Genomic DNA, 82715 nt, shown 5'->3' on the forward strand with positions numbered 1-82715 from the left:
GCGATTTTCGCGATAGCGAAACAGCAGAATGCGAGGAATAAGACAATGGAACATGGAATTTCCGGTTGCTGGTACCAACACACCCATTTTGAACATGACATCTACGTCATGATCCTGAAGGAGCCCGGCTCGCCGGACTTCGGGTGCGCCGACAGCAGCGAGACCTTCAGCTACATCGGACGGATTTCCGGGCAAGGCCAGCACACCTGTTTCTCGGTGCACTTTGCCTGCCCACCCTACGGGCACGACTACTCGACGAGCCAGGCCGCCCTGGACGCAGGGCTGGCCCATGGCCGAGCGGTGATCGATGTCTGGAGAAGCCCCCGCAGCACGCCGATGGAGCGCCCTCGTAAAAGCACTCCGCGCCGCTACAGCAGCCAGATCGACCAACGCTGTGAATAAACCCTGGCGGGCCTGGCCCCGGGCGAGCGAACCGCCCGCCTGTGGCCAAGAGCCCGGCCGGTGTTTCACCCGGCCCGCAGCCCCAGCAGCAAATGCACCACGCCACCGGCCAGGGGCATGATCCCCGGCACCCCGGCCGCCACCAGCGCCACGGGGTCCAGCTGGCTCGGGTCGCGCAGTTCCACGCGCACCCGGGTCAGGGCCAAGGGTTGTTGCGACTTGAGGTTGTCACTGCCGCCCAGGGCTGCCAGCACCGCCGGATTCAACCCGCTATCGCCCTGGGCTGGAAGCGCAACGCCCGCCGTCTCCGGAATCAGATCCGGCGTCAGGGCCTTCCAGAACGCTCGCTGCAATTTCTCGAACATATTCAGTTCTCCACAACCAATGAGGTAACCGCCGCGAGCGCCTGATGCCGATGCAAGGCCTCACGCACCTGCTCGGCGCTTTCCAGGTTCAGCACCTGCTCGGCAAGGGCCTGGCAATCCTGCAGCAGCGCCTCGCGAACCGTCGCCTTGATCGCCGGGATCAACGGCACGCTGACCGACAGCTCATCCACCCCCAGCCCCAGCAGCAGCGGCACCGCCAGGGTTTCCGACGCCAGGGCACCGCACACCCCAACCCATTTGCCGTGGGCATGGGCGGCCTGCACGGTGCTGGCGATCAGGCGCAATACCGCCGGGTGAAAGCTGTCGGCCTGGCTCGCCAGGCGTGGGTGATCGCGATCCATGGCCAGGGTGTACTGGGTCAGGTCGTTGGTGCCGATGGAGAAGAAATCCACCTCGGGGGCAAACCGATCCGCGAGCAACGCCGCGGCCGGCACTTCGATCATGATTCCCAGCTTGGGCAGCGCCTGCAGCCCCAGCGCCCGGGCCTCTTCTTCAAGCATGTGCCGCGCCAGGCGCAGCTCCGACAGCTGGGTCACCATCGGCAGCATGATGTGCAGCCGCGCCAGGCCGGCACTGGCGAGTATTGCGCGCAATTGCTCGCGCAACAGTTGCGGACGCTCCAGGCACAGGCGGATCCCGCGCATGCCGAGAAACGGATTGGCTTCGCTGTCCATCGGCACGTACGCCAGGGGTTTGTCGCCACCGACATCCAGGGTCCGCACCACCAGATTGCGTTGCGGCCCCAGTGCATTGGCGATGGCGCTGTAGGTGGCGGCCTGCTCCTCATGACTGGGAGCGACGCTGCGCTGCTGGTACAGAAACTCCGAACGCAGCAGACCCACGCCTTCCCCACCCAGGCTGACGGCCTGCTCGGTTTCGGCCAGCGAGGCGACGTTGGCCGTCACCTCGATGTGGTGCCCGTCGCGAGTCACCGCGGCCAGGGTTGCCTGCTGCACATCCTGCTGATGGCGCTGCTGTTGCTGCTGACGTCGCGCCTGCAAGCGCTCGATCGCCGCCAGCTCGGGGTCCAGGTGCAGCTCACCCTGGTCGGCATCCAGCAACACCCGCGTACCGGCGGGCACGGCCAATACCTGTTCCGGCAGGCCACAGATTGCCGGCAAGCCCAGGGCCCGAGCGAGGATCGCCACATGGCTGGTGGCGCCGCCGCCCACGGTGGCAAACCCCAGCACTTTGCGGGTATCGAGCCCGGCTGTCTGGGAAGGCGTCAGTTGTTCGGCAATCAGGATCGCCTGCTCCGGCAGGACCCAGTCGCGGTCCTCCACCCCGAGAATCAGCTTCAGTACCCGCTGCCCGACATCGGCCAGGTCCAGCGCACGCTCGGCCAGCAGGCTGCTACCCAAACGAGTGAACAGCTCGGCGGTGGCGCGGGTCGCGCTGTTCCAGGCAAAGGCCGCGCTCTTGCCAGTCTCGATCAGCGCCTGGGCCTGTTCCAACAGGCTGGGGTCTTCCAATAGTTCTTGATGGGCCTTGAAGATTTCCGCCTGGACCTGGCCGCTGGCGTTTTCCCCCAGGCTCTGCAGGGCCTGGGTCGCCTCGCCCAAGGCACGCTGCAACGTTGCCTGCTCGCGGCGCGGGTCAGTGGCCGTCTCGATAATGTCGAGGTGCTGTTCAGCCACCTGCACCACCTGGCCAAAGGCAGAACCTGCGGAAGCACACACCCCACGCAGCAAGGTCTGCGACAGCGGCGCGAGCGGTGTGCTGGCCGGGGCAGCGAACACCGTGCTGACCGCCTCGCCGCAGCCGGCCAGCAGCAGCTCGGACAGCACCGCGATCGCCGCTTCGGCATCCGCCCCCACTGCACTGACCTGCACCTTGTCGTCGTAGGCGGTCTGCAAAGCCATGATCGCCACCAGGGATTTGCCGTTGGCGCTGCTCTGCTGCTTATGCAAATAAATGCTCGCGCCAAAGGCCTTGGCCGCCTGGGCGAACACCGCCGCCGGCCGCGCGTGCAAGCCGTTGGGGTTGGGCAGGCTGACGGGCCTGGAAAACACCGCAGGGCCCGACTCAGTCTGCTCTGCCACATCTGCGCCTTGCTCGCAGGCATCAAGGCGCAACAACGGCTGGCCAGCCTCCACGGCAATTAGGCCCGGGGTCAGCAGGCTGAACGGCTCACCGCTTACCACCAGCATCAGGGTCAACAGGCTGCGGGCGTTGAGGGCGAGGTAATCGGCATCGAACTCGATCAGCGGCTGGCCGGCCTCCACCTGCTGGCCTTCCTCCACCCGCCGGGTAAAGCCCTGGCCGGCCAGGTTCACCGTGTCCAGGCCAATGTGCATCAGCACCTGGACCCCGTGCTCGCTGGTAATGCTCAGCGCATGGCCGCTGTGCTGCAGGTTGCTGATAACCCCGGCCAGCGGCGCGCAGAGGGTCTGCGAGGTCGGATCGATGCACACCCCGTCACCGATCACACGGCTGGAAAAGACCGGGTCCGGCACCTGGTCCAGGGGCATCAGCACCCCGGACAGCGGTGCCAGCAGTTGCAATTGTTGGGTTGTGGCCATGACTTCACCTGCTGTTTGTTCGTATGGATGCCGATGGAGCGCGAGCCCCGCAAGCCTCGCTTATTTCCACCAATACTCGACCTGCAGACCGACGTTCGCCCCATGCCGCGCGGTGCCAAAGGCCCCGGTGTCGGAGAGGGCCGAGCCCGCCGCCAATTCATTGGCCGCGCGCTTGGCCGCCTCGTTCCAACTGGCATAGGTGTAGTACAGGCGCACTTCCGGGCGCGCCCAGAAATCCGGGCCCTTGGGCGACCAGGTCGGGGCGAAGGTGAACTTGCTCAGCTTACGCGTCCCGCCGGGGGCCTCCACCTGATCGTGGCCCAGCTCGGTGACCAGTTTGAATTGCTCGGTGATGGCGTACGCCGGGCGGACTCCCAGGGAAATCCAGTTCTGGTCATTGCCGTCAGGGCGAATGTCTTTCTGGTAGACCGCTTCGACCTGGCCGCCAAAACGCGGGGTCACCTGCCAGTCGAAAAACTCCACCAGCCGGTAGCTCTTGTTGTTGTCGTCCAGGTGCACGTCGCCGGTGTAGCCGAGCCCGGTGCCCGGGCCTTCACCGTACTGCAGGGCCAGCTTGTTCTTGCCGCCGAGAAAGTTCTTCTGCACGTGCTGGGCCGTGATCGCCCAGCCGCGGTGGGCATCGCGACGGTCGGGCTTGTCGATGTAGCTCAGGCCGAACTCGAGCTCGCCGCCGGGGTTGGTATCAAACCCGGAAACGTTGAAGTCGTGCCGATTGATGGCGTCCTTCTGGTACAGGTTGTCCTTGCGCGAAAAGGCGTAGCTGTATTTCAGATCGCCAATCAGCACGTCCTCGATACCGCCGCCGGTGGCGCTCTGGTTCCAGTAGTAGAAGTCGGAAATATGGATATCGTTACGTTTGTAGTAACGCCGCCCGGCCCACAGCGAACCGCCGTTGAGGCTGGGCATGTTCGACCACTGGGCGTACATCTGCGGCATGCGCGCCGCACCGTTTTCGCCCTGGAAGGTCAGGTTGCGATCGTAGCGGTTGTACAGCGAAGCCATGCCATCGACGCTGAGCACCGAACCGTCGTCGAGGGTGTACAGATCCTGGCGCAGCTCCAGCTCCGCGTACTGCTCGCACTCGTTACCCAACCGGTATTTGGACTGGGCACCGGGCAACTGGAAGCAGGACTGCGAACTGCTGTTGACCGATGTCCCTACGCCGCTGCGCATGTACCCGGCAAACTCCAGGGCCTGGGCCGAGAACGGCAAGGCCAGGCACACGCAGGACGCAGCAAGGCCGCGATTTATTGTTGTTTTCATAAGCCACCCCATTATTTTTATTGTGTTTGGTTTGCCCCGGCAGGCGCTCGCTGGCAACAGCAAGCCCACGGCGTGCCAGGCACACCGGGTTCACTGGCCGGGGGATGTTGCTAGCGATCGATCAGGTGCAGGACGAACGATTCATAAGGTCGCAACGACAACTGCCGCGTGCGTGGCGGGCAATCGTCGTAGTTGCTGATCAGCAGCCGTTGCTGCGCCGCGTCGCCGATGGCCTGTTCCGGCAACTCGACATCGCAGTGGCTGCCGTAGAAGTTGTTCACCACCAGCAACCGCTCGCCCTCCCCCTCACGCAGGTAGGCCCAGACCCGAGGGTGCTCGGGTAGCAACTGGCGGTATTGGCCGTGCTGAATCAACGGTTCGCTGCGACGCAAGGCAATCAGCCCACGGTAGTGACGCAACACCGAGGCCGGGTCTTCGAGCTGGCCCTCGACGTTGATCTGCGCAGCATTGGCCGGTACGCCGATCCAGGGCTCGGCGCTGGTGAATCCGGCATTGGCCTGGCTGTTCCACTGCATGGGTGTGCGCCCGTTATCCCTCGACTTCTGCATGATCGCCGCCATGCTCGATGCCTCGGACTCACCGGCTTCGCGCTTGAGGCGATAGATATTGAGGGTCTCGACGTCGCGGTACTGGTCGATGCTGTCAAAGCCCGGATTGGTCATGCCCAGCTCTTCCCCCTGGTACACGAACGGCGTGCCCTGGAGAAAGTGCAGCGCGGTGGCGAGCATTTTCGCCGACACCACGCGATGCTCGCCGTCATCGCCAAAACGCGAGACCACCCGTGGCTGGTCGTGGTTGCACCAGAACAACGCGTTCCAGCCGCCGCCGGCCTGCATCCCGGTTTGCCAGTCAGAAAGGATGCGCTTGAGTTCAAGGAAGTCGAAATCGGCACGCACCCACTTCTGCAAATTCGGGTAGTCCACCTTCAAGTGGTGGAAGTTGAAGGTCATCGACAATTCCTGCGAATCCGGACGCGAGTAGCGGATGCAGTGGTCAAGGCTGGTGGAAGACATCTCGCCGACGTTGATCAAGCGATGCCCGGCAAAGACTTCGCGGTGCATCTCTTGCAGATAGCTGTGCACGTTAGGGCCGTCGGTGTAAAAGCGCCGACCGTCACTGCTGTCTTCGGGGAAGTTGGCCGGTTTGGAAATCAGGTTGATCACGTCCAGGCGGAACCCACCGACCCCCTTGTCGCGCCAGAAGCGCATCATCTTGAACACTTCGGCCCGCACCCTGGGGTTATCCCAATTCAGGTCGGCCTGGGTGTGGTCGAAAAGGTGCAGGTAGTACTGCCCGGTTTGCGCCTCGTATTCCCAGGCCGAGCCGCCGAACTTAGACTCCCAGTTGTTCGGCTGGTCGCGCCAGATGTAGAAGTCGCGATAGGGGTTGTCCAGGCTGCTGCGGGCCTGCTGGAACCAGGCATGCTCGATGGAGGTGTGGTTGACCACGATGTCCAGCATCAGCTTGATGCCGCGCTTGTCGGCCTCGCTGATCAGCAACTCGCAATCAGCCATGGTGCCGTAGCTCGGGTCGATGGCGTAGTAATCGCTGATGTCATAGCCGTTATCACGCTGCGGCGAGCGCAGGAACGGGGTCAGCCACAGGCAGTCGACACCCAGCCAATGCAGGTAGTCGAGCTTGTCGACCACCCCCAACAGATCACCGGTGGCCTGGCCTGAGTGGCTGTAAAAACTCTTCGGGTAGATCTGGTAGATCACCGAACGCTGCCAGTCTTGCATGGCGGTTTCCTCAAGAAATCGAATTCAATAAAACCTGTACTGCCGCTTGCGTTCCGTGCCCCGGCACGCGGCGGCCATCAAGCAACGCGATACCCCGGGCGAATGATCTTCAGGCTCAAGGCGCAGGTCAGCGCGAAGGGCACGACCAGGGCGACGACCATGCCGATCACGAACATCGGGATGTACTGCGGGATGATCGAGATGAAACCCGGCAGGCCGCCGACCCCGATCGCCGAGGCCTGGACCTTGTTCAGCGAAAGGAAAATGCTGCCCAGCGCCGAGCCGATCAGCGCGGCATAAAACGGAAACTTGTAGCGCAGGTTGACGCCGAACATCGCCGGTTCAGTGATGCCGAAGTAAGCGGAAATTGCCGAAGTCGACGCCATGCTGCGATCCCGTGCATTGCGGCTCATGGTGAACACCGCGAGCGCCGCGCTGCCCTGGGCCAGGTTGGACATGACGATCATCGGCCAGATAAAGGTGCCGCCCTGGGTGGAGATCAATTGCAGGTCCACCGCCAGGAACATGTGGTGCATGCCGGTAATCACCAGCGGTGCGTAGAGCAGACCGAAAATCGCCCCGCCGACCATTGGCGCCAGGTCGAACAAGGTGACCACGCCTTCGGTGATGAGAATCCCCAGGTGACGGGTCACCGGGCCGATGATCGCCAGCGCCAGCACCCCGGTGACCACGATGGTGGTGATCGGTACCACCAGCAACGTGATGGCATTCGGCACCCGAGCCCGCAGCCATTTCTCGATCACGCTCATGACGTAGGCCGCCAGCAGGATCGGCAGGATCTGCCCCTGGTAGCCCACCTTCTCGATCTGGAACAAACCGAGGATGTCGAAGTACGGCAGGCTCTGGCCGTCCAGCCCGGCCACGGCCTTGCCGTAGTTCCAGGCATTGAGCAGGTCCGGATGCACCAGCATCAGGCCCAGGACGATGCCGAGGATTTCGCTGCCGCCAAAACGCTTGGCCGCCGACCAGCCCACCAGCGCCGGCAGGAACACAAAGGAGGTGTTGGCCATCAGGTTGATCAGGCTCCACACGCCATCGAGCGTCGGGTAAGCCTCCAGCAGGGTCTGGCCCTCGATGAACATGCCCTTGGCGCCGATCAGGTTGTTCACCCCCATCAGCAGGCCCGCGATGATCAGGGCCGGCAGGATCGGCATGAACACATCGGAGAACACCCGCACCAGGCGCTGCATGGGGTTGATCTTGTCGGCGCTCCGTTGCTTCACATCGGCAATGGTGGCCGCGGCCAAACCCGTCAGTTGACGCAAGGCGGCGTAGACCTTTTCCACCTCGCCGGGGCCGATCACCACCTGGAACAGGCCACCGGTGAAAAACGATCCCTTGACCAGGTCGATCTGGTTCAACGTTGCGCTGTCTACCCGGCTCGGGTCCTTGAGGGCCAGGCGCAGGCGAGTGACGCAATGCGCGGCCTGCTCAATATTTTCTGCGCCACCGAGGCTGTGCAGCATCTCGCTGGCGATTTTCGAATAGTTGTGGCTCATGCTTGTTCGTCCGCTCTGGTTTTTTGTTATTGGCAGCACGCCGAAGCGAAAAGTACTCGTCTGTACGAGTTAAAGCAACAACTCGTACAGACGAGTTTGATTTTGTCTATTCTGAAACCGTCCCGCCCTGTTCCGCGCAGCTATCGGGTCGAGGGCCGATACCAGGCGTTCCAGGCGGTTTTCAGCACGCGTGGGCCCTGAGACAAGCCTGCCGCCGCTGGCGCGCCGCAGCCTGCGCCAGAGGCTCCTGGAAGCGCCTGCATGCAAGCAGCTGCACGGCCCGGCGGATGGACAAACCGGGAGCCTGCCCTTAAGGTTCCTGCCTTGAGCACAGCCCGGCATAGAGCCATCCCATGAGCAAATACAACCAGATCTACACCGATCTGCTTGCCAGTATCACCACCGAACGCCTGCAACGCGGCGCCCGCCTGCCTTCCGAAACCGAGTTGATGGACAGCTACCAGGCCAGTCGCGGCACCGTCCGCAAAGCCATCGAACAGCTCCAGGAACGCGGCTTCGCGCAAAAGATCCACGGCAAAGGCACTTTCGTGCTCTCGCCCAACCCGATCGAGTTCCAGCTGGGCGGCATCGTCAGCTTTCAGGAAACCTACCCGCGCCTGGGCAACGATGTCAGCACCGAAGTCGTGGAGTTCAGCCAGTTCCCTCTCGAAGGCGCGCTGGCCGAACACCTGCAAGCCGAGCCAGGCAGCCTGATCACTCGGATCAAACGGGTACGGCGCATCGACGGAAAACGGGTCATTCTCGACATCAACCACTTTGTCGCCGAACTGATTCCCGGGCTCGACCGGCAGATTGCCGAGCACTCGATCTACGCCTATATCGAGCAGACCCTGCAATTGCAGATCAGCTACGCCCAACGCACCATCGAGGCCACTCCCCGCAGCAAGGACGACCAGCAGCACCTCGACCTCGATGGCCAGAGCCATGTGATCGTGGTCAGCAACCAGACCTTCCTGCAGGATGGCCGCCAGTTCGAGTACACCGAATCACGGCATACCCTGGACAAGTTCTACTTCTCGGATGTCGCCCGCCGTTAGCCGATCAAGGCCAGCAACTCGGTCTTCAGCGGCCCGATGCGCTGAGACTCCTTGTGGGTATTCACGTGTTGCGCCACCCGCGCCACTTCGATCATCGGCTGCTTGAGCACGTAGCCGCCCTTGGCTTGCAGCCAGCTCAAGACCTCCGCCAGATGCCAGAACGAAGCACTGCCCTCATGCACCGCCAGCGGAAAGGTGGCGGCATGGGTGAGCATCAACTTGCGCATGTTCTGCCGGGAAACCCCGACCAGGTCGGCGATATCGCTCAAACCGACATAATCCGGGCTCGCCTCCACCAGCCGCGCGCCGGGGATCAGGCGCTTGATATCACCCAGCGCGCTGAACAACGCCGCTTGCGCACTCTCGGCCTCGCGGCAGAACTCCAGGGCCAGGCGCCCTGCAAGCCCGCTGCCGATCAGCACATCATCACAACCTGCAGCCCCCAGGCGCTCGATCAAGGCATCGACCTCGCAATCGTCGGCGGGCAACAGGTAAGTCAGGGTGAACAGGTATTCCATAATCATGACTCCCGGCCATGGGATACGGGCTTGGCGCCACGCATCTGGTTGAGGGTGCAGTTGTCGACCACCCGGCATAACGCCCGGGCGTGACTGCCCGGGTTCTTCGGCGTGCACCAGATGCTGCTGATGCAAAACGCGCCGCAACGACAGAGCTCGCTGTTGTAGGGGCAATAAAGCTTGCCCCAGGCATGGCTGCCCCCCACCTCCACACGCCAGCCCTGCCACTCGGCGTAACGCAACGCCATCTCGATGTCTTTCTTGGGATGAATTGCACGAGCCATCCGTGGCCTCCAGTATCGCCAGCAATGAATGGTTGTCAACTGACAACCACAAAAAGATCAACCCTACCCGCTCGACGGACAATCCGCCGCCAGGCGCAAACAGCAGGGGTGAGGCTCAAAGGGTACACAGCAGCCCAGAGGCAGGCGGGGGTAATGTCTTTCCTGGTATTGCACGAACCCTGGAAAACCGCGTATTTCCAATACCTGGAAACACAAATGGCGATCCACCCCAGGTGAGATCGCCATGTGTACGTCAACTGAACGCGATCAGTCGACGAATCGGCTCAGGCGCTCCGCCCCGTCTTCGGTGACCCGAATCATGGCGCTCAACACCACACCATCGCCTCGGTCCTGAGCGAGCACGCTCCAGCCATCGGCCCTGATCCGGATAGCGCGGCTCCCGGCCTTGGCCAGCACCTGGACGTTCAATACCTGCCCGGCCACCATCGGTGCACTATTCCCGGCCGCGCGATAACCCAGGACCTGAGGCTCCTGGATCCGCTGCCGGCCCATGCCGTAGCCGCAGTACTCAGCCACCGCACTGAAGCCCTGGGTATCCAGCACATCCTGGATGGCGGCGCCGATATCACCCACCGGCGCCCCTGCTCGCACCTGCCTCAGCCCCTGCTCCAGCGCCTGCTTCGCACAGGCCAGCAAGCGCAGTTGCTCAGCGCTGGCGTCAGGCGTGGCAAAGGTCCAGGACTGCGCACCATACCCCTTGCGCGATGAAGCCATGACCTCGACCTTGACCAGCGCACTGGCCGGCAACAGTTTTTCCGAAGGGGGGACGCTGATCAGTTCAGCGTTGACCGACACCGGCACTGCCGCCGGGTAACCCTTGTAGCCCACCAGCGCAGGCAACAGGTCGCGGCTGTCCAGTTGCTGCAGCACATGCTCTTGGATCTCTAGGCGCGATACGCCCTCGCCAATCAGCGGCTTGAGCGACCGCAGAATCTCCGTCACCTCGGCCGCGAGCCGCCGCTCCTCGGCCACAATCTGCTCCTCCGGCAAGGCGCCGATCTGCTCAAAGGCCTGCCGATTATCAGCTGCAAAACGATCAAAGCGTGTCAGGGGTGGCGACACCACTGCGCCCGGCGACTCCGGAGTTGTCCCCGCCAGGCCCAGGGTGCGCAGTACCTTGCTGAACAGACTCATCGCAACATCCCTATCCGCAGGCTGCCTCGGTGGACAGCCCGTATGGTTAAAAAAAAGGCCCCTGATCTTGCGATCAGGAGCCTTCCTTGCGAACTAGCAAACGCTCATCCGCTTCACGACGCTCTCACTTGGGTGAGACGACGGGATCATTCCCACTCTATTATCAACAAACCAATAGAAACCTTATAGAATAAGCCGTGCAGGCAAAATCAAAATCCAAAGACCATGAAAAATGCCATGCCGAGTCAAGACTCGCTAAAGGAGCCGGGTGAGTCTCTCATGGTAAGGGCAGCCGATAATAGCTGCCGTTTCAGAATGGCCAACTCATCCATATCACCATCACGAACCACCTCGGCCAGCAGCTCTGAAGCATAAGACGGATCAGCCCGGAAAAGCTCTGCCATTGCCTCATCGTGACTACGGTCTTTCATCAATCGCCTCTAAACCTTAGATCCCCTAAAGCCTCAAGAATAGCATGCTCCAGCACCGTGCCATTTAGAGCGTACTACCCACCTAAGGTATCCCTTCTGGAACAAGGCCAACGTAACTACGGAGTGATTTCAGGACGTTCACTAGCATTTCAACATCATCAAATTTTGCTCTATTTCTGGCAAACTTCAACAACCCAGATTTTCCTTGAGGAGTCCAAGACGCATGATGCCCCTTACCGAACGTAAGAATACTTCCAGAAATATGATTAGGATTAAGCTTTTGATACTCTTCTGCCAAGGCTAATGACAATAGGTCTTCAATAACGCAGTCAAGTGTTCCGAATTCTTCATTAGAGCGCCGAGTTTGATTTTTCAGGGCATCCCGGGAACCTGCTCGAAGTGGCATAACTCGCCTCAAACGAAAGATATGCTCATATTCGAAAATTGACCGATGTCCTTTCGGCACCGCATTCACGGCAATCTTGCCATAATAGTCATCGTCAGCCATCGCAATAACTCTATATTTTATTTTGGAAGCGGCATCTACATCGTGCATGGCAGTGGTGAACAACGAAGGGAAGCGCTCCATTATCCCTGGAGCTCCCCCATCGTCCTTTTCACCAGCGGCGAATACCGAAAAATCTTCACCTATTAAGTTTAGGCCTGTTTTAACATTGTACAAGCCGGCGGCAATTTTAAAATATTCGACATCTGATGTACCTTCCACCATAGCGTTACCTCTAGCAAGTCGCCATCCAAGTTTAGAAGCCAGCCACAAACATCCTGTTAAAGAACTAGTCATTCAAGCCTCCTAGGCTTCTTGGTCTACTGGCTTCAAGAATGGCCCCATGGCAGAGAACGTGACTTGGCACTTAAACTGTTCACCCACACCCATTCTTGACTTGCTGAACTCCTGAGCATTAAACAAAACTTCAACATTACTTAGCTCTCGAACCTTAGCTACGAGTCGAGCACTTGAGTTACTATCTGCCACGCGTGCGGAACATATGGCTCTCTTACTTTTATCTGGCCGAAGTAGCCATCGCAGTCGGAGTGGAACATAAACCGGGTTCTGCGCCTCTTTTACCTTTGGACGTAACCGCCTGAATTCCTTATCAGCAGTTTTATGCTGACCCTGCATGTACAAAAGCACAGCTCTCTCGACGTAGTGCTGCAACGACAAGCTTTGTTCTCCACCAGCTGCAATCTCGTCCAAGAGGTTTAGCTGCGATAAAAAGTCTTGAGGATTAACTATTACCTCTAGCTCGTACTGAAGCTTCACTATTAATAAATCCCGCACCGGCGAAGTCTTTAGAATAGTTAATGCTTCTTCAGCTATTCCCACGTCTAAATCATCTAAGACAAAAGCCCCTTCGCGTTTTGTCTGGGGAATTTTCGTCCAAGCTTTGGCTAAATAGCCATATGGGCTATTTAAATTACACATTCTTTCGATTACTGCTTGAGCTGACTCTCCACGTAGGGCTTGAATCGCTTCGTTTGCTAGTGAACTCAAGCTGGACCGTCTAATAATAGCCGACTCAAGCCGTGAGGCTTGAAATACAAATGTAAGCGCCTTTGCGGCTGCTTCTACTCGCGCCAACTCATCAGCTGTTCGACTTCTCTGTCTTAGAAGATTTTTAGCAGCGGTTTCTAGCACATAGCGATTGTTTTGGTTTTGTTTAAGTGCACTATTCGTGACCTCATCTGCCTTGAAGAGATAGCCATCAACAACCTCTTCACTTAATCCTCCAATCGATGCCTGCTCAGCGAGATCCTGATAGACCAATGCTAATGTATTCAGCAGAGCCAAGTCACCTTCGTCGCCATAAGTCTGATCGATATACTCTAAAGCAAACTCAAGATCGACTACAGATTTCTTTAACAAATCAATCTTCTCTTGAGTTTCCACATCAAACAAATCATCTTGAGTCACGCGGCGTCGAGAGATAGCAACATGGTGTCGAAACGTACGGCTGCTTACTTTTATGGTATCGGGCACATTTTCAAGAATTTCTAACACTTTTTGCCAATAAGGGAAGTACTCGGGATTTCCCTGTTTTTCGTCAAGTTTCAATACCCGTGTTGCAAGCTGTGTTGCAAAATCAACTGCAAACCGCTCGCCAAAGCTAGGCCGACTAGTGACTCTCTCGATCAAATTCAGTCTTAGGTCTACCGAATCTACAGACCCGGCGAGCCCAAGGCTCGCCAGTGCCGGACGATCATAACTAACTCCATTGATTAAGTATCGAGCCAGGACATCGTGTCCAATCGACCACACCCTACCAAATGGACTATCTTGCGACTGTACTAACCCAATGCCCGGGGAGTGCTTGCGATTTTCCTCCATGACTAATGACCAAGGTAAAGAAGGGGTTGTGAGCTCCCCAAATAGCCTTTCCGCCAGGGGTTTTCGCTCTATGGCAAATGCTGCCACCTCAAGAATAGCTATTTTAGCGTCTACGCTTGTCGGCAGACTATTGAATTGTTTCAGCACCCAACCTTGGATTGACTCACCCAAGGCCAAGTAGCCAGTAAGCCAGAATTCCAATGCGATCCAGAAGCTGGCGAATCCGGTATCCATATCTGGCTTGTGTTCATTCCAAAATCGTAACCACTCTTCGGATGATTTAGCGCGACTAAAGTTTCGGAGATACGAATTTAAATGCCGCCCTAATTGCTCCACCTGCTCTTTTTCAACATAATGAGTTAGATGGGCTAGTTCATTTGGCTCGATTATCTCTGGTAGTGCTAGCTCATCATTGCTGGAAACAACTTTAAGGAGCGCAATCTTCCGTCCACTACGTGTTAGATCGGCGTATACACGCTCCATTTCATCGAATCCGCGACCGGCATGCTGGACATCTAAAACTACTACCCAGACAGGTTCACCTTCAAAGTCGCTGCTATGCGCATCAGCACTTCCGTCTAGCAGACCGACGGCTCGATACAAGAAATTTGTCAGTTCTAACGCCGATGGCAACTCCGCTTGCTGCTTGACTAATAGGGTTGGAAATCCTTGTTTCGCGGCGGCAAACGCTAAGCGCCGGGCACAAGTTGTCCCACCCGCGCCCGGCTCAGACACAATTGAATATAGCTTTAAAGAACTATCAAACTCATTTAGCTGATAATTCAAAGACCTGATGAATTTCTGTTCTGCCGTACGATCAAACACCCAAGGTAGATGAGCTGCATATGGCCGCCAGCTAGTTTCATTTTTTGTGAAGAAGCCTTTGAATTCAGCCTCGCTTAGATCTTGTGGAGATACTGTAAACGTATCCTTAACCGTTATAAGGTCACAGTGCATAGATATTGGATATTCAACTTGCTCTGCTTTTTTAAGGTCAACTTCTTGAACGCGGCCAGATGGCAAGCGTATGGATACAATTATCTTGTCATTATCTATTAAATGTGAAATGCGCTCTGCCAATATTTTGGAAAAGTCAGAAGCGCTCTGATCGATCCAAGCTAGCGAGTTTAGTGCTGTAGCTTGTTCGAGGACGGTTGAAACCTCTATAGCTACAGAGTCATTTTTACTTACAACGGCTAAAAGCGCGCGAAACTCTGTTTGCCACAAATCAGCTATGTCTTTGATAGCAACCACTGGATTGGATCCTAGCACTACCATGCGTCTAGGTTCTAAGTCAGTCAGCCGTGCCAGCATGTTCAGACGGCGTCGAATAGCTGGATTACCCGAAAGGTTTGCACTCTCTTTCCCGACCCCACCCTCGATACCATTCAAAAAGAAAATTGGTCGAGAGCGCTGTGGTAAAATAACTCCCGTTGGGTCTCCTGCTATAAGATGAGTGAATGTTGATGCAACTGCTACGTCAGCATGCGACGTTATTAACTCTCCCAAGCGACGAGAAGTACTTTCGATAAAAACTGCCTTCCATGTGCTCTCGATCAAGGTGAGAATCGCGGTTAAGTCGTCAGCCTCACAGTCAATGTCCGCGTCAGTCAACCATAGCACTGCGTCTCTCGATACGACGTCGCTCAGCACCTCTTCCTCGACCTGGTGCATTTTAATTATGTGCATGAAAACTCCTTGTAAACATAGATTTAGGCCGGCGCGATTCGCGACTCATTCACTTTAGCCACTATAACGGCTTTCAGACGTTAGCTCTCACGCTCTCGAGCAAAAAAGACGGCGCTCATTTTTTCACGAATACCCGCTTGCAACTCACGAAACTCGATCATCATCCGCTCCATGTCGACTGCGCTTGCTCCCTGGCCATTTTTCTACGCGAGACGTAGCTTCAACAAGCCCGCAACCCGCCTCAAGTCGCCATTGATCTTGCCCATATCAGCCACCGCCCTCAGATCGACGAGCGAGCGAATTGGATGGTGGAGGGCTCCCACCCGGAGTAAGCCGATAGGGAAAGCCCAGCATTGCGGGGGGACGTTCTATCTTAGCTTCTTCAACGGCATTGACGCGAAATCGAAGTATGCGATCGCGATTCAATCCGTTTTGGTGTCGCTTTGACATGGCTCTCCTATGTTGGATCGCGGCAGCGATTGTGGGCCTCGCAGAGCAAGATCCATTGAGCTGAAGGCGAATAAGGCAAGGTGGTGGAGGCCCTGGCTGCGGAGCAGCGTAGGCCTACAACACACATCTTGCCGTCTGATCTTCTGCAATTCTAGGCAACTTGCCCACCTTAGGTTCGCCTTACTGCCATATCCGGCTATTTCTGACCTATAATTTCCCAAAGTTTCTCTGAGTTGCGTTAAATTTCGCTGAAAAGATAAAAAAACTCCTTTAATTTTCTAAAATTTCCTTGAGTTGCGTATAGCAGGTACTGACCACTAGCGCGATCACATAAACAGGAGACGCCAAATGACAGACGGGCCGAAAAAGGTGTATCGCGGCGCAGGGCGAGTTGCCTTCCTGGCCAGGCTTGATGACTTTCGTAAGCTGATAGATGCAGGGCACCCGCTACGTGCGATCTATGACGATTACGCCGAACAGCTTGGCATTGGCTACCCGCAGTTCACCAAATATGTCGGCAGGTATGTACGAAAGGAAAAAGACGATTGGCACCAAAGGAAAGGCTCTGGGAAATCCACATCGCAAAGCCTCTCGCCAGCCCCGACAGGAGCCGTAGGAGGCCAGCCGGGGCACAGCGTCATACCTCATCCTAAACCCGGCTCAAAACGTGCGGGATTCGACCACAACCCAAATAGCGGAAACATCCGGGACGACCTAATCTGACGCTCCACGAAACAGCGAGGTTGTTTAGCCCCTTTAATTTGGGCGAGAAAATGAGGTAGAACTTTTCAGTCTGTCTAATTTTCCTCATTAAAAAAACGGAGAACCCATGGCTCGAAAAACTCTCGCTGAACGCCGGTCTGACGCCCTTTCAGAGCTGGAAACAGCTAAAGCAAGATTGGCGAAATTGGATAATGAGGCGGCAGAAAGAATTGGGAGAATTGCAATCAAATCAGGATTGGTTAATCTTGAAATTACAGACGATCAGATTCGGGAAGAATTCGACAATATTGTAGAAAGGATCAGAAAGGAGGATTGATCATGAAAACCGCTCACCGCATCAGCGCATTGGCCACCCAACTCAACGAACTGCAAGCCTACCTCGGTCAAGCCAGCGGGCGACCTAGTAAACCCGTTAGAGAAGCCCAACGCATTGCGGCAGAGTTGGCTTCCTCGCTCGAAAACTGGCACCTAGAAACACTACACATCCCTGAAACGGAGCGTGGTCACTATCGGACTCAGAACCCCTATTACTCAGCCCACTAATGCGCTACGCCATTTCATCAAAAGCCCACCTCGGTGGGCTTTTTTTTGGCCGTAAAAACACATCACGCTGGAAAGACAGACAGGTCCATGCATGAAGAAAACGTCAGAAAAATCAGGTTTATGCGTGTCAATCTCACCCAGGTGATGCCCGCAAATCATTGATTTATATACGGATAGATACTTATCCGCATGTTCCAAACCACACCATATCAGTCAATAATCAAACCTCGAACCATGACAAAACGAGGTGTTCGGCATGAATACGGAATTGCTGAAATCGCCGATTTCATCAGCTCGAAAATCGAGAATACGTAATGCCCTTGTTTTAGCAATGAAAAGCACAAGCCTTGGTATGGGTCTCTACTTGGCATCACCCGCTGCGTATGCCATCTACTGCTCAAACTGCTCGACGTTCTATCAACAGATGTTCGAGTACGTTGAGGCGGTCAACACGGCGCTGAATACTGCCGAGCAGCTACAGACGCAGATTCAGCAGTATCAGAACATGGTCACCCAGGGCACGGGCTTGCCAAGCACCATGTTTGGCAGCATCGCGGCGGACCTTAAAAACGTGGCCAACATTTACACCCGCTCACAGTCCCTAGGCCGCCAGATCCAGAATATGGACTCGCAGTTCAACACCGCTTTTCCTGGCTTTCAGTCCTACCTAAATCAAGCTGCAAACTCGGCGGAAGTACCAGCGCGTGAGCGCTATCAGAAGTGGTCAGAGCAAAACCGCGACAGCGTAAAAGCGGCCCTTGAAGCTGCCAATCTCAATACCAGCACTTTCGAGTCTGAGGATACCCAGCTCGATCACATGGTGGCTCGCTCACAGTCGGCCGTGGGCCGGATGCAAGCAATTCAGGCAGGCAGCGAGATAGCCTCTCAGAACGTACAGCAGTTGCAAAAACTGCGCGATCTACTGGCTACGCAAATAAACATGCAAGGTAACTATATGGCTCAGCAGGGCGACCGAAAGGCTGCTAGCGAAGCCGCCGAGCAAAAGTTCGAGGCTCGTAGAAACAACTGGGGGCCCTCCGAGGATTTCTAACTATGTTCATATCTAAAAATCTGATCGCTGGGTTATGCATCGTCTCTGCTCTTAGTGGTGCTGTTCTGTCCGAATTCATTGTTTCTATCCGCACCGATTGCGTGGCTACTGAGCGTTCGATGCGATCAGACACGGATAAAAAATTTGAAGCCCGGAAAAACAACTGGGGCCCGTCTGAGGATTTCTAACTATGCAACAACGCTCAACATTTCTAGTACTCGTCAGTGCAACACTCTTGCTTTCGGCCGGTAGCGTGATGGCAGCAGGAGATGTAACTCAAAGCAATGAAATGAACGGGCTTTTGCGGATGCTTTATCAAGCCGCAAGTGAATGGTCACCACGGCTACAAGGGTATGCACTCAAATTGCTGGCGTCTCTCGCTCTCATCCAATTGGTGTGGACGTTCATGCCTTTAGTGATGAAACAAGCTGACTTAGGCGAAGTTGTCGGCGAGCTGATCCGCTTCTTCATGGTCATTGGTTTTTTTTACGCAGTCATTGAGCATTCCGTGCCATGGGCAACAGCCGTAGTGGACAGTTTTCGAGAAGCTGCGGGCACAGCTAGCGGTTTGGGTCGTGCGCTTCAGCCCGGTGATATGTTCGCGGTGGCCGTCAACTTTTCACGAACCATCGTGGAAGGAATTTCACTTTTTTCTCCGGGTAAAGCAGTCCTTATCGCGCTCGTTGGCTGTCTAGTTTTACTGTGCTTTGCCTTTATCGCGGCATTCATGTTTGTGACGCTTGTAGAGTCGTACGTCATCATCAATGCCTCCGTGCTGTTCTTCGGTTTCGGCGGTTCGCAATGGACTCGCGATTTTGCAATTGCACCACTCCGCTTCGTTGTTGCAGTAGGTGCCAAGCTGTTCGTCTTAACATTGATCGTAGGAATTATTGTCACGTCGGCTAAGTCCTGGTTAGCGGCTTATACCAATGACGAAGCATCTCTGATGACGTTGGCAGGTTTGGCTCTGGTATGCGCCTACCTGACCAAGACTATTCCCGAACTGATTGGCGGGATGATCAGCGGCACGTCAATGGGCGGAGGCTCGACCATTGGCGGAATGGCAGCGGCTGGCGCAGCCGGTGCTGCTGCCGCAGTCGCCACCATCGCCACGGCCGGCGCCGCTGCGCCCGCCGCCGCTGGTGCGCTTGGCGCTGCCGGTGGTGGTGCAAGTGCCGTAGGGGCGGCTGGTAGCGGAGGATTGGCTGGATCTATCAACTCCAGCTTTGCCGGTGCGGCAAACTCCGGCATCGGTGCAGCAGCTTCAATGGGCAACGCCGCATCCTCTGGAGTGGGTGCCAGCACTGGCGGCGGCGCAGCCATCAAGGGCTCAACCTCAACAGGATCGAGCTTAGGTGGCAGTACAGCTAAAGCGACGCCCAGCCCTGCCCAGCAACCTAACAGCGGCGTACACCAGGCCACCAAACAGGCTGGAAAGGCAGTGCAAGACAACGACGACAAAGACAAACAACAAGAGACACCAAAAATGGGTACTGAAGGCTCGGAAAATGCCCTTTCTCAAGCGGCGAATGGAGGTGCGAAGGTGCTCGGGGTGATGGCTTCAATTGCTGTACCGGGCATGGAGAATGCGCATGGCCTGTCCCTTGATGGTGGATCAACCCCACCTTCAAATAGCGAGGTCAATTCAGCCCTGATAAACAGCGGCGGAGAGTTAGCCGCTAATTCCGAGCAGGGGGATTCCAACGTGATCCGTCCAACCTCAGACGCAAGTTCCACTAATGGTCGCCTAGCCTCGCTGAGTGTGCTGGGTACGGCCTCCAACAACGAAAAAACGGAGAAAAAATCATGACGGGCTTTCTGATATTCGCTGGTTTTGTAGTATTCGCCTTTACGTTCGCCGTCGGCATGTGGGCACTCGGCCGGTGGCTGCGAAGCAAGGGTTACGGGCCGCAGCTAGATACGCTGGATCGGCAATACACGGCGTTGCAGCTTCGCGTTAGCCCGCTCGCAATGTCCGCTTCATATCGCATGTTTGTCGGGGCACAGGCTCTGAATCGTATGCCTTTGCTGGGTAGCAAGACTAACGCTACCCTGAACCAGCAGGTTTTGATGGCCATCCGAACCGCGCAGGAAGCGCAAAACCGAGAGCCCCCTAACAGTCATTGACCACTGGCCTATTTCTCAGACGCCCCCCACCCGCGGGTGACAGTTTTGTTTTCTCGCTGCACTCGGGGTCTGGGGATTAAAGACACAGAAAATGCACTTAAGCCCTGCGCCTCCCCGTGATCCCGTACCCTGCCTTTGGTTTGTTCAGAATGTTGGCTGTACATTTTCACTATGTACAGCCGCATCTCGGATAGGCAGTTCAAATGCATCGTGCGCGCTTTATACCTTCATGTCGTAAACCAGGGACTCGGCATGGTAGGCGATAGCACTAGCGTCAACGAGCTACTCGCTCGACTCAATCCGACGTAGAGAAGGCAGCGATTTTTCTCTGCAGCTGAAAAGTGATGCCTATCACACGGAATCAGCAACACATTTGCGCATTCCAGACCTTTTGCCTTGTGAATGGTACTGATAGCACGGGGCGGTATGGACGGTTGCATTTGAGCTCGACGGCTACTTAGCTGGGTGTAGCCTTGCTCTGGGTCATCGAAACTTCCTAATTGTAGTGCCTCATAAAACTCACGTTGAAGATCTATCTTCACGCCGCTGAAGGCCTCTTCATCCTTGATAAACCCATGTAACAAGGTAAGGGCTATTCCGACCCCCTTATGGTCAGGCGCCTCCAGAATACAACGTGCGAGTCGTTGGATTAACGCAGGCTTTCCACGGCATTTAGCCTCGCATCCTGTTTGGACTTCCTGCTTCAACCGATTTCCAAAGCCAGACGGCGTGAAGCCGATACCGACCTCACCAACAAAATCACAAAAGGTTTCGGCCAACGCATGAACGTCTCCGACCTGCTGACGGCAACGAATCGCGAGCAGTGATAATGCCGATCTGGTGAAGCCTTCCCAAATAGGAATGGTGCGCCCCCACATAGCATTTAGGCCGCGAATTGTCGTGTTGTGAGCGGAAAGGATAAGAAGACCGCCATCCCTTCGCAATACGCTTCTGATCTGCCGACCCTCGTCTGTGGAGACTTGGTATTGCCCATGCCGCTGGGCTTGGTTATCTGCGTAGATTATTGAAAGACCTTGCGGAAGCCTCCCTCGCAAATCGATAGCGTTTCCCTGTCGTAACGTCTCACGCGCTCCTAGAATCCACTCGCCCAACGTGCGAGACCCTTGATCCCATCGATGTGGATAGTCTAGAAGCTCTACCGCGTTGCTTGCTTCCTGCAGATGTGCCCACCGGGCCGCCGTTTCCGCGTCAGAACCGTAAATAGCTTGCATCGGGTCCGCAAACACTAGCAGCCGCGATCCGGCGCTACCGATAGCCATGATGACGCCATGCTGTCCCTCGCTGGCGTCTTGGTGCTCATCGCAGATAACAATGGGATAGCGACTTGCCAGGGCGCCGCATATCGCAGAAGAGCGACCTAATAACGTAGAGACCTTGTGAGCAAGCTGATCAAAGCCAGAAGCGCCCTGAGCGAACGCCCAAGCAGAAACATCGAATGGTAGAGCGAGTACGCTGTGATAAGCCGCCGCGATTTGGACAATAAGCGAATCAATGGTGCCAATTTGCACCCGGGGGCCTGCTCCTTTGGTTCTAGTCGTAAACACGCTGCAAGCGGCATGGGTATGAGTCAGAATCAAGATTCGCTGTCCCTGCCGGACTGCACTCGCAGCCTCTCTTGCATATTCAGCTGCCTGGAAAGTTTTTCCGCAGCCAGCTGGAGCCTCTATTATGACTAAGCGGGCATCTGAACGCAGAGCGGCTGCAACGGAAGCATCACTCATTGCTCCACCTCTGGCAGAGGCTCAAGTCCAACGCTAGCTCGAATGGCGTTTAGGAATGGAACCATACGTACCTGCAAAAGTGGCCAGCCCCCCAACTCGTGGACCTTTTCAGCCAATTCACGACCGCCTACTACTGACTTGAACCATACGGATGAGTGTCCTTTGTAGGGGTTCTTTACGGTTTTTTCAGCATCCACCAAGTCTTCGGGTATTTGGCCGGTAGCAGCAGCTACGATCAAGGCCATTAATTCCTCATCGGAGCGGTCTGAGATCAAATTGAAGTCGACAGACTCGATTCCAAGCCTATCGGCTAGCGTCCTAAGACGCATGGTAGTTTTTTCTGCGGTCGGGTCTTCGATGAATCGAAATATACGAGCATGAGGAATCAGAGGAATGATGTTTTCTTCCAAGCAACCTCGTTCCCACTGGAAAAGAAGATGACCAATACGATCTCTCAGTACTCGCCAGCGCCCATCGAATCGCCCTTCAAAGTCGGCGAAGCCCGCGAATTTCAAACCGCCCGTAGACAGGGCTTCCAACAGGTTTAAAACATTGTCGTTTCCAGTCGCGTCGCTGATGTAGATACCATGATCGCTCCAGTCAGGTACGTATCTGTCCAGTAGCGCAGCCAGAAAACCTACCTCTGTTGCACCCTCCGCAACGATAGTCAGTCTGGAGAGGAACGCTTCTGGATCCACCGATTGGTGTCGCGCAATTTTACTTTTTGGCAAATTGCCAATGCTGCCGACCGAATCGATGTACCAAAGGGATGCGGGCTCGGAGGCGCTTACAACAGTTGCACTGTGGGTCGTGACGAACGCCTGCCCAGCGCCTTCGATAAGCGTTTTCATCAGTTGTCGCTGCCTGTAGGGCTCCAGCCCACGTTCCAACTCGTCTACTACCGTGATCGGATGGCCGTCCTGTAAGGAGTCCGCAATAGCCAGTGCAGCTAATCGTCGAGTTCCCGACCCCCAGCTGATTAGCGGGAGAGCAATCCCGTTTTTATCAGAGGTCAAGCCGACCAACGCGTTTACCGATACCCCTGCATTACCAACAAATGCCAATCCCAACTCGGTTGGAAGCGCTCTACGCCCGAACAGTAAATCAAGCGCATCCAACTTTTCTCTTGCCGGCTGATCTAGATGCTGCTCAATTTGATCTGACGCAATCTCCCTGCCCAAGCGTGCACGCAGCCCCCGGTCAGCCAATAGCCTGTCCAAACCGGCGCCGTACACTAAACGTAAATCCCGATCGCTGCGATCATCTCCGGAGAGCCGAACGACTCCGATAGATCGGCGCAAAGCCACTGACAATGAAACGCAGTTCCCATCGGGCTGTACTATTTCGTATGCCAACTCCAGCTCGGCAGTACCTCTCACTCTTATTTTGTAAACGGCCGGTCTAGGTGCTTGCTCCATATCCTCGGTGACTTCAGGAAGGACGGCATTACGTCCGTCCCATTCCCATGGCCAAGCCATCGCGCCCTGCTGATTGATAGCGCTTTCGCCGGGCAACGATATAACCGCTTCGATCAGAAATTCGGTCCCAACGTCCCGACTCCAGTAGTCAGCATCTGCCAAGGTATAGCTATTAGTAGGGCTGAGTAGTAGTGCAATAGCCTCCAGTAACGTCGACTTTCCTACGTTACCTCCCCCTAGAATCACGTTGACACCGGCACTTGGGTGCCAACTTAGCGAGCGAATGCCTCTGAATTTTTCAATTCTCAGATGGTGAAAATTTGCAGACATGGGTTCCATCCTCTAATCCCGCTTGGGCCGAGCAGTAGTGAAGACCTGTAGGCGATATCAGTCAATGCACGGTGTTCACCAAGTCATCAGATGTCGTGAGGGGCTATGGGAAGGTGGGGGATTAGCAGCGAGTTCTATCCCTTCAGGTGCGGGAAACATTTCGCTTTACTGCCCTTCCTTTTTGGTGTCAAACGGCCGGAGGCCGACCTAAGAGCAGCAAGCGAAGGGCTGCGCCTGAAGGCGCGGCACTTCGTGCGCAGATTAGAAGTTTCCTAGAAATTCTTAGAGCGGAATTTCGCGAAAAGGCTGGAGGGCATAAGGAGCAAGGCTTTGCGCCCATGTTTTCCAAATGATCTGTTTCCACCTACGCCGGGGGCACTTTCCACTTAGGCCGGGGGATGTTGCCACTTACGCCGGGGCATCACCTAAGCGGCAATGCTCACTGCCTATTGCCATCTGAACGCCGTTCGATGAGTGGCACACGCTTCGGGCGACTGACTAGCACCAAACCACTGCTCATCTGGTCCACAGACCAGCCATAGCCACCATGCAGGCTCCGGGTTTGGTCAGCAATTTCTTGCAAAGCCGCCCGCAGTTGGCCACGCTTTTTGCTGCGGTCTGATGCGGCGAAGCCAGCCCAAGCCGCACCGCCCCAAACATGCGGTGCGATAGTATCGAGATGCGCACCGTTTCCATTACCCAACGCTCGACCTAAACGGATATTCGAACAGAGCCAGGCGTGAAGAATTTTGGCCACTTCGGTCTCAAGCCCGTTCCGTTCAAACAGCGAGAATTGGACATACTGCGCATGAAAAACTGCGCCCGTAAGACGCGGGTTAGCGGCAACGTATATCTCGCCTGTCTTATGGTTAAAGCTGACCGAAATCAGGTTACAACGCCGATCCCACCCGGTCTGGCGGTTGACCTCTCGAATCTGTGTGTTGGCCAGACGATTCAAGCTCTCTTTTGCAGCTTTTAGCGCCCGTCCACTCTCAAGGTCTTGATATCCGGCGTCAACAAGGAGGCTTCGAAGGCTAGTACGCTTGCTCGCTAAAGGTGCGCCGTCATCTTGGTTAAACTCCAACGCTAGGCGTAGCTGCTTATTAATTGGCCCGGCTGAGGTACTTTCGATCACAGTTTTTGCAATGCCTAGCTGGGCAGTCAGAGCGTACAGAATGGATTGGTCATCGGCCCCAAGCTGTTCAAAACCTTGGAACCCAATCTCTAGTTCACGGAATCGTCGTGGCTCGACGAGCAGACGCCCACGTTTTTTACCCTTGGTAGGCACGAACAACCCATCAAATACATGAGCAGGATCTAGCAGGGCATAGGCAGGTTTAATATGTCGCTGCGACAAGTCGCGCCCTCTTTGCTTTATGCTGCCTTTCCAGAACAGCAGGCTTCAGCACTCCCCCCTCATGCCGCCGGAACCAACGCTCCTGAAAGGGCGTGCCGTAGTTGGCTTTGCTGACTCCATAGCGAACAAAATACCCCCGCTGATTACCATCGACCCCCCATTCCTCACAATCGCTCTGGGTCATGCCGGACAGATACGATTGCCACCGAATGTTGTCGACCAGCACGGACGACCCTCGACTAGCTTGCTGCTGGTCACCTGCACCAGTCATGGCTGCACCCTTATTAGCGTGGTGCAGAAACACGATAGAACAACCGGTCTCGGCCGCTATAGCTTCCATGCGACCAATCACTTGAGCCATTGGACCGCTAGAGTTCTCCTCCTCGACGTGGAACCTCCGCAAAGTGTCCAGAACCATGAGACGACGGCCTTCGGCATACCGCCTAAGCCACTCGAACCAGTCAGACTCCATGATGTTGGGTTGGCTGCCTAGGAGTGGCTGAATAGACAAGCCAGCGGCAACTGCTTCGCGCTGCTCGTCACTGAGGTGCGCACCGAGGGCGTGCAGCCTGTGATGGATCGCTGCGGGCGGATCTTCAGCCGGCAGGTAAATTACCGGGCCAAAGGGTAGATCTCCCACCTCCAAGAGGTCGGGGCCACCAGCGATCTGTGCGGCCAGTTGCATAATAAGCATGGATTTACCGGCCCCTCCGGGTGAAACCAGCGCACCAACGGTACCGGCAACCATGCTAGGCAAAACATAATCCAGCGGCGGCGGCTCATTCTCGAACGCTGCCCGTACATCAATCACCACAATTCAAGCCCCCATTCCGGGACGCGTGGCGGGGCCGGATTGCCTGCACATGTCAATCCATGTCTCGACCTCTTCCAAATCCCAAACGACCTTCCGGCTGCTAACGGCAATGCGACGAGGGAATTTCCCCTGCTTTTCAAAGTTATAGATCGTCCGCTCACACAGGGGGATCATTGCCAGCAATTGCTTTTTGCTGATGAGCACTTTGCTCGATTTCCTCGATTCTTTCTCCACACCGAATTCCTCTTTTTGCCGCTTGTCGAAGTTCGATTATTGCCCCATATTTCCAGAGCACTCCAGTAATATTTAGGAGTTTTTCCTTTTTAAATCAGCATGTTAGATTCCCTAAAACGTCTAGTTTCGGGACAATAAAAAAGCACCATATCGTTGTTGTTTCGGGAGTTTTCCCCTCAGAAAAATCAAGAAAAAATGTGTCCCACAAACGGCAGTTTCGGGATAAAAAAAACCCACGAATGTGGGTTTTTTGATAGAGAAAAATAGATCAGCTCCCGCTTATCCCATTATTAAAAACAAACTCAACTCTCTGAACGCGTTTTTTTGCGCGTCCATTCGTCAATCATATCCGCCCAATCCTGCAACATTGCCCGACGCTGATCGCGGTATTCAGCCTTGTTATAGACGGCTCGTACGCCCTTCTGCTCGTGCGCAAGGCACTTCTCAATCCAGTCTGAGTTATAACCCGCTTCATGCAGCAGCGTGCTCGCTGTTCGCCTCAAATCATGCGGTCCGAACTTGCTCAACGGCTTCCCCTCTTTCTGCGCGAGCCGATAGGTCAGCGTCAGTACCTGATTGATCGTCGCGGTGCTCATTGGCAAATCAGAATCATACCGAGAGGGAAAGACGTAATCTGAACCTCCGGCAAACGTCTTCAACGCGATGAAGAAATCCAAAGCCTGCCGAGATAAGAACACCAAATGAGGGTTGCGGCGCTTCATCCGCTCTTTCGGAATAGTCCACAAGGCTTCGCTGAAATTGATCTCGTTCCAGGTAGCGTTGGTCAACTCACTTTTGCGGACCATGGTCAGCAATAACAGCTTAGCGGCCACCCTAACGGAGGAGGCGGTGCCGATGCGGTCCAGGTACTGATACATCAACGCGATTTCGTCAGGCCCCAAAGCACGGTCACGTGGCTCGAATTTAGCGATGCTTGCAGGACGAACCAGATCAGCCGGATTCTCGACCTTCTGGCCACGCTCTATCGCCCATCGGAATACCTGCATCACAATCTCGCGGGAGTGAACGGCCGTGGCGGGAGCTCCACGCTCCACAATTGCATCAGTCAGCGTTCGCAGATCCTCATGATTAATTTCCACCAGTTTCTGATTACCAAAGTGCGGCTTTAGCTCGCGCTCGTAAACCGATCGGCGCATGTCACGCGTCGAGTCAGCCATCTGATACCCACGCAGCCATTTCTCAGCCCACGCATCAAACGTCTCTGCCCCTTTGGTGCGTGCCTTGGCACGGGCTTTCTCTTTGGCAGGTGACTTACCCGCCGAAACCATCTTTTTAGCCTCGCCCAGGCGCTCTCTGGCTTCCGCAAGAGTGATGCCACCCACGCCATAACGACCGAACGTGATGGTCTCCTGACGGCCATTGATTGAGTAGTTGTAACGAAATGAGATGGAACCGGCAGCAGTGACGGCCACGTACAGCCCGTCGCGGTCGTTCACCTTGTAGAGTTTTTCTTGCGGTTTGAGGTTACGCAGCTTGGTATCGGTCAGCATGGCAGTTACGGATTCCATGGAAAAAATACCATGCTCAGAAAAGCACTCATGCACCACGATAAAACCCAATGAAACCGGGCTGATGATGAGATTTGATACCATGCCCTTCCCTACTAGGTCGACATGGTATCGAGCACCGAACATGGCATTTAGCTCAGTCAATGCCCCGTACCATGCCATACAAACACGGTGCTTGGCGATGCACAAAGCTGCCAGAATTTGCCAGACCCAAAAAGCTAAAAGCCCGCAATTACGCGGGCTCCAGGGCATTTTTTGCTAGATCGTGCCGGACAATGCCGGACGTCCAATCATTCCCACTCAATGGTCGCCGGCGGCTTGCTCGACACGTCATACGTCACGCGGGAGATGCCTTCGATTTCATTGATGATGCGGCCGCTGACGGTTTCCAGCAGCTCGTAAGGCAGGTGTGCCCAACGCGCGGTCATGAAGTCGATGGTTTCCACGGCACGCAGGGCCACGACCCAGGCGTAGCGACGGCCATCGCCAACAACGCCTACGGATTTCACCGGCTGGAACACCACGAACGCCTGGCTGACTTTGTGGTACCAGTCGGCCTTGCGCAGTTCTTCGATGAAGATGTGGTCGGCGCGACGCAGCAGGTCGGCGTATTCCTTCTTCACTTCGCCGAGGATGCGCACACCCAGGCCCGGACCCGGGAACGGGTGACGGTAGACCATGTCGTACGGCAGGCCGAGCTCCAGGCCCAGACGGCGGACTTCGTCCTTGAACAGTTCGCGCAGGGGTTCTACCAGCTTGAGGTTCATCTCTTCCGGCAGGCCACCCACGTTGTGGTGGGACTTGATCACGTGGGCCTTGCCGCTTTTGGCGCCAGCCGATTCGATCACGTCCGGGTAGATGGTGCCCTGGGCCAGGTACTTGATGTTGTCCAGTTTGTTGGACTGGGCATCGAATACGTCGATGAAGGTGCGGCCGATGATCTTGCGCTTCTTCTCCGGGTCGCTTTCGCCAGCCAGATTGTTCAGGAACTGCTCTTCAGCGTTGGCGCGGATCACTTTGACGCCCATGTTCTCGGCGAACATGGCCATCACTTGCTCGCCTTCGTGCAGGCGCAGCAGGCCGTTGTCGACGAAGACGCAGGTCAGCTGGTCGCCGATGGCCTTGTGCAGCAGCGCGGCAACCACCGAGGAGTCCACACCGCCGGACAGGCCGAGCAGGACGTTGTCGGTGCCGACCTGGGCGCGAACCTGGGCGATGGCGTCTTCAGCGATTTTCGACGGGGTCCACAGCGCTTCGCAGCCACAGATGTCGAGGATGAAGCGCGAGAGGATGCGACCGCCCTGCTTGGTGTGGGTCACTTCCGGGTGGAACTGCACGCCGTAGTAGCCGCGAGCATCGTTGAACATGCCGGCGATCGGGCAGCTCGGGGTGCTGGCGAGGATGTGGAAGTCTTCCGGCATCTTGGTGACCTTGTCACCGTGGCTCATCCACACGTCGAGGCCGAACAGGCCATCGGCGTCGACGTGGTCTTCGATGCCGTCGAGCAGGCGGCTCTTGCCGACCACATCAACCCGGGCGTAACCGAACTCACGCAACTCGGAACCTTCAACCTTGCCGCCCAACTGTTCGGCCATGGTCTGCATGCCGTAGCAGATACCGAAGACCGGGACGCCCAGGTCAAACACGGCTTGCGGGCAGCGAGGGCTGTTGGCTTCGTGCACGGACTCGGGACCGCCGGCGAGGATCACGCCTTTTGGAGCGAATTCGCGAATGGCATCCTCGTCCATGTCGAACGGATGCAGTTCGCAGTACACGCCGATCTCACGCACGCGGCGGGCAATCAGTTGGGTGTATTGCGAACCGAAGTCGAGGATCAGGATGCGGTGAGCGTGAATATCGAGGGCCATGATTCAGTCTCGTCTAAGTCAATCAGTAACAGTCGTGATTCAGAAACAACTCGGGGCTGAATAAAACAGCCCCGGTTGCTTAACGATTTGCTTGAAGCCTCAACCTACGCGGTAGTTTGGCGCTTCCTTGGTGATCTGCACGTCGTGCACGTGGGATTCGGCCATGCCGGCGCCGGTGATCCGCACGAATTCAGGCTTGGTGCGCATCTCTTCGATGTCGGCGCTGCCGGTGTAACCCATCGAGGAACGCAGGCCGCCCATCAGTTGATGGATGATCGCGCTCAGGGTGCCCTTGTACGGAACACGGCCTTCGATGCCTTCCGGAACCAGCTTCTCGGCACCCGCGGAGGAGTCCTGGAAGTAACGGTCGGAAGAACCTTGCGCCTGAGACATAGCACCCAGCGAACCCATGCCGCGGTAAGCCTTGTAGGAGCGACCCTGGAACAGTTCGATTTCGCCTGGTGCCTCTTCGGTACCGGCAAACATCGAGCCCATCATCACGCAGGAAGCGCCAGCAACGATGGCCTTGGACAGGTCACCGGAGAAGCGGATGCCACCGTCGGCGATCAACGGCACGCCGGTGCCTTCAAGAGCCGATGCCACATTGGCAATGGCGCTGATTTGCGGCACGCCGACACCGGCAACGATACGGGTGGTGCAGATCGAGCCTGGGCCGATGCCGACCTTGACTGCGTCGGCGCCCGCTTCAACCAGGGCCTTGGCCGCAGCGCCGGTGGCAATGTTGCCGCCGATCACTTGCACTTCAGGGAAATTCTCTTTGACCCAGCGCACGCGGTCGATCACACCCTTGGAATGACCGTGGGCGGTGTCGACCACCACCACGTCAACGCCGGCAGCCACCAGGGCCGAGACGCGCTCGCCGGTGTCCTTGCCGGTGCCGACCGCAGCGCCTACACGCAGACGACCTTGGTCGTCCTTGCTGGCCAGCGGGTAAGCCTTGGCTTTTTCGATGTCGTTGACGGTCATCATGCCTTTCAGGACAAATTTTTCGTCGACGATCAGCACGCGCTCGATGCGGTGCTTGTGTAACAACTCACGGACGTCGTTCTTGTCGGCGCCTTCGTTGACCGTGACCAGGCGCTCTTTAGGCGTCATCACTTCACGGACAGTGGCTTCCAGACGGTTCTCGAAACGCACGTCACGGGACGTGACGATGCCGACCAGGTCGCCATCGTGCAGTACCGGAACGCCGGAGATGTTGTGCATGCGGGTCAGTTCGAACAGCTCGCGAACAGTGGCTTCGGCCTCGATGGTGATCGGGTCCTTGACCACACCGGCCTCGTAACGCTTGACCTTGCGCACTTCGGCAGCTTGCTGCTCGATGGTCATGTTCTTGTGGATGATACCGATGCCGCCTTCCTGAGCCATGGCGATTGCCAGACGGGCTTCAGTGACGGTGTCCATGGCGGCGGAGACCAGTGGAATATTCAGCTCGATGCCACGGGTAAGACGGGTCTTTAGACTGACTTCGTTGGGAAGTACCTCGGAATAACCGGGGACTAGAAGAATGTCGTCAAAGGTGAGGGCTTCTTGGCTGATACGCAGCATCGCGGGGGCTCCCGGGCGGGAAATTGGAAGCGCGCCATTATACTCAGACAGCCCCGCCGGCTCAATGTAAAACTATGCCTAATATCGACGGGGTGATGGGTGGGGCAATTGTCGCGCTGCTACGTCTATATCAAGCGCAACGTCGTCCCCTCCCTCACCCCCTCCTCTAGCCCCCTTGCGCAGTTTGTCGGCGCCCGGCCGGACCAGTGTTACAACTCGACCTTCACCCAGCTCACCGGCACGTCCAGCCAATCGGCGAACTCATCGATAAAGTCCTGCTTGAACCCGGCCTCGGCCCAGTTGTTGAAGATAAAGCCCAGGTTGGAAAACCCGCATTCCTGAAGAAACAGGAAACCGTTGATGTCGTCTTCATGGCCGCACAGGGGGCAAGTGAAGTTATCGGTGCGCCCGGGCATCCAGTCCTCCAGGCTCTCGAACAGCGCCTCGCCGACTTCCTGGCGGCACTCGGCGCAACCGGCTTCTTCGAGAAAGCCTTTGGCCGGGGTATAGATGCAACGTGCGGTGATGATCTCCAGGCCGTTGATCGGCTCGCCAAACGGCAGCGCTTCCGGGTGCAGCACCACCGCCCGCGCACCCGGGGCAATGGCATGGGCCATGCGATTGCCGGTACGGCCGCAGGTGCTCAGGGTCTCTTCGATAATGTTCTTGCGCACCAGCCAGCGCACGATCGCCCGCGCGCGCGGTTCGTGCACCGGCAAGGTGGAGATTTTCGGGACGATGATGCTTTGCGAATTCATGGGGTGAGGCCTGGAACGTCTGAAAGGAAAGAGCTGCGTCGTCAGCATGGGCATCATCAGCGGCGAACCGGTACCCGCATCGAGGCGGGTGGCGGTGGGCCAATGACAAGCCTGCGGGCCGGCAGCTTAATCCCTGGACCCCACAGGTCAAGTGCTCAGGTAGCGACCGATAAGGGCCAGCCCGCTGGCCAGCACCAGCCAGGTCACCAGTCGGACAAAGGCCTCCCGTGAAAGCTTCATGGTGACCCGCCGGCCGATCCACAGCCCCAAAGCCATCGCCGGCAACAGACACAGGGCCAACACCAACAAGGGTAGCTCGGCATAGACCCCGGCGAGCATAAACAGGCTCAAGCGGACCACGGTGCTGCAACTGATCAGCGCACTCTGGGTCGCCCGCGCCGGATCCTTGGGCAGGCGGCTGTTGAGGTAAATGGCGTAGAGGAACCCACCGCTGCCAAACAGCGCACCGAACAAGCCGCCGACGATCCCCATGGGGACCGCCCAACCGGCTGCCAGGCGAGTTGGCCGGGCCTTGATCCACAAGCTGTAAACCGCGTAGGCGCTGATAAACAGCCCCATCATCAACAGCAACAGGTCGGACTTGAGGTTGAGCAGGAAGATCACCCCCAGGGTGCACCCCACCGCCATGCAAGGTAATAAACGCAGCAATTCAGGCTTGGCCACGTCTTTGCGCGACGGCAACAGGTTGCCGAAGGCCGCAACGAAATCCAGCAGCACCAGCAGCGGTACGATCTTCGACAGCGGCATGAACAGAATCAGGATCGGCCCCGCCACCAGCGCCGTACCAAAGCCGGCAATGCCGAACACTATATAAGCCAGGACAATACCGACTCCGATCAACAACCAAGCCCAAGGGCTGAACGACCACTGACTCAACAACTCAAGCGCACTCATCAATTGACCCCTTATCCAGTTGCAGATGACTTTAGCCAGCGGCGAGCCTTGCGACTAATATCGTCCTGTGCACCTACTCATCTCAAAAAGGCATGACTCGTGATTTCGACCCGCCAGTTGCGTTATTTCGTGGAAATCGCCGAATGCGGCAGCTTCAGCGCGGCGGCCGAGCGCCTGTTCGTGGCCCAGTCGGCGTTGAGCCGGCAGATCAAGGAACTGGAAAGCCACCTGCAAACCCCGCTGTTCGAACGCACCTCGCGCCTGCCCCGGCTGACGGCTGCGGGCAAAGCGTTTTTCCCCCGGGCACGCACGCTACTGACCGAACTGCACAAGGCCAGCGAACACGCGACCCAGGTCGGCCACGGGCAACTGGGCACCCTGCGCCTGAGCCACTCCAGCACCGTGCCCATGAGCGGGCGCCTGCTGGGCGCCATCAGCACCTACCTGGAACACTGCCCCGGGGCCAACATGGACATCGTCAAGCTGTCGTCGGAGGCGCAGCTGGAGGAGCTGGCGCAAGGTCGCCTGGATATCGGCCTGCTGCGTCTGCCCGTACTGCGCCAGCGCGAAGGGGTGCAGATCATCCCGCTGTTCAACGAGCCACTGTTGCTCGCCGTGCCGCCGCAGCATCCCCTGGCGCTGGATCCTCCGCCCCGGGGCATCGACCTGGCGGATCTCAAGCAGCAAGCCTTTATCTCCATCCCCCACCCGCAACGGGGCGGCCTGAGTTACCTGTCGGCGGAGCTCTGCATGCGCCAGGGCTTTTTCCCCAAGGCGGCGCGGGTGGTGTCGCGCAAGACCACCCAGTTGCAGCTGATCCAGGCCGGCTTCGGGATTGCCCTGCTGCCGCAATCGATGCGCGATATCGCCCCGGCGAACATTCATTTCCTGCCCCTGGCCGACCCGGATTGCCAAAGCACTGTCGCCCTTGCCTGCCGCCAGCAACCGACGCCCCTGGTGGCGCAATTTATCGAGACCTTTCGCAGCGCCCTCTAGCCGCTGGCACAAGCCACTCAGGGTTTTGCCGATTTGCGTTGTTCCCTGGCGAGGCTCGCCTTTAAACTGCGCCCCATGATTAAAGATCCCTTTGCAAGACTCGGCCTGGACCGCGAGGTCCTGACCGTCAGCCAGCTCAACGGCCGCGCGCGGGTGTTGCTCGAAGATGTGTTCAGCAATATCTGGGTCGAGGGCGAAATCTCCAACCTCGCCCGCCCGGCCTCCGGCCACGTCTACTTCACCCTCAAGGACAGCGGCGCCCAGGTACGTTGCGCGCTGTTCCGGCAGAACGCCGCTCGCGTGCGCCAGGCCTTGAAGGATGGCCTGGCGGTCAAGGTACGGGGCAAGGTTTCGCTGTTCGAAGGGCGTGGCGACTATCAGTTGATCCTCGATACCGTGGAGCCGGCCGGTGATGGCGCCCTGCGCCTGGCCTTCGATGCGCTCAAGGAAAAACTCAGCGCCGAAGGTCTGTTCAGCGCCGAGCGCAAACGGCCGCTGCCGGCCCATCCGCAGCGCATCGGCATTATCAGTTCGCCCACCGGCGCGGTGATTCGCGACATCATCAGCGTGTTCCGCCGCCGCGCACCGCAGGTTGCCCTGACGCTGATCCCTACCGCCGTGCAAGGCCGCGAAGCCACCGCGCAGATCGTCCGCGCCCTGCAAATGGCCGATGCCCGGGGTTTCGACGCGCTGATCCTGGCCCGCGGCGGCGGCTCGCTGGAAGACCTCTGGTGTTTCAACGAAGAAGCCGTGGCCCGTGCGGTCGATGCCTGCGTGACGCCGATTGTCAGCGCCGTCGGCCATGAAACCGATGTCTCGATCAGCGACTTTGTCGCCGACGTGCGGGCTCCTACTCCGTCAGCCGCCGCCGAATTGCTGGCCCCGGACTCCAGCGACCTGGCACGCCGCGTCGAAAGCCTGCACCGCCGGCTGGTGATGCGCATGCGCGACCGCCTGGCCCGGGACCGCCTGCGCCTGGAGGGCATGGCTCGACGCCTGCGCCACCCCGGCGAACGCCTGCGTCAGCAGGCACAACGCCTGGACGACCTGGACATGCGCATGCGCCGGGCCTTCGAACGCAGCCTCAATACCCGCCGCGAACGCCTGATCCGCCTCGAAACCCGCCTCGCCGGCCAGCACCCCGGCCGCCAGCTGGCCATGCTGCGCCAGCGCCTGGAAAGCCTGGCCGAACGCTTGCCAAGGGCCATGCGCGAGGGGCTCAAATCCAGGCGCCTGCAGTTGCAGAGCCAGGTCCAGACCCTGCAGGTGGTCAGTCCCCTGGCCACACTGGGTCGGGGCTACAGCATTTTGCTGGACGAGCGCGGCCAGGCGATTCGCAGCGCCGAACAGACCCGGCCCGGGCAACGTCTTAAAGCCAAGCTGGGCGAAGGCGAGCTGCACGTTCGCGTCGAAGATAACCACCTGACGCCCGTTACCCTTTCTCTACTGGACTGATCCATGCCGCGCTTTCTGAGCTTCGCGCTACTGCTGTGCCTGACCCTCAACGCCCATGCCGACAGTTACATCACCCGCCTGCTGAACAAGCCGGTGCCTGGCGGTGTGGCCGTGGTCGACCTGGGCAGTGCCGCCCAGGCGCCCAAAGCCAGCTACGGAGGCAAACCGGTGCTGGTGGTCAAGGAACAGGACAACTGGCTGGCCATTGTCGGCGTGCCCCTGACCGTCAAACCAGGCACCCAGCAGATCACCGCGGGCGGGCGCAACCTGAGCTTCGTGGTCGGCAGCAAGAAATACCCGGAACAACACATCACTCTGAAGAACCAGCGCCAGGTCAACCCCAATCCGGCCGACCTCAAGCGCATCGACGGTGAACTGGCCGAGCAGATCCGCGCCTACCGCACCTTCAGTCCAAACACCCCGAGCAACCTGCTGCTGGACAAACCGGTCAACGGCCCGCTGTCCAGCAAATTCGGGGTCCGCCGCTTCTTCAATGGCGAAGAGCGCAATCCTCACGCCGGGTTGGACTTTGCGGTTCCTGCGGGGACGCCGATCAAGACGCCGGCGGGCGGCAAGGTGATTCTGATCGGCAACTACTTCTTCAACGGCAATACGGTGTTCGTCGACCACGGCCAGGGTTTTATCAGCATGTTTTGCCACATGTCGAAAATCGACGTGAAGGTCGGCCAGCAACTGGCCCGTGGCGGCGTGGTGGGCAAGGTCGGTTCGACAGGTCGCGCGACCGGACCGCACATGCACTGGAACGTCAGCCTGAACGATGCCCGGGTCGACCCGGCGATCTTTATCGGCGCCTTCCAGCCCTGATGCCCCCCGGGCCGGCTTGCCCAGTTGAATCGCTGGCAGTCTGGCCCGCATAAATTGCGCCACGGGAAACACTCACGCAATTAAAACCATTAATAATGGGCAATACCGAAACAAAATCTCGCTATCTTTCGAGTTTCGAGTATTCCTCTCAATTTTTTGCGGTCGCTTGCCATCTTTCACCCCAGTGGTTAGGGTTGGCCTCATGAAAACCTCTCACACCCTCATCCAGCGTCGTCAACATCGAAGCCTCTGCCTCGTCAGCGCACGACTGCCAGGCTGAATCGCGGTGCCTCGTCCCCCCTGCTTCAAAAACCATTGACCCACCGGCAGGCCGCCTCTTTTCGGCCCGGACAATAAGGATTTCCCCATGAGCATGCTCAAAGACCCGTCCTCGAAGTACCGCGCGTTCCCGACCATCAACTTGCCGGATCGCACCTGGCCGTCGAAGACCATCACCAGCGCGCCGATCTGGTGCAGCTCCGACTTGCGTGATGGCAACCAGTCGCTGATCGAGCCGATGGATGCGGTCAAGAAGCTGCGCTTCTGGAAAACCCTGGTCGCCGTGGGCGTGAAAGAAATCGAAGCCTCGTTCCCAGCCGCCTCCCAGACTGACTTCGATTTCGTGCGCACCCTGATCGAAGACGGCCACATCCCGGACGACACCACCATCCAGGTGTTGACCCAAGGCCGTGAAGACTTGATCGAACGCACCTTCGAGTCCTTGCGTGGGGCGAAGAAAGCCATCGTTCACCTGTACAACGCGACCTCCCCTTCTTTCCGCCGCATCGTCTTCAACCAGGACAAGGACGGGATCAAGGCCATTGCGGTCAACGCCGCCAAGCTGTTCGTCAAGTACGCCGCCTTGCAGCCCGAAACCCAATGGCAGTTCGAGTACTCGCCGGAAACCTTCAGCGCCACCGAACTGGAATTCGCCAAGGAAGTCTGCGATGCGGTGATTGAAGTCTGGAACCCGACGCCGACCCACAAGGTGATCCTCAACCTGCCGGCCACCGTCGAATGCGCGACCCCGAACATCTATGCCGACCAGATCGAATGGTTCGGCCGCCATATCAACCGTCGTGACAGCGTGCTGATCAGCCTGCACACCCACAACGACCGTGGCACTGGCGTAGCTGCCACCGAATTGGGCCTGATGGCCGGGGCCGACCGTGTTGAAGGCTGCCTGTTCGGCAACGGCGAACGCACCGGCAACGTCGACCTGGTGACCGTGGCCCTGAACCTCTACACCCAGGGCGTCGACCCTGAGTTGGACTTCTCGGACATCGACGGCGTGCGCAAGGTGGTGGAAGAGTGCAACCAGATTCCGGTGCACCCACGTCATCCGTACGTCGGCGACCTGGTGCATACCGCGTTCTCCGGTTCGCACCAGGATGCCATCCGCAAAGGCTTCGCCCAGCAGAAGCCGGACGCCCTGTGGGAAGTGCCGTACTTGCCGATCGACCCGGCCGATATCGGCCGCAGCTATGAGGCGGTGATTCGCGTCAACAGCCAGTCGGGCAAGGGCGGTATCGCTTACCTGCTGGAGCAGGAATACGGCATCAACTTGCCACGCCGCATGCAGATCGAGTTCAGCCAGGTGGTACAGCGTGAAACCGACCGCCTCGGCCTGGAGATGACCGCGCAGCAGATCCACGCCCTGCTCCACAGCGAGTATCTGCAAGCCAACACCCCGTATGCGCTGGTCAGCCATCGCCTGCAGGAAGAGAACGGCCACAGCGCCGTTGAAGTCGAAGTGTCGAGCAAGGGCCAGGGCGAGACCAACCTGCACTGGCGCGGCAAAGGCAACGGTGCCCTGGAGGCACTGGTGGCCGGCTTGCCAATCCCGGTGGAGATCATGGACTACAACGAACATGCCATCGGCGCGGGCACCAACGCCAAGGCAGCAGCCTATATCGAGCTGCGGGTCGACGGTGAACGTGCGGTGCATGGCGTGGGTATCGATGAAAACATCACCACTGCCAGCTTCAAGGCTCTGTTCAGCGCCCTGAACCGCTCCCTGAGCCAGCAGGAAGCCAAAGCCGCATAAACCCCGGCTGCAACGCAAAAGGCCCCGAGGTGAACGCCTCGGGGCCTTTTTATTGGGCTTGATGACTCACAGCGAGGTCTCGGCCCTCAAGCATGCACATCAACGCTGAACATGGCCTGCAACAGTGCCGCCTGCAAGGTTTGCAGGGTGCTGCTGGTCACTGCGATCTGCGCCTGGATGGTCATCACGCGCTGGGCTCTCTGCTGTTCAGTGGCCTGACTGCGTTGCGCGCTGGCCAGTTCCTGTTGCTGCTGCGCCAACATCTTCTGCGTTTGCTCGATCTGTTTTTTCAGCTCTTCGACCGGGTCACCACCGCCCTTCACCGAATCGATACTGGCGCCGGCAGAGTCGACACGCAGCTCTTTGCTGCCCTCATCTGCCTCGCCCTCGACCGGCGCAAGTACAGTACTGTTGGCGGTGCTCGGATCAGCACCGTTGATCAGGACCTTGGGCGCTGAGACCGGGAAAGGGTTAACCGCTGTGACACCGATACTGGTCATGAATTGAATCTCCCTGGTTGAACCTGCTATCGACCTTCAGCGCCGAACCTTGATAGGCCGCCCATGCAAAAAGCGGCCGTTGCTCTCAGGTGAACACAAAGGTATCGGCGTCCAGGTTGGCCGGGAACCGGGTGCGATAGGCCGCCAGCTCTGCCGCATCCAGGCATACCTGGAATACGCCATCGGCGTCGCCGGCGCTGAGCAGCGTCTCGCCCTGGAAGTCCAGCACCTGGCTGTCACCGGTATAGGCAAAGCCTTTACCGTCGGTGCCCACACGGTTCACAGCAGCCACATAGCACAGGTTTTCAATGGCCCGCGCCGGCAACAGGCGATTCCAGTGCTGGCGCCGCGCACCCGGCCAATTGGCGGTGTACAGCAGCAGGTCGGTGTCGTGGGCATCGCGGCTCCACACCGGGAAGCGCAGGTCGTAGCAAATCAGTGGACGCACTCGCCACCCCTTGAGCTCGAACTGCACCTGACGCTCGCCAGGGGTGTAGTGGTTGTGCTCGCCGGCCATGCGAAACAGGTGGCGCTTGTCGTAGTGCCAGACCTCACCATCGGGCCGCGCCCACAGCAGGCGGTTGCGATGGCTGCCGTCGGCAGCCTGGACAATCACGCTACCGGTGATCACCGCATCGAGTTTCGCGGCCTGGGCGCGCAACCATTTACTGGTGGGGCCATTCTCCGCCTCGGCCAGGGTTTCGGACTCCATGGAAAATCCGGTGGTGAACATCTCGGGCAGGATAATCAGGTCCGCGCCGCGGGCCTGTTCAAGTAACCGCTCGAAGTGCTCGAAGTTGGCCTGGCGATCATGCCAGGCCAGGGTGGTCTGGATCAGTGCCACATTCAGATTGGGTAACGCACTCAAATCACGCATAGCTTCTCTGCCGCTTGACGCAGCGTCTCCTCGCGCTTGGCAAAACACAGGCGTACCAGACGCTGTTCCTGCGGCGGGCTCTGGTAGAACACCGACACCGGAATGGTCGCCACGCCGTGTTCACGGGTCATCCAGATCGCCATCTCGACATCACTCAGGTCCGGACGAATCTGTGAATAGTCCACCAATTGGAAATAAGTACCGGCCACCCGAGTAAAACTGAACCGCGAAGGGGCCAGCAGATCGCAGAACAGATCACGCTTGGCCTGGTAGAACGCTGGCAGTTCTTCAACATGTTCCGGGTGCTCGGCCATGTAGTCGGCCAAAGCGTACTGCAAAGGGGTCACGCCGCAGAAGCTGACATATTGATGCACCTTGCGCAGCTCGGCGCTCAGCGCCGGGGGAGCCACCACATAACCGGTTTTCCAGCCGGTAACGTGATAAGTCTTGCCGAACGAGCTGACCACGAACGCCCGCTGATACAACTCCTCATGGGCCAGCACGCTGACATGGGGTACACCGTCGAACACCAGGTGCTCGTATACCTCATCGCTGACCAGGTAAATGTCGCGATCGCGAATCAGGGTCGCCAACTTATCCAGCTCGGCCCGTGAGATCAGCGCGCCGCTGGGGTTGTGCGGGCTGTTGAGAATGATCATGCGGGTGCGAGGGCTCAGCGCTTCACCGAGCTTCTGCCAATCGATGGCAAAGTCCTTCACGCCCAGTTGCACATGCACGCAACGGCCACCGGCCAGCTCGACCGAAGGTTCGTAGCTGTCGTAGCACGGGTCGAAGACGATCACCTCGTCACCGCGCTGGATCACCGCCTGAATGGCGCAGAAGATCGCCTGGGTCGCGCCAGGCGTGATGGTCACTTCAGTGTCGGGATCAACCTGCACGCCATAGCTGCGGGCGATCTTGGCCGCCACTTGCTGGCGTAGCGCCGGCAGCCCGGTCATGGGCGCGTATTGGTTATGACCGCTGGCGATATGCCGGCCAACGGCGTCGCGCAATGCCTGCGGCCCGTCGAAATCCGGAAAACCCTGAGACAGGTTGAGCGCGCCGGTTTCGGCAGCGAGCTGGGACATTTGGGTGAAGATGGTGGTGCCGACGTTCGGCAACTTACTGGTGATCATGGGGATTCCCTGCTGAACACCCGGCTCTACGGCGGCGCGGGAGAGCCCGAGGATAGCCCAAACGCCGGCCATTAAAAAAGGGTCCATATAGGACCCTTTTTGACAGCAGCTGCGCGCTTCAAGTTTTAAGCGGCACGCTTTGAAACTGGCAGCGTGTCACTCGCCGCTACTTACTTCTTATCGCGGCGTTTCTTGTCGGCTTTCTTGTGGTGAGTCATCAAACGACGCTTCTTGTTCACCTGACGGTCAGTCAGCGTGTTCTTGTTGCCTTCGTATGGGTTCTCGCCACCCTTGAACTCGATACGGATCGGCGTACCGACCAGCTTCAGGACACGGCGGTAGGTGTTTTCCAGGTAACGCACATACGACTTGGGCACCTTCTCGATCTGGTTACCGTGGATCACGATAATCGGCGGGTTGGCACCACCCAAGTGGGCGTAACGCAGCTTGATCCGGCGGTTGTTGACCATCGGCGGTGCATGCTCGCCTACCGCGTCTTCCAGGATCTGGGTCAGACGGTTGGTCGGCCAGCGGGTCACTGCGGACTTGAACGAGTTCTGGACCGACGCGTAGAGGTTACCCACGCCGGTGCCGTGCAGCGCCGAGATAAAGTGGATATCGGCGAACTCGACGAAGAACAGCCGACGTTGCAGCTCGATCTTCACAAAATCGCGCTCGCTCGGCGTCATGCCGTCCCACTTGTTGATCGCGATCACCAATGCCCGACCGGCCTCCAGGGCAAAGCCCAGCAGGTTGAGGTCGTGGTCCACCACGCCTTCGCGGGCGTCCATCACAAAGATCACCACGTTGGCGTCTTTGATCGCTTGCAGGGTTTTCACCACCGAGAATTTTTCAACTTCCTCGTGGATCTTGCCGCGCTTGCGCACACCGGCGGTGTCGATCAGCGTGTACTTTTCCTCGTTACGTTCGAACGGGATGTAGATGCTGTCGCGGGTGGTGCCGGGCTGGTCGTAGACGATGACCCGGTCTTCACCGAGCATGCGGTTGACCAGGGTCGACTTGCCGACGTTCGGCCGGCCGATGATGGCGATCTTGATCCCGTCCTTTTCGCTCGGGCCAGGAATGCGCTTGGCTTCCTCGCCTTCGGCAACGATCTCTTCCTCGCCTTCTTCCGGCTCTTCTTCATCTCTCGGGAAATCGCTCAGGGCGATCTCCAGCATCTGGGTGATGCCACGGCCATGAGCACCGGCGATTGGAATCGCGTGGCCCATGCCCAACGGGGCGAATTCGGCGCGGGCCATTTCCGGGTCGATGTTGTCGACCTTGTTGGCGACCACGTAGGAGCGCTTGTTACGCTTGCGCAAGTGCTCGGCGATCATCTGGTCAGCCGCGGTGAAACCGGCTTTGGCGTCTACCAGGAACAGAACGACGTCGGCTTCTTCAATGGCCAGCAGCGACTGCTCGGCCATCTTTTCATCCATGCCATGCTCGTCACCGGAAATACCACCGGTGTCGACCAGAATGTAGGAGCGCCCTTGCCACTTGGCCTCACCGTATTGGCGATCACGGGTCAGACCGGACAAGTCGCCGACGATGGCGTCGCGAGTCCGAGTCAGGCGGTTGAACAAGGTGGACTTGCCGACGTTCGGTCGACCCACCAGGGCGATTACGGGAACCATGCGGCTCTCCACTGCGTTATTTCAGAAAATACAAAAGCCGCTGCGAGGCAGCGGCTGGTGCTCGGGGCAGCACGTTCAAGTGCTACGAGCCTTGCCAAGGCAAGGCCGCCTGGAGACATTGCTGCCCCCAAGCATAGTCAAACCATTACTTGATGGTCAGGGCTTCCAGTTTGCCGCTGTTGCCATACACATAAATCATGTCACCCACCACCAGCGGACGTGCACGCAGGCCGTCGCTGTCGATGCGCTGACGGCCGACGAAACGACCGTCAACCTGGCTCAGCAGATGCAGGTAACCTTCCAGGTCACCGACCGCCACGTAGCTGGAGAACACTTCCGGAGCCGACAGTTGGCGGCGAGCCAGCGAGTCATTGCTCCACAGGGCAGTGGTGGAGCGCTCGTCAACACCTTCAACGGTGCCCGACGACAGGCTCACGTACACGCTGCCAAAACCCTGGGCGACGCCGGCATAGCTGGAAGCATCACGCTGCCAGAGCGGACGACCGCTTTCCAGGTCCAGGGCTGCAACGCGACCCTGGTAGCTGGCGACATACAGGGTGCCGCCCGACAGCAGCAAGCCACCGTCGATGTCGACGACCCGATCCAGCTCGGAACGGCCCTGAGGAATAGCCACACGCTGCTCCCACACCGGCACGCCGTTGCGGATATCCAGGGCGACCACTTTACCGGTCGACAGGCCGGCCACTGCCAGGCGGTTGGTCACCACCGGAGCACTGGTACCGCGCAGGGTCAGTACTGCAGGAGTGCTGTCATAGAGCCAGAGTTGGTTGCCGGTGCTGGCGTCGAGACCAATCACACGGTCGTCCTGGGTTTGCACCACCACCACATCGCCATTGCTGGCAGGTGGGGCGAGGACTTCACTGGTCACGCGAGCGCGCCATTTTTCTTCGCCGCTGGACGCATCCAGGGCAACCACTTCGCCCTTCAGAGTGCCGATCATGACCAGGCCGTAACCCACGCCAACGGCGCCGGAAACAGGCAGTTCAAGGTCTTTCTTCCATTTGACGTCGCCGTTCATGCGATCCAGGGACATCACCACGCCGGTAACGTCCGCGGCATAGATGGTGTCACCGTCGATGGCCGGAACCAGCATGTTGTATGTTTCGCCCTGGCCGTCACCGACCGAACGGCTCCACTGCTTCTGCAGGACCACTTCTTCTTTGAAGTCGACCAGCTCAGCCGGTGGCAGTTCTTTTTTGCTGTTGCTGCTGCAACCCGCGGCCAAAATGGCCAGAGCCAGCAATGCTGCATGTTTCCAACGAATCACGTCACGCATCCCCTTTGGCCAGGTCGTCCAGCTTGATTTGTAGGCCACCGACCGCCGCTTCATCAGACAGCGCAGCCTTGGCTTTTTGGTAAGCCGCGTGGGCTTCGTCGATCCGGCCCAGTTGGACCAGCAGGTCGCCCTTGAGCTCTTCACGAGTGGCCAGGAACGACTTGTCAGCATCGCCGTCGAGCAACTTCAGTGCTTCATCGGCTTTGTTCTGTGCGGCCAGTACCTGCGCCAGGCGCTGGCGTGCAACTTCACCCAGGGTCGGGTTCACAGGCTTGTCGGCAATCGCCTTGAGCTCGCTGGCAGCATCGTCCAGCTTGCCGGTATCGACCGCGACCTTGGCCACGAACAGGCTGCCGTATTGCGCGTAGGCGGTGCCGCCGAACTCGCTGTTGAGCTTGCCGGCCAGGTCCGCAACGCGCGCCGCATCCGGCTTGCCGTCAGGGGTCAGCGTGGTTTCAAGCAATTGCTGATAGAGCATCGAGGCGCCTTGCGACTGGTTGCTCTGATACTTGTGCCAGGCCTGCCAGCCGAACACGATGACCAGCGCCAACAGGCCGCCAGTAACCAGGGGTTTGCCGTTGCGCTGCCACCAGTCTTTGAATTCCGTCAGCTGTTCATCTTCGGTACTCGACACCCCAATACTCCTTAATCGCTAAATTCGGCTGTTTGACAGCTTCAACCCTGCACGACGCAGGTGGCCAGGTGTGCAGCGAGCGCATCCCAGGCAATGCTTTGTTGTTCGCCCTGGCCACGCAGGGGTTTGAAACCTACCACTTGCTGGGCCAGTTCGTCGTCACCGAGGATCAGTGCGTACAGCGCACCGCTCTTGTCGGCCTTCTTGAATTGACTCTTGAAGCTGCCGGCGCCGGCGTTGATCTGCAGGCGCAGGTTTGGCAGTTGATCGCGAACCCGCTCGCTCAAGGCCAGGGCGGCCAGTTCGGCAGCCTCGCCAAAGGCGCAGAGGTAGACATCGACCTGACGGGAAATCTCGTCCGGGATCTGCTCCAGGGTTTCCAGCAGCAGCACCAGGCGCTCGATACCCATGGCAAAACCTACGCCCGGGGTCGGCTTGCCGCCCATCTGCTCCACCAGGCCGTCGTAACGACCGCCCGCGCAGACAGTGCCCTGGGCGCCGAGCTTGTCGGTGACCCATTCGAAAACCGTCTTGCTGTAGTAATCCAGACCACGGACCAACTTGGGGTTGATCACATACGGAATGCCGGCAGCGTCCAGGCGCGCCTTGAGGCCTTCGAAATGCACCCGCGACTCTTCGTCGAGGTAGTCGGCCAGTTTCGGCGCATCCACCAATACCGCCTGAGTTTCCGGATGCTTGGTATCGAGCACCCGCAGCGGGTTGGTTTTCAGGCGGCGCTGGCTGTCTTCATCCAGCAACTCGAGGCGGGCCAAGAGGAATTCCACCAGCGCGTCGCGATAACGGGCACGAGCCTCGGCGGTGCCCAGGCTGTTGAGTTCGAGCTTGACCGCGTCACGAATACCCAGCTCGCCCCACAGGCGCCAGGTCAGCACGATCAGTTCGGCGTCGATGTCCGGACCGTCGAGGTTGAACACTTCGCAACCGATCTGGTGAAACTGGCGATAACGGCCTTTCTGCGGGCGTTCGTGGCGGAACATCGGGCCGATGTACCACAACTTCTGCACCTGGCCACCGCCGGTAATGCCGTGTTCGAGGACCGCGCGCACGCACGCGGCGGTGCCTTCCGGACGCAGGGTCAGGGAGTCGCCGTTACGGTCTTCGAAGGTGTACATCTCTTTTTCGACAATGTCGGTCACTTCGCCGATGGAGCGCTTGAACAGATCGGTGAACTCGACGATCGGCATGCGGATCTGCTTGTAACCGTAGTTATCCAGCAGGCGCGCCACAGTGCTCTCGAAATAGCGCCACAGGGGCGTCTGCTCGGGCAGGATGTCATTCATGCCACGAATGGCTTGCAGAGACTTGCTCACTAAAAATCCTTAAATTCTGTTGAATCAGCCGCGCGCGATCACCGCAGCGTCAGCTTCGACCTTTTCGGCCGCTTTCTGGCGGATCAGCTTTTCCAGCTCATCCACCAGATTCTCATTCGTCAATTTCTGCGACGGCTTGCCGTCGATGTAAATCAGGTTCGGTGTACCGCCAGTCAGGCCGATATGGGCCTCCTTGGCTTCACCTGGACCGTTGACCACACAGCCGATGACCGCAACATCCAGCGGCACCAACAGGTCTTCAAGGCGCCCTTCCAGCTCGTTCATGGTCTTGACCACATCGAAGTTCTGCCGCGAGCAGCTCGGGCAGGCGATGAAGTTGATACCACGGGAACGCAGATGCAGGGATTTGAGAATGTCGTAGCCGACTTTCACTTCCTCGACCGGGTCAGCCGCCAGCGAGATGCGAATAGTATCGCCAATCCCGTCGGCCAGCAGCATACCGAGGCCCACGGCGGATTTCACCGTGCCTGAGCGCAAACCACCGGCTTCGGTGATGCCCAGGTGCAGCGGCTGGACGATTTCCTTGGCCAGCAGGCGGTAGGCTTCGACAGCCATGAACACATCGGAGGCCTTTACGCTGACCTTGAAATCCTGGAAATTCAGGCGTTCAAGGTGCTCGACGTGACGCAGGGCCGACTCAACCAGGGCTGCCGGGGTCGGTTCGCCGTATTTCTTCTGCAGATCCTTTTCCAGGGAGCCGGCGTTGACGCCGATGCGGATCGGGATCCCGCGGTCACGGGCGGCATCGACCACAGCACGCACACGGTCTTCACGACCGATGTTGCCCGGGTTGATCCGCAGGCAATCGACGCCCAGCTCAGCCACGCGCAGGGCGATCCGGTAGTCGAAGTGGATGTCGGCCACCAGCGGTACCTTGACCAGCTGCTTGATGCGACCGAATGCTTCGGCAGCGTCCATGTCCGGGACCGATACCCGCACGATATCCACGCCTGCGGCTTCCAGGCGGTTGATCTGGGCCACGGTAGCGGCCACGTCATTGGTATCGCTGTTGGTCATGCTCTGCACCGCGATCGGGGCATCGCCCCCCACAGGCACCGAGCCAACCCAGATTTTGCGGGACTCGCGACGTTTGATGGGAGATTCGCCGTGCATGACTTATTGACCTAACTTCAGGCGAGCGGTCTCGCCACTGGTGAACGGAGCCACATCGACCGCTTGTCCGTTGTAGCTGATTTGCGCGCCACGGGCGTAGCCCAGGCGTACGGCAAATGGCGGCTTGCCCGTCACGTCGGCGGTTTCGCCTTTACGCTTGAGGCCACTGAGCAGCACCTTGCCATTGCCATCAATGACCTGGGCCCAGCAATCAGCAATGAATTGAATCTGGACCTGACCCGAACCTGCCACCGGGGCTGCTGCGGGTGCCGATACGGCCGGGGCGGCAACCGTTGGGGCAGGCGTTACCGGCGCAGTCGGCGCGGCTGCTGCCGGGGCGCTGACCACCGGAGCGGGCGCGGTATGGGCCGGCGCTGCAACGGTTGGAGCAGAAGCAGCGGGGGCAGCGGGGCTGGCCGGGGCTTCAGCCGGGGTCTGAGCCTGTGGCAGGGCGAGGTTGGTAGCCCCCCCTTCAGCCTGACCTTCGACCACGGCCTGGTCTTCCGGCTCGTCGATCGGGTGAATATGTGTGGTGCCATCGGCGCCTTCGACTTCGACGTGCTCCTGGCCGAACGACGTCAGGTCCTTGCTGCGCAGCGAGGTCTGATCCTGCCACCAGATAAAGCCACCGCCGACCACAGCCACCAGCAGCAACAGGCTGACGATGCGCAAAATGGTATGGGAAACCCGGACCGGTTCTTCAATACGACCCAAGGCATGCACGCTGCTGCCTTGAGAGTCGGAGCCGGTGTAAAGGTCGAACTGCTGGACCAGGTTGGTCTGCTCCATCCCCAGCAACTTGGCGTAGGCACGGATATAACCACGGGAAAAGGTATGTCCCGGCAGCTTGTCGAAAGCACCGGTTTCCAGATTATTCAGCGAGCTCACGGTGAGATTGAGCTTCAGGGCCACTTCTGCCTGCGACCAACCATTGCTTTCGCGGGCCTGACGCAGGGTCTCACCGGGGTTTACGCGAGTCACTGCTAGAACTTCGGGATGCGCCGCTTTCATCATTGCTCCGACAGGTATTGCTGATATTCCGGCGTACCGGGATAGAGTCGTTTTAATTGCAGACCATAACTGGCGGCCTTGTCGCGATCTTCAAACACATCCGCCAGCCGAACGCCGAGCAATAGACTACGTGCATTTTGCTCGCTCAGCAGGCTAAAACGGTCGTAATAGTCGCGTGCGGGGACATAATGCCTGTCTTCGAAGGACAACTCAGCCATTTCCAGCAAGGCGTGCGGTTGTTGACGATTCAGACGCAGGGCTTTTTCCAGTTGCTGCTGGGCCAACTCACGCTGCCCCAATTTCTTTGCGGTCATGCCAAGGTTCTCGAACACGCGAGAACGCTCGGGGTACAGGGTATCAGCAGCAGCCTGTTCAAAGCGCTGATAAGCCTCTTTGTAACGTTTTTCTTCGAAGAGAAAGCTGCCGTAGTTATTGAGGATCCGAGCATCGGCAGGGCGCGAGGCCAAGGCCTTGCGAAAATGCTCGTCGGCCAGCTCCGGCTCCATCTCGGCCTGGAACACCAGCCCCAGGGCGGCATTGGCATCGGCGTCCGACTCATCCAGCTCCAGGGCTTTCTTCAGCGGCACCTTGGCACGTTCGGTCATGCCCTGTTGCAGATACCCCAAACCCAGTTGCACATAGGCCTGACGCGCTTCGTCGCGGCCCTTGCTGGTGTTCAGCGGGTTGAAATCACCCGACAGAACGCAGCCAGCCGAGAGGCTGACAACCAGCAACAGCAGCGCAACGCGAAAGGTCATGGAGAGCCTCTCTCAAGTACGATTCGCGGCGCTTTGCGGCATATCGGCATCAGCGCTCAACTCGCGCACCGCAATATAGCGTTCGCTGCGACGGGTGCGGTCCAGCACCTGCCCGACCAGTTGGCCACAGGCGGCATCAATATCCTCACCACGGGTGGTGCGCACGGTGACGTTGAAACCGGCGTGATGCAGCTGGTCCTGGAAACGACGGATGGCATTGTTGCTCGGCCGCTCGTAACCGGAGTGCGGGAACGGGTTGAACGGGATCAGGTTGATCTTGCACGGAATGTTCTTGAGCAACTCGATCATTTCAACCGCATGCTCGACCTTGTCGTTGATGTCCTTGAGCAAGGTGTACTCGATGGTCAGCACGCGCTTTTCGCCCAGGGACGACATGTAGCGCTGGCAGGACTCGAGCAACATCTTCAGCGGGTACTTCTTGTTGATCGGCACCAGCTGGTTGCGCAACGCATCGTTGGGAGCGTGCAGGGACAACGCCAGCGAGACGTCGATGTGCTTGGACAGCTCATCGATCATCGGCACCACGCCGGAGGTCGACAGGGTCACTCGGCGCTTGGAGATGCCGTAACCCAGGTCGTCCATCATCAGGTGCATGGCCGCGACGACGTTGTCGAAGTTCAGCAGCGGCTCGCCCATGCCCATCATCACCACGTTGGTGATGGCACGGTCGGCGGTCGCCGGGATGCTGCCGAACGATTTATTGGCAATCCACACCTGGCCGATGACTTCGGCGGCGGTGAGGTTGCTGTTGAAACCTTGCTTGCCGGTGGAGCAGAAACTGCAATCCAGGGCACAGCCTGCCTGGGACGAAACGCAAAGAGTGCCGCGTTTGCCCTGGGGAATGTACACGGTCTCGACGCAGCTGCCGGACGCCACGCGCACCACCCATTTACGGGTGCCATCGCTGGAGATGTCCTCGCTGACGACTTCAGGACCGCGAACCTCAGCAATCACCTTGAGCTTGTCGCGCAAGGCTTTGCTGACGTTCGTCATGGCGTCGAAATCATCGACGCCAAGGTGGTGAATCCATTTCATTACCTGACCGGCACGGAAACGCTTCTCCCCGATTGAGTCGAAGAATTTTTCCATTTCCTGTTGAGTCAGACCCAACAGGTTGGTTTTTACAGTCGATGTAGTCATGGATTCACCTTCACTCTTAAGCCAATGCTTAGCGAGTGGTTACTTCAGTAGCAGCGAAAAAGTAAGCGATTTCGCGAGCAGCAGCGGCTTCGGAGTCCGAACCGTGAACGGCGTTGGCGTCGATGGACTCGGCGAAGTCAGCACGGATGGTGCCGGCAGCAGCTTCTTTAGGGTTGGTAGCGCCCATCAGCTCACGGTTCAGAGCGATAGCGTTTTCGCCTTCCAGAACCTGAACAACAACCGGACCGGAAGTCATGAAGGCAACCAGCTCGCCGAAGAAACCACGAGCGCTGTGCTCAGCGTAGAAGCCTTCGGCTTCAGCTTTGGACAGTTGCTTCATTTTCGAAGCTACAACGCGCAGGCCGGCTTCTTCGAAACGGGAAACGATCTTGCCGATGACGTTTTTTGCAACAGCGTCAGGCTTGATGATGGAGAAAGTACGTTGAACAGCCATGGTGTAACTCCAGAAACGGTAATTTGCGAAAAATTAAACCCGCGAATTATACGCGGGTTTATAGGGATTGCCTAACTGCGTACAGCGCGGATTCAGTCCGCTTCTTCAATCCAGGCAGCCTGAATTGCTTCAAGAACTTTCTCGCCACCGCGAGCCGGATCGTCGCTGAACTCCGGCAGTGCCAGAACCCACTTGTGCAGATCGACAAAGTTTACATAGCGCGGATCCACTTCCGGCCGGGATTCGGCCAGCTGAATCGCGATTTCCAGCACATCAACCCACTTCAGACTCATGACTATTCCTTGAATCAGTGCGGCGCTTCGGCGGCATGGTTGAGCGAGTATTTCGGGATTTCGACGGTCAGGTCTTCTTCACCGACGATCGCCTGGCAGGACAGGCGCGACTGAGGCTCAAGCCCCCAGGCCTTGTCCAGCATGTCTTCTTCCAGTTCGTCCGCTTCATTCAGCGAATCGAACCCTTCACGAATCACGCAGTGGCAGGTGGTGCAGGCACAGACACCGCCGCAGGCGCTTTCGATCTCGATATGGTTATCGTGGGCCACTTCGAGAATCGAGGTACCGGGCGGAACCTCTACAACCAGACCTTCCGGGCACAGCACGGCATGTGGCAGAAAAATGATCTGCGGCATCAGTTATTCCTCGATTTCATTCAAGTTGCGCCCCGCCAGCGCGGCTTTCACCGTCGAATCCAGGCGTCGGGCAGCAAAAGCATCGGTCACTTGCGACAGACGCTTGGTCTGCTGCTCGATGGCGTAACCATCGGTACCCTTCATCAGTTCGGCCAGTTCCTGCATCTGCAACTCGATGACCATGCGCTCTTCGGCATCCAGCAGGCGCTCGCCATCAGCCTCCAGGGCGCCTTGCACCGCCTCGATCAGGCGCTGGGCATCGACCTGCTGCTCACGCAGGACACGGGCGACCTTGTCGTCGCCGGCATATTGGAACGAATCCTTGAGCATCTTGGCGATTTCGCCATCGGTCAGGCCGTAGGACGGCTTGACCTGGATGCTGGCTTCAACGCCCGACCCCAGCTCACGGGCCGCCACACTGAGCAGGCCATCGGCATCGACCTGGAAGGTCACGCGGATTTTCGCCGCACCCGCCACCATCGGCGGAATACCGCGCAATTCGAAGCGCGCCAGGGAGCGGCAATCGCTGATCAGCTCGCGCTCACCCTGCAGCACGTGAATCATCATGGCCGACTGGCCATCCTTGTAGGTGGTGAAGTCCTGGGCACGGGCGACGGGGATGGTGGTGTTGCGTGGAATCACCTTCTCCATCAGCCCACCCATGGTTTCCAGCCCCAGGGACAGCGGAATCACGTCCAGCAACAGCAGTTCGCCGCCGTCGCGCTTATTGCCGGCCAAGGTGTCGGCCTGGATCGCGGCCCCGATGGCCACCACTTGATCCGGGTCGATTTCGGTCAACGGCTCACGTCCGAACATCTCGCCGACGGCCTGGCGCACGCGTGGCACACGGGTCGAACCGCCGACCATGACCACTGCCTGCACATCATCGAGCTCGACATTGGAATCACGCACCGCACGGCGGCAAGCCTTGAGGCTACGCGCAACCATGGGTTCGATCAGAGCGTCGAACTGCTCACGAGTCAGCGCCGCGCGCCATTCGCCATAGACCACGTCCACCGAATCAGCGTGGGTCAGGGCTTCCTTGGCGGCGCAGGCGGTTTGCAGCAAACGACGCTGCGCGCCGGGATCGAGATCAGCCGACAAACCGGCACTGTCGATGATCCAGCCGGCAATCGCGTGATCGAAGTCATCGCCGCCCAGTGCGGTGTCGCCACCGGTGGCCAGCACTTCGAACACACCGCCGGTCAGGCGCAGAATGGAAATATCAAAGGTGCCGCCGCCCAGGTCGTAGATCGCCACCACGCCTTCGGCGTGCTGATCCAGGCCATAGGCCACCGCCGCTGCGGTCGGCTCGTTGAGCAAACGCAGCACATTCAGACCCGCCAGTTTGGCCGCGTCCTTGGTGGCCTGACGCTGTGCGTCGTCAAAGTAGGCCGGAACGGTGATCACCGCCCCTACCAACTCGCCACCCAGGGTCGACTCGGCGCGCTGACGAAGCACCTTGAGGATCTCGGCGGAGACTTCGACCGGGCTTTTCGGGCCCTGCACCGTGTCGATGAACGGCATGTGCGACTCGCCATCGACAAAGCGATACGGCAACTGCTCGCCCAATTGCTTGACGTCGGACAGACCACGACCCATCAAGCGCTTGACCGACAGCACGGTATTCAAGGGATCGGCAGACGCCGCCAGCCGGACAGACTCGCCGACCTCGACACGATCAGCGTGGTAGCGCACGGCGGAAGGCAGGATGACCCGCCCTTCAGCGTCCGCCAGCGGTTCGGAAAGACCACTGCGCAATGCAGCGACCAGCGAATTGGTGGTGCCCAAGTCGATCCCCACAGCCAGACGACGCTGGTGCGGTTGAGGACTTTGGCCGGGTTCGGCGATCTGCAGTAGGGCCATGGTAATCAGGTCTTATCTGTCTATCAGGCGTGCAACATGGGCAGCACTGGGTTAATCGTCGAGGCGCTCTTCTAACTGGCGCACTTCATACGTGAGCTTGTCGAGGAACTGCATGCGCCGCATCAGGCGTTCGGCCTGTTCGCGTTGCGCTGCATCATCCCAACAAGCTGCAAAGCTTTCGTTCAGCTCATCCTGCGCGACTTTCAGACGCCGTTTGAACACCGCGACACCCGCCAGGTCGGCGCTGTCCTGCAGGTCTTCGAGTTCTTCGCGCCACTGCATCTGCTGCAGAAGAAACTCCGGATCATGCACCGTGACCTCCAGCGGCAACTCGCGACCGCCCATGGCGAGCAGGTAGCGCGCACGCTTGGGAGGGCTTTTGAGCGTCTGGTAGGCCTCGTTGAGGCTCGCGGATTGCTCGAGCGCCAGCCGCTGCTCACGCTCGGAAGCGTCAGCGAAACGGTCGGGGTGGACGCCGCGCGCCAACTCACGGTAGCGCGTAGCCAACTGCTCGAGGTCCAGGCGAAAGCTGGGCTGCAGTTCAAATAAAGCGAAATGACAAGGATTACCCACAAGAAGCCTCAGATGTTGAAGCTTTCGCCGCAGCCACATTCACCGCGTACGTTGGGGTTGTTGAACTTGAAGCCTTCGTTCAACCCTTCCTTGACGAAATCCAGTTCGGTGCCGTCCAGATAGGTCAGACTTTTCGGGTCGATGATCACTTTCTCGCCGTGACTTTCGAACACCTGATCGTCTTCACCCACCTCGTCGACGAACTCCAGCACGTAGGCAAGGCCGGAACAGCCCGTGGTGCGAACACCCAGACGAATCCCATCACCCTTGCCGCGCCCGTTGAGGGAGCGTCGCACGTGTTGAGCAGCCGCTTCTGTCATGCTGATAGCCATCGTGACTCCTTACTTGTCGCTCAATCTGTGAAAGCTGAATCCGAATGAATCAGATCAGGCCTTTCTTCTGCTTGTAGTCGCGAACAGCGGCCTTGATGGCGTCTTCCGCGAGTACCGAGCAGTGGATTTTCACTGGCGGCAGGGCCAGTTCTTCGGCCAGCTGAGTGTTCTTGATGGTTTCAGCCTCGTCCAGGGTCTTGCCCTTCATCCACTCGGTGGCCAGGGAACTGGAGGCGATGGCCGAACCGCAGCCGTAAGTCTTGAACTTGGCATCTTCGATGATGCCTTGCTCGTTGACCTTGATCTGCAGGCGCATCACGTCGCCGCACGCCGGAGCGCCGACCATGCCAGTGCCGACATCAGGGTCTTCCGCGTTCATCTTGCCGACGTTGCGCGGGTTTTCGTAATGGTCGATGACCTTTTCGCTGTAAGCCATGATTCTTAATCCTCACTCATCAGAGAGTCGCTCTTGGGGTCCTGCAAATCGCCGTAATCGATACGTTCGGCAGAACCCGCTGGCGGCGACTTATATATCAGTGTGCCGCCCACTCGATTTTCGAGATGTCGACGCCGTCTTTGAACATGTCCCACAGCGGCGACAGAGCGCGCAGCTTGGTGACGGCCTCGCAGACTTTCTGCGCGGCGTAATCGATTTCTTCTTCGGTGGTGAAGCGACCGAAGGTGAAGCGGATCGAGCTATGGGCCAGTTCGTCGTTGCGGCCCAGGGCGCGCAGTACGTACGAAGGCTCAAGCGAAGCCGAGGTGCAGGCCGAACCGGAGGATACTGCCAGGTCCTTGAGGGCCATGATCAGCGACTCGCCTTCAACGTAGTTGAAGCTCAGGTTCAGGTTGTGCGGTACACGGGCGGTCATGCTGCCGTTGATGTACAGCTCTTCCAGATGCTCGACCTGCTTGTAGAAGCGATCGCTCAGGGCCTTGATGCGCAGGTTCTCGGCAGCCATGTCCTCCTTGGCCACACGGAACGCTTCGCCCATGCCGACGATCTGGTGGGTCGCCAGGGTGCCGGAGCGCATGCCGCGCTCATGACCGCCACCGTGCATGGTGGCTTCCAGACGCACGCGCGGTTTGCGGCTGACGTACAGCGCGCCAATGCCTTTCGGACCGTAGGTCTTGTGGGCCGAGAACGACATCAGGTCGACTTTCAGCTTCTGCAGGTCGATATCGACCTTGCCAGTGGACTGGGCGCCGTCGACGTGGAACAGAACGCCCTTGGAGCGAGTCAGTTCGCCGATCGCGGCGATGTCGTTGACGGTACCGATCTCGTTGTTCACGTGCATGATCGACACGAGGATGGTGTCGTCGCGCAGTGCGGCTTCAACCATGGCCGGAGTGATCAGGCCATCTTCGCCCGGCTCGATGTAGGTAACTTCAAAACCTTCACGCTCCAGTTGGCGCATGGTGTCAAGGACAGCCTTGTGCTCGATCTTGGAGGTGATCAGGTGCTTGCCCTTGCTGCCGTAGAAGTGCGCGACACCCTTGATTGCCAGGTTGTCGGATTCGGTGGCACCGGAAGTCCAGACGATCTCACGCGGATCGGCATTCACCAGGTCAGCCACTTGGCGACGGGCGTTCTCGACCGATTCTTCGGCCTTCCAGCCAAACACGTGGGAACGGGACGCCGGGTTACCGAAGTTTCCGTCGACCAGCAGGCATTCACTCATCTTTTGCGCGACACGCGGGTCAACCGGGGTGGTCGCTGAGTAATCAAGGTAAATCGGCAATTTCATGGACTCTCTCCTAAATCAGGCTGGCTGGCGTTCCGCTGGCTCTTTGGCTGTCATTCGACGGCGGACGCTTCGATCTTATCCAGGCGTGGCGCCTTGCCATTACAGCGGCGCTGATCCTGACGCTGGGCTACTTCTTGCACCTCACGGCGAGTCACAAGGTCAGCCAAGCTGATACCGCTCAGAAATTCGTGAATCTGCAGGCTCAGATCACACCACAAGTGGTGAGTCAGGCAGGTGTCGCCGGAATGGCAGTCACCCTGGCCCTGGCATTTGGTGGCATCGACCGATTCGTTCACCGCATCGATCACCTGGGCTACCTGGATTCCCTGCATGTCGCGCGACAGCTGATAGCCGCCACCCGGGCCACGCACACTGGACACCAGATTGCTGCGGCGCAGCTTGGCGAAGAGCTGTTCGAGATAGGACAGGGAGATGCCTTGGCGCTCAGAGATATCGGCCAGGGACACCGGGCCATGTTGCGCGTGCAACGCCAGGTCGAGCATGGCAGTTACCGCGTATCGGCCTTTAGTAGTGAGTCGCATGGACAATTACCACAGAGTGTTTCGGGATGAGGGCGAGTATGCAATACCCGAGTAATCGAGTCAACTATAAGACCAACTACTTTAGTCGGGTTTACCCGCAAAAGAGCGCGCGAATCATAGCAAAGTCTGCGGCGTAATGGCACATCCCGGCGCTGGCGGCCGACCTGCGGGAGATCAATGCACCATCAAAACGACATCATCCGCCCCGCCCAATCTAGCTCGCCGGCGATCCAGAGGCCGATAATCCGAGGCAGATCGCCATCAACGCACACGCATCGACTTGCGCCAGCAGCCTTAGCCGACCTGACTGTCGCCCTTGTCCTTGACCCCGGCAAAGTCCTCTTCGCGCAGTGCCGGCAGATCCTGGGCGCAATAGTTGCTGCCCAAGTCTTTCAATGCGCCGCACATACCTTCAAGGCGACCATCGACCGCCTGCAGGTGATCCAGCAACTGGCCAATAGCGCGAGCCACCGGGTCTGGCATGTCTTCGCTGACACCGTAGGCATCAAAGCCCAGCTTCTCGGCCATGGCCTTGCGCTTGGCTTCCTGCTCATCATCGGACTTGATAATGATGCGCCCAGGAATCCCCACCACCGTCGCGCCCGCGGGCACGGCCTTGGTCACCACCGCATTGGAACCGACCTTGGCCCCGGCACCAACAGTGAATGGGCCCAGGACCTTGGCGCCCGCCCCCACCACCACACCATCTTCCAGGGTCGGGTGGCGCTTGCCTTTATTCCAGCTGGTGCCACCCAGGGTAACGCCCTGGTACAGGGTCACGTCATCGCCGATCTCGGCGGTTTCACCGATGACGATGCCCATGCCGTGGTCAATAAAGAACCGACGACCGACCTTGGCCCCCGGGTGAATCTCGATCCCGGTCAACCAACGGCCGAAATTCGACACCAGCCGCGCCAGCCACTTCCACCCCATGCCCCACAGAGCGCCTGACAGGCGATGGATCCAGATGGCGTGCATGCCCGGGTAGCAGGTCAGCACCTCAAAGGCATTGCGCGCCGCCGGATCACGGTGAAAAACACTCTGGATATCTTCACGCAAACGCTCAAACATCTTCATTCTTCCGCTTGATGAGCTCGCCACGGGCCGCTTTCTGGGTCTCCGTGAGGATGCCTCGCAAAATATTCATTTCCGCCCGACTGACCGAGCTGCGACCGTACAACCGACGCAGGCGCGCCATCAAGTGCCGCGGCTTTTCCGGATCGAGGAAGTCGATGGCCACCAGCGTCTGCTGCAGATGCTCGTAGAACCGCTCCAACTCATCCATGGTCGCCAACTCATCACTACGCGGCGACGCCACTTCATCCTTCTCGACCTTGCTCGGCCGGCCCTCGGCCGCCAGCCAGGACATCCGCACCTCATAGGTCAACACCTGCACCGCCGTCGCCAGGTTCAGCGAACTGAACTCAGGGTCCGACGGGATATGCACATGGAAGTGACATCGCTGCAGCTCGTCATTGGTCAGGCCGGAGTCTTCACGGCCGAACACCAGGGCGATCTGTGCGCCCTGCCCCGCCTCTTCCACTACCTTCAACCCGGATTCACGAGGGTCGAGCAAGGGCCAGGGAATACGTCGATCACGGGCACTGGTACCAAATACCAGGGTACAGCCCGCCAACGCCTCTTCCAGGGTGGCGACGACCTGCGCATTTTCCAGGATGTCCGTGGCGCCAGAGGCACGGGCATCAGCCTCGTGGGACGGGAAAATCCGCGGCTCAACCAGCACCAGCCGCGACAGGCCCATGTTCTTCATGGCACGCGCAGCCCCACCGATATTCCCGGGATGACTGGTATTGACCAGGACGACACGAATGTTCTGCAGCAAGGGAGGCGCTCTCGGACACGGAAAGGGGAGCAAATCTTACAGAACAGCCAGCAGTCACGCCTCAAAAATAACCGGGAGCCCCGGATACACTCAGCGACGCGCACCTTTAGCGCCTTGTGCAAACGACCACTGGTCAAAAAGCGCGCACATTTACTGAGTCAGTGCCCCGCTCAAAATGAGGAAAGCGAATGTCGACCTTCATCTGCAAAAGTTTTCTGCTAGAATGCTCGGCTTTCTTTAACAACCTTAGGTGACACATCCATGCAGCCAATGCTGAATATCGCGCTGCGCGCCGCCCGCAGCGCCAGTGAATTGATTTTCCGCTCCATCGAGCGCCTGGATACCATCAAGGTCGACGAAAAAGACGCCAAAGACTACGTATCCGAAGTTGATCGCGCTGCCGAGCAGAAGATCATCGATGCGTTGCGCAAAGCCTACCCAACCCACGGCATCCTCGGTGAAGAAACCGGCCTGCACGCGGGCAGCGGTGAAGGCGAAGAATACCTGTGGATCATCGACCCACTGGACGGCACCACCAACTTCCTGCGCGGCATTCCTCACTTTGCCGTCAGCATTGCCTGCAAATACCGTGGTCGTCTGGAACACGCCGTTGTTCTGGACCCGGTTCGCCAGGAAGAATTCACCGCCAGCCGCGGTCGTGGCGCCCAACTGAACGGTCGTCGCCTGCGCGTCAGCGGCCGCACCAGCCTGGACGGCGCCCTGCTGGGTACTGGCTTCCCGTTCCGTGACGACCAGATGGACAACCTCGACAACTACCTGGGCATGTTCCGCGCCCTGGTTGGCCAGACCGCCGGCATCCGCCGCGCCGGTGCCGCCAGCCTGGACCTGGCTTACGTGGCCGCCGGCCGTTTCGATGCTTTCTGGGAGTCGGGCCTGTCCGAGTGGGACATGGCTGCAGGCGCCCTGCTGATTCAGGAAGCAGGCGGCCTGGTGAGCGACTTCACCGGCGGTCACGACTTCCTGGAAAAAGGCCACGTGGTTGCCGGCAACACCAAGTGCTTCAAAGCGGTCCTGACCGCCATCCAGCCGCACCTGCCGGCTTCGCTGAAGCGCTAAGCGCCAGCGACAAAAAAGCACCCTACGGGGTGCTTTTTTTATGCCTGAAAATACTCAGCCGATAAAAAAGCCGCCCCTGAGGACAGCTCTTTTATCGGCCCGAGCTTACTGCCCCGGCTGTTCCTGATTCTGACTCAGGATCAACTTGCCTTCTTTATTGACCGGAATCTGGTTACCCGGATCACGATCCATACGCACCTGGCCTTGCTTGCCATCCAGTTCGTACTTCACGTCATAACCCACGACCTTGTCGCTGATGTCATTGACGGTGTTACAGCGAGTCTGAGTGGTGGTGTAGGTATCACGCTCCTGCATGCCTTCCTGCACCTTGTTACCGGCATAACCACCACCCACTGCACCCGCCACGGTGGCGATCTTTTTGCCGTTGCCGCCGCCGATCATACTGCCCAGCAAACCACCGCCAACCGCACCGGCCACCGTACCAAGGATCTGATGCTCATCCTTGACCGGGCGCTGACGGGTTACCGCGACGTCCTTGCAGACCTCGCGTGGAGTCTTGATCTGTTGTTTAACCGGCTGAACTGCCAGCACTTGCGCATACTCAGGGCCGCTTTTAACCAGGCTGTAGGTGGCAACAGCACCCCCGGCAGTCACACCGACAGCACCCAATACCGCACCAACCAGTAACGACTTGTTCACGTGAACCTCCTGACCATCACAAGCGGGACAAGCCCGCGCTTCTCCCAGCCTTGGAGTAATAAAAAAGGCGCGAGTTCAATACTCGCGCCTTTTTAGGTGACCGCTGGAAGATGATGACCGTTATGGGCGGTCGTCCACTTCCTTCTCGGTATTGGCAGGAGGAATCAGATCCTCGCTGCTCAGGTTCAGCCAGATCAGCACCACGTTGGCGATGTAGATCGACGAGTAGGTACCCGCCAACACACCGACAAACAGTGCGATGGAGAAGCCCCACAGGTTATCGCCACCGAAGAACAGCAGCGCAGCAATCGCCAGCAAGGTGGAGATCGAGGTCGCCATGGTGCGCAACAGGGTCTGGGTGGTCGAGATGTTGATGTTCTCGATCAGACTGGCCTTGCGCAGCACGCGGAAGTTCTCACGCACCCGGTCGAAAACCACGATGGTGTCGTTGAGCGAGTAACCGATGATCGCCAGTACCGCCGCCAACACCGTGAGGTCGAAGGTGATCTGGAAGAACGACAGGATACCCACGGTCACGATCACGTCGTGGACCAGCGAGACAATGGCACCAACCGCGAACTTCCACTGAAAGCGGAACGCCAGGTAGATCAGGATGCCGCCCAGCGCCATCAGCATGCCGAGGCCGCCCTGGTCGCGCAGCTCTTCACCCACCTGCGGGCCAACGAACTCGACGCGCTTGACCTGTGCCGGGTTGTCACCGCCAACCTTCTGCAAGGCGGCTGCGACCTGATGGCCCAGTTGCGGGTCTTCACCCGGCATCCGCACCAGCAGGTCGGTGGTTGCACCGAAGCTCTGCACGATGGCGTCGTGATAACCCGATTCGCTCAGTTGCGCGCGAACCTTCATCACATCCGCCGGACGCTCGTAGGTCAGCTCGATGAGCGTACCGCCGGTGAAGTCCAGACCGTAGTTCAGGCCCTTATGGAACCAGCTGAACAACGCCAGAACGGTAAGGAGCAATGTGACGCCGAACGCAACGTTGCGCACGCCCATGAAGTTGATAGTACGTAACATGGCAGCCCCTTAAATCCACAACTTCTTGAAGTCACGACCGCCGAAGATCAGGTTGACCATCGCACGGGTCAGCCAGATGGCCGTGAACATCGAGGTAAAGATCCCGAGGGACATGGTCACCGCAAACCCTTTGACCGGGCCGGTGCCCATGGCAAACAGGATGCCACCGACCAGCAATGTGGTCAGGTTGGAGTCGAGAATCGCAGTGAATGCCCGGCCGAAGCCTTCGTTAATAGCGCGCTGCACGGTCATGCCGGCGGCGATCTCTTCACGTATCCGCGAGAAGATCAGCACGTTGGCGTCCACCGCCATACCCATGGTCAACACGATACCGGCGATGCCTGGCAGGGTCAGTGTTGCCCCCAGCAGCGACATCAGGGCCAGCAGCAGTACCATGTTCAGCGCCAGCGCCACGGTGGCGATGACGCCGAAGAAGCGGTAGATGGCGATGATGAACAGCGACACGAACAACATGCCCCACAGCGAGGCATCGATACCCTTGGTGATGTTGTCAGCACCCAGGCTCGGACCGATTGTGCGCTCTTCGGCAAAGTACATCGGCGCCGCCAGACCACCGGCACGCAGCAGCAGCGCCAGCTCGGAAGACTCGCCCTGGCCGTTCAGGCCGGTGATACGGAACTGACTGCCCAGCGGCGACTGGATGGTCGCCAGGCTGATGATCTTCTTCTCTTCCTTGAAGGTCTGGACCGGTACGTCTTTCTCGACGCCATCAACCACTTGCTTGGTGTAAGTGGTGGTCGGCTTCTGCTCGATGAAGATCACCGCCATGCTGCGGCCGACGTTGCTGCGAGTCGAACGACTCATCAGCTCGCCACCGTGACCGTCAAGCTTGATGTTCACCTGTGGACGACCGTGCTCATCGAAGCCCGCCTGGGCGTCGGTCACCTGGTCACCGGTGATGATCAGGCCACGCTCGATCAACGCTGGAGGACGATTGCCTTCACGGAATTCGAACGACTCGGAAGTCGCCTTGGAAGCACCCGGCTCTGCAGCCAGGCGGAACTCGAGGTTGGCGGTCTTGCCCAGGATCCGCTTGGCTTCAGCGGTGTCCTGCACGCCCGGCAGCTCAACCACGATGCGGTTGGCGCCCTGACGCTGTACCAGCGGCTCGGCCACACCCAGCTCGTTGACGCGGTTACGGACCGTGGTCAAGTTCTGCTTGATGGAGTATTCACGGATTTCCGCCAGCTTGGCCGGGGTCATCGCCAGACGCAGTACCGCCTGACCATTGAGGTCGGCCGGAACAATGTCGAAATCGTTGAAGTTCTTGCGGATCAGTGCACGGGCCTGTTCACGGGTCGCGTCGTCGCTGAAGCCCAGTTGAATGGCACCGTTGAGTTGCGGCAGGCTGCGATAGCGCAGGCGCTCTTTGCGCAACAGACTCTTGACGTCGCCTTCGTAGACTTTCAGGCGTGCATCGAGGGCTTTATCCATGTCCACTTCCAGCAGGAAGTGCACACCACCGGACAAGTCCAGACCCAGCTTCATCGGGTGCGCGCCGAGGTTGCGCAACCATTGCGGGGTGGTTTGTGCCAGGTTCAGTGCAACGACGTAGTCGTCACCCAGGGCCTTGCGTACGACGTCCTTGGCTGGCAACTGATCTTCTTTATTGATCAGACGCAGCAAGCCGCCCTTGCCATTGGCCGCGATAGTGGCTGCCTTGACGTTGATCCCGGCGTCGGTGAGCGCTTTGCTCGCACGATCCAGATCAGCCTGAGTGACCTGCAACGCGGTGCTCGCACCGCTGACCTGAATGGCCGGATCATCAGGGTATAGATTGGGAGCGGAATAAATAAAACCGATCGCCAGCACCGCCAGGATCAGTACGTATTTCCACAGAGGGTATTTGTTCAGCATCACGCCGCCCGCTTATAACGCGGGGCGCCTTGCGCGCCCCGTCGATTGGTAAAAGATGAATCAGATCGCTTTCAGCGTGCCTTTTGGCAGCGTGGCGGCGATAGCGCCCTTCTGGAACTTCATTTCGATGGTGTCGGACACTTCCAGAACCACGAAGTCGTCGGTCACTTTGGTGATCTTGCCGGCGATGCCGCCGGTGGTCACAACTTCGTCACCTTTTTGCAGGCTGCCCAGCAGGTTCTTCTGCTCTTTGGCGCGCTTGGCCTGTGGACGCCAGATCATCAGATAGAAGATGACCAGGAAGCCGACCAGGAAAATCCACTCAAAGCCGCCGCCCATAGGGCCTGCAGCAGGTGCAGCAGCGTCAGCCATGGCGTTAGAGATAAAAAAGCTCATTTAGCACTCCAGTTGCAAATATTGAATCTTGGGGTCAGAAAACTCAGTCCAAAGGCGGAACAGGGAGCCCGCGTTTGGCGTAGAAGGCATCGACAAAGGCGGCCAATGTACCCTGTTGAATAGCCTCGCGCAAACCAGCCATAAGTACCTGGTAATGCCGCAAATTGTGGATGGTATTCAACATGCTACCCAGCATTTCGCCGCACTTGTCCAGATGATGCAGATAAGCGCGGGAGAAGTTCTGGCAGGTGTAGCAATCGCAGGTCGGATCGAGCGGCGAATCATCATGGCGATGGAACGCGTTACGGATCTTCAGCACGCCAGTATCAATAAACAGATGCCCATTGCGGGCATTGCGGGTTGGCATCACGCAATCGAACATGTCCACACCGCGGCGCACACCCTCTACGAGATCCTCCGGTTTGCCAACGCCCATAAGGTAACGAGGTTTGTCTGCTGGCATCTGGCCCGGCAGGTAGTCCAGCACCTTGATCATCTCGTGCTTGGGCTCGCCCACCGACAGGCCGCCAATGGCCAGGCCGTCGAAGCCGATCTTGTCCAGCCCCTCCAGGGAACGCATGCGCAGGTCCTGGTGCATACCGCCCTGGACGATGCCGAACAGCGCGGCAGTGTTGTCGCCGTGGGCATTCTTGGAGCGCTGGGCCCAGCGCAACGACAGCTCCATGGAGATCCGCGCGACGTCTTCGTCAGCCGGGTACGGGGTGCATTCGTCGAAAATCATCACGATGTCAGAACCCAGGTCGCGCTGCACTTGCATCGACTCTTCCGGACCCATGAACACCTTGGCGCCGTCCACCGGCGAGGCGAAGGTCACGCCCTCTTCCTTGATCTTGCGCATGGCGCCCAGGCTGAACACCTGGAAACCGCCGGAGTCGGTGAGAATCGGGCCTTTCCACTGCATGAAGTCATGCAGGTCGCCGTGCTTTTTGATCACTTCGGTGCCGGGACGCAGCCACAGGTGGAAGGTGTTGCCCAGAATGATCTCGGCACCGGTGGCGACGATATCCCGTGGCAGCATGCCCTTGACCGTGCCGTAGGTACCCACCGGCATGAACGCCGGGGTTTCCACTGTACCGCGGGGGAAGGTCAGGCGACCTCGACGAGCCTTGCCATCGGTGGCCAGCAGCTCGAAAGACATACGACTTGTGCGACTCATTCTGTTTCCTCTGGGGCCGAATCCTTGGGAGCGGTAGGCGCAGGGTTACGGGTGATGAACATCGCATCACCGTAGCTGAAAAAGCGGTACCCATGCTCGACGGCGGCCTTGTAGGCGGCCATGGCCTCGGGATAACCGGCGAACGCCGAAACCAGCATCAACAGCGTGGACTCGGGCAAATGAAAGTTGGTGACCAGGGCGTCGACCACATGAAACGGCCGGCCCGGGTAGATAAAGATGTCGGTGTCGCCACTGAACGGCTTGAGCACACCATCGCGCGCGGCACTTTCCAGGGAACGCACGCTGGTCGTGCCCACCGCCACCACCCGACCACCACGCGCACGGCAGGCCGCGACCGCATCCACCACGTCATGGCCGACTTCCAGCCATTCGTTATGCATATGGTGGTCTTCGATACGCTCCACGCGTACCGGTTGGAACGTCCCGGCACCGACGTGCAGGGTCACGAACGCAGTCTCGACGCCCTTGGCCGCAATCGCTTCCAGCAACGGCTGGTCGAAATGCAGCCCGGCAGTCGGCGCCGCCACCGCGCCCAGGCGCTCGGCGTACACCGTCTGATAGCGCTCGCGGTCCGCGCCTTCATCCGGACGGTCTATATAAGGAGGCAACGGCATATGGCCGACGCGATCGAGCAAGGGCAGCACTTCTTCGGCAAACCCCAGCTCGAACAGCGTGTCATGCCGAGCCAGCATTTGCGCCTGACCGCCGCCCTCGATGAGGATCGTCGAACCCGGCTTGGGCGACTTGCTGGAACGCACATGGGCCAGCACGCGATGACTGTCGAGCACCCGCTCCACCAGAATTTCCAGCTTGCCGCCGGAAGCTTTCTGGCCAAACAGCCGTGCCGGAATCACCCGGGTATTGTTGAACACCATCAAGTCGCCCGGGCGCAAATGCTCAAGCAAATCAGTGAATTGACGGTGGGCCAGGGCACCCGTAGGCCCATCAAGGGTCAACAGGCGACTACCGCGACGCTCGGCCAGGGGATGGCGGGCGATCAGCGAATCGGGAAGCTCGAAGGTAAAGTCAGCAACGCGCATGATGGGGTTCGTCTAGCAGGGCCGGAAAGTTTAGCGGAAATAGCCAAAATTGACCATGAAAGCTGATTGACCAACGGTAATCACCTCTCTATACTTCGCCGCCATTGAGCCCTGATGGCGGAATTGGTAGACGCGGCGGATTCAAAATCCGTTTTCGAAAGGAGTGGGAGTTCGAGTCTCCCTCGGGGCACCAAGATTTTCCTTTAAAATCAAGCACTTACCAGCTTACGGTTTTAAAGTTTTGGAAGTAGTTTTTGGAAGTGTTTTTGGAACTTCCAAATCAGAAAACCCGGCCCACGCGCCGGGTTTTTTATTGCTCAAAAATCGCTCAAAACCACAGCCTGCAAGGGTTCCTCTGGTCCATGCCCCCTCCCCTCAAAATGATCAGGCTGAAAACGCCTTTTCTGCTTTTCCAGAGCTTCCACTCCTAGCAACCCCTGAAGGCACATCTTCCCGCGCAGCGGAATGCCAAATAGCCATGCGCCCCCGCCCTAAAGCAAAAAAAAACCGCCGAAGCGATTTCAATCAATGGATTGTAGGTTTTGCAGGATCAAGGGCTTTAATGAAATATCCCAGCTCGTTCACATGCTTCTTATCTTTACCGATTATTTGATAGACAATCAAAGCCACATCATCTGATTCTTCAATTGAAATCAATTGAAAACCAATAACTTTAGAACCATCGGCCTTAAACTCTGAAACCTGCTGATCAAAAATACGCAACCCTCCATCCAAAGCCTTATTACCAAACTTAAAAACACCAAACAAGTCAGCGATTACTTCTTTAAATCCAGCTACTAACATTTTTTCAATTGCTTTATTCTTACTCATTACTTTCTCATGGTCATAAATTAATTATACCATTTCCGAAAAAGCCAACTCCGTTCAACCTATTAAATTAAGCAAGAAAATATCTAATAGACTAAAGTAAAAACCACACACGGAATGGCTTTGCTCCCTCAAGACCGGGTAATCTGCCCTCCTACGCTATGAAAGGATTTGAGTCAGCTCATGCAGCCACCTAAGAAATACCTGATAGTGAAAGCAGGGCAAGAAGGAGCTAGCGATCTCTTCCCTATGAAGGAGTGGTGCAGGCAGAACCCGAATGAAGCCCCCTCATTGAACCCTAACGAAGCTAATTCACAGCAGCTTCGCAAAGGGTTTGCCCGCATGGGTTGGGTCATAGATGAAACCGAGACGCAGGTTTTGATCCTCCACCCAGGAACGCCACAAACCGCTCTTAAGGCCATCGAAGACGAAGAGCTAGAGCAGGAAGGTAGAGAAACGCCTGATGATGCTCGGGGCAGCGTCTTTGAGCTTGAATGGCAGTTGCGAGATTTCATCGCTCATAACATCGAATCACTGTCTGTTGATGGCAAAAGCTTGCGCCTATACGTCGATGACCAAGGCCGAGATGGCATTGAGTACCCGACAGGTGTAGGACCGATAGATATTTTGGCGGTTGATAGTGATGGAGCTTTTGTCGTCTTTGAGCTGAAACGTGGACGTGTCGCAGACAAAGCCATAGGCCAAATCAGCCGGTACATGGGCTGGTTGATTACGAACAGGGAAGAAGGAGCGAAGGTGAAGGGAGTCATTGTTGCAAAAAACATAAGCCAGAATCTTCGCCATGCGGTGGTGGCAGTGCCTAACGTCTCACTTTTTGAGTATCACATCAGCTTCACCCTAAACGAGATCAAAGCAGGCAATGCGAGGTGAAGCACATGCCGCCATTGCGGCGGCATGATAGCTGGCGTGTTACTTGCTCAACCAAGATTCCACTGTTTCAGCACCGAACTCGCTTTTCCACTCTTTTAACTGCTTGTGGTTGCCACCTTTGGTTTCGATGGTTTCACCAGTGTGCGGGTTCTTGTAGACCTTAACCAGGCGCTCGCGGCGGGTAGCCTTGATTGGGGCAGGAGCTGAACCTTTACGGCTAGAAGCAGCAGGGTCAAGAATCAAAATCACTTCACGCAAGCTTTTGCCGTATTCGCCCAGCAGATTGCGCAGCTTTTGTTCAAATTCTATTTCTTGAGCCAGACCTTCATCACCCTTCAGTACTTCCAAGGCTGCCAACTGTTCTGCAAGGTGCTTTTCAAGCTGACGGAATTCTGCAAGCTTCGACATTTTTCATACCTTATAAATTGGTTGCGATTTGATGATACATGAAATCATTTAAATCGGAAAATTGGTCAATCCATCTTCACAAGAATAGGTTTGGATTTTGCTACAAGTTCAAATTTTTTTGACTTTTCATTCCAAAGCACAACCCCGTCATTTTGCATCATGTCAGGGCTACCAGCTTTGTAGTAACGCAGATCGCTCATAAAAATTGCATTGCTACTGGCTTTGTGTGAGAGACCACCGTTTGCTGGTGCAAGGCTGTCATCTTCGCTTGGGAACTGCATAGGAGCTTTGTAAAGCTTCCCATCGTTCACATCAACGAAGACCGTGGCTTGGCATCCCGTGCCGCAACCATAAGTAGCGACCACAAAGTGCCCCGCAAAATCGGCTTTCTTGCCAACGGTGCCTTCGATAGATTCTTTTATGCGCCACTGCCCTGCTAGGGCTTTGTTACTCGACCAATCGACTTTAGCTAGTGGCTTGGAAGAGACAGATGACGCCGGGTATTTTTCAAAGGTGAATCGGTCATCTGCGTGGCTTGCAGAAGCTACGCACATGGCAAGAACGACAGCAGTCAAAATCCTTTTCATTTGAATCACTCGATGTTGGTTAGAGGCAAAACCATAGCTCCAGTCTGTTGGATCAATCAAGATCGTTCCAAGAAATATTTTAGAACCTTACGAAACCCGGCAGATATAGCTTAAAAATTGCTTTTCCCTGCAATGCCCAACAGTTCGTCTAGACACAGTGCCCCTGCCTTTATTTCGCGTAGCGAATGCCTTCTAAAAATGAAATGGTAAAATCAGTCATATAACAACCAGAAACAAAATGGCAGTAGCTAAACGAAAATCATACAAAGAAAAAAAGGAGTACATCGACAACAGTAAAGAGAAGCTGGAAGGATTCCTTGCGGATAAGGTCGATAGCATCCACGCAATGCTCCAGGCAGAAAATCCAGACGTGCCGGTTTGGAATTCGCCGTGCTTCAAAATCCGATACCTGAACCCGATATCAGGAACAGTCTACAACCTCGAAAACTCGATGCTGCTTTCGATGCTTGGCAAAGAGAAAGGCTTTGAACTGCCCTACTACATGACGGCGAAGCAAGGGTTTGACGCTGGCCTGTCCAACAAAGGCGAAAAGGCTGATTTCGTTGTTCACCACTTTGGCATGCAGATAGGGTTCGTCAAGGACGGCGAAAAGCCAGGTGCTGGAGGTAACGATGACCAGGACAATGCGGAAGGCAAAGCCATCTATAGACGTGCTTCAAAGCTATCCCCTGTCTTCAACCTGCAGCAGTTCACAGGGGAGCTACCAGACAAGATAAAAGCGCAGATGGCGCAACGCGCCAAGATCCCAACCCCATCAGAAGTACAGACCGTGCTTCAGTCAGTCATGGATACGATGCCCATACCGCTCAAAAGGCACGCAGGGGCGGAACACAGCAATTACTTCTCCCCCGGTGAAGACACCATCTATATGTCACCTTCTAGCCACTTCAAGAGCGACCTGCATGAGCTATCCACCCTATTGCATGAAGTCAGCCACTCCTACGGAGTACCCAGCCGCAAGAACCGTGAAAGCCTCGCAAAATATGTCCAAAGCGATGAACACCGAGCTTATGAAGAGCTAGTAGCAAACCTATCAGCTCAAGCTGTCATCAAGCATCTGAACTTCAACCTCACGGATGGCATGCGTGACCAGCTTGACGAGGCGTTTTTTGCCAACCACCAGACCTACGATGTGGGTTGGGCTCTCAAGGGCTTGAGGGACAAACCTGACCAGGTATTCAAAGCTGCCGCAGACGCAGACCGCACCGCCAACGAGATCATCTACAAGCTTGAGAATGACCTTAAAGCAAAGTACGAACTCGACCCCACCCTACCCGTCTCTGACTTCATCAAACAGCGCCTATCTCGCTCTGAAGTGGATTCCACGCCACAGGTGAAGGCGCCGACCATCAGCAGCCACGACATCCAGGTAGAGACAGCCACACCCATACAACAAAAGAAGAGGACATTGAAAATATGAATAATTTCGAGAAAAACAGAAAACAAGCCTTAGAAGATCTCATTGATGGAGACGTAGAGCTGATGGAGCTTTACGAGCAAGGAATGCTGACAGAGGAATGTTTTGTAGAGGAATCCAATCACGAAGCCGTTCTAGATTCATTACCAGAAAGGATTTACTAAGGAGATAAATTATGAACCTAGAATCAAAATAGGAAGAGATTCCTGTTTTTTTCGTTTTGATATCCACAAACTCGAAAATCAAAGGTTTTGATATCCCTTCAGTCTAACGCCACGAAATTCTTAGCTGGAGCTAAGTAATAGTGATGTTTATGATCCCCCCCTATGAATTCATTCGGAGCCAATTCCGAATACGTTCCGAACAGATTCACAAAGCATTCAGAATCAATTCCGACCTAATTAATAAAGGACTAGGAAAATATTCCTAAAGTATTCCTAATAACCCCCTATTTCTATAAATCTAAATGCTACGATATTTAAAACAACCTAAAAATAAAGGAAGAATAAAATGAAAACAGCCATAACGCTTAACCAGATTGAAAAGAAAAAACTAAAACCATCGTTGCTGCCTCACATAAAAGCAGTGGGAAGACTACATTCCTACTTAATCTTGCCGACTACCTTTTGCAACTTGGCTTTTCAATTCTGTATGTGGATCTTGATCCCATCAGAGCCGCTGATGACTTCTATGTCCAACGTCAAGAAATGAAAGACAAAGCAATTAAAACTCTCACAGACCTGATCACAATAAACACTGATAATGAAAACTTTAAAAACATACCACACTTAAACCAGAAAATTAAAAATTTAACCATGAGTGCTAAATTGAAGGTTTACGGTTCGGCTATCGCAAGCTTCAATATTGATAACGTACAAAATACTCACACAGAATTTGATTTCATCTTAGTAGACATTCCTGCAAATATTTACACTTCAACAGATGAGATAAAGCCGGAGTTCCTAGAGATTTTGAAAAAATCCGACCTTGCAATTTTCCCCTTCAAAGCAGATGCACAAGAATTGAAAACAGCACCTTACATAGGTCGAGTAGTCAAAGAATTGAAAGCCGGTATGGAGTCGAAAGGTAAGAGCCTGGACACCATCATTCGCAGCTTGATCAGCTTCGAATCATCGAAATACAAGGGTGCCAAGGGTATCAGCCGTATCGAAGAGACACTGACAGATTTCCATTTTGCGTATGGGGAAACTCATCCACCTCTTTTAGCACCAATGGTTTATCGCGCTATTTATCCAAATATGCTTGCGCAGGCCAAATCAATTTTCAGTTCCAATAGCGCAGAAAGTGATATTGCGAAAGCAGAATTCAAAGCTATCGCTGATCAAATTTTCGCAGAACTTAACATCAATAATTAATAGGAGAAATAACATGAGCAAAACTATAGACATTCAAGCAATGCAAGCACGTATCAACAAAAACCAGTCAGCAAGCCTTTCAAAGATTTCAGTAGGAATCCAAGCGCCTTTGGTTGAGCAAACGATTGAAGAAAAAATCCAGGCGGTTGGTAGAGCGTTTCTGGATGCGCCTAGCACCACAACCGTGGGTAAGAAGCACGTCTCAGTAGCTACACCTGACTACTACCATGCGTTATTGAACGGCACCGTAGAGGTAACAGGGACAGCCCACTATGAAGAAAACGCTACCCTGCAATCGCACCTTCAGGACGTTTTGCAAATCAACCTTCTGCGGTTACACGCCCAAACAGATCCAGCACTGCAGGATCTGCTCACAAAGGTCGCAGTCTTGTCACTCGCACCTAAAGAGCGTAACCAGCTTTTGAAAGCCATGGGAGCGGACGCACGAAATGAGGTCTTGAGCATCATTGGCTTGAACACAGATTGATGTGACTGATTCACCCCCAAGCCCTTTAATCAGGGCTTTTTTTGCCTGTAGCGTACTGAATCTTCTCCGAGGAAACTCCGAGTACATTCCGAACATCCTCTGAAAAAGCTAGGGAGCCTCCGAACAAGTTCCCAAATGTGCTGAAATACGCCTGACCACCTGATCAGAGCCGTCCATGAGCCATAGCCTCTTTGAGGATTTCTGCTTCCATCGTTTTCTTGCCCAGCAGCCGTTGCGGTTCACGGATCTGCTTGAACGCATCGCTCAGCTCGGTGGCAGGCACCACACCTTCACCGGCACTGCCCCCCGACAAGCCGCCGTCCTGATACAGCTTGCGCCACAGGAACAGTTAGCTGGCCTTGATCCCGTTGCGCCGAACCACCATCGAAACGCTTTACCCTGGCTCAAGACTCTCGCGAACCATAGCCAGTTTTTGCTATGGGCTCCAGCCGCGCCGTCGCTCCTGACCCAAAAGTCTCCCACCCTTATCGCCGCTGTAAATAACAAGCACTACCATTTGCGTATCCCTTATAGGCAAGGGCGATACGATGTATCTGTCTTTTATGAGGCCCGCTCGTGTAAAATGCCCACATGCAGAGTATGACAAGCCTCTCAACCGGAGTTAAGGATGACCCGTCTCGCAGCATTCCACCCCGCTTACGCGGTCAGCCTTTTTCAGCAAATGGTGTAGTGGAATCAAGCTCGGTCGGGTTTATTTAAGCCCGTTCGATTCTGTACCCGTACCGTTCCGTTTGTATATGATTCGATTAAGGCATTTAGCATTATGCTCATTCATAGATTTACTGATTTATTCAAGTGGCGAGACCTTGTGTTCAATATTGTCGCGAAGGAAATCAAGATTCGCTACATGGGGGCAGTACTAGGGTTTGCCTGGTCACTGGGTAACCCGCTTGTGGTGACACTGACCTACTACATGGTTTTCACCTACATCCTGCCTAGCAATCAGGACAGATTTGCCCTGCATCTGGTGACAGGCGTCATCCACTGGATGCTCTTCAGTCAGATCATTCTTCAAAGTAGCGATTGGCTCATTGGTAATAGTGGCCTGATCCGCAAGCTGCGTTTCCCTCGGGTACTTATACCGCTGTCCGGCGCTCTAACTGTCTGCTCTTTCTGGCTGGTGGCAATCGCTGTCTATGCAACTCTCTACAAGTTCCTTGGCGGCTACGCAGGTACTGCATTGCTGTGGTACCCGCTGGTACTAATCCCATACGTCCTGATGATTATGGGGCTGGCCCTCGCCATCAGCGTTCTACAAATCACCTGGCGCGATATCAAGCATGTCACCGAGGTATTTGTCCCGCTTCTTTTCTGGCTGACGCCAATCGTTTGGATTACCTCGGCGCTGCCACAGGATATCGCCCATGTCGTTTCCTTTAACCCGCTAGCGCCATTCTTCAACAGTTTCACAGCGATTTTGCATGAAAGCGTGCCGCCTTCTTCCCGCGACCTCGCGTTCTGCTGGGGTATCGGGCTGGTCTCAATCACCGCAGGCCTACTAGTGTTTAAACGTGCAGACAAGCTGGTTGAGCTTCTATGAGCAACGTCATCCTGAAGGTTAAGAACCTGAGCAAGGACTTCATGGTTCGCCATAACCACGGCGGAATGAAGCACAAGATCGCAGGGCTTTTTAATCCGCGCTTCCAGGAGCGCATCGAAACGCTTCGCGCCGTAAACGATGTCTCGTTTACCCTATGCAAAGGCGAATCCCTTTCGCTGATTGGGCACAACGGTTCCGGCAAGAGCACCTTGCTGCAGCTGGTTAGCGGGATTCTGCTGCCTACAAGTGGCTCGGTTCAGGCCTTTGGCCGAATTGCGCCACTCATCGAGCTTGGTGTTGGTTTTCATCCTGAGCTGACCGGAGAGGAAAACATCTACCTCAACGCCAGCCTCTACGGCCTCACCAACAGAGAAACACGTTCTCGCTTTAACGACATCGCCGATTTTTCTGGTCTCGGAAACTTCATTGATACGCCCGTCAAAAACTACTCATCAGGCATGTATATGCGCTTGGGCTTCTCTGTGGCCGTGCATGTTGACCCACAGATCTTGCTTGCAGATGAGGTGCTGGCGGTAGGCGACCAAGACTTTCAAGATAAGTGCTATCAGCGAATTCGCCACATGCAGGATGACGGCATGGCTTTGATTCTCGTGACTCACTCGAAAGAGCAGGGCCAGCGATTTTGCCAGCGGTATTTGCACCTTGAAAAGGGCTGCGTGACCGACGAGGGACGCTTCTAGCAGCACGGCTTATTGACAAAGATCCCAGATAACTCCATTGCGCCAACCAACACTGGCCATTGAAAGGTGACCCTATGCTCCAAATTATCGTACCCATGGCCGGCGCCGGCAGCCGTTTCGCAGTAGCTGGCTACAAAGACCCCAAGCCGCTTATCCCCGTGCATGGCGCTCCGATGATCAAGGTTGTGATCGACAACCTGACGCCCCTGCGCGACCACAAATTCATCTTTATCTGCCAAGCCGCCCATGTCGAAGCATACGGCCTGCGCGAAAAACTGAGTGCTTGGGCACCCGGTTGCGAGATCGTAGAGCTTTACGGCGTAACGGAGGGCGCGGCCTGTACCGTTCATGCAGCCAAACCCCTAATCGACAATGAGCACCCGGTCATGATCGCCAATAGTGACCAATTTGTGGATGTGAATATCGACGACTACCTGGCAGCAATGGATGCCGCTGCCGCAGACGGCATCATCATGACTATGAAAGCTGACGACCCTAAGTGGTCATTCGTCGGATTCAATGAGCAAGGGACGATCAACCGCGTCGTCGAGAAGGAAGTTATCTCCGACGAAGCAACGGTTGGCATCTACAACTTCCGTACCGGGCGGCAACTCATTGCTGCCATTGAGCAGATGTTCAAAAAGGAACTGCGCGTGAACGGGGAGTTTTACGTCGCCCCTGCCTACAACGAGATAATCGAACAAGGTGCTCGCATTATCCACTATTCCGTTGGCTCAGAAGGCCAGGGCATGTACGGCTTGGGCATCCCCGCCGACCTCGATTACTTCCTCTCTCTACCTATCAGTCAGCAGGCCAATGCTGGTAAGGCTTGCTGACATGGAAATCATTAGCCACCGAGGCTACTGGGTGGAGCCGAATGAGCGGAACTTGCCGGTAGCATTCCATCGTTCATTTGATCTGGGTTATGGCACCGAAACCGATGTGCGCGATTGCGCCGGCCGTCTGCTCATTTCCCATGACATGCCTATGGGCAACGAAATGACACTGGATGATCTCCTGGACATCATGGGCGGCCGGAATTTGCCACTGGCGATCAATATCAAGGCAGACGGCCTGGCGAGAGCCATTGCCGCCAAGTTCGCAGAGCGCGGCCATACTAACTGGTTCGTATTCGATATGGCTGTGCCTGACATGCGCAGCTATCTTACAGAGGGCGTCACCACCTACACCCGCCACAGTGATGTGGAGCCATCTCCGGCTTGGTTAGAGCAGTGTGCCGGTGTCTGGCTTGACCATTTCGCCGCAGGTTATCGCCCGAACCGAGAAATCGTGAAGCACCTGAATCAGGGAAAAAAAGTGTGCGTGGTTTCTCCTGAGCTGCATGGCCGCGATGTAACCAACGCTTGGGACTCTTTGCATCTGCTTAATGATTTGCCTGGACTCATGCTTTGCACCGACAGGCCAGAGCAAGCCGATATGTTTTTCAACAAGGTTCGTTGATCGCGACCATTCGCAAGGAAAAGACAATGATCAAAGCGGTTATTTTCGATATGGACGGCGTCCTTATCGAAGCTAAAGATTGGCACTACGATGCCCTGAACAAGGCCCTGAATCTGTTCGGGTACAATATCAGCCGCCATGACCATTTGACGAGCTATGATGGGTTGCCTACATCTCACAAGCTGAAGATGCTGACTGTTGAGCACGGCTTGCCGAAAGCGCTTCATCCCTTCATCAATGAGATGAAGCAGGCCTATACGATGGAAATTGTATACGCCCAATGCAAGCCCACATTCGTCCATCAATACGCCCTATCCTCCCTGAAAAACCAGGGGTACCGGCTGGCGGTCGCCTCGAATTCGATCCGCAATACGGTCGAAGTGATGATGGAAAAATCCTGCCTGGATCAATACCTCGACCTGAAACTCTCCAACCAGGACGTGGCTAAGGGCAAGCCTGCTCCGGACATCTACATTAAGGCCATCAATGACCTTGGGTTTCGCCCCGAAGAGTGCCTGATCGTTGAAGACAACGAGAATGGCATCCGCGCCGCTCGAGCCTCCGGCGCTCATGTCCTAGAGGTTGCGGAAACTACGGACGTGAACTTGGAAAACATCCTCAACAAGATCGAAGAAATCAACGCCAGCGCACAGCGTTGCCTCAAGGAGTGTGCCCCGTGAAAAAGACGCTAAACATCATCATCTTGGCAGGGACCAAGGCTGAAGACACGCGTCAAGAAGGCGATTTCCCTTACTACCTCAGCGAAGCTGACGGTGTACCGCTCATTCAGTCACTGATCGAGAACTGCGCCGCCCTCAATCCCGACAAGATTATCTGCCTTTTGCCCAATGCGGACGTGAACAAGTACCACCTGCGCAACATGGTTTCTCAGATGCACCCTTCTGCAGTGGCTTTCCCTGTTCACGAAACTACCAAAGGCGCCGCCTGCACGGCACTGCTGGCCAGCGAACTAATCGACAGCGAAAACGAGCTGGTAATCATCAGCGCGAACGAAATCCTCGACGAGCCATTTGCCAAGGTGGCAACTGTTTTCCGCAATGAAGGTCGTGATGCAGGGGTTGTTATCTTCAAGTCGCTGCACCCGCGCTACGCATTTGTGCGCCTGAATGATGCCGGCGAAGTCGTGGAAGCAACGGAAAAGAACCCCATCAGCCCCAACGCGGTTTCCGGCATGTACTGGTTCAAGTCCGGCAGCATGTTCATCGAGGCGGTGAAGAATATGATCCGTAAAGACGCGAAGGTTAATGATGCCTTCTACATCGCTCCAGCCCTTAACGAGCTGGTTTTGCAGCACAAGAAGATCGGTTCTTATAGGGTTAGTCCGAGTCAGTACCGCCCGCTTAAAAGTGCAGCTCAACTGCATGCCTATGAAGTTCAAGGGGGATGCGTATGAATTCTGCGACGCTGGGCAATATGGTCAAAGGCTGGTTTGTGGGTGGTTTCAAGCCCACAGCTTTCAGCACCGAGGCCTGTGAAGTAGGCGTTAAGACCTACAAGGCTGGCGACAGCGAAGTTGCCCACTATCACAAGATTGCAACTGAAATAACGCTGGTACTGTCCGGCAGTGTTTCCATGCGCGGTCAAACCTGGAATGAGGGCGACATTATCGTTCTCGAACCAGGAGACATCACAGCTTTCGAGGCCATCACCGACGCCACGACGGTAGTGGTGAAGGTGCCTGGCGCTCTTGATGACAAGTACGTTGTTGGCGAGTAACCGATGAAAACGACCCTCCTCAAGCACCATAAGTCCCTGGGCTACCTCTCCACTAGCAAGCTATGCGAGCTGCCGGCGGATCTTCAGCTTTCTCTCGAATGCTCGAACCTCATTACCTTCCGCGCAAATCGGAAGGTCCAGCCCCGTGAAGTGATCAAGAACCTGCACGCCGCCATGCGGCCGATCAGCATGTTTGGGGAAGGGTCTTACTGCTTTTTCGGCGTCCAGAGCGATTCACCGCTTGCGCCTTTGCTGCTCTGGGATGCAGCACACTTCCTGAATGTCGGCCAAAGACTGACATTGATCGAAGACACCCCTGTTGCGTGCTATCTCGACCGAGAATACTTTCGGGCGGGCCTTGCTGTTGTGTCACGCACTGCTACTGAGATCACCTACGAGAAAGTTGCCAAGTTGCCGGCCGAGACTGACGATGATCTCGATAGCTGGACTTTCAGTATTCCGGTAGGCCCTGAAGATGCCACAGTGCTTAACGCAGTGGTCAAACGCATTCTGGAGATCGACATCCCGAACAAGGAGATCATCTTGTGCGGTACTCCGGGCAAGAACTTTGCCTACTTCGACCAGGTGCGAATCGTCGGTGAGGACATCCCCGCGCCTCCGGTGCAGATCTGCAAGAAAAAGAATCGCCTGGCCATTGAGGCCAAGTACAACAACCTCGTGATCCTGCATGACCGGGTTTTCCTGCCCAAGAACTTCGGTGAAATGGTGCGCCGCTTTGGGCCTCGCTACCCCCTGATGACCCTGCAGAGCATGTTCTTTGATAACCGGGTTTCCATGCACCCACGTCGCTATTCTGACTACGGCCTAGCCATGGGTGAAGTTGCACAGGGCCTGCAGGGCCTGCACCGCACCTCCGGCGAAGCGGTGAGCATTGCCCCGTCGATCTTCACCGAAATTGAGCGCACGGGCTTTTGCTTCGCGAGCCCAATGCGTTTCAACAAGGACATGAGCTATCCCACTGGCAGCATGTATGTGTGCCGCAAGGAAGTATGGAATGCCTATCCACTGGATGAATCGTTGTTCTGGGTTGAGTTCGAGGACATCGAGCAGGGCATCCGTGCTGGCAAGGCCGGTGTGCCGAGCCGTGTGAATCCGTTCGGTATTGCCCAGTCAATTACATCAAGGGCACTGCTGGGAGTTCGTTCGACAGTCGAAATGGCAAACGGCAAACTGGGCCATACAAGCCCGAATTTCTTCTCGCACCTTAGAAAAAAACCGCTGTTCAAGGTTTCCACGGCAAATGCGCTCAGCAAGTTACGCACCTTTGCTAACAAGTATGTCGCGAACCACGAGGGGTTTTGCATCCCAACGGGCGTAAAGGAAATGCCTGCGCGTGACTGGGTTGAGCTGGTCAACCTAGTGGTGCAGCAGTCCACATTCAACAACGATATTGATGCGGTCCGTGCTTTCATTACCGACTTCGAGAGATTGGTCCTCTTGGATCAGCTCCCAAATACGCGGCAGGAGATCATTGCCCGTCAGTTCCTCCTTGATCCGGCAGCGGCCAAGCAGCACCTTATTACCAGCAGCAGCGAGATACGCAACATGCTTTACCAGCGCCCCCATCAGAGCTGGTTCTACCAAAGCTTGGGCGATTATTTTCACCACAATTGGCTAGCTCTCCCAGGGATTGTTATTTCCGCTGTGCAGGCTTACGCCGGCAATGGCAAGGTTTTCTACTTCGAGAGCCTTTGGGCTGCTGTGAAGGCGATCTACAACTCCACTCCCTTCAGCTCGTACACGGAGAAGTCCAAGTGAAAATCTACGTTGTCTCCAACGGCGCGCAGGACACAACCGATCACCTGGTCAAACAGCTCGCTAGTATCACACTGCAGGACTCAACCAAGGCGACACCGGTGATTGTCGTCGAGGATCGCTACAACCTCACTCAGGTATCTCAGAATGATGCTCCGGTAGACCATAGCTCATTTCACCTGAATGACTTCCTGCTTGAAAAGGGCAGCATTGCAAACGGGGTAATGCTGGTAGATGCGAACCAAATCGCTACGAAACTCAACGCCCTAGCCACTGACTGGGCTGTGTTCGAGTGTGGCCAAAACGATCAGCAAACCTGCATCGACTTTTTTCGCAAGCTGGCCCGCTACAACTACATAACGCCAACGCTGAGGCACAAGAGCGTAGTGTTCTCAGTGCCCAGTATGTACCTGGCTTTCTTTGCTCAAACCCTTAACCAGGCCTTCAATAATCTGCCTGCTGGGCAGCTAGTAGTGGCGCAGTCTGATCAAGTTAGGATGCTGATGCTGTCCACTGACATCGAGCGTGTGTTTGTCAGCTTTCCGCTGCTTTGGGCTCCTTTTATCCGCTTGAATCGGCTGGCGATGTTCATTTACAAGCGGTTCGTGCAGGCAGGTAGGGCGAGCACTAAAACGAGGATTTGACGTGAAAAGAAGAACATTGGTCTCGGGGATTCTCGTGGCTGGCGGTGTGGCTGCAGGCCACCTGCTGACAGCACGCTTTTACGGCAGTACGACTCCCGCTCGCAGCCCCGACGACTTCGCTGCCGCAATGGCTGGCGTGCGACTCCAGCACGTTTCCAATGAGCTATTGCTGAAGCTCTACTCGCGCACAGTGAATGACCAGGACCGCCAAAAGGTAGTCATAGAGGTTGTGAACCATAACAGCAATCTCTTCGTGGTCGATGCCAATGAGCGGCATCACGGCTCTCCTGGGTTCTATCGAGTGGCCGAGTGACTTATGTTTATTGACACACTGATCATTGGTAACGGCTTTGCAGGCCGGTCAGTAGCGAGCGCCCTGCAGGGCGATTCGCTCATTGTTGAGCGCGGCGAGAAGTTCAACATCTTCGAGCGCCGCCAACGCTTCATGCAGATGGACAAAACGAATCGTCACTACGCCCTTATCCGCAGCTCCTATGAGTCAAAGCATGCGTTCAACATCCCCGAGCAAATGCCGAAGGACTGCGCCTCGGAATACATTCTGGTCGACGGTGGTTGCTCGAACCACTGGGGCGGTTTAAGCTTCCGTCTTAGCCAAGCGGTATTGGACGGAGAATCCACCGACTTTCCTTGGCCCTTTAGCTATAAAACGTTGCTACCCTTTTACAGCCGCGCGGAGACCCTTCTTCGGATTAGTGCAGACCCTAGAGATCCGGAGGGCCGCAATCCTCGCGCGGAAATCAAGGGTTCAGATAAGTGGCATGGCGCTCTGGGGAAATATTTCCCTGGAGCTTATATCGGTGCCCAGGCGCACAACCTGTCAGCGGACAACTCGCAGGGCCAGGGTCAGTGCCTTGGTGCCGGTGATTGCGAGCTGTGCCCTATGGACGCAAAAACCCGCTCTCTGCACGTTCAAGTCAACACGCAGGTGCTCAATGGCATGATGGTGGACAGGCTGCGCTTTGAGGGCGACAAGGCCGTCGAAGCCATTTGCGTGACTGAAGATGGCCCGCTTTCGATTCGCTTCAATCGGGTTGTCGTTGCCGCCCACGGTGTCGAATCGCTCAAGCTACTCTGGAAAAGCAATCTGCCTGCAGCTACCCCTTCTGAGCTGCTGGGTCACCACTATCAAGATCATGCTGTCGCGGAGCTGGCCTGCGTCTTGCCAGGCGTGAATATCCCTTTCCTGCAGGTCAATACCGCCGCTCAGATTGTTATCCCTGAGCTGTCCGGTGAGCACGATGGCATCGAGTACACGACCCTGGCCCTGATGACACCGCCCAAGGAGGCTGCGAGGGCCGGTGCGCTCGATATCGAAAAGGTGAACGCCTGGGATGTTGAGGGCGCATTAAAGGACATGAGTTCCATCCGGAGCCTCTATGTGCTGCTGGAGATACCGCCCGAGTGGGATGTTTCGCTGTCCTATTCAGCGGGCAAGGTATCTATGGATACTGCCGGGTATCACCAGAGCAAAATCCGCTACAACGGCGTTATAGAGAGCATCTACCAGAAAATGGAAGCGCTCGGAGTGCGCCCTATTCGCTCGGCTGAGCAAAGGCACTACATGAACGCGATGGGCACCCACCACCTGATTGGGATGCTCTCGATGGGGAATGGCCCGCGCGCAGTTGTCGATGCTGACTTCAAGCTCAAAGGCACGAGTAACGTCCGCGTCGCCGGCTCCTCGCTGTTCCCGCGCTGCGGCTCACGCAACCCCACCGTAACTGTCGTCGCTACGAGCTTGATGCTGGCCGAGAAGCTGAATTCAGAGTCCGGCGAGCCACTGATTAAGCGGGCTGGCTAAGATGGACAGATGGACGAAAAAGGTAGATTCACGCGACATCAGCGTAGTGATCCAAGGCCCACTGTATCGAACACTGGCTCCAACCAGAGGGATTAACGCCTGTATCTCGGCCGTCCGGGCACACCTGCGCCACGCGGAAATTATCGTCTCCACTTGGGCCGGCGAGGATCTGGGGGGGGTTGATGCCGATGTGGTTGTTACAGCTGCCGATCCCGGCGTTCTCTTGGACTTCAACGGCAACCGGCACAACACCAACCGCCAGCTCGTATCTACTCTGACCGGCATACAGGCTGCGTCACGCTCCCACGTCCTCAAGCTCCGAACCGACCACATCCTAACGGGCTCGAACATTGCTGTGATGGGTGGTTACGATCCTCGGGTTCCGCTTGCCGCGCGCCTGCTGCAGACGCCCATTACCGTCACAACCCTCTTCATCCGCAACCCGGAGAAAGTGCCGCTTCTGTTTCACCTCTCCGACCTGATTCAGTTCGGCACCCGCGAGGACATGCTTTGGTTCTGGGACCAGGAGCTTAGACTCCAGGAAGAGGTTTTCGCCACTACCCCCTACAAAAACCCCATCGGGAACTTCGTAGGGTACAGCGCAATGCGGATGACCCCTGAGCAGTGCTTGATGCTCGGGCTCATGCGAAAGAGGGGCTATGACATCACTTTGCAGACGCCGGGGGATATATCCCCTGAGCTTGTTGAGCTGTCTGAGCGTCTGCTGTCCGAAAATTTCACCGTGCTCGACTGGGAAACCAGCGAGGTGGATTTCCCGGAGAGACTCCGTAAGACCGGCTATTCACTGAAGACGATCTATAAGGCGACTGAACTGGCTGATTCCGGGCGCTTGACACCGAAGGCAAGACGAGCCCGATACAGAAAAATTTGGCTCAACAAGTACGTCTTCAACTTCGGCCGGTTGGCCTGGTGGATTGCCTTGGCTTCGATCTTGTTGACCGTAGTCTCACCGCACATAGCCAAATCTGCGAGGGCAGCCATGCGCAGACTCCGGGGGCTCCAGCACCCCAATAACGACAGAGTTTGAGAGGTAGAAGTGAAGGTATTAGTTACAGGCGCATCAGGCTTTATGGCCCGTGTTCTGCTGCGTATGCTCGCGGAGACAGACTGCCACCAGGTTGTCACTCTATCCAGGAAAAAAGAACTCCCTGAAGTGCTTGATTCGAGCACTCTTAACCAGTGCTTCTCGACTGCCAACTTCCTAGATCTACTGGATGGCGTTGATGTGGTAGTGCATACCGCTGCCCGCGCCCACGTTTTGAATGAGATGGCAACTGATCCGTTGGCTGAGTACCGAAAAGTCAACGTCGATTTCACGCTCAACCTGGCCCGACAATGTGCCCAACGTCAGGTAAAACGCTTCATCTACATCAGCTCAATTGGCGTTCACGGCGTCACCAGTGATAGGCCTTTCAGCGTAGGCGACGTGCCCGCGCCGGAGGAGCCATACGCCATTTCCAAGATTGAAGCGGAGCGTGGTCTTGTGCACCTATGTCAAGCCTGCGGCATGGAGCTGGTCATCATTCGTCCTCCACTTGTCTACGGGCCGGGCGCTCCAGGCAACTTCGCCCGTATGGTGGGCTGGATTGCAAGCGGAATCCCGCTCCCCCTTGGGGCTGTCGATAACCGTCGCTCCCTGATCAGCGTCGACAATCTCGTTGACCTCATCTTGGTCTGCCTCGATCACCCCAATGCCGCGGGCAAGGTGCTGCTGGCTTCCGACGGGGAAGATGTTTCCACATCCGAGCTGCTGCGCCGTGTAGCACGAGCTATGGGCAAGCCTGCCCGTCTTGTCCCCGTGCCCACGCCGGTTCTTCGTGCTGTCGCTAGTCTTGCAGGGAAAAAAAGCATGGCCAGACGCCTTACCGGCTCGCTGCAGATTGAGATGAGCAGCACGACCGCTCTGCTTGGTTGGACTCCTCCCATCCTGCCTCTTATACACATCCGACGCTGCCGAAGATCTACTCCGTTTAGATCCTTGATGTCGCTAGCTCAACAAAAATACTATAATCCCTACACCTGTCTCTCATCCACAACTGCCGCTTCCGCCGCTCTTACACCTACACCACTCCTTAGAGCCCAACACACACAACTAACACA

Annotated in this window: 83 protein-coding genes, 1 tRNA gene and 1 pseudogene; 32 read left to right on the forward strand and 53 right to left on the reverse strand. The window is 57.0% G+C overall.

The annotated features are described in order from the left end of the window. Positions 1-45: 45 nt before the first annotated feature. Entirely contained in the window at positions 46-402 is a 357-nt protein-coding gene (locus MF4836_RS21750; protein ID WP_078471990.1) for a hypothetical protein, read from the forward strand. 65 nt (positions 403-467) lie between these two features. Here MF4836_RS21750 and MF4836_RS21755 read toward each other — a convergent pair whose 3' ends face one another. From MF4836_RS21755 to treP, 5 genes are all read right to left on the reverse strand, one after another. Next, complete coding sequence (locus MF4836_RS21755; protein WP_078471991.1) at positions 468-767, reverse strand: PTS transporter subunit EIIB; 300 nt, start codon at positions 765-767, stop codon at positions 468-470. Positions 768-769: 2 nt separating this feature from the next. After that, on the reverse strand, positions 770-3310 hold the full coding sequence (gene ptsP, locus MF4836_RS21760) for a phosphoenolpyruvate--protein phosphotransferase (RefSeq protein WP_078471992.1): 2541 nt from the start codon (positions 3308-3310) through the stop codon (positions 770-772). Positions 3311-3370: 60 nt separating this feature from the next. Then, the gene (locus tag MF4836_RS21765; RefSeq protein WP_078471993.1) at positions 3371-4594 is read right to left on the reverse strand and encodes a maltoporin; all 1224 of its coding nucleotides are present in this window, start codon (positions 4592-4594) and stop codon (positions 3371-3373) included. A gap of 110 nt (positions 4595-4704) precedes the next feature. Further along, entirely contained in the window at positions 4705-6354 is a 1650-nt protein-coding gene (gene treC, locus MF4836_RS21770; protein WP_078471994.1) for an alpha,alpha-phosphotrehalase, read from the reverse strand. 77 nt (positions 6355-6431) lie between these two features. Then, positions 6432-7874, reverse strand: a complete 1443-nt coding sequence (gene treP, locus MF4836_RS21775; RefSeq protein WP_078471995.1) for a PTS system trehalose-specific EIIBC component — start codon at positions 7872-7874, stop codon at positions 6432-6434. Between the two features lie 353 nt (positions 7875-8227). On the opposite strand from treP, the gene treR reads away from it, so the two are divergent. After that, a complete protein-coding gene (treR, locus tag MF4836_RS21780; RefSeq protein WP_020298497.1) occupies positions 8228-8932 on the forward strand; it encodes a trehalose operon repressor in 705 nt (234 codons plus the stop codon). On the opposite strand, the gene MF4836_RS21785 is transcribed toward treR, so the two are convergent. From MF4836_RS21785 to MF4836_RS35105, 6 genes are all read right to left on the reverse strand, one after another. After that, positions 8929-9450, reverse strand: a complete 522-nt coding sequence (locus MF4836_RS21785; RefSeq protein WP_020298496.1) for a helix-turn-helix transcriptional regulator — start codon at positions 9448-9450, stop codon at positions 8929-8931. The genes treR and MF4836_RS21785 overlap by 4 nt on opposite strands. Before the next feature lie 2 nt (positions 9451-9452). Then, a complete protein-coding gene (locus MF4836_RS21790) occupies positions 9453-9734 on the reverse strand; it encodes a hypothetical protein (protein WP_078471996.1) in 282 nt (93 codons plus the stop codon). 267 nt (positions 9735-10001) lie between these two features. Next, positions 10002-10889 (reverse strand): M24 family metallopeptidase, encoded by an 888-nt coding sequence (locus MF4836_RS21795; protein ID WP_078471997.1) that lies wholly within the window; start codon positions 10887-10889, stop codon positions 10002-10004. A gap of 245 nt (positions 10890-11134) precedes the next feature. Next, a complete protein-coding gene (locus MF4836_RS21800; protein ID WP_078471998.1) occupies positions 11135-11320 on the reverse strand; it encodes a hypothetical protein in 186 nt (61 codons plus the stop codon). Between the two features lie 82 nt (positions 11321-11402). After that, positions 11403-12122, reverse strand: coding sequence for a hypothetical protein (locus MF4836_RS35100; RefSeq protein ID WP_153050253.1), 720 nt, complete (start codon positions 12120-12122; stop codon positions 11403-11405). A 9-nt stretch (positions 12123-12131) separates the two neighbouring features. After that, positions 12132-15356, reverse strand: a complete 3225-nt coding sequence (locus tag MF4836_RS35105; RefSeq protein ID WP_153050254.1) for a hypothetical protein — start codon at positions 15354-15356, stop codon at positions 12132-12134. A gap of 798 nt (positions 15357-16154) precedes the next feature. Between MF4836_RS35105 and MF4836_RS21815 the strand changes: the two genes are divergently transcribed. The 6 genes from MF4836_RS21815 (at position 16155) to MF4836_RS21845 (ending at position 20250) form a co-directional block, all read left to right on the forward strand. Continuing rightward, the gene (locus tag MF4836_RS21815) at positions 16155-16529 is read left to right on the forward strand and encodes a TraK family protein (RefSeq protein ID WP_078472000.1); all 375 of its coding nucleotides are present in this window, start codon (positions 16155-16157) and stop codon (positions 16527-16529) included. A 106-nt stretch (positions 16530-16635) separates the two neighbouring features. Further along, entirely contained in the window at positions 16636-16845 is a 210-nt protein-coding gene (locus MF4836_RS21820; protein WP_078472001.1) for a TraC family protein, read from the forward strand. Positions 16846-16847: 2 nt separating this feature from the next. After that, a complete protein-coding gene (locus tag MF4836_RS21825; protein WP_078472002.1) occupies positions 16848-17072 on the forward strand; it encodes a hypothetical protein in 225 nt (74 codons plus the stop codon). A 256-nt stretch (positions 17073-17328) separates the two neighbouring features. Then, positions 17329-18123 (forward strand): P-type conjugative transfer protein TrbJ, encoded by a 795-nt coding sequence (trbJ, locus tag MF4836_RS21830; protein WP_078472003.1) that lies wholly within the window; start codon positions 17329-17331, stop codon positions 18121-18123. A 190-nt stretch (positions 18124-18313) separates the two neighbouring features. Then, complete coding sequence (gene trbL / locus MF4836_RS21840) at positions 18314-19933, forward strand: P-type conjugative transfer protein TrbL (RefSeq protein WP_078472005.1); 1620 nt, start codon at positions 18314-18316, stop codon at positions 19931-19933. Next, positions 19930-20250, forward strand: a complete 321-nt coding sequence (locus tag MF4836_RS21845; protein WP_078472006.1) for a hypothetical protein — start codon at positions 19930-19932, stop codon at positions 20248-20250. The genes trbL and MF4836_RS21845 overlap by 4 nt, the downstream gene beginning before the upstream one ends. Before the next feature lie 227 nt (positions 20251-20477). On the opposite strand, the gene MF4836_RS21850 is transcribed toward MF4836_RS21845, so the two are convergent. The 10 genes from MF4836_RS21850 to MF4836_RS21895 all read right to left on the reverse strand — a co-directional run bounded on the left by MF4836_RS21850 (position 20478) and on the right by MF4836_RS21895 (position 32784). Further along, positions 20478-21992, reverse strand: a complete 1515-nt coding sequence (locus MF4836_RS21850; RefSeq protein ID WP_078472007.1) for a UvrD-helicase domain-containing protein — start codon at positions 21990-21992, stop codon at positions 20478-20480. After that, positions 21989-23740 (reverse strand): ATP-dependent nuclease, encoded by a 1752-nt coding sequence (locus MF4836_RS21855; RefSeq protein WP_078472008.1) that lies wholly within the window; start codon positions 23738-23740, stop codon positions 21989-21991. Before MF4836_RS21855 ends, MF4836_RS21850 begins: the two co-directional genes overlap by 4 nt. Positions 23741-24179: 439 nt before the next feature. Then, positions 24180-25097, reverse strand: a complete 918-nt coding sequence (gene repC, locus MF4836_RS21860) for a replication protein C, IncQ-type (protein WP_078472009.1) — start codon at positions 25095-25097, stop codon at positions 24180-24182. Further along, positions 25078-25911, reverse strand: a complete 834-nt coding sequence (locus MF4836_RS21865; protein ID WP_078472010.1) for a helicase RepA family protein — start codon at positions 25909-25911, stop codon at positions 25078-25080. Before MF4836_RS21865 ends, repC begins: the two co-directional genes overlap by 20 nt. Before the next feature lie 3 nt (positions 25912-25914). Beyond that, positions 25915-26145 carry a helix-turn-helix transcriptional regulator gene (locus tag MF4836_RS21870; protein WP_078472011.1) on the reverse strand — a complete coding sequence of 77 codons (231 nt, stop codon included), beginning with the start codon at positions 26143-26145 and terminating at the stop codon, positions 25915-25917. 302 nt (positions 26146-26447) lie between these two features. Further along, on the reverse strand, positions 26448-27656 hold the full coding sequence (locus MF4836_RS21875; protein WP_078472059.1) for a tyrosine-type recombinase/integrase: 1209 nt from the start codon (positions 27654-27656) through the stop codon (positions 26448-26450). A 308-nt stretch (positions 27657-27964) separates the two neighbouring features. Next, positions 27965-29542 carry a glutamine-hydrolyzing GMP synthase gene (gene guaA / locus MF4836_RS21880; protein WP_078472012.1) on the reverse strand — a complete coding sequence of 526 codons (1578 nt, stop codon included), beginning with the start codon at positions 29540-29542 and terminating at the stop codon, positions 27965-27967. A 99-nt stretch (positions 29543-29641) separates the two neighbouring features. Then, entirely contained in the window at positions 29642-31111 is a 1470-nt protein-coding gene (gene guaB / locus MF4836_RS21885; protein ID WP_078472013.1) for an IMP dehydrogenase, read from the reverse strand. A gap of 209 nt (positions 31112-31320) precedes the next feature. After that, a complete protein-coding gene (locus MF4836_RS21890; protein WP_020298491.1) occupies positions 31321-31869 on the reverse strand; it encodes a hypothetical protein in 549 nt (182 codons plus the stop codon). Positions 31870-32016: 147 nt separating this feature from the next. Then, entirely contained in the window at positions 32017-32784 is a 768-nt protein-coding gene (locus MF4836_RS21895; protein WP_078472014.1) for a sulfite exporter TauE/SafE family protein, read from the reverse strand. 99 nt (positions 32785-32883) lie between these two features. Between MF4836_RS21895 and MF4836_RS21900 the strand changes: the two genes are divergently transcribed. The 4 genes from MF4836_RS21900 to leuA all read left to right on the forward strand — a co-directional run bounded on the left by MF4836_RS21900 (position 32884) and on the right by leuA (position 38107). Beyond that, complete coding sequence (locus tag MF4836_RS21900; RefSeq protein WP_078472015.1) at positions 32884-33780, forward strand: LysR family transcriptional regulator; 897 nt, start codon at positions 32884-32886, stop codon at positions 33778-33780. A 75-nt stretch (positions 33781-33855) separates the two neighbouring features. Then, a complete protein-coding gene (gene xseA / locus MF4836_RS21905) occupies positions 33856-35235 on the forward strand; it encodes an exodeoxyribonuclease VII large subunit (protein ID WP_078472016.1) in 1380 nt (459 codons plus the stop codon). Positions 35236-35238: 3 nt separating this feature from the next. Next, positions 35239-36060, forward strand: a complete 822-nt coding sequence (locus MF4836_RS21910; protein WP_078472017.1) for a peptidoglycan DD-metalloendopeptidase family protein — start codon at positions 35239-35241, stop codon at positions 36058-36060. Between the two features lie 367 nt (positions 36061-36427). Further along, on the forward strand, positions 36428-38107 hold the full coding sequence (gene leuA, locus MF4836_RS21915; RefSeq protein WP_078472018.1) for a 2-isopropylmalate synthase: 1680 nt from the start codon (positions 36428-36430) through the stop codon (positions 38105-38107). A gap of 86 nt (positions 38108-38193) precedes the next feature. Here leuA and MF4836_RS21920 read toward each other — a convergent pair whose 3' ends face one another. The 22 genes from MF4836_RS21920 to trmJ all read right to left on the reverse strand — a co-directional run bounded on the left by MF4836_RS21920 (position 38194) and on the right by trmJ (position 57593). Then, on the reverse strand, positions 38194-38607 hold the full coding sequence (locus MF4836_RS21920) for a hypothetical protein (protein WP_078472019.1): 414 nt from the start codon (positions 38605-38607) through the stop codon (positions 38194-38196). Positions 38608-38692: 85 nt separating this feature from the next. Next, positions 38693-39484, reverse strand: a complete 792-nt coding sequence (locus tag MF4836_RS21925; protein WP_078472020.1) for an amidohydrolase — start codon at positions 39482-39484, stop codon at positions 38693-38695. Then, complete coding sequence (locus tag MF4836_RS21930; RefSeq protein ID WP_078472021.1) at positions 39472-40620, reverse strand: pyridoxal phosphate-dependent aminotransferase; 1149 nt, start codon at positions 40618-40620, stop codon at positions 39472-39474. Before MF4836_RS21930 ends, MF4836_RS21925 begins: the two co-directional genes overlap by 13 nt. A 170-nt stretch (positions 40621-40790) precedes the next feature. Then, complete coding sequence (gene der, locus MF4836_RS21935; RefSeq protein ID WP_020298482.1) at positions 40791-42260, reverse strand: ribosome biogenesis GTPase Der; 1470 nt, start codon at positions 42258-42260, stop codon at positions 40791-40793. 145 nt (positions 42261-42405) lie between these two features. Beyond that, positions 42406-43557, reverse strand: a complete 1152-nt coding sequence (gene bamB, locus MF4836_RS21940; RefSeq protein WP_078472022.1) for an outer membrane protein assembly factor BamB — start codon at positions 43555-43557, stop codon at positions 42406-42408. After that, positions 43550-44191, reverse strand: a complete 642-nt coding sequence (locus tag MF4836_RS21945; RefSeq protein ID WP_020298480.1) for a tetratricopeptide repeat protein — start codon at positions 44189-44191, stop codon at positions 43550-43552. Before MF4836_RS21945 ends, bamB begins: the two co-directional genes overlap by 8 nt. Positions 44192-44232: 41 nt before the next feature. Further along, complete coding sequence (gene hisS, locus MF4836_RS21950) at positions 44233-45522, reverse strand: histidine--tRNA ligase (protein ID WP_078472023.1); 1290 nt, start codon at positions 45520-45522, stop codon at positions 44233-44235. Positions 45523-45546: 24 nt separating this feature from the next. Next, positions 45547-46656 carry a flavodoxin-dependent (E)-4-hydroxy-3-methylbut-2-enyl-diphosphate synthase gene (ispG, locus tag MF4836_RS21955; RefSeq protein WP_020298478.1) on the reverse strand — a complete coding sequence of 370 codons (1110 nt, stop codon included), beginning with the start codon at positions 46654-46656 and terminating at the stop codon, positions 45547-45549. 3 nt (positions 46657-46659) lie between these two features. Beyond that, a complete protein-coding gene (locus tag MF4836_RS21960; protein WP_078472024.1) occupies positions 46660-47667 on the reverse strand; it encodes a RodZ domain-containing protein in 1008 nt (335 codons plus the stop codon). Further along, the gene (gene pilW / locus MF4836_RS21965) at positions 47667-48425 is read right to left on the reverse strand and encodes a type IV pilus biogenesis/stability protein PilW (protein ID WP_078472025.1); all 759 of its coding nucleotides are present in this window, start codon (positions 48423-48425) and stop codon (positions 47667-47669) included. Before pilW ends, MF4836_RS21960 begins: the two co-directional genes overlap by 1 nt. A gap of 12 nt (positions 48426-48437) precedes the next feature. After that, the gene (gene rlmN, locus MF4836_RS21970; RefSeq protein ID WP_020298475.1) at positions 48438-49586 is read right to left on the reverse strand and encodes a 23S rRNA (adenine(2503)-C(2))-methyltransferase RlmN; all 1149 of its coding nucleotides are present in this window, start codon (positions 49584-49586) and stop codon (positions 48438-48440) included. Positions 49587-49614: 28 nt separating this feature from the next. Next, on the reverse strand, positions 49615-50040 hold the full coding sequence (gene ndk, locus MF4836_RS21975; RefSeq protein WP_020298474.1) for a nucleoside-diphosphate kinase: 426 nt from the start codon (positions 50038-50040) through the stop codon (positions 49615-49617). A gap of 92 nt (positions 50041-50132) precedes the next feature. Next, positions 50133-50333: a Fe-S cluster assembly protein IscX gene (gene iscX / locus MF4836_RS21980; RefSeq protein ID WP_020298473.1), complete on the reverse strand. Its 201-nt coding sequence runs from the start codon at positions 50331-50333 to the stop codon at positions 50133-50135. Between the two features lie 14 nt (positions 50334-50347). Further along, on the reverse strand, positions 50348-50689 hold the full coding sequence (fdx, locus tag MF4836_RS21985; protein ID WP_078472026.1) for an ISC system 2Fe-2S type ferredoxin: 342 nt from the start codon (positions 50687-50689) through the stop codon (positions 50348-50350). Positions 50690-50692: 3 nt separating this feature from the next. After that, positions 50693-52555 (reverse strand): Fe-S protein assembly chaperone HscA, encoded by a 1863-nt coding sequence (gene hscA / locus MF4836_RS21990; protein WP_078472027.1) that lies wholly within the window; start codon positions 52553-52555, stop codon positions 50693-50695. A 51-nt stretch (positions 52556-52606) separates the two neighbouring features. Further along, positions 52607-53128 carry a co-chaperone HscB gene (gene hscB / locus MF4836_RS21995; protein WP_078472028.1) on the reverse strand — a complete coding sequence of 174 codons (522 nt, stop codon included), beginning with the start codon at positions 53126-53128 and terminating at the stop codon, positions 52607-52609. Positions 53129-53136: 8 nt separating this feature from the next. Further along, complete coding sequence (iscA, locus tag MF4836_RS22000; RefSeq protein ID WP_020298469.1) at positions 53137-53460, reverse strand: iron-sulfur cluster assembly protein IscA; 324 nt, start codon at positions 53458-53460, stop codon at positions 53137-53139. 49 nt (positions 53461-53509) lie between these two features. Next, entirely contained in the window at positions 53510-53896 is a 387-nt protein-coding gene (gene iscU, locus MF4836_RS22005; RefSeq protein WP_007929523.1) for a Fe-S cluster assembly scaffold IscU, read from the reverse strand. Positions 53897-53993: 97 nt separating this feature from the next. Beyond that, entirely contained in the window at positions 53994-55208 is a 1215-nt protein-coding gene (locus tag MF4836_RS22010; RefSeq protein ID WP_078472029.1) for an IscS subfamily cysteine desulfurase, read from the reverse strand. Positions 55209-55258: 50 nt separating this feature from the next. After that, entirely contained in the window at positions 55259-55750 is a 492-nt protein-coding gene (gene iscR, locus MF4836_RS22015) for a Fe-S cluster assembly transcriptional regulator IscR (RefSeq protein WP_007956690.1), read from the reverse strand. A 294-nt stretch (positions 55751-56044) separates the two neighbouring features. Then, on the reverse strand, positions 56045-56821 hold the full coding sequence (gene cysE, locus MF4836_RS22020) for a serine O-acetyltransferase (protein ID WP_078472030.1): 777 nt from the start codon (positions 56819-56821) through the stop codon (positions 56045-56047). Continuing rightward, the gene (gene trmJ, locus MF4836_RS22025; RefSeq protein ID WP_020298466.1) at positions 56814-57593 is read right to left on the reverse strand and encodes a tRNA (cytosine(32)/uridine(32)-2'-O)-methyltransferase TrmJ; all 780 of its coding nucleotides are present in this window, start codon (positions 57591-57593) and stop codon (positions 56814-56816) included. The genes cysE and trmJ overlap by 8 nt, the downstream gene beginning before the upstream one ends. A gap of 261 nt (positions 57594-57854) precedes the next feature. On the opposite strand from trmJ, the gene suhB reads away from it, so the two are divergent. Further along, positions 57855-58670, forward strand: a complete 816-nt coding sequence (gene suhB / locus MF4836_RS22030) for a type III secretion system regulator SuhB (protein WP_020298465.1) — start codon at positions 57855-57857, stop codon at positions 58668-58670. 105 nt (positions 58671-58775) lie between these two features. Here suhB and MF4836_RS22035 read toward each other — a convergent pair whose 3' ends face one another. From MF4836_RS22035 to queA, 6 genes are all read right to left on the reverse strand, one after another. Continuing rightward, on the reverse strand, positions 58776-59330 hold the full coding sequence (locus MF4836_RS22035; RefSeq protein ID WP_078472031.1) for a glycine zipper 2TM domain-containing protein: 555 nt from the start codon (positions 59328-59330) through the stop codon (positions 58776-58778). 120 nt (positions 59331-59450) lie between these two features. Continuing rightward, a complete protein-coding gene (gene secF / locus MF4836_RS22040; RefSeq protein WP_020298463.1) occupies positions 59451-60365 on the reverse strand; it encodes a protein translocase subunit SecF in 915 nt (304 codons plus the stop codon). 9 nt (positions 60366-60374) lie between these two features. Further along, the gene (gene secD / locus MF4836_RS22045; protein ID WP_020298462.1) at positions 60375-62243 is read right to left on the reverse strand and encodes a protein translocase subunit SecD; all 1869 of its coding nucleotides are present in this window, start codon (positions 62241-62243) and stop codon (positions 60375-60377) included. A gap of 60 nt (positions 62244-62303) precedes the next feature. Next, entirely contained in the window at positions 62304-62639 is a 336-nt protein-coding gene (gene yajC, locus MF4836_RS22050) for a preprotein translocase subunit YajC (RefSeq protein ID WP_043229921.1), read from the reverse strand. 43 nt (positions 62640-62682) lie between these two features. Next, entirely contained in the window at positions 62683-63798 is a 1116-nt protein-coding gene (tgt, locus tag MF4836_RS22055; RefSeq protein WP_020298460.1) for a tRNA guanosine(34) transglycosylase Tgt, read from the reverse strand. 14 nt (positions 63799-63812) lie between these two features. Then, on the reverse strand, positions 63813-64877 hold the full coding sequence (gene queA, locus MF4836_RS22060; protein WP_078472032.1) for a tRNA preQ1(34) S-adenosylmethionine ribosyltransferase-isomerase QueA: 1065 nt from the start codon (positions 64875-64877) through the stop codon (positions 63813-63815). A 108-nt stretch (positions 64878-64985) separates the two neighbouring features. Here queA and MF4836_RS22065 point away from each other — a divergent pair. Next, a tRNA-Leu gene (locus MF4836_RS22065) sits at positions 64986-65070 on the forward strand. A 332-nt stretch (positions 65071-65402) separates the two neighbouring features. Here the strand turns inward: MF4836_RS22065 and MF4836_RS22070 are convergent. Next, positions 65403-65708 (reverse strand): hypothetical protein, encoded by a 306-nt coding sequence (locus MF4836_RS22070; RefSeq protein ID WP_078472033.1) that lies wholly within the window; start codon positions 65706-65708, stop codon positions 65403-65405. Between the two features lie 180 nt (positions 65709-65888). On the opposite strand from MF4836_RS22070, the gene MF4836_RS22075 reads away from it, so the two are divergent. Beyond that, positions 65889-66596, forward strand: coding sequence for an endonuclease NucS domain-containing protein (locus tag MF4836_RS22075; protein WP_238596170.1), 708 nt, complete (start codon positions 65889-65891; stop codon positions 66594-66596). Between the two features lie 39 nt (positions 66597-66635). Here the strand turns inward: MF4836_RS22075 and MF4836_RS22080 are convergent, their stop codons facing one another. Then, entirely contained in the window at positions 66636-67004 is a 369-nt protein-coding gene (locus MF4836_RS22080) for a histone-like nucleoid-structuring protein, MvaT/MvaU family (RefSeq protein WP_078472034.1), read from the reverse strand. Positions 67005-67069: 65 nt separating this feature from the next. Then, complete coding sequence (locus tag MF4836_RS22085) at positions 67070-67651, reverse strand: hypothetical protein (protein WP_238596171.1); 582 nt, start codon at positions 67649-67651, stop codon at positions 67070-67072. Between the two features lie 178 nt (positions 67652-67829). On the opposite strand from MF4836_RS22085, the gene MF4836_RS22090 reads away from it, so the two are divergent. The 4 genes from MF4836_RS22090 (at position 67830) to MF4836_RS22100 (ending at position 70892) form a co-directional block, all read left to right on the forward strand. Beyond that, on the forward strand, positions 67830-69032 hold the full coding sequence (locus MF4836_RS22090) for a zincin-like metallopeptidase domain-containing protein (RefSeq protein ID WP_078472036.1): 1203 nt from the start codon (positions 67830-67832) through the stop codon (positions 69030-69032). Beyond that, complete coding sequence (locus tag MF4836_RS35400; RefSeq protein ID WP_161955759.1) at positions 69029-69193, forward strand: hypothetical protein; 165 nt, start codon at positions 69029-69031, stop codon at positions 69191-69193. The genes MF4836_RS22090 and MF4836_RS35400 overlap by 4 nt, the downstream gene beginning before the upstream one ends. Positions 69194-69589: 396 nt before the next feature. Beyond that, positions 69590-70405, forward strand: a complete 816-nt coding sequence (locus tag MF4836_RS22095) for a ParA family protein (protein ID WP_078472037.1) — start codon at positions 69590-69592, stop codon at positions 70403-70405. 13 nt (positions 70406-70418) lie between these two features. Continuing rightward, entirely contained in the window at positions 70419-70892 is a 474-nt protein-coding gene (locus tag MF4836_RS22100) for a hypothetical protein (protein WP_078472038.1), read from the forward strand. A gap of 169 nt (positions 70893-71061) precedes the next feature. On the opposite strand, the pseudogene MF4836_RS35855 reads toward MF4836_RS22100, so the two are convergent. Further along, positions 71062-71316, reverse strand: a pseudogene (locus MF4836_RS35855) (transposase); the annotation flags it as partial. A gap of 360 nt (positions 71317-71676) precedes the next feature. Between MF4836_RS35855 and MF4836_RS22110 the strand changes: the two are divergent. From MF4836_RS22110 to MF4836_RS22165, 13 genes are all read left to right on the forward strand, one after another. Next, positions 71677-72453, forward strand: coding sequence for an ABC transporter permease (locus tag MF4836_RS22110; protein ID WP_078472039.1), 777 nt, complete (start codon positions 71677-71679; stop codon positions 72451-72453). Then, on the forward strand, positions 72450-73154 hold the full coding sequence (locus MF4836_RS22115; RefSeq protein WP_078472040.1) for an ABC transporter ATP-binding protein: 705 nt from the start codon (positions 72450-72452) through the stop codon (positions 73152-73154). Before MF4836_RS22110 ends, MF4836_RS22115 begins: the two co-directional genes overlap by 4 nt. 74 nt (positions 73155-73228) lie before the next feature. Continuing rightward, positions 73229-73990, forward strand: a complete 762-nt coding sequence (locus tag MF4836_RS22120; RefSeq protein ID WP_078472041.1) for a glycosyltransferase family 2 protein — start codon at positions 73229-73231, stop codon at positions 73988-73990. A 1-nt stretch (position 73991) separates the two neighbouring features. Further along, on the forward strand, positions 73992-74615 hold the full coding sequence (locus tag MF4836_RS22125) for a phosphodiesterase (protein WP_078472042.1): 624 nt from the start codon (positions 73992-73994) through the stop codon (positions 74613-74615). Between the two features lie 26 nt (positions 74616-74641). Continuing rightward, positions 74642-75295 (forward strand): HAD family hydrolase, encoded by a 654-nt coding sequence (locus MF4836_RS22130; RefSeq protein WP_078472043.1) that lies wholly within the window; start codon positions 74642-74644, stop codon positions 75293-75295. Further along, positions 75292-76029, forward strand: a complete 738-nt coding sequence (locus tag MF4836_RS22135) for a glycosyltransferase family 2 protein (protein WP_078472044.1) — start codon at positions 75292-75294, stop codon at positions 76027-76029. Before MF4836_RS22130 ends, MF4836_RS22135 begins: the two co-directional genes overlap by 4 nt. Further along, on the forward strand, positions 76026-76352 hold the full coding sequence (locus MF4836_RS22140) for a cupin domain-containing protein (protein WP_078472045.1): 327 nt from the start codon (positions 76026-76028) through the stop codon (positions 76350-76352). The genes MF4836_RS22135 and MF4836_RS22140 overlap by 4 nt, the downstream gene beginning before the upstream one ends. Positions 76353-76355: 3 nt before the next feature. Next, positions 76356-78131 carry a hypothetical protein gene (locus MF4836_RS22145; RefSeq protein WP_078472046.1) on the forward strand — a complete coding sequence of 592 codons (1776 nt, stop codon included), beginning with the start codon at positions 76356-76358 and terminating at the stop codon, positions 78129-78131. Beyond that, positions 78128-78772 (forward strand): hypothetical protein, encoded by a 645-nt coding sequence (locus MF4836_RS22150; RefSeq protein ID WP_078472047.1) that lies wholly within the window; start codon positions 78128-78130, stop codon positions 78770-78772. The genes MF4836_RS22145 and MF4836_RS22150 overlap by 4 nt, the downstream gene beginning before the upstream one ends. A 1-nt stretch (position 78773) precedes the next feature. Next, the gene (locus MF4836_RS35110) at positions 78774-79085 is read left to right on the forward strand and encodes a hypothetical protein (RefSeq protein ID WP_153050255.1); all 312 of its coding nucleotides are present in this window, start codon (positions 78774-78776) and stop codon (positions 79083-79085) included. Between the two features lie 3 nt (positions 79086-79088). Next, positions 79089-80594 carry a GMC oxidoreductase gene (locus MF4836_RS22155; protein ID WP_078472048.1) on the forward strand — a complete coding sequence of 502 codons (1506 nt, stop codon included), beginning with the start codon at positions 79089-79091 and terminating at the stop codon, positions 80592-80594. 1 nt (position 80595) lies between these two features. Continuing rightward, complete coding sequence (locus MF4836_RS22160) at positions 80596-81642, forward strand: WavE lipopolysaccharide synthesis family protein (protein ID WP_078472049.1); 1047 nt, start codon at positions 80596-80598, stop codon at positions 81640-81642. A gap of 42 nt (positions 81643-81684) precedes the next feature. After that, on the forward strand, positions 81685-82715 hold a 1031-nt coding region (locus tag MF4836_RS22165; RefSeq protein WP_078472061.1), incomplete at its 3' end, for an NAD-dependent epimerase/dehydratase family protein.

The sequence above is a fragment of the Pseudomonas sp. MF4836 genome, assembly GCF_002018875.1.
Lineage (GTDB): Bacteria > Pseudomonadota > Gammaproteobacteria > Pseudomonadales > Pseudomonadaceae > Aquipseudomonas.

Bases quoted from the DNA above. Each gene is read 5' to 3' on its own strand.
- trbJ (WP_078472003.1), top strand. From the start codon at position 17,329: ATGAATACGGAATTGCTGAAATCGCCGATTTCATCAGCTCGAAAATCG.
- MF4836_RS21765 (WP_078471993.1), bottom strand. From the start codon at position 4,594: ATGAAAACAACAATAAATCGCGGCCTTGCTGCGTCCTGCGTGTGCCTG.
- MF4836_RS22010 (WP_078472029.1), bottom strand. From the start codon at position 55,208: ATGAAATTGCCGATTTACCTTGATTACTCAGCGACCACCCCGGTTGAC.
- ndk (WP_020298474.1), bottom strand. From the start codon at position 50,040: ATGGCTGTTCAACGTACTTTCTCCATCATCAAGCCTGACGCTGTTGCA.
- MF4836_RS21785 (WP_020298496.1), bottom strand. From the start codon at position 9,450: ATGGAATACCTGTTCACCCTGACTTACCTGTTGCCCGCCGACGATTGC.
- MF4836_RS21855 (WP_078472008.1), bottom strand. From the start codon at position 23,740: ATGTCTGCAAATTTTCACCATCTGAGAATTGAAAAATTCAGAGGCATT.
- MF4836_RS22110 (WP_078472039.1), top strand. From the start codon at position 71,677: ATGCTCATTCATAGATTTACTGATTTATTCAAGTGGCGAGACCTTGTG.
- MF4836_RS21920 (WP_078472019.1), bottom strand. From the start codon at position 38,607: ATGACCAGTATCGGTGTCACAGCGGTTAACCCTTTCCCGGTCTCAGCG.
- MF4836_RS21755 (WP_078471991.1), bottom strand. From the start codon at position 767: ATGTTCGAGAAATTGCAGCGAGCGTTCTGGAAGGCCCTGACGCCGGAT.
- MF4836_RS21960 (WP_078472024.1), bottom strand. From the start codon at position 47,667: ATGAAAGCGGCGCATCCCGAAGTTCTAGCAGTGACTCGCGTAAACCCC.
- MF4836_RS22140 (WP_078472045.1), top strand. From the start codon at position 76,026: ATGAATTCTGCGACGCTGGGCAATATGGTCAAAGGCTGGTTTGTGGGT.
- MF4836_RS21895 (WP_078472014.1), bottom strand. From the start codon at position 32,784: ATGAGTGCGCTTGAGTTGTTGAGTCAGTGGTCGTTCAGCCCTTGGGCT.
- MF4836_RS21790 (WP_078471996.1), bottom strand. From the start codon at position 9,734: ATGGCTCGTGCAATTCATCCCAAGAAAGACATCGAGATGGCGTTGCGT.
- der (WP_020298482.1), bottom strand. From the start codon at position 42,260: ATGGTTCCCGTAATCGCCCTGGTGGGTCGACCGAACGTCGGCAAGTCC.
- yajC (WP_043229921.1), bottom strand. From the start codon at position 62,639: ATGAGCTTTTTTATCTCTAACGCCATGGCTGACGCTGCTGCACCTGCT.
- MF4836_RS21800 (WP_078471998.1), bottom strand. From the start codon at position 11,320: ATGAAAGACCGTAGTCACGATGAGGCAATGGCAGAGCTTTTCCGGGCT.
- MF4836_RS22145 (WP_078472046.1), top strand. From the start codon at position 76,356: ATGAAAACGACCCTCCTCAAGCACCATAAGTCCCTGGGCTACCTCTCC.
- MF4836_RS21820 (WP_078472001.1), top strand. From the start codon at position 16,636: ATGGCTCGAAAAACTCTCGCTGAACGCCGGTCTGACGCCCTTTCAGAG.
- MF4836_RS21910 (WP_078472017.1), top strand. From the start codon at position 35,239: ATGCCGCGCTTTCTGAGCTTCGCGCTACTGCTGTGCCTGACCCTCAAC.
- MF4836_RS22080 (WP_078472034.1), bottom strand. From the start codon at position 67,004: ATGTCGAAGCTTGCAGAATTCCGTCAGCTTGAAAAGCACCTTGCAGAA.
- xseA (WP_078472016.1), top strand. From the start codon at position 33,856: ATGATTAAAGATCCCTTTGCAAGACTCGGCCTGGACCGCGAGGTCCTG.
- MF4836_RS22100 (WP_078472038.1), top strand. From the start codon at position 70,419: ATGAGCAAAACTATAGACATTCAAGCAATGCAAGCACGTATCAACAAA.
- treC (WP_078471994.1), bottom strand. From the start codon at position 6,354: ATGCAAGACTGGCAGCGTTCGGTGATCTACCAGATCTACCCGAAGAGT.
- MF4836_RS21850 (WP_078472007.1), bottom strand. From the start codon at position 21,992: ATGAGTGATGCTTCCGTTGCAGCCGCTCTGCGTTCAGATGCCCGCTTA.
- ptsP (WP_078471992.1), bottom strand. From the start codon at position 3,310: ATGGCCACAACCCAACAATTGCAACTGCTGGCACCGCTGTCCGGGGTG.
- treP (WP_078471995.1), bottom strand. From the start codon at position 7,874: ATGAGCCACAACTATTCGAAAATCGCCAGCGAGATGCTGCACAGCCTC.
- suhB (WP_020298465.1), top strand. From the start codon at position 57,855: ATGCAGCCAATGCTGAATATCGCGCTGCGCGCCGCCCGCAGCGCCAGT.
- MF4836_RS22070 (WP_078472033.1), bottom strand. From the start codon at position 65,708: ATGAGTAAGAATAAAGCAATTGAAAAAATGTTAGTAGCTGGATTTAAA.
- MF4836_RS21815 (WP_078472000.1), top strand. From the start codon at position 16,155: ATGACAGACGGGCCGAAAAAGGTGTATCGCGGCGCAGGGCGAGTTGCC.
- iscR (WP_007956690.1), bottom strand. From the start codon at position 55,750: ATGCGACTCACTACTAAAGGCCGATACGCGGTAACTGCCATGCTCGAC.
- MF4836_RS21795 (WP_078471997.1), bottom strand. From the start codon at position 10,889: ATGAGTCTGTTCAGCAAGGTACTGCGCACCCTGGGCCTGGCGGGGACA.
- iscU (WP_007929523.1), bottom strand. From the start codon at position 53,896: ATGGCTTACAGCGAAAAGGTCATCGACCATTACGAAAACCCGCGCAAC.
- MF4836_RS21925 (WP_078472020.1), bottom strand. From the start codon at position 39,484: ATGCGTGATTTGAGTGCGTTACCCAATCTGAATGTGGCACTGATCCAG.
- treR (WP_020298497.1), top strand. From the start codon at position 8,228: ATGAGCAAATACAACCAGATCTACACCGATCTGCTTGCCAGTATCACC.
- leuA (WP_078472018.1), top strand. From the start codon at position 36,428: ATGAGCATGCTCAAAGACCCGTCCTCGAAGTACCGCGCGTTCCCGACC.
- queA (WP_078472032.1), bottom strand. From the start codon at position 64,877: ATGCGCGTTGCTGACTTTACCTTCGAGCTTCCCGATTCGCTGATCGCC.
- MF4836_RS21750 (WP_078471990.1), top strand. From the start codon at position 46: ATGGAACATGGAATTTCCGGTTGCTGGTACCAACACACCCATTTTGAA.
- MF4836_RS22155 (WP_078472048.1), top strand. From the start codon at position 79,089: ATGTTTATTGACACACTGATCATTGGTAACGGCTTTGCAGGCCGGTCA.
- MF4836_RS21875 (WP_078472059.1), bottom strand. From the start codon at position 27,656: ATGCTGACCGATACCAAGCTGCGTAACCTCAAACCGCAAGAAAAACTC.
- MF4836_RS22125 (WP_078472042.1), top strand. From the start codon at position 73,992: ATGGAAATCATTAGCCACCGAGGCTACTGGGTGGAGCCGAATGAGCGG.
- MF4836_RS35400 (WP_161955759.1), top strand. From the start codon at position 69,029: ATGAATAATTTCGAGAAAAACAGAAAACAAGCCTTAGAAGATCTCATT.
- secD (WP_020298462.1), bottom strand. From the start codon at position 62,243: ATGCTGAACAAATACCCTCTGTGGAAATACGTACTGATCCTGGCGGTG.
- MF4836_RS35105 (WP_153050254.1), bottom strand. From the start codon at position 15,356: ATGCACATAATTAAAATGCACCAGGTCGAGGAAGAGGTGCTGAGCGAC.
- rlmN (WP_020298475.1), bottom strand. From the start codon at position 49,586: ATGACTACATCGACTGTAAAAACCAACCTGTTGGGTCTGACTCAACAG.
- guaB (WP_078472013.1), bottom strand. From the start codon at position 31,111: ATGCTGCGTATCAGCCAAGAAGCCCTCACCTTTGACGACATTCTTCTA.
- secF (WP_020298463.1), bottom strand. From the start codon at position 60,365: ATGTTACGTACTATCAACTTCATGGGCGTGCGCAACGTTGCGTTCGGC.
- MF4836_RS22130 (WP_078472043.1), top strand. From the start codon at position 74,642: ATGATCAAAGCGGTTATTTTCGATATGGACGGCGTCCTTATCGAAGCT.
- MF4836_RS35100 (WP_153050253.1), bottom strand. From the start codon at position 12,122: ATGACTAGTTCTTTAACAGGATGTTTGTGGCTGGCTTCTAAACTTGGA.
- tgt (WP_020298460.1), bottom strand. From the start codon at position 63,798: ATGTCTTTCGAGCTGCTGGCCACCGATGGCAAGGCTCGTCGAGGTCGC.
- trbL (WP_078472005.1), top strand. From the start codon at position 18,314: ATGCAACAACGCTCAACATTTCTAGTACTCGTCAGTGCAACACTCTTG.
- ispG (WP_020298478.1), bottom strand. From the start codon at position 46,656: ATGCACGGCGAATCTCCCATCAAACGTCGCGAGTCCCGCAAAATCTGG.
- fdx (WP_078472026.1), bottom strand. From the start codon at position 50,689: ATGCCGCAGATCATTTTTCTGCCACATGCCGTGCTGTGCCCGGAAGGT.
- cysE (WP_078472030.1), bottom strand. From the start codon at position 56,821: ATGTTTGAGCGTTTGCGTGAAGATATCCAGAGTGTTTTTCACCGTGAT.
- MF4836_RS22160 (WP_078472049.1), top strand. From the start codon at position 80,596: ATGGACAGATGGACGAAAAAGGTAGATTCACGCGACATCAGCGTAGTG.
- pilW (WP_078472025.1), bottom strand. From the start codon at position 48,425: ATGACCTTTCGCGTTGCGCTGCTGTTGCTGGTTGTCAGCCTCTCGGCT.
- iscA (WP_020298469.1), bottom strand. From the start codon at position 53,460: ATGGCTATCAGCATGACAGAAGCGGCTGCTCAACACGTGCGACGCTCC.
- MF4836_RS22075 (WP_238596170.1), top strand. From the start codon at position 65,889: ATGCAGCCACCTAAGAAATACCTGATAGTGAAAGCAGGGCAAGAAGGA.
- MF4836_RS21890 (WP_020298491.1), bottom strand. From the start codon at position 31,869: ATGAATTCGCAAAGCATCATCGTCCCGAAAATCTCCACCTTGCCGGTG.
- iscX (WP_020298473.1), bottom strand. From the start codon at position 50,333: ATGAGTCTGAAGTGGGTTGATGTGCTGGAAATCGCGATTCAGCTGGCC.
- MF4836_RS21930 (WP_078472021.1), bottom strand. From the start codon at position 40,620: ATGATCACCAGTAAGTTGCCGAACGTCGGCACCACCATCTTCACCCAA.
- MF4836_RS22120 (WP_078472041.1), top strand. From the start codon at position 73,229: ATGCTCCAAATTATCGTACCCATGGCCGGCGCCGGCAGCCGTTTCGCA.
- guaA (WP_078472012.1), bottom strand. From the start codon at position 29,542: ATGGCCCTCGATATTCACGCTCACCGCATCCTGATCCTCGACTTCGGT.
- bamB (WP_078472022.1), bottom strand. From the start codon at position 43,557: ATGCGTGACGTGATTCGTTGGAAACATGCAGCATTGCTGGCTCTGGCC.
- MF4836_RS21845 (WP_078472006.1), top strand. From the start codon at position 19,930: ATGACGGGCTTTCTGATATTCGCTGGTTTTGTAGTATTCGCCTTTACG.
- hscA (WP_078472027.1), bottom strand. From the start codon at position 52,555: ATGGCCCTACTGCAGATCGCCGAACCCGGCCAAAGTCCTCAACCGCAC.
- MF4836_RS21825 (WP_078472002.1), top strand. From the start codon at position 16,848: ATGAAAACCGCTCACCGCATCAGCGCATTGGCCACCCAACTCAACGAA.
- MF4836_RS22090 (WP_078472036.1), top strand. From the start codon at position 67,830: ATGGCAGTAGCTAAACGAAAATCATACAAAGAAAAAAAGGAGTACATC.
- MF4836_RS22115 (WP_078472040.1), top strand. From the start codon at position 72,450: ATGAGCAACGTCATCCTGAAGGTTAAGAACCTGAGCAAGGACTTCATG.